Here is a 115343-nt window from a genome sequence, read left to right as displayed (position 1 = left end):
ATGTGCTTCGCACAGTCCGGGAGTTCGCGGAGGGTAAAGTCCTGACCGTCTTCGGCTGCGGCGGCGACCGTGACCGGACTAAGCGGCCGCTAATGGGCAAGATCTCAGCTAAATACAGTGACCTCATATTGGTTACTTCCGACAACCCGCGTACCGAAGATCCGGCTGCGATTCTGAAGGATATTGAGGCCGGGCTGATCGAAGACAGCGTGGACCGCAGCCAATATGAGCTGATTGTCGACCGGCGCGAAGCAATCGTGAAAGCTATTGATATGGCAAGCCCCGGCGATGTAGTATTGATTGCGGGGAAAGGTCATGAGACCTATCAACTCATTGGCGGCGCTGTTCTCGATTTCGATGACCGAATCGTCGCCCAAGAAGCCATAAGGGGTCGAAGCCATTGATTACAAGAACATTGCAAAGTATCGCCGCCATGTGCGGGGGAGAGCTGTCCCCGGGCAGTGCTTCCGGTACAGAAATTACAGGAGTCGTTACAGACTCCCGAAAAATTACGCCCGGCTGCCTGTTTGTACCGCTGGTTGGCGACAGCTTTGACGGGCATGATTACAGCAGACTTGCGCTCGAAGCCGGCGCTGCCGCAACACTGTGGACGCGGGATAAAGGCGCCGCTCCGCAGGGAAATGCGGTTCTGGTGGATGACACGCTGGCCGCGCTGCAGCGTTTGGCATCCGCCTACCTTCAGGAAGTGGCTCCGCGCGTAGTCGCCGTCACTGGCAGCAATGGGAAGACAACGACCAAGGATATCATTACCGCCCTGCTGGAGACGCGATTTAAGGTGCACAAGACGCAGGGAAATTTTAATAATCACATCGGTCTGCCGCTCACCGTCCTGTCCATGCCGCCCGATACGGATATCGCCGTACTGGAAATGGGCATGAGCTCGCGCGGAGAAATATCACTGCTCTCGTCACTGGCGCAGCCGGACACCACCGTCATTACCAATGTGGGCGAATCGCATCTTCTCCAGCTTGGCTCGCGTAAGGAAATCGCCCGGGCAAAGCTGGAAATCACCGAAGGGCTTAAACCGGGCGGGCTGCTGATCTATAACGGCGACGAGCCGCTGCTTGCCGAAGTGATGGGTGAGCCGGGATTCGCGGCGCCGGAGGGCCTTAGGACGTTCCGCTTCGGGCTTGAGCCCGGGAATGACGATTATCCGACAGGAATCATGACGCATCAAGGCGGAACGACGTTCACTTCAAGCTGTCACGGCGAGCAAGCCTTTACGCTTCCGCTGCCTGGCACGCATAATGTCGTGAACAGTCTGGCCGCGCTGGCGGTGGCAAGCCATTACGGAGTGAACGAAGCAGAGATGGCAGACGGACTAAGCAGACTCAAGCTGACCGGAATGCGGATTGAGATCATCCGGACAGTCTCCGGCCTTACGCTGCTGAATGACGCCTATAATGCCAGCCCTACGTCAATGAAGGCCGCGATCGGTGTGCTTCAGTCCATGAAGGGTGCAGGCGCCAAAATTGCGGTGTTAGGGGACATGCTTGAGCTTGGGCCGGACGAAGCCGCCTTCCATGAGGAAATAGGGTCTTATCTGGACCCGGAGAAAGTTGACTTTGTCTTTGCATACGGACCGTTGTCCGCACATTTGGCAAAGGCCGCCGCACTTCGGTTCGGTCCGGACCGGGTATATGCTTTTACCGATAAGTCTGCGCTGACCGATCTGCTCATTAAGAAGACCGATAAGAAAGATATCGTACTGTTCAAGGCGTCCAGAGGCATGAGGCTGGAAGAATCGCTCCAGCATCTGCACGCCCATTTTGATCAAAGTTAAAGATTTGGAGAGGATGAACCCGTGGATTATCAACTGCTGCTTCTAACTATCGCCATATCCTTTATCCTTGCGGTCATTGCCGCTCCGCTCATCATTCCGCTGCTGCGCCGCTTGAAATTCGGACAGCAGGTTCGCGACGACGGGCCTCAAAGTCATTTGAAAAAAGCGGGAACGCCCACGATGGGCGGAATTATCATCATGCTGGCGTCCACCTTGTCTTTTCTGAAATTTTCCGTCATAAATACGGACTTTTATGTCCTTTTGGTAGCTATGCTTGGCTATGGCCTGGTCGGCTTCCTGGATGATTATATCAAAATCGCTTTTAAACGCTCACTTGGACTGACTCCGCGGCAAAAGCTGTTAGGACAGCTATTGGTGGGTGCCATCATATGCGGCCTGCTGATTTCCGCCGGACACAATACAAGCATCAGCATCCCGGGTACAGCCATCAGCTTTGACTGGGGCAGTTGGTTCTACTATCCGTTTATTATCCTCATGATGATGGCTGTAACCAATGCAGTCAATTTTACCGATGGAGTAGACGGATTGTTATCGGGCGTCAGCGCCATTGCGCTCGCTGCTTTTGCTGTAGTGGCCATGCAGGCCACTTCCATTGCGGCAGGAGTATGCGCCGCAGCGATGATTGGTGCGGTGCTTGGCTTTCTGGTGTTCAATGCTCATCCGGCCAAGGTGTTTATGGGGGACTTCGGCTCCTTCGGCATTGGAGGCGCGATTGGCGCCATTGCCATTGTTACCAAAACAGAGCTGCTGTTTGTCGTAATCGGCGGCGTCTTTGTTATTGAAATGCTGTCCGTCGTTTTGCAGGTCGCGTCCTTCAAGACACGCGGCAAGCGTATTTTCAGAATGAGCCCGATCCATCATCACTTCGAGCTTGGCGGCTGGTCGGAATGGCGGGTCGTCATTACCTTCTGGGCGGTAAGCATCGTCTTGGCTGTCCTGGGACTTTATATGAGCAAGGGGTTGTAGATAATGAAACATCCGGATATGTACCGCGATGAAGAAATCGTCGTTCTGGGGCTTGCGAAGAGCGGCGTGCAGGTGGCCAAGGTGCTGCATGAGCATGGCGCCGTCGTCACGGTTAACGACAAAAAAGAGAGAGAACAATGTCCCGAAGCTTCCGAACTGGAATCTTTGGGAATTTCTGTTATATGTGGAGGTCATCCGGACGGACTTGTCCACGAAGGCGTAAAGCTTGTCGTTAAAAATCCCGGAATCCCGTACAGCGTTCCGCCGGTTCAGAAAGCGCTGGAGCTGGGCATCGAGGTGGTGACGGAGGTGGAGGTGGCCTATCACCTGTGCGAGGCGCCGATCATCGGTATTACGGGCTCCAACGGCAAGACGACCACAACGACCTGGGTAGGAAAAATGCTGGAGGCCGCCGGTATGAATCCGATCGTAGCCGGAAATATCGGTACTCCGCTCACTCAGGCGGCGCAGGAAGCCTCTCCGGACAATTGGATGGTTGTGGAGCTGAGCAGCTTTCAGCTTAAAGGGACGGAAGACTTCCGGCCTAAAGTGGGCTGTCTGCTGAATGTGGCCGAGACCCATCTTGACTACCACGGCGATATGCGTGACTACGTGGATTCCAAAGCGAAGCTTTTTGCCAATCAGGGAGTGAGTGATACGGCTGTGCTTAACTGGGACGATCCGTATTGCAGAGGGCTTGTGCCTGGTATCAAGGCGGGTATTCTGCCGTTTTCTATGAGTGAAGAACTGGTGCAAGGAGTATTTGTCCGCCCCTCTTACGTGCCTGACACCGAGGATGACCTGAAACGCGTCATTATCTACCGCGACTATACAGAGAGTGAAACCGTAATCGCGGAGGTGGCTTCCATCGGTCTTCCCGGACGCTTTAATGTGGAGAACGCGCTGGCGGCCTGCGCTGTCGCCATTGCCGCCGGAGCGGACCCTGCCGGACTCGCCGAAACTCTGGCTTCTTTCCGCGGTGTGGAGCACCGGCTGGAATATGTCGCGGAAAAGGGCGGCGCGGCTTACTACAACAACTCCAAAGCGACAAACGCCAAGGCAACGTCGATGGCGCTTGCCTCGTTCCGCCAGCCGATCGTGCTGATTGCCGGCGGGCTTGACCGAGGATCGGATTACTTGGAACTGGTCCCGGTCCTTCAAGGACGAGTCAAAGCGCTGGTGGCGCTTGGACAGACGAAGGACAAGCTCGCGCATGTTGCGAAGCTCGCCGGATTAAAGACGGTTATCACTGTCGATAATGGAGACAGCGCCGCCTCGGTGCTGCAGAAGGCCGTGCAGGAAGCAGCGGCTCTCGCCGAAGAAGGTGATATCGTTCTGCTGTCGCCCGCCTGCGCCAGTTGGGACATGTTCACATCCTATGAAGTGCGGGGGCGTATTTTTAAAGAGGCGGTGCATAACCTGTAAGTAGGGAGGAATTGGATAAGCCTCCACTACGATGCAAGAGGTGTGCTCCCCATGAACAAGACTCGTCCTGCGCCGGATATTTGGCTGCTTATTCCGATTCTGGCGCTCCTGTCCATAGGCATGATTATGGTGTACAGTGCGGGCTCTGTGCTGGGCTTTCGCAATTATGGCGATTCCTTTTATTTTGTCAAAAGACAGCTGCTGTTTGCCGGGCTGGGTCTAGCCGCCATGTTCTTAACGGCCAACTTGGAATACCGGGTTTTGAAGAAGCTGTCCAAACCGGTGCTTATCGTCTGCTTCATACTGCTTGTGATTGTATTGATTCCGGGAATCGGCGTTGTACGCGGCGGCGCGCGCAGCTGGCTCGGCATCAGTTCCTTCGGCATCCAGCCCTCCGAGTTCATGAAGATGGGGATGATCCTCTTTCTGGCGAACTGGCTGAGCCGCGAGGATTATGACATCTCTTCATTCACGCGCGGGCTTCTGCCGCCGCTGGCCCTGATCGGGGCAGCCTTCGGACTGATCATGCTTCAGCCTGATCTCGGCACGGGGACGGTGATGATGGGGGCGGCCCTGATGATGATCTTTACCGCCGGGGCGAAAATGAGCCATTTGCTGGGCCTTGGCGCGGCGGGAGCCGCCGGATTCGCCGCGCTGGTCGCAGCCGCGCCTTACCGGCTTCAGCGGATTACCGCATTTCTCGACCCCTGGTCGGACCCGCTCGGCAAGGGCTATCAGATCATCCAGTCGCTATATGCGATCGGTCCCGGCGGACTTGGGGGGCTTGGGCTTGGCATGAGCCGCCAGAAATACAGCTATGTGCCCGAGCCGCAGACGGACTTTATTTTTTCCATCCTGGCTGAAGAACTGGGCTTTATCGGCGGACTTGCGGTGTTGACCTTGTTCCTCATCCTGATCTGGCGGGGAATGAGAGTGGCGATGAGCCTGCCGGACCGGTTCGGCAGCTATCTGGCTGTAGGCATCGTCTGCATGGTGGCGGTGCAGGTCGTTATTAATGTCGGCGTGGTCATCGGCATGATGCCGGTTACGGGCATTACGCTGCCGCTGATCAGCTACGGCGGATCTTCGCTGACGCTGATGCTTACAGCGCTTGGCATTTTACTTAATCTATCCCGTTATGCGAGGTGAAGGCAATGCGTATCGTATTAAGCGGCGGCGGCACGGGAGGGCATATTTATCCCGCCGTCGCCGTAGCAAGGCAGTTGGAGGCGGATGATGAGTCTTCCGCATTTTTATATATCGGCGGGACGCGCGGGCTTGAAAGCAAGCTGGTTCCACAGGAGAATCTTCCGTTTCGCTCGATCGATATTACCGGCTTCCGGCGAAAGCTGTCCCTGGACAATGTGAAGACGGTGATGCGTTTCCTCAAGGGCGTGAGGGAGTCCAGACGGATGCTGAAGGAATTTAAGCCCGATGTTGTCGTGGGAACCGGCGGATATGTCTGCGGCCCGGTGGTATATGCGGCCTCAAAGCTCGGCATTCCTACCCTGATCCACGAGCAGAACGCGATTCCGGGCTTGACCAACCGCTTTTTAAGCCGGTACGCGAGTACGGTGGCGGTCAGCTTCGAGGGGACCGAATCGGCTTTTCCCGGAAGCAAGCGCGTCATCTACACCGGGAATCCGCGCGCGACAACGGTTAGCAAGGCGAATCCGAAGCGAGGCTACGCAACCTTGGGCATACCCGAAGGCAGCATGGTCGTGCTGGTGGTTGGAGGCAGCCGGGGGGCAAAAGCAATCAATGAGGCAATGATCGAAATGGCCCCGCTTGCCGTTAAGGAATCCGGGGTTCATTACGTGTATGTCACGGGCGAACCCTATTACGAGGAGACGCGTAAAAGCCTGCGTCAGAAGCTTGGAACTCTCCCAAACTGGCTGCATGTGCTTCCCTATATTCATAATATGCCGGAAGTGCTCGCCTGCACTTCCCTGATTGTGAACCGTGCGGGCGCTTCTTTTATCGCCGAAATTACGGCTTTGGGCATTCCTTCCGTTCTTATTCCGTCTCCTAACGTCACGAACAACCATCAGGAAGCGAATGCGCGGCAGCTGGAACGCGCGGGAGCGGCCATCGTGATCCTGGAGAGGGATTTATCCGGACAATCGCTCTACAAGGCGGTTCGCTCCATCACGGACGACCCGGCCGTCCGGAAGCAAATGTCCGAGGCTTCGCTGGCGCTTGGGAAGCGCGATTCCGCGGCTCTGGTCGTTCAGGAGCTTCGTCGGCTTGCCGGTTCGCGCCGCAAGTGAACCGGCCTTTCGCAGGTACGGTCCTGTAATAGCAGCCTATCCTTCGTTTCCTGGCTCCCTCCTGTCACACACCCGAGGAGATCTACATACGATATCCTATAAAACGTGACAATCACCTAAGGCTGCTTTCCGAAAGAGGGCGGACGGTGCGGCTCTTGAAGAGAGAGAATCTTGCGACTGCCCGAAGTTTCCGAATAGCGGCTGCCCTTGCCGGCTTAAGCGTGCTTTTAACCTAAGCGCCGGCGGCGCCTAGCGGGGGGTGAGCGGTAATCTCGGAGGTGATACATTGGACAAATTGGTGATTGAGGGTGGAATTCCCCTGTCAGGCACCATACGTATCCATGGAGCAAAAAACGCGGCGCTGCCCATACTAGCGGCGAGCCTGCTGGCCGAAGGCGTTCACTCGCTGCATAATGTGCCAAAGCTGCTGGACATCGAAACGATGCTTGCGATTATGGAGCGGCTCGGCTGCAAGGCTGGACATGAAGGGGATACGGTAACGGTGGATACATCGTCTGCCTGTTCATCCCATGTTCCGGAAGATTTGATGAAGCAAATGAGATCATCCATCTTCCTGATGGGACCGCTGCTGGCAAGGTTCGGCGAAGTAACGATCTATCAGCCGGGAGGATGTGCAATCGGCGAACGCAAGATCGATCTGCATCTGCGAGGGCTGCAGTCTCTAGGGGCAGAGATTGAGGAAGCGAGCGGGAAAATCTCCTGCCGGGCGGATCGGCTTAAGGGCTGCGACATTCACCTGGATTATCCGAGCGTAGGCGCGACGGAGAACATTATGATGGCCGCCGCGACCGCAGAGGGAACCACGACGATTTCCGGAGCGGCCCGTGAGCCGGAGATACAGGATCTGCAGAACTTCTTGAACCATATGGGGGCCTCGATTATCGGAGCGGGCACCGATACGATTACAATACAGGGCGTACAAAAGCTGAAGTCCTGCAGCTATGAAGTTATTCCCGACCGGATTGTCGCGGGAACGGTCATGATCGCCGCAGCGGCTACCCGGGGAGACGTCACGCTTACGCACGTCAACGCGGGTCATCTGAATTCGCTGATCCATGTCCTGAAGCGCGCCGGTGTTCAAATCACAGTGTGCAATGATATAATCAGTATAAGTTGTATGGGGCGCCCCCGGTCGGTAGAACGCATTGTGACTTCGCCCTATCCGTCTTTTCCGACGGATCTTCAGTCCCAAATCATGGTGCTGCTTGCACTGGCGGACGGTTTCAGCGTCATCAAGGAGACCGTGTTTGAAGGCAGATTCAAGCATGTTGAGGAAATGGTACGGATGGGAGCCGATATTTCGACCGATTTGAACCGTGCATTTATCCGCGGCGTCAAACGGCTCTATGGCGCCACTGTAGAAGCAACCGATCTCCGGGCCGGGGCGGCGCTTGTCATTGCGGGACTGGCCGCTCAAGGAACAACCATCGTCGAGCAGGCCCATCATATTGATAGAGGTTACGACGGCATTGAGCTGCTGTTTCAGAAGCTTGGCGCCCGGATCAGCCGCAAGACGCCAGTGCCGGGGCCGATTGATCTGGCAAATTAAACTCTCCTGTCTCCTCCAAGTCAAGTGATGGGGGAGGCAGGGCCTTACTACGGAGAATAAAGTATGTCAAATACCCGACTGCCTGTTCTGCAAGAGGACAAGCCCAAGAAAAAAAGAAGCCGTAAAGTTACGGTGATCCTGCTGCTGCTGTTTATCGCACTGCTTGGCGTTATCTTTTTTCGTTCGCCGGCCAGCCGAATTACGGAGATCGATTTCCGCGGCAGCAAATACTCTACCCCGGAAGAGCTGCTTCGGCAAAGCGGCCTCAAGAAGGGCGGGCAGTTTTTTGCCGTATCCAAAGGTGATGTGGAGAAATCGCTGCTTGAGCTGAATACGGTGCAGCAGGCGACGGTGGACAAGCATTTCCCCGGCGTCGTTACCGTACAGATTAAGGAGTTTCCGGCTGTTGCTTACGAGATTGATCCAAGCGGGAGCCTGAAGGCAATCCTCTCCAGCGGCGCGACGGTTTCCATCGATGAGAGCGGGATTGCTGTGGAGAAGCCCATTCTGACGGGCTGGAAGGCTTCCGATCCTTATAAGGCTAGGCTGTGCGGGGTGCTGGCGGAAATACCGAACGCGCTGACCAGCGATATATCCGAGATCGTTCCTTCGCCTACGCTTTCTTTTCCGGACCGGATCAAGCTGTATACCCGTTCGCACTTTGAAGTGACTACGGCCGTCTCGCTGCTGAAAGACAAGGTGGAGTACTTGAATCAGGTTATCGAAACGAAAGAGCCGGGCATGATTACGATGCTTGAAGCGGATTCCTATGTGCCCTTTGCCGGCAGTAGTGAGGTACAAGAAAACGCGGAAGAATAAATAGCCCCTACTCATAGGGGATAAAAAATGCTACAATCGGTTTTATGGGCAATAAATTTTCATCCCTCTTTTTTCTTTGGATTTTTTTTATTTAAGCAAACCTTTCAATATCCTGCTCTGGCTCATATTTCCAGGTGAAGGACTCTGCTTCCCGCTCAAAAAATTTGGAGAAAAAAGAGGGAAAGGAATGGGCATGTGGAATAAGGTAGAAAGGCGTTTCCGTCCCTTAATTGGCGGTGGGATCCCAATTCGATTAATCAGGAGGTGCCATAGGGCTTGAGCAACAATGACATCATTGTTAGTTTGGACATCGGTACATCCAAAGTTCGGGCAATTATAGGGGAAGTTACTAATGGAACCTTGAATATTATCGGTGTCGGATCTGCCGACTCGGAGGGTATACGCAAGGGTGCGATTGTAGATATCGACCAGACAGTCCAGTCCATCAAGAGCGCTGTTGAACACGCTGAGCAGATGGTGGGCATTCAAATATCCGAAGTGTATGTCGGCATTTCCGGCAATCATATCGGTCTGCAATCCAGCCACGGTGTAGTAGCCGTCCAGAACGAAGATCGCGAAATCGGCGAAGAGGATATCCTGCGCGTTCTCAAAGCCGCGGAAGTTATTGCGCTGCCGCCGGAGCGTGAGGTGATCGACGTCGTCGCCAAGCAATATATCGTCGATGGTCTTGAAGGGATTCAGGACCCGCGCGGAATGATAGGTGTCCGCCTCGAAGTGGAGGCCACCATCGTTACCGGAGCCAAGACGCCAATACATAACCTGCTGCGCTGTGTGGAGAAATCAGGGCTGAAAGTTAAGGACCTTGTGCTGATGTCTCTTGGAGCGGGCGGGTTAGCGCTTTCCAAGGACGAGAAGTCCAGGGGAGCGGTGCTGGTGGATATCGGAGCAGGCGCAACGACGATAGCCGTATATGAAGAAGGTTCCCTTACTGCAACCTCAACGATTCCGATCGGCGGAGAATTTGTAACGAATGATATCGCCTACGGACTGCGTACGCTGACCGACCAGGCAGAGAAAGTCAAGCTCAAATACGGATGTGCGTGGATTGACGATGCGGCCTCCGAAGTGGTCTTCAAGGTGCTGAGAATCGGCAGCAACGTCGAGAAGGAGTTTAATCAGGAGGATCTGGCGGCGATCATCGAGCCGCGCGTCCAGGAGATTTTCCACCTGATTCGTCAGGAAGTGAAAAGATTAGGTTACAACGACCTCCCGGGAGGTTATATACTAACTGGCGGCACTGTATCGATGCCAGGTGTATTAAAGGCGGCGCAAGCTGAATTGTCCGCATCCGTCCGGGTTGCCGTTCCCGACTACATCGGGGTAAGAGATCCCGGATTTACCAGCGGCGTCGGCATATTACACCATGTTGTCCGCAGCTTCCGGGGACGCAGCAGCGGCGCGGTTGCGAGTGCGAACAAGAAGACGGCGGGCCGCAGCAAGCCAAACGCCGCACCAAGCCAGGAGACCGCTCCGAAGCAGGGATTTGTGGAGCGTCTAAAAAATATTTTCAGCGATTTCATATAGTGAACGTCCAGATACACTTGGACCGGCCATCCAAGCATAATGAAGGGGAGAGGGAACAATATGTTGGAATTTGATTTTGAAATGGAGAGCCTGGCGCAAATTAAGGTCATCGGCGTTGGCGGCGGCGGCAGCAATGCAGTCAACCGGATGATTGAAAACGGCGTGCAGGGCGTAGAGTTCATCACGGTTAATACGGACGCCCAGGCGCTGCATATGGCCAAATCGGAACATAAATTGCAAATCGGGGACAAACTGACCCGCGGCTTGGGCGCTGGCGCCAATCCGGAGGTCGGGAAGAAAGCGGCCGAAGAATCCCGCGATCTGATTTCGAATACTTTAAAGGGAGCCGACATGGTGTTCGTTACCGCTGGGATGGGCGGTGGAACAGGCACAGGAGCTGCGCCGGTGATCGCCGAAATCGCCAAGGAATGCGGAGCGCTTACTGTTGGCGTAGTAACCCGCCCTTTCACCTTTGAAGGCCGTAAGCGTTCCACGCAGGCAGAGCTTGGCATCGAAGCGCTCAAGGAAAAAGTCGACACGCTTATCGTCATTCCCAATGACCGTCTCCTCGAAATCGTAGATAAGAAGACCCCGATGCTGGAGGCGTTCCGCGAAGCGGATAACGTGCTGAGACAGGCGGTACAGGGTATATCCGACCTGATCGCCGTTCCCGGTCTGATCAACCTTGACTTTGCCGATGTCAAGACGATCATGACGGAACGTGGCTCGGCACTGATGGGCATCGGAATCGCAACCGGCGAGAACCGTGCTTCCGAAGCAGCTCGCAAGGCGATTATGAGCCCGCTCCTTGAGACTTCGATTGAAGGCGCGCGCGGTGTCATCATGAACATTACTGGCGGCTCCAATCTGTCGCTGTATGAAGTTAACGAAGCGGCGGAGATTGTCACCTCTGCTTCCGACCCTGAAGTCAACATGATCTTCGGTGCGATTATCGAAGAGAGCATGAAGGATGAGATCAAGGTGACGGTTATCGCTACCGGTTTCGAAACCAAAGCTGCTCCTGCCGCGCCGGGACGCCGTCCGTCTTCGAACCAGACCGAGCAGGCAGCGGACAAGACGAATAATCTTCGTCCGTTCGGCAACCAAATGAGCCCAGACCAGTTGGACATTCCGACTTTCCTGCGCAACCGTTCACGGGGCAATAACGACTGATCATACAGGCAAGCAAGTCTTTCCCTCGGAGAGAAGAATAACCGGGTTTCTTGGCCATAAGGCGAAGGAGCCCGGTTTTTTTACGTGCCGGAAAACACAAGGGAAGCCGCTCTGAGAACAAGGGAAGCTGCTCTGAGAAAGAGCAGCTTCTTTTTTTACATACAGAAAGACTGTTTAAGTACTGATGATCGGCTTGCGAGCATAAGCTGTACTTGAAGGGTACAAGAAATCTCGACAAAAAAAGCCCGCTAACGCCTCCCAGATTTAGACAGACTTTGGACTTGAGACTTTCTATACTATTCCTATCGCAGCAAAAAGACCCGAAGCCAAACATTCTTGTTGCCGTCAATATGCAGCCTTAAGCAGGTGAGTGAATGGTAGTTTATATCGACTTGATTTTTGCCGCCAATCTGCTGATCGACGCGGCGCTGCTCTGGCTGACCGGCTGGATGATCAAGGTGAGGATCAAGTGGTTGCGGCTGTGGTTATCCGCTCTAGTTGGTGCGCTCTATGTCGTTATGATGTTTGTGCCGGAGCTTTCCTTCATGTACACCTTTTTGATCAAGTTCGGCTTGTCGGTCGTTATGCTCTGGGTCGCTTTCGGTTATCCCAGTCTGCAGGGCTTCTTCCGGAGTATGGGGGCCTTTTATATGATTAACTTTGCAGCGGCGGGCGGCATTCTGGGTGTACATTATCTGCTCCAAAGCTCTGGTGATATCTGGAACGGGATCTTGTATACGGCGACGGGAGGATATGCGTACCGGCTGAAAATCGGGTTTTGGTTTGTGTTGTTGATCCTGCTGCTGGTGCTGTGCTGTTACAAAGCCGTTCATTCCTCCCGCGCGCGAAGAGAGAAGCTTGAAGCTTATATCGGCATGGTGCAGGTGGAGATCGACGGCGTGACGGTCACCTGCCCCGGACTGCTCGATACCGGCAACAGGCTGTACGATCCTCTGACAAAAACCCCCGTTATGGTCATGGAGGCCTCGTTATGGGAGGAGTATTTGCCAAAGGAATGGAAAGGACGTCTATCCCAGGAGGGGGCGGATCAGCTGCTTTTAGAAACGGACGGGCAGTCCTTTAGATGGCAGGACCGGCTTAGACTGGTCCCCTACCGCGGAGTGAACAGGGGAGCGTCATTTATGCTCGCGTTAAAGCCTGACCATGTTGCCGTAACGCTTGGCGGAGAGACTGCCCTGCACCGCAAGGTGCTGATCGGCCTTGACGGCGGGACGCTGTCCGGAGACGGAGCCTACCGGGCGATTATCCATCCGGATCTGGCACAGGGAGAAGCTGCCGCTGAGCCGGGAGGAGTCGCTTGATGGGACTGAAAGTCATAGAAAGCGAAGCCCGAATTTCATACCGGAAATATCGGCCTGCGCAAACGGGCGGGAGAGCGTGTACGGCAGCTTCCTGGCGCGCACTTCTGGAAGGAGGAACAACGATGATCAAATGGAAACTGACGCTGCAGCTCCAATATTACCGGGTGCTGTTTCTGCTGGGGCTGAAAAGCCAGGAAATTTACTACATCGGAGGCAGCGAGGCGCTTCCCCCGCCGCTGACGCGGGAGGAAGAGGATTATCTGCTTCAGCGGCTCCCTTCGGGCGACGCGGCCGTACGCGCGATGCTGATCGAGCGCAATCTGCGCCTTGTCGTGTACATAGCGCGCAAATTCGAAAATACCGGCATTAATATCGAGGACCTGGTCTCCATCGGCGCAATCGGTTTAATCAAGGCGGTCAACACGTTTGATCCCGAGAAAAAAATCAAGCTGGCCACATACGCGTCGCGCTGCATCGAGAATGAAATCCTCATGTATCTGCGCCGCAACAACAAGACGCGCAGCGAGGTATCCTTTGATGAGCCGCTTAACATCGACTGGGACGGAAATGAACTGCTGCTATCGGACGTGCTGGGGACGGAAAATGATACCATCTACCGGAACATCGAGGAGCAGGTGGACCGCAAGCTGCTGCAGAAGGCGCTGGAGAAGCTGAGCGAGCGGGAGCGGCTCATTATGGAACTGCGGTTCGGTCTGCGCGGCGGCGAGGAGAAGACGCAGAAAGACGTCGCCGATCTGCTCGGCATCTCCCAATCCTATATTTCCCGTCTGGAAAAAAGAATAATCAAACGACTGCGAAAAGAGTTCAATAAGATGGTTTAGCCTGCCCTGAAGGGAACCTTACGGGAGGAATTTACCAAGGAATAAAATGGCCGACCGGGGAGATAATGTACAGTAATGTTTCTCCTTGGGAGGTTAATCATCATGACCCGTAATAAAGTCGAGATATGCGGTGTGGATACCGCCAAGCTGCCCGTTCTGACGAACGCGGAGATGCGGGAGCTGTTCACTTCGCTGCAGCAGCATGGCGAAAAATCCGCCAGAGAGAAATTGGTAAACGGCAATCTGAGACTGGTGCTAAGCGTGATTCAGCGGTTCAACAACCGAGGGGAATTCGTGGACGATTTGTTTCAGGTGGGCTGCATCGGGCTGATGAAAGCCATCGATAACTTCGATCTGTCGCAGAACGTTAAATTTTCCACCTATGCGGTGCCGATGATTATCGGCGAAATCCGCCGCTACTTGCGGGATAACAACCCGATCCGCGTCTCCCGTTCCTTAAGGGACATCGCCTACAAGGCGCTGCAGGTGCGCGACAGCCTGACGAATCAGAACTCGCGGGAGCCCACGATTTTTGAGATTTCAGAGGCGCTGGGCGTGCCGAAAGAGGATGTTGTATTCGCACTTGATGCCATTCAAGACCCCGTATCCTTGTTCGAGCCGATCTATCACGATGGCGGCGATCCGATTTACGTTATGGACCAGATCAGCGACGACAAGAACAAAGACGTCTCCTGGATAGAGGAAATTGCGCTGCGGGAGGCGATGCAGAGGCTGGGACAGCGGGAAAAACGCATCCTGTCGATGCGGTTTTTCGAGGGCAAGACGCAAATGGAGGTCGCCGATGAAATCGGCATTTCCCAGGCGCAGGTCTCCCGGCTTGAGAAATCGGCCATTCAGCAGATGCAAAAGCATGTGAAGTCATAACCCAAATAAGGACAACCAATCCCACCCGAGGGTCCGGCCTGACGGTGGGCTATTTTTTTGACAATCATGAATAATGAGCATTTGACCAAGCCGCCGGTACATATACTTAAAGTATACGTTTGAACTAACAGAGGTGGCGGACATGAATCAGGAAGCTCTGGCTTCGGGCAAAAAAATGAAAATTTCCGATTTTCAGGCCAAAGACGTAATCAATATTGTCGACGGAAGACGCCTTGGACAAATCAGCGATCTGGAGCTGGATCTGCGGCGTGGAGTCATTGACGCCATTATCGTTCCGGGGTATACGAGATTTTTAGGATTATTCGGCGGGGGTGCCGATCTCGTCATTCCGTGGCGGAACATTGTGAAGATCGGTTCGGATGTCGTGCTCGTGAAAATGGAGGAACCCCGCCCTTCGTCAGAAGCGGAAGAACGGGAGATGCTGGTGATCCAGCGGGAAGAACGGAATGAACGGCGCGCGTATTGAACGCAGCGCTGTCTTTTTTGAGATTATAGGAGCTTGTCTTATGGTACACTTAAAGACGGGGTGAGAGAATGGAACCGTTTGTGCAAAATAGCGTTAGTCCGGCACTATTCAGCCTGAAGCCGTGGACTGACCGTTTTTCCAAAATAACAGCCGGATTTACCGGACGGACCGGGGGAGCCGGACGCGCGCCTTACGAGAGTCTGAACTGCGCTCTTCATGTGGGCGACATTCCAGAGGATGTCATTAAGAACCGTAAGACCATCGCTGAAACCCTCGGCTTTGCGCTAGAAGACTGGACATGCGGGGAACAAGTACACGGCGCGGAAATTGCTATTGTAACGGCAGACGACAAGGGGCGCGGCAGCCTGGACCGGACTTCGGCGTTTGCGGATACGGACGGACTTCTGACCAATGTGCCCGGCGTGCTGCTGACTTCTTTTTATGCGGATTGTGTGCCCCTCTTTTTCTATGACCCGGTGTCAGGCACCGTCGGATTGGCCCATGCGGGCTGGAAAGGGACAGTTGCTGAAATCGCTTTGGCTATGGTTCAAAGAATGGAGACAGTCTACGGCAGCCGTAAGGAAGATATCCGGGCTGCAATTGGACCGAGCATCGGGGGCTGCTGTTATGAAGTGGACGATTTCGTAATGGACCGCGTTCGGAAGCTGGAGGGTAGTCTGGCTCTGGCAGAGGAATCCGCAGAGAGTCTATACCGCCCGTCGACCGCGCATAATGGCAAAATGATGCTCAACTTGAAAGAATTGAACCGACGCATTATGATAAAAGCAGGAATATTGCCGACTCATATCGAATGTACATCTTGGTGTACAAGCTGTAATGATGATTTGTTCTTCTCTTACCGTAAGGAAAACGGTGTTACGGGAAGAATGGCGAGCTGGATCGGAATAAAGGAGAGTTGACCGTTGTCCTCGACATTGCAGGAAAGAATAGCCGAAGTCAGTCGGCGGATTGAGCGCGCGTGCGCAAGAAGCGGACGGGACAGCCGTGATGTCCATATCATCGCTGTGACGAAATATGTATCGCTGGAAGCGACATCCGCCGTGCTGGCTTCCGGTCTTGTAAATATTGGCGAGAACCGCTGGCAGGTTGCAGAGAGCAAGTGGGAAGCGCTGGGGCATCAGGGAACATGGCATTTTATCGGGCATTTGCAGACCAATAAGGTGAAGGATGTTATCGGCAAATTTCAATATATTCACTCACTGGACCGGATGTCGCTGGCCAAGGAATTGCATCGCAAGGCGGAAGCGGAAGGACTGGATGTGAACGTTTTTCTTCAGGTGAACGTCTCTGGAGAAGAGTCGAAATACGGCCTGAGTCCGGACAAGGTTCCCGATTTTTTGCGGGAGATCTCGGGTCTAAACCATCTCAAAATCATCGGACTGATGACAATGGCGCCGAATGAGGAAGATCCGGAGCTTACGCGTCCGGTATTTCGCGGCCTTCGCGAACTGCGGGACAAGCTTAACGGCATGGGGCTGACTCCGGAGCCGATAACAGAGCTGTCGATGGGCATGTCGAATGACTTTGAAGTTGCGATTGAAGAAGGGGCCACCTGGGTGCGCCTGGGTACGGTATTGGTAGGCCATGAGGAGGGATCGTAATGGGCGTCATGAACCGGTTTATGAGCTTTTTGGGTTTACAGGAAGAAGAGGAGATCGTTGAACGTGAACCGCTTAACCAGCATGATGAGGAAGATTATGCGCCGAGTCCTGTAGAAACGCGCAAGAACCAGCGGGCAGGGAACGTCGTCAGCATCCATTCGCAAAAAAATGTAAAGGTTGTGCTGTACGAGCCGCGGTCCTATGATGAAGCTCAGGAAATCGCCGACCATATTCGCTCACACCGTACCGTCGTCGTCAATTTGCAGCGGGTCCGCAATGATCAGGCGATGCGAATAATCGATTTTTTAAGCGGAACAGTGTATGCTTTGAGCGGAGGTATTTCCAAAATCGGGGGGAATATCTTCCTCTGCTCGCCGGATACCGTTGAAATACAAGGCTCCATTTCGGAAATGCTCGCAGACGATCAAGACTATAACAGAATGAGGTGAACGGGCTTTGCACCAAATCAATTCCATTATCGAAATCCTATTCAACATCTATTTCTACATGATTATTTTCTACGTGCTGATGTCCTGGCTGCCAAACGTCCGTGACAACTTCATCGGAGAACTGCTCGGAAAGCTGGTGGAGCCTTATTTGACGCCGTTCCGCAAGATTATTCCACCCTTGTTCGGAACGATCGACTTTTCGCCGTTCGTAGCGCTGCTCGTGCTTGAGCTTGCAGCGAACGGATTGCGGTCCGTACTGTTTTATCTGATGGGATAAGGGATGAAGAACGAAATTTACGGTCATTTTCATCCGGATGAGCGGCAGTTTGTGGATCAGGCCTATGAATGGGTGGAGAATGCGGCCCGTTATCATGAACTGAAGCTGACGGATTTCCTCGATCCGCGGCAGGGATACATCCTGCAATCTTTGGTGAACCGTCATCCCGATGTGAAGGTCAGATGGGAAGGCGGGCATGAAGAATCGGAGCGGCGGAGAGCGCTGATCGCTCCTGATTACCGTGATTTGGAAGACGAAGATATGGCGCTGAAAGTGCTGAGTATAACACCGGCGGAGCAGAAACTTTCGGAACTGGAGCATGGAGATTATATGGGTTCCCTGCTTGGTCTGGGAGTCAAGCGAAGCAAAATCGGCGATATCCACGTCCTGGAGAACGGCTGCCATGCCGTCGTGACGTCGGATATCGCCGATTATTTGGCTCTGCATATGAGCAGCGTAGGCCGCGCTCCGGTCAGCGTGGAAGTGCTGCCGGTGTCGGAACTTCGCAGATCCGAAGTCAGGCTGGAGCCCATGGAGATTACCGTGTCTTCCCTGCGTCTGGACGGAATCGCTGCGGATGTGTGCCGGCTAAGCCGGAGTAAAATTCTCGTTCCCGTCAAAGCCGGCCGCGTCCGGGTGAACTGGAAGGTGGAGGAGGACCCTTCTTCCCATCTGAAAGAAGGCGATGTGGTCTCGATTCAAGGCTTTGGACGGTTTAAAGTGCTGGAGATTGGCGGACTTACAAAAAAAGGCCGATACCGGGTCCGGGTCGGTAAATTTGTATAATTTTCTTGCAGGAATTTCGGTACGCTTGTCGAAATTGAATAACTCATGAGGGCAGCTAACATTTGTGGAGCTGGACGCCGATAATTGTTGAAGAGGCGAGTTCTAAGGCATTCACGGGAAGAATGGGTCGATCGCCCTTTCCTAACTTGTTTTTTCTGACTTTCTTCTTCGTCCGCGGAGATGAACGGACGTTTGGGCGAGGCCCGAAATTTCTAGGAGGTGCACAGCATGCCATTAACGCCGCTCGATATACATAACAAGGAGTTTACCCGGCGGCTCCGAGGTTATGATGAAGACGAGGTCAATGAATTTCTGGACCAGGTCATCAAAGATTACGAGAGCATCATCCGTGAGAACAAGGAGCTGAACAATCAGCTCATGGCTCTGCAGGAGCGCCTGGACCATTTTACGAACATCGAAGAAACCTTGTCGAAGACCATCATTGTAGCCCAGGAAACTGCCGATGAAGTGAAGAACAACGCGAAGAAAGAAAGCCAGCTGATCATCAAGGAAGCCGAGAAGAACGCCGACCGGATTATCAACGAAGCCTTATCCAAGTCCCGCAAAATCGCGATTGAGACCGAAGAGCTGCGCAAGCAGGCTTCGATTTATCGTACGCGGTTCCGGACACTGGTGGAAGCGCAGCTCGAACTGTTGTCCCAAGACGATTGGGACGCGCTGGAAAGCCGCGAGGTTCGTGAAGAAGTATTTTGAGGCACTTGCCTTGGCCTGTTGACTTTTGTCGTCAAAGAGGCTATAACTAGATCATATCTGTAACATTTTATACGTATTCGATGACGGGACAAGTACGTCATGGTAATGATCCCCAGAGAGTCGGCGCCCTGCTGCAAGCCGATGTTCAGACCATGCCGGAATATCCTCCCTAAGAAGCGAACCCGAAACGAACGTTGTGTCGTGCGTAAGGTAAGCCGTATCCCGGACGTTACACCGGACCTGCGTTCTTGCGCGGGAGCTGAGATCGCGCTGTACCTAGGCCGTTAACACGGAAGGAATCTGCGCGGAATTAGGGTGGTATCGCGAGCGTCGCCTCGCCCCTTTGGGGGCGGGGCGTTTATTTTGTGTGGGGCGATCCCCCTAAATCCCCCTTACTCAAGGGGGACCCCAAGGGTTGCACCCTCTGGACACCCGCAAGGGTTGGAGAGGATCGCAGGGCTTGGCGGTTGGGGAGCGGGGGGCGACGGTGGAGCGGCCCTTCTCGCGGCATCCCCTGATGGGGACGCCGCTCGGGGCCTTCACAGCGCCCGAGAAGGCGTGCGGCTGCGCGCCGCCCGCCAGTGGCCCCTCGCGAGTGCTGCCCTAACGGGATCGCGGCTCGGGTGCCAGGGGCAACCCTGGTGCGTGCAGCTGAGCGCCGCCCGCCTTGAGGCCCCTCGCGAATGCTGCCCTAACGGGATCGCGGCTCGGGTGCCAGGGGCAGACCTGGTGCGTGCGGCTGCGCGCCGCCCGCGTGAGGCCCCTCGCAATTGCTGCCCTAACGGGAACGCGGCTCGGGTGCCAGGGGCAACCCTGGTGCGTGCAGCTGAGCGCCGCCCGCCTTGAGGCCCCTCGCGAGTGCTGCCCTGACGGGTTCGCGGCTCGGGTGCCAAGGGCCAGACCTGGTGCGTGCGGCTGCGCGCCGCCCGCCAGTGGCCCCTCGCGAGTGCTGCCCTAACGGGTTCGCGGCTCGGGTGCCAACTTAGAGCGGCCGCTTGCGGCAAGCGGGCACACCACCAACAGTAACTCTAAAAACCGCCGCTGCCTCGGACTTCGACAAACTTCCGGGTGTCCAGAGGGCGGAGCCCTTGGGGTCCCCCTTGGCTAAGGGGGATTTAGGGGGATCGAAAGGTTGGATTTAGGGGGATCGAAAACGGTTTTAAGACAAAACCACGAAAGGAATGGAATCTATGCATAAAGTAGACATCAAAGAAAAGGCGCGGGACAGAGACGTCCGCATCTTAAAGAAATGGAACGAGGAGAATACGTTCCGCAAATCCATCGAGTACCGCGAAGGCAAGCCGAACTATGTATTCTATGAAGGTCCGCCGACCGCGAACGGCGCGCCGCATATCGGGCACGTGCTCGGCCGCGTTATCAAGGACTTTATCGGCCGTTACCAGACGATGAAGGGCTACCGCGTCGTGCGCAAGGCTGGCTGGGATACCCACGGTCTGCCGGTGGAGCTTGGTGTGGAGAAGCAGCTTGGCATCTCCGGCAAGCAGGAGATCGAAGCCTACGGCGTCGAGAAGTTCATCAAAAAGTGCAAAGACAGCGTTTTTGGCTACGAGAAGCAGTGGCGTGAATTTACAGAGGCGATCGGGTATTGGACCGACCTCGACAATCCTTACGTTACCTTGAACAACACCTACATCGAGAGCGTATGGAACATTCTGGCTACAGTGCATGAGAAAGGGCTGCTGTATCGCGGCCATCGCGTCAGCCCTTACTGTCCGAGCTGTCAGACGACGCTCAGCTCGCATGAAGTGGCCCAAGGCTACAAGACCGTCAAAGATCTGAGCGCCACGGCCAAGTTCAAGCTGGATGACAGCGGTGAATATGTGCTGGCCTGGACGACGACGCCTTGGACGCTTCCGGCGCATATGGCGCTGGCGGTTAATCCGGACATGGACTATGTGCGGGTGCAGCAGGAAGACGGCGTCTACATCATGGCCAAGAATCTGGTGGAAGAAGTGGCCAAGGGCGAGCATACTGTTCTGTCCGAACTGAAGGGCTCCGATCTGGTCGGCAAAACGTACCAGCCCCCGTTCAGCTACATTCAGGCGGAGAGAAGCAATGTGATCGTCGGTGCTTCTTTCGTAACGGATGCCAGCGGTACGGGGATCGTGCATATGGCTCCGGCGCATGGCGAGGATGACTACAAGACCTGCCGAGAGAACGGTATCACCTTCGTGAACGTGGTGGATACTTCGGGTAAATATACCGATACGGTGACCGATTTTGCCGGACGCTTTGTCAAAGACTGCGACCTCGATATCGTCAAAATGCTGTCGGAGAAGGGCCTGTTGTACGGTAAGGAAAAATACGAGCATAGCTATCCATTCTGCTGGCGCTGTGACACGCCGCTTCTGTACTATGCGACAGACAGCTGGTTCATCAACACGACAGCGATCAAGGATCAGCTGATTGCGAACAACAACGGCGTCGACTGGTATCCGGGCCATGTCCGCGAAGGCCGGTTCGGCAAGTTCCTCGATGAGCTTGTGGACTGGAACATCAGTCGTAACCGCTACTGGGGCACACCGCTGAACGTATGGGTCTGTGAGGAGACGGGCAAAGAGTTCGCGCCGCACAGCATCGCCGAGCTGAGAGAAATGGCCGCCTCTGATGTGCCCGAAGACATCGAGCTGCATAAGCCGTATGTGGATAACATCCGCCTGCGCAGCCCGTTCAAGGAAGGCGCGGAAATGGTACGGACCTCCGAAGTCATCGACGTATGGTTCGACAGCGGCTCGATGCCTTTTGCTCAGAGCCATTACCCGTTCGAGAACGCGGATAAGCTGGAAGACCAATATCCGGCAGACATGATCTGTGAGGGCATCGACCAGACGCGCGGCTGGTTCTACAGTTTGCTTGCGGTATCGACGCTGTTCAAGGGCAAGGCGCCTTACAAGGCGGTTATCGCGACAGGCCACATTCTCGACGAGAACGGCCAGAAGATGTCCAAATCCAAAGGTAATGTCATCAATCCTTGGGATATCATGAACGAATACGGCACCGACGCGTTCCGCTGGGCGATTTTGTCTGACAGCGCGCCGTGGAACAACAAGCGCTTCTCGCGCGGGCTTGTAGGTGAGAGCAAGTCCAAGGTTGTAGATACGCTGGTGAACACCCACGCGTTCCTGACACTGTACGCGGGCATCGACGGCTACGATCCGGCGGAGCACCCTTTCAAGCTGTCGAATCATAAGCTGGACCGCTGGATTCTGTCCCGTCTGAACAGCCTGATCCTCGTTGTGGATAAAGGGCTTGCGATTAACGATTTCGTCAATTCATCCAAGGCGATCGAGAACTTTATCGATGAGCTTAGCAACTGGTATATCCGCCGTTCCCGCGACCGTTTCTGGGGCAGCGGGCTTGGAGAAGAGAAGCTGGATGCTTACCGTACGTTGACGCATGTGCTGCTGACGACGGCGAAGATTGTCGCTCCGTTCATGCCGATGCTGGCCGAGGATATTTTTGTTAACCTGGGCGGCGGAGAAAGCGTACATCTGGCCGATTATCCGGCAGCAGACGAGAGTCTGATCGATGCCACGCTTGAGCAGGACATGGAGAGCGCCCGTAACATCGTCGAGCTGGCGCGCAATGTCCGTAACGAGACCGGTATCAAGACGCGTCAGCCGCTTTCGGAGCTGATCGTATCCATCGGCCACAGCTTTAACGTCAATGAGTACGAGGAGATCATCAAGGACGAGATCAACGTCAAGTCGATTGTGCTGGAGACTAGCGACAGCGGATTTGTTGATTTCACTTTGAAGCTGAACCTGAAGGTCGCGGGCAAAAAATACGGCAAAAACGTCGGCTTCATCCAAGGATTCCTGAAATCGATGGACAGCGACGCCACGCGCAGCGCGGTTCAAAACGGACGGGTCGCCGTCACCTCTCCGGAAGGCGAAGAGCTGCAAATCACCGCGGAAGAGCTGCTGATCGACAAGCAGGCCAAACCGGGCTTCGCGTCCGCATCCGGCTACGGAATTACGGTTGCCCTGAACACTGAAATCACGCCCGAACTGGAACAAGAGGGCTGGGTGCGTGAAATCGTACGCGCGGTTCAGGATTACCGCAAACGGCTCGATCTGGCGATTGACAAGCGTGTCGCGCTCACACTGAATGTCGATGACGAGCTGAAAGCTGCAGTAACCGCGTTCGAGAATGTCCTGCGGGAAAATGTCCTTGTAACGACAGTTGATTTCGGCAGCGGCGATTCTTTTGAAACGGTGGATATCGGCGGCAAAACGATCGGCATTCTCATCGGCTAAGCTGCCGTTCGTCGGCAGAATAGGCGTATGTCCCATCCGTGAAATGCATATACTAGCGTCAGAAGTATGACCGCTGGCGTTAATGCGAGAAATATTCCTCTTTGAATATTTCAGCGCTAATAGGCGAGTCCCGTGCGAATGAAGAGACTGACCGTTTCTATTCGCCGGGCTCGTTTACGTTTCAGAGCCAAACGGAGGGGGCGCATGATGAAGGAGAATAAAGACGGAGGAGCGGACCATCGCTACGATCCGATGCATTGGAAACCACTGTCGCATGGCAGGGAAGGGCCGTCAGAACCTCCTGACCAGGATAAGATTGACGCCGTTTACCGGGTGGCTACTGAATGGGCGCAAAGAATGGAAAAGTCGCGGATTTCGGAGTATTTGGAGCTGCTGCATTCTCCTTGGCGGCTAATATGGCTGAACGTGCTGTCGGGTACCGCGCGTGGCGTCGGGATCGCCATTGGGTTTACTTTTTTTGCGGCAACCATTATTTACGTGCTTCAGGTGCTGGGGGCTCTTAATCTGCCGATTATCGGGGATTACATCGCCGATATCGTCCGCATCGTCCAACATCAGCTCGAACTCAATACGTATTAGTTCAAGGCAAAAAACGGCCCGCATGCAGAACATCTGCGTGTGAGCCGTTTTTCTTGAAATATAAGACTGTATAAGCTTCGCGCCTCTTAATACTCCATTACAAAAGCTACATTTTGCCAGCCGGCGCCAACCGTCCAGAACAGAAGCTTGTCCCCGCGTTCGATTTTTCCCGTGGATACAGCTCTGTGCAGAGCGATGAAAGGGCTGCTCGTCGAGGTATAACCAAATTCATCGCCGATGTAGACGGCTGCGTCGCTGCCGATCCCAGTTTTCTCGGAAACCGCGCGAATGTTGGGAAGTGACAGTTGAGAGAAGCAAGCCACTTTAATCGATTCAGGGGCGATCTCATTTTCACCAAGCAAGGTGTTGATAGACTCAGAGGCGGCGTCAACGCAGATTGAATCGTCAAAAGGAATGAATTTAACATTGAACTCTCCGGCACCCACGCCGGTACGGCCCACGTTGGCTAAGCCTTCCGCTGGAAACATCGAGTTGCCGTAGACACAAGTGTCTGTCTGGTAGATGGAATCTATGAAACCTACGGAATTCTCATCACGCTCCAAAATGACTGCGGCTGCGGCATCACCGAAGTTGGCATAATACACGGGATCATTCTTGTCGGCATGCGGTGCAACATGGTCGGAGCCGATGACCAGAGCGCGGCGGATTCTTGGATTGGCCATCATTTGCCGGCTAACCTGTTCAACCGAAGCTGTCATTCCCGCGCAGTTCGCATTGCTGTCAATGCAGATCGTATGGGATGCCCCGTTGATTAGCCGGTGGATCATCAATGAGTTCGTAGGAAAGATATACTCAGGAGTTTGGCTCGCATAAGCGATAAGGTCGATATCGGCACCAGTAAGACCGGTCTTCTCCAGAACATTGCTCGCCGCTTCGAAGGCCATCGTCAGGGAATTCTCTTCCGTATTATCGATGCTGTAGCGGTTTTCACGGCCCAGAGCGGCCAGAAGTCCACGGATATCAATCCCCTTTTCGTCAAAATGCTTTATGAAAAAGTCGTTGCCAATCTTTTTGCTTGGATGATAGATATCAATGTCCTTAATACGAATCCCAGCCATATGTATCCTCCTAAAAGTTTTGTGAGCGATCACTCCATCGTCCAGCTTCGAACAAAACTCGCATCGAATGCATCCGCTAAGCACTAAGTTGTGTGAGCATTCACTCCATTGATATAACTAGACTGAAATAATTTCCAGGTTTTCCAGTCCTGCTTTGCGTCCCAGACGAGAGAGCTGCATTTTGAGGACAGGATTATTCTCAAGAGTAAGATTTACTTTTTCAAATCCGTCGCCCTTGAACATGATGAAGCAGCCTTCAAGAAGCGGCACAACTTCAGGCGCGGTTACATTCAGCTTTCTGCAATCAATCTTCAGCTGATAGTCTGCAGGAGTAATACCAATGATCTTTTCTTTATAGGCTTGAATCGATTTAAGGCCGTCTTCTTCTGTAAAAGTTCCTTCTAATTCAATATCAATTACCTTTTTAGTAGCGTCTGTCTTCAAAATAAATTTTCCCATGTGTACATCTCTCCCGGAATTTGATGAGTTTAGCATATCCTTAAAAACTAACTGCTAACGCCAATATTCGACAATATAGCCTTAGTCTTGGGATATTTTTACTTCATTATATACATGAATTTCTCAAAAATGCAATAAAAAGTCGAATCATGTATTATTATGTCGCAAAAGTAGTTATTGGATTTCTTCCAGTGTCGAGAGAAGTACATTAAAAGCGGAAATAATTCTCGGAGCGCCAACACATGGCACCAGATGCAGTAAAATACCCTTGATTTGATCAACGGTCATGCCTACACGGAGCGCCATCACATAATGAACGCCAAGCTGCTCGAATTGGCCCATCGTAATTAGAGAGGAAATAACGGCAATCTCTTTCCAATCAGCACCAATAGTGGTCCGCTGAAAAATGTCGCCATAAGCGTTGCCCATAATAAATTCAGCCAATTCGGGAAAATGCTCTTTGATCGGAGCCATCGCCTTGGCCCCATAGTCGCCGGAAAGATTAGAGAAATGCTTGAAACCGCTGTTTACGTTGTCTTTCATTGAGATGCCTCCTAAAAGTTTTGCTGGCTTATGCTTCCCGGGTTACTTTTCGTCAAAGCTTGCTTCGGAAGCATATGCTTGTGTTGTCTGTGAAACTATTAATTAAGATTTAGTGTGCGGTGTGCGGTAGGAGGCACTTCGTCACGGTCAGTCAATAGCTCGATGACGGCAACGCGGTTTAAAGCCACAGCTTCGCTGATAGCAGCAGCAAATTGTTCTTTGGTCTCGCATTTGTAGCCGGCAGCTCCCAGCGATTCGGCAAATTTTACGGCATCCATAGGAACTTCAAATAGAGTTCCGTCGATTCTGCCTGTAGTTTTTTCCATTCCTTTTAACGCCATATCCAGCTGCATATTATTCACAACGATAAAAATGACCGGGATATTCTTGCAAACGGCAGTATTAATTTCTGTGCCGAGCATCATGAAGCAGCCGTCGCCGGTAATGCAAAATATCGTTTCCTCAGGGGAAGCAACCTTTGCTCCGATTGCCATGCCGATTGCGTTGCCCATGCAGGCAAAGTAGGCGTCGAAGACAAAACTGCCCGGCTTCTTCACGTTGTACCACTTCACGGCATTGAAGCCATGGCTGCCGTCATCAACAAATACGGTATTGTTATAAGGGATCAGATCGCTCATCGTGTTCATTACCGACGCCAGCGAAAGCTTGGGCAGATCGGGCAGTTCTTCCGCATAATGAACGGCCGTCTCCGTTTCACGTTTTTTAATAGCGGCAGTATCAACATTCTTGAGATACAGCGACAAGTTATCGCGCAAATCTCCGCCGACAGCAATCGTCTGGGAGGTTAGTATTTTTCCCACAAAGGTAGGGTCTACATCAAACTGAATTAAGGTCTTTGGATGATTATCCGCCTTAAGGTTACAAATGGTCATGTCACTAAGCCGCGACCCAAGCACGATAAACAAATCACTGCGGTTCAATAAATCGTCGCCATGCTTGCATCCGCCAACACCGACCGGACCATGGTACAGCGGATGATCCCAGGCAATAGCGCCTTTGCCGCCGGGAGTAGTAACGACAGGAATATTAAAAGTCTCTGCCAATTGGACCAATTCCGTATGCGTGCCGGAGCGGTTGACGCCTTTGCCGGCTATGATCAGAGGTCTGCTGGAATGATTAATGGCATCCGTAACCCGGTCAAAATTAGCGTAACTGACAAGGGTTTCGCGTTCGGGGATAACAATTCGGCATTCTTTAAGCGGTTCTGTCTGGACATCAAACGGAATGCACAGATGAACAGGTCCGCGCTTGCCGCTCAGCGCAATGGAAATGGCATGGTTAAAAATCGTGCTGAAATGGTCGCCGCGTTCGATTAGTTTGCTGAAGAGCGTAGCGGGTCTGAACATGTCCGCCAAATCTGCTAGATACGAAGAGGAATCCTGGCATTGGGGAATTCCGAGCTCCTGAATGGATTGATGCCCCGTAATAAACAGCACAGGGAGGTTATTGGCTTTGGCATGTGCCGCCGCTGTGAGGAGGTTCGTCCCCCCCGGACCGGAAGTACCGAAAGCGACGCCTAGATTTCCGGTCTTTAAGGCATAGCCGGAAGCTTCGAATCCAGAGCTGGATTCATGTCTCCCGGGAATAAACTCAATACCATAATCCACCATCTTAAGAACTATGGGACAAATAGATTTACCGATAATGCCAAAAGAATGCGTTACTCCGAGATTGCGTAGTGCTTCCGCCATATAATCTGCGACTGTCTTCAAAAGATCCACCTCACAAATTAAATATTGTTTGTCATGTTATCGATCCTTCGAAGTAAAACCGGTAGATCAGAATAACAAATGACAGAAGACCTGTACTCAAAACAGAGTACAGGTCGGTTGACAAATCACCATTTAGGACGCTTGATATGCAGTCGTCCCGGTTCTTCAGCAACCTGGCTGTCATGGTCTCAAGGGAAGAACTGAGACTGTAGATCCATGGCTTTGCGTCATTCCCTTTCGGAGAATTTTGCCCATATTAAGGTTAATAAAAAAGAACAATTTTCCCTTACAATATATTCCTAGCCCTTGTTTTGTCAATATATTTATATAAACAGGCTCGAAATTTGACGAAATGATTGATTATTGAGCATAAAGACTCATTGCAAAGAAAAGAAGCAGCCCTTGCGGCTACTCCTTCTCGTTAGCGTAAGGATCAAGCAGGTAATCGCCTTCTCCGCTGTCCATGTAACTCTGGTACTGATGTCCCTTCACGACGGTAACATGATTGCCCGTTATGTCCGTGGCGATGAAATTTTCCCAGGGCTCGACGAAGCCATCCGGGTCATCGGCTTCGATTTCCATATCATTGTAAGAATCGATATTATTTCCCTCCGCCATAGCCGGCGTGTTGGAGGTGCCGAAGCTCTCGACGATCTGCCAGGCGTCCTCGCCGTCAAATCCGTTATACTCATGCTCGTCGAGACTGCTCCGCCCGAATGGAGGAGTAAGAAATTCCTCTTCAACCGGGCGTGTATGCGGCTTTTCCTGGCGGGGGCTGTATTCCTTGGAATAGCGCGTAGCAGGAAGGGCGGCCAGGCGCTCATACGGAATCGGCTGTCCGCTCGCTGCGCAAATGCCGTATGTGCCTTTGTCCATCGCCTCAAGCGCATCGTCTATATCCTTAAGTTCCAGTTCTTCAAGCTCTTGAAGCGATATATCCATAGAACGATGATACAGGTCGGTTGCGACATCGCCGGGATGGTTGTCGATTTCGGTCAATTCGCCCGACATATCCCGCATGGAATCTTCAAGACCGTGATCTTCATTCTCCTTAAGCCTGTGCCGGATATCGTCCCGCTGGCGGATAAGAAGGCCGCGCAGGTGGGCAAGCTGTTCCGAAGACAGGTGATTCATTAGCCTCGGCTCCTTTCCATATGCCGTTTTCCTTGTTAGGTTGGCCGATTGGCCGGTTTTTTACCGCTGGAAAATTGTGCTTTTGATAAGCAAGGCTCGGGGTGCGCTCCAATGGACGGGTTCTTAACGCCTGTGCTACAATATACAAGTCTTTTATACACGTTTTGGACCGCTTTCGGGTGGGAAAAATAAGAACGGAGTGACAAGCTGAAGTGGTGTACTATCTGATCGCGCTAATCGTATTTTTGCTTGACCAGGGAACGAAATATCTGATCTCCACGCGCCTTGAAATCGACGAACAAATTCCGGTAATCGGGAACTTTTTTGTTATCACATCGCATCGAAACCGCGGCGCCGCTTTCAGCATTCTGCAGGACCAGCGCTGGTTTCTCATACTGGTGACGGTTGTCGTCCTGATTGGAATCGTCTGGTATTTGAACAAAGTAAAAAGGACGCGGCGATTGCTGCCCTTGGCGCTGTCACTCGTGCTTGGCGGCGCAGTCGGCAACTTTCTCGACCGGGCGATTACAGGCGAAGTTGTCGATTTTCTGCGGTTTAATTTCGGCAGCTATACGTTTCCGATCTTTAACGTGGCGGATTCCTGTATTGTCGTCGGCGTAGCGCTCATCATACTCGATTCCATCATGGATATGAGGGGCGGCCCAACCGAAGTGATTGAAGTGAAGGAAACAAGCGAGGTAGAGGAAAGGAATGAACAGCATTGAGTAAGGACGCCCGTAATGAAGGGGCAGAAGGCGAAGCCATGGAGAATGATATCGTCGTCTGGACCGTTCAGGAGGAATACGCCCGAGAACGTATTGATAAATATTTAACCGAAGCTTGGGAAGAGGAAATCTCCCGCTCTCAGGTGCAGCAGTGGATCGAGGCGGGACATGTTACGGTAAACGGCAGGACGGTAAAAGCGAACTACAAGCTTTCTACGGGGGATTCAATCACCGTGACGGTTCCGGAGCCGGAGACCTCGGAGCTGACGCCGGAGGATATTCCGCTGAATATTGCTTATGAGGACGCCGACGTGATCGTCGTTAACAAGCCGCGCGGCATGGTCGTGCATCCTGCGGCGGGTCATCCCTCCGGCACACTGGTCAACGCCTTGATGTACCACTGCAAGGACCTGTCAGGAATTAACGGCGAGATTCGCCCCGGCATCGTGCACCGGATTGATAAGGACACATCGGGCCTCATTATGGCCGCCAAGAACGACGCCAGCCACAATTCGCTTGCCGCCCAGCTCAAAGCGCACAGCGTGACCCGCCGCTATTTGGCGGTCGTCCAAGGCAACGTGGCTCATGATCAGGGAACGGTGGACGCTCCAATCGGCAGAGACCCGCATGACCGGAAGCTGTATACGGTAACGGAGAAGAACAGCAAGACGGCGGTAACCCATTTTACCGTGCTGGAGCGGTTCGGCGATTGTACGCTGCTGCAGCTTCAATTGGAAACCGGCCGGACGCATCAGATTCGGGTACACATGAAATTTATCGGGCACCCGCTCGTCGGCGATCCCGTATACGGCCGGAGTAAAGGGATCTTTATGGAGGGCGGACAAGCATTGCACGCGGCTATACTCGGATTCGTCCATCCTTCCACGGAGGAATATCTGGAGTTTTCGGCACCGCTGCCTGAGGATATGGAAGAACTCCTCGCCCGCCTGCGGAGCAGATAAGTACAAATCAACTTACGATTTGTCCATTGTTTTGAAGCCGCTGTTACGTCATATTTAACAGTATAGAATGGATAGGCTGAGCGCCTGTTCACTGTCTTATATTCCAGAAGCAGGAGTGAGATCACTTTTATGAGCGTTGAACACTATCAGAATACGTATATTCAGAACAATTTCGCAGATCGCATCGGCGGATCGAACTATGGCAAGGACACCAATATTTATAAGTTTGAGAAGATTAAACGCGCCAAGGCTTCGGCCAAACAAGACTTCCCCGATATTGAACTGATCGATATGGGCGTCGGCGAACCGGATGAGATGGCGGATGCGGGCATCGTCGCCAAGCTGGCCGAAGAAGCCGCCAAGGAAGAGAACCGCGGTTATGCCGATAACGGCATTGCCGAATTTAAAGAAGCTGCTGCTAAGTACCTGAAAGAGGTATTTAACGTCAACGGCATTGACCCTGTAACCGAGGTGCTGCACTCCATTGGCTCGAAACCGGCGCTTGCGATGCTGCCTTCCGCTTTTATCAACCCGGGCGATATTACGATCATGACCATTCCGGGCTATCCGGTGCTGGGCACCCATACGAAATATTTGGGCGGACAAGTCTACAATGTCGAGCTTAAGAAGGAGAACAACTTCCTTCCCGACCTGAGCTCCATTCCGGAAGACATCGCATACAAGGCGAAGCTTCTCTACCTGAACTATCCGAACAACCCGACGGGTGCAAGCGCGACTCCGCATTTTTTTGCCGAAGTAGTGGCTTGGGCGAAGAAATACAATGTTGTCGTCATTCACGACGCCCCATATGCGGCACTGACATATGACGGCCTGAAGCCGCTGAGCTTCCTGTCCGTTCGCGGCGCCAAGGACGTTGGCGTTGAGCTGCATTCTCTTTCGAAGTCTTACAACATGACCGGTTGGAGAATCGGGTTTGTAGCCGGCAATCCGCTGATCGTCAAGGCGTTCGGCGACGTTAAGGACAATAACGATTCCGGTCAGTTTATCGCGATTCAGAAAGCGGCGGCCTACGGCCTTGCCCATCCGGAAATCACGGAAGCGATCGCGGCCAAATATTCCCGCCGTCACAACCTGCTGGTTGATGCGCTGAACAGCCTTGGCTTCAAGGCGACGAAACCGAAGGGCTCTTTCTTCCTCTATGTGGAAGCGCCGAAGGGCGTCAAGGGCGGACGCCGCTTTGAGTCCGGCGAGGATTTCTCCCAATATCTGATTCGCGAGAAGCTGATCTCCACCGTGCCTTGGGATGATGCGGGCGCGTTCGTGCGATTCTCCGTCACTTTTGTCGCTAAAGGTGAAGAGGAAGAACTGCGCGTTATTTCGGAAATCAAACGCCGCCTGAGCGACGTCGAATTTGAATTTTAATTTACTTGAAAGCAGCAGCTCTCGTGCCGGTTATGGTGCGGGGGCTTTTTTTCTTGGATATAGTTGACACGGGCTGTCCATTCTGTCATAATCCAAATGATAAATGAATAGCGCCTTTAATTCAGTCCCGTGAGGCTGGCAAGGTAACGTGAATCGAGGTTCGCGGCTTTTTGTAGGGAATCCGTCTGTCTGCACGGAGTTCTTTTGCTGCGCGCCCGTCATTCTTCTTCAATCTGCGGATTTCACTCCTTGCCTGCTTCAGGCAAGGAGTTTTTTGTTATGTTAGCCAAGATGCGGGAACAGGGCGCCCGACCTGGAGGGCATGATTGCATGATTATCGAAAAAAACGTCATTATGGACGAGACGGCGATTCGCCGGGCGCTTTCGCGCATTGCCCATGAGATCCTAGAGAAGAACAAAGGCATCGAAGATTGCATGCTGATCGGCATCCGCACCCGAGGTGTATATCTGGCACGCCGGATCGCGGAGCGGATTAAGGAAATCGAAGGTGTGGATGTTGCATACGGCGAGCTGGATGTCACCCCTTACCGCGACGACTTGGAACCCGGGAAGAATAATAATGCCAGCGACGGAGATTGTAACGAAAAAGGGACGCTGATCATTCCCAGCGGCGATTCCGGCACTCGCGACAAAAAAATCATCCTTTTCGACGATGTTCTCTACACCGGACGCACGATTCGCGCGGCGATGGACGCGCTCATGGACTGCGGACGGCCGAGAATGATTCAACTCGCTGTACTGGCAGACCGGGGTCATCGGGAAGTGCCCATCCGCCCGGACTATGTAGGAAAGAACGTACCGACCTCAAGGCATGAATCGATTGAAGTAGCGCTGAAGGAAGTCGACGGAATGGACGAAGTGCACATACTATCGAACTGGGAGGCAAAATAAATGACGACAGCTACCATAATGAAAGAACGCAGTCTGCTTGGACTGAAAGGGCTGGCTCAAACGGAAATTGCTGCAATATTGGATAGAGCGGCATATTGGGATAAGCAGACTGAAAAGGTAAGCCCGGTGCTTGCTTCCCGGTTCGTCTCGAACATGTTTTTTGAGAACAGCACGAGAACCCGGTTCTCATTTGAAATGGCGGAGAAACGTCTTGGCGCCCAGGTGCTGAACTTCACTGCCGCAGCTTCCAGCGTAGAAAAAGGCGAGTCGATTTACGATACCGTTCGCACCCTGGAGTCCATGGGCATCGACGCGGGCGTCGTACGGCTGAAGCCGACCGGTGTGTTGGCCCAGCTGTCGGAGAAGGTATCGATTCCGCTGATTAATGCCGGCGACGGCAATAATGAGCATCCGACGCAGGCGCTGCTGGACATGTACACCATGATTAAGACATTCGGTGAAATCAAAGGCTTGACCGTATCGATCGTCGGCGATATCATGCACAGTCGGGTGGCCCGCTCCAATCTGTGGGGGCTGACCAAGATGGGGGCCAAGGTGCAATTCTGCGCGCCCGAGAATATGAAAGCCCCTGAACTTATGGAGCATGCGCCTTACGTCACGATAGATGAAGCGCTGAAAGCGGATGTGGTCATGATGCTCCGTGTTCAGCTTGAACGTCACGCGAGCGGGATGCTGCAGTCGGCTGAGGAATACCGGCGGCAGTTCGGCTTGACGGAAGAGCGCGCCTCGAGATTAAGTCCGAATACGGTCATTATGCATCCGGCACCGGTCAACCGGAACGTCGAGATTGACGATGCGGTGGTGGAAAGCGCCAAATCGCTCATTTTTCCTCAAATGTCCAATGGTGTTCCGGTACGAATGGCTGTTATCGAGAGAGCAATCCGATAAGGCCGAAAAGGGTCGGGTTAATAAATATACACAAGAATGAATTTTTATTATATAATAACATAAGAGCCCGGATGGATCTGCGAGGGCAAAAGGAGACAGCATGAACGTGATCATCAAAAATGCCAGTGTTTTGAATACGGACGGCGGTTTGGAGCGCAAGCATATCAAGATTGAGAATGGCGTCATCTCCGCTATCCTGAACGAAAGTGAAAGTGCCGCGGAAGGCTCCGAGACGATTGATGCCGCCGGCAAGCTGCTTGTTCCGGGGTTCATCGACATGCATGTGCATTTGCGCGAACCGGGTTTTGAACATAAGGAAACGATTGAAACCGGCAGCCGCTCGGCGGCCAAAGGCGGATATACGACGATTGCCTGCATGCCGAACACCAAGCCGGTTACGGACAGCCCGGAAATCGTACAATTTGTAAAGGACAAGGCTCTCGAAGCCGGACTGGTTAAAGTGCTGCCCTATGCCGCGATTACGAAAGGACAGCAGGGACAAGAGCTTACGGATTTTGCCGCTCTCAAGGAAGCCGGAGCGATCGGCTTTACGGATGACGGTGTAGGCGTGCAGACGGCTCAAATGATGAAGGATGCGATGAGTATCGCGGCTTCCATGGATATGCCCGTAATCGCACACTGCGAGGATAATTCCCTGGTGGTTGGGGCTCCGGTAGCCGAAGGAAGCTTTGCCCGCAAGCATGGACTTAAAGGCATTCCGAACGAGTCGGAAGCGATCCATGTCGGACGGGATATTTTGTTGGCAGAAGCGACTGGCGTGCATTACCATGTGTGCCATGTCAGCACCGAACAGTCGGTTCGGCTGATCCGCCAGGCTAAAGAAATCGGCATCCGCGTAACCGCCGAGGTATGTCCGCATCATCTGCTGCTGTCCGAAGAAGATATCCCCAGCCTTGATGCCAACTGGAAAATGAATCCGCCGCTGCGCTCTCGCCGCGATGTGGATGCTTGCATCGAAGCGCTGCTTGACGGAACCATCGACATCATCGTGACGGACCACGCGCCGCACAGCGCGGAGGAGAAAGCCAAAGGCATGCAGCTTGCGCCGTTTGGGATTGTCGGATTCGAGACGGCTTTCCCGCTGATGTATACAAAGTTTGTCGCCGCCGGCAAGATGGATCTTTCCCTGCTGGTCAAGAGAATGACCTCCGATCCGGCCCGCGTGTTCGGTCTAAGCACCGGCGTTCTGGAGCCGGGAGCCCCGGCTGACCTGACGCTGATTGATCTGGAGACGGAGAAGGAAGTCGATCCGAATAACTTTGCCAGCAAGGGACGCAATACGCCGTTTACAGGCTGGAAGCTTAAAGGCTGGCCGGTGATGACCCTCACGGACGGCCGTGTTGTATGGAGTGAAGAATAAGAAGCGAACCGAAAGAACGAAGCGGGGTTCTCAGGCCTAGGAGGCGAGGAACCTGAAGCAGACACTCCGGAGGTTAAGAACACATACAGTTTTGAGAATACAGAATGAAGAGGAGTGGAACGGAATGCAGGCAAGATTGCTGCTACAGGACGGAACGTTGTTTACTGGCACCGCATTCGGCGCAGAGGGCGAGAAGACTGGAGAGGTTGTATTTAATACGGGGATTACGGGATATCAGGAGGTACTGTCCGATCCTTCGTACTGCGGACAAATCGTGACGATGACGTATCCGCTGATCGGGAACTATGGCATCACTCGTGATGATTTTGAATCCGTGCGGCCCTTCGTACATGGCTTCGTCGTGCGCCGGCATGAGACGGTGCCGAGCAACTGGCGCGCCGAATACAGCGTCGACGACCTGCTGAAAGAGTATGGGATTCCCGGCATCAGCGACATTGATACCCGTATGCTGACGCGCATCATCCGCCACTATGGCACGATGAAAGCCATCCTGACCACTTCAACCAAGCCGGTGGAAGAACTGATGGAAATGATGAACGATACATCCATCGCAGAGCTGCGCAATCAGGTAGCCCGCACTTCTACCGCCAGCGCATACAGCAGCCCCGGAACCAAGGAAAAGATCGTGCTTGTGGACTACGGCGCCAAGACGGGGATTCTGCGCGAACTGAACAATCGCGGCTGCGATGTTATCGTCGTTCCCCATAATGTTACGGCCGAAGAGATCCGCCGCCTTAACCCCGACGGCATCCAGTTGTCCAACGGTCCTGGGGACCCCAAGGACGTGCCGTATGCAGTTAAGACCATCTCCGAGCTGCTCGGCGAATACCCGATCTTCGGCATCTGCCTCGGCCACCAGCTGTTTGCGCTGGCCTGCGGAGCAGACACCGAGAAGCTTAAATTCGGACACCGCGGCGGCAACCATCCGGTCAAGGAACTGGAAAGCGGACGCTGCTACATTACGTCCCAGAACCACGGCTACACCGTGAATGAAGATTCCGTACGCGGCACGGAGCTTGAGATTACGCATATCAACAACAACGATAAGACGATCGAAGGGCTGAAGCATACCCGCTATCCCGCTTTCTCGGTGCAGTACCATCCTGAAGCGGCGCCGGGACCGCATGACAGCAGCTATTTGTTCGACCGTTTTCTGGAAATGATCGCGGAGCATAAGCGGGGAACTCCCGCCGTTTCCCGCCAGGCGCAGTTTGCGGCGAACGCGCGAATCGCGGCTCCTACCCCGAAACAGCAGCTTGAAGCCGTGAAAGGAGCTTATTAAAGAATGCCTAAGAACGATAAGCTTAAGAAAATACTCGTGATCGGTTCCGGACCGATCGTTATTGGCCAGGCAGCCGAATTCGATTACGCTGGAACCCAGGCCTGCCAGGCGCTCAAGGAAGAGGGCGTCGAGGTTATCCTTATTAACAGCAACCCCGCCACCATCATGACCGATACGAATATGGCGGATAAAGTATATATCGAACCGATTACACTCGATTTCGTGACCGGCATCATCCGCCAGGAGCGTCCGGACGGATTGCTCCCGACGCTCGGCGGGCAGACCGGCCTGAATATGGCCGTTGAGCTCGCGCGCGCCGGCGTGCTGGAGCAGGAGAACGTTAAGCTGCTCGGTACCCAACTGCATTCCATTGAGAAAGCGGAAGACCGCGACTTGTTCCGTGATCTGATGCGTGAACTGGAACAGCCCGTACCGGAGAGCACGATTGTTACGACGCTGGAGGAAGCGCTGGATTTTGCCGCGGTGATCGGCTATCCGCTGATTGTTCGTCCGGCCTATACGCTGGGTGGTACCGGCGGCGGCATTTGCGCGAATGAAGAAGAGCTGCGCGAGACGGTAAAAGCCGGTATCCGCTACAGCCCGATCAGCCAGTGCTTGATCGAGAAGAGCATCGCGGGCATGAAGGAAGTCGAATATGAAGTGATGCGCGACGCGAACGACAACTGCATCGTGGTCTGTAACATGGAGAACTTCGACCCTGTAGGCGTACACACCGGCGATAGCATTGTTGTGGCTCCGAGCCAGACGCTGTCCGACCGTGAGTACCAGATGCTCCGCAGCGCTTCGCTGAAGATTATCCGCGCGCTGAACATCGAAGGCGGCTGCAATGTGCAGTTCGCGCTTGATCCGCAGAGCTATCAATACTATGTCATCGAAGTGAATCCGCGCGTCAGCCGTTCGTCTGCGCTGGCGTCGAAGGCGACCGGCTATCCAATTGCCAAGATGGCGGCCAAAATCGCCCTTGGCTATACGCTTGATGAAATCATCAACCCGGTCACCGGGCAGACATATGCCTGCTTCGAGCCGACGCTGGATTATATCGTCAGCAAAATTCCGCGCTGGCCGTTCGACAAGTTCATCTATGCAAACCGCAAGCTCGGCACGCAGATGAAGGCTACCGGCGAAGTGATGGCAATCGGCCGCACCTTCGAGGAGTCGATTCACAAAGCGATCCGTTCGCTGGAGATCGGGGTTCACCGGTTCAAGCTTCCGGGAGCGGAACTGCTTGAAGATGAAGTGCTGAAGACCCGGTTGGCGAAACCGGACGATGAGCGTATCTTCCTGATTGCCGAGGCATTCCGCCGCGGATATCAGCTTCAGGAAATTCAGGATATTACCCAGGTCGACTGGTGGTTCCTTGACAAAATCGAAGGCTTGATCGGCTTTGAGGACCGTATCCGCGAGGAAGAGAGCCTGACGCCGGAAACGCTGTACCAGGCGAAGCGTCTGGGCTTTACCGACCGTGCTATTGCCGAGCTGCGCTCGGAAGGTCAGCCGGGAGGCAAGCAGACGAAAGAAGCCGAAGTTCGGACAATGCGTCTAGGGCAGGGGTTGAAGCCTGTGTACAAGATGGTCGACACCTGCGCGGCCGAATTCGAGGCGACCACCCCTTACTATTACTCAACTTATGAAACCGAGAATGAAGTAATTCCGTCCGATAAGCAAAAAGTGGTTGTGCTCGGCTCCGGCCCGATCCGTATCGGCCAGGGCATCGAGTTCGACTACTCTACGGTACATGCCGTCTGGGCGATCCAGAAGGCAGGTTATGAAGCGGTTATTATCAATAATAATCCGGAGACCGTGTCTACCGACTTTAACACATCCGACCGTCTTTACTTCGAGCCGCTGTTCTTCGAGGATGTCATGAATGTGATCGAGCAGGAGAAGCCGATCGGCGTTATCGTACAGTTCGGCGGACAGACGGCGATCAACCTGGCAGCTCCGTTGAGCGCAGCCGGAGTGAAGATTCTCGGAACGAGCCTGGAAAGCATCGACGAGGCGGAAGACCGCAAGCGGTTCGAAGCGCTGCTGTCGCGGCTTGATATCGCACAGCCGAAAGGCAGTACTGTAACGACGGTTGAGGAAGCCGTGGGTACCGCCCAATCGCTTGGTTATCCGGTTCTGGTACGTCCTTCCTATGTGCTTGGCGGCCGCGCGATGGAGATCGTCTACTCCGATGCCGAACTGCTGAGCTACATGAAAGAGGCGGTCAAGGTCAATCCGGATCATCCCGTGCTGATCGACCGCTACATGCTGGGCAAAGAGGTTGAAGTCGACGCCATTTGCGACGGCGAAACCGTGGTTATTCCCGGCATCATGGAGCATGTGGAACGCGCAGGCGTCCATTCCGGCGACTCCATCGCAGTCTATCCTCCGCAGCATCTGGAAGACAGCCTGAAGCAGAAAATCACTGATATCACGATCAAGATCGCTAAGGAATTGAAGACGGTCGGACTGGTCAACATTCAGTTTGTCATCTACGGCGGCGAAGTGTACGTCATCGAAGTGAATCCGCGCTCGTCGCGTACTGTTCCGTTCCTGAGCAAGGTAACGGGTATCCCGATGGCCCATCTGGCCACGAAGGTCATTCTCGGCGGCAAGCTGAAGGACGATGGCTACAGTGAAGGGCTGTGGCCGGAGAGTGATTACGTCTCTGTCAAAGTGCCGGTCTTCTCGTTCGCCAAGCTGCGCAGAGTAGAGCCGACGCTTGGTCCGGAAATGAAGTCCACCGGTGAAGTAATGGGCCGCGACAGACTTTATGCAAAAGCTCTGTATAAAGGCCTGATCGGCGCGGGCATGAAAATTCCGACAACCGGGTCGATTATCATAACCGTGGCTGATAAGGATAAAGATGAGGCAGTCGAGCTGATGAAAGGCTTCCACCGACTGGGATACAAAATCATCGCCACAGGCGGCACTGCAGCGGCTATGGAGAAAGCGGGCCTCAACGTCATGAACGTCAACAAGCTCGGCGAAGGCGAGCCTACCATTATCGACATTATCCGCAGCGGCCAGGCGAACTTCGTGTTCAATACGCTCACGAAGGGCAAGACGCCAGAGCGCGACGGCTTCCTTATCCGCCGCGAAGCGGTCGAGAACGGCATCGTCTGCATGACGTCTCTTGATACCGTAACCGCGCTGCTGCGCATGCTGGAGACGATCAACTTCTCCTCGCAGTCGATGCCGGCTTTTGTAGGACAATAAGAATTGTGCGCAAGGCACAGGAGATTACAGGAACGGTTTGCGTCAACTCGCAGACCGTTCCGCTGTGCCCGGACATTTATACGCTATAGATTCGGAAGCGAAAGCTTTCATATACTCGCGAAGGAGTGTTGTTATGACCGGAGAAAGGCAGCCACTGCAGGAAGCTGCGGCGCAGGAGAATACCGTCACACAGGACAAGCAATGGGAGAGCATGGCCAATCGGTTGATGATCCCGCTTGATTACCCGGATGCCGGGCAGGCGAAGGAACTGATCGGCAAGCTGAAAGGCATCCCGTGCTACATGAAGGTCGGCATGCAGCTGTTCTACGCCGCCGGTCCGGATTTTGTCAGAGAGCTGAAGGCCCTTGGCTATTCCGTATTTCTTGATGTCAAAATGCATGATATCCCGAACACGGTAAAAGGCGGAGCCGAGAGCGTGACCGCCCTTGGCGTTGATATGTTCAATGTCCATGCATCCGGTGGCTCGGCCATGATGGCGGCCGCAATCGAGGGCATCGATGCGGCCCTGCGCAAGAACCCCGCGCTTGCCCGTCCGCTGGTTATTGCGGTGACCCAGCTTACCAGCACCAGCCAGGCGGTCATGAACAGCGAAATCGGCATTCCCGGCGAGGTGCCGGACACGGTCGTGCGGTACGCGAAGCTCGCCGCAGACGCCGGTCTGGACGGCGTAGTGGCGTCGCCGCTTGAAGCCGCAGCCGTATCGGCCGCCTGCGGTCCTGCCTTCCGCACCGTGACCCCGGGTATTCGTCCATCGGGATCTTCTCTGGACGACCAGAGCCGCGTCATGACGCCGGGACAAGCGATCCGGCAGGGCAGCCACTTTCTGGTTGTAGGACGGCCTATAACGGCAGCTCCTGATCCGCGTCAGGCTGCTGAGCATATTATTGAGGAGATGATTCAAGCGTGAGCCCATTGCTGAATAGAAGTGAACAAATTGCATCTTATCTGTTGAAGATCGAAGCCGTCGCGCTGCGTCCGCAGGAACCTTTTACCTGGACTTCGGGCATTAAGTCCCCGATCTACTGCGATAACCGTCTTACCTTGTCGTATCCGGAAATCCGCAGCTATATTGCCGACGCGTTCGCGGAACTGATTGCGGCCGAATATCCCGGTACGGAAGTCATCGCCGGAACGGCAACCGCCGGCATTCCGCATGCAGCCTGGGTCGCCGACAAGCTGAATCTGCCGATGGCCTACATCCGCGACAAAGCGAAGGGACACGGCAAACAGAACCAAATCGAAGGCATCATTGCACCCGGCCAAAAGGTCATCGTCATTGAAGACTTGATTTCGACCGGTGGCAGCTCGATTAAGGCTGCGCAGGCTGTGAAGGAAGCGGGAGGAGAACCGCTTGCGGTGCTGGCGATTTTCAGCTATGAATTAGATCGCGCAACAGACGCCTTCAAGGAAGCGGGCATCCCGCTGCAGAGCCTGTCCAATTACAGCACCCTGATCGACGTTGCGCTGGGGCAAGGCAAAATCGTGGCTAGCGATGTCGAGCTGCTTCAGTCGTGGAGACGCGATCCATCCTCTTTTGGAAACTGATTGATATTGAAGAAACCGTCCGATTGCAGGGCGGTTTTTGTTTTATGGTTGGATCAATCATCCGTATGCCGCAAGTTTTTTGTAAATATGGGCAAGCTAACGGAGTAGTCGGCTTGATCATTTTATATAGGGAGAAGAATGCAGCATGAACTGGGTATATTTTGCGAGGCTGTTCAGAACCAAATTTCAAGCAGGCTGTCTGGCTAAGCGGCTCGAACAAGACGGCTGGATTTATGGCTACCATGATCCGCGCTTGGTAGAAATTTATCGTTCACGCAGAGGAAAATATGGGGTTCGATTTCTTCCCTGAAAAAGATTAGCTGGAGCTTCTTGACTTAACACTAGGGTATAGTGTATAATATTTACTGTTGCTGTTTGAATATGATTACTGACGCGGGGTGGAGCAGCCCGGTAGCTCGTCGGGCTCATAACCCGAAGGCCGCAGGTTCAAATCCTGCCCCCGCAACCAATTTTCATAGAAGTTCATCAGCCATTATTCCGGATATTTTGATCAGGGCCCTTAGCTCAGTTGGTTAGAGCGGTCGGCTCATAACCGATTGGTCGGGGGTTCGAGTCCCTCAGGGCCCACTACAGTAAAACCCTTGCGTAGCAAGGGTTTTTTGCTTGTTCTGAATTTGATAGAATGAGGATTTAAAGCCGGGGATGCGTCGGGAAAAGCGATTTGCTAACGGGCAGTTTAGGCTTTTGTCATCATTTACTGGATCATGTAATAATTTATGGAGGGAGGATGATTTTATGAATCAAAATGTTCAGGAAAGATCCGTTCCGATCGAATACCGGATCCGATTGATTGACAGTTCTATCCCTCGGCGCTTTTTTATCTATGTACACCGGGCAATGGAATGAGCCGAGATTTCGATTTAATGCACCTGCTTTAGGACAATTGTTTGATTTCGACGGTAGGCTTTTCATCCACAGATTGGCCCTGGAATATATCGTTGGCACTTAATTGGAACTACTGTACAATACGGTAGATTGGAACCTAGTATCTTTGGGAAGCGTGGATAGACATGTACATCGCAATAACCCCCCCTGCCATATTAATGTCTAAATAGTATCAATTATTAGGAACCATAGTAATGAGTTTTGCAGATATATGGAGCAGTGTGACTCTTTTCTAATGTTATTCAACTATCGGGAAACAATAGTTTATAATCAGCCACCTAATCACTGGGCGATTATTTATGTACAAATATATTAAAGGAGGACGCGCGAACGTCCTTCCTTATATCCAGGGTATCCCCCAGCATGAGTCAGCGGCCCGCCGCGCGCGGCATTTTGCAGACATCCGCTGTCTCGTTTCCAATACTACATAGAAGCCGAGGGGAACACAATGGGAACAAAAGATGAAGATTTATTGCAACATGAGCTCGAAGTCATGGCTGGCATTCAGGAGAGTTAAGGCGCAGTATCGGAAAATCATCAAGGCCGGCATAGCCCAATGGGTCAAGGATTTTCAGAATGGGAAGATTGAGATCCGTACCGTTGACGACTTAAAGAAGCTGATCAAGATTGATATCGAGTTGCAGAAGGAGGATTTATGAGATGGTTGTATAAAATTTAACAATATGATCATATTTTCATACTAAATTATTGATCCATATACTCCGATTATTAGGAAATAAGGATTAATTAGATAATTGGAGGGGGAAACAGAGTAATGAGTAAATTAAGGAAAAGAATTGTAGCTACGATTGCAATCATGAGTACATTATTAATCCCAGGTCAAATTTTTTCTGAAACTTCAGTTCAGTTTAATCAAGGTAGCCAGTATGAACAAGGTACATATGACTCAACAACTGAACAGCCAACAATTTATAACTGGAACAGAAATTCTCAATACAAGAGCATCGACAGAAACCCATATATTAAGTGGAAATTTAGCCCAATAGACACATATTTCCGATCACCTGTTGTCATTGGAAAAGATGGTACAGTATATGCCGGAGCGTACAACAAGCCATTATTTTATGCACTAAATAGTGATGGGACCGAAAAATGGTCGTATTCCGGAAAGTCCGGAGAATATTTTCGGTACGATGCTGCTCCAGCGATTGCCGCGGACGGAACAATATATGTTGGATCATCCTATGGACTTCATGCAATTAACCCCGACGGAAGTAGAAAATGGTACATAGATTTTAACGGGAGAACTAATGGTGTTTCATTGGATTCAGATGGTAATATTTATGTACTTCATGCAAACACACTTTATTCATTAGATGCAACTGGTGTAGTGAAATGGAGTAAAACTCTATATTCTTCCCAAAGTGTATCTTCAGTTCCGTCAATTTCAAAAGACGGTAACATTTATGTTGCGGAGGCCTCTGGGATTGAAGCATTTAATAAACAAGGAAGTCGGTTATGGTTATTCAGTGTTGGAGCATATGAAGGTTACGGATCTCCTACAATTGGAGAAGATGGAACTATTTACTTAGGACTTGGTAATGGCACTCAAATTGGTTATATGTACGCAATCAACCCCGATGGAACCCAAAAGTGGAAACTAACGGTTGAATCTAAAATTGATGCCCCTCCGACAGTTGATAAAGAAGGGACATTATATTTTGGTTTGACGTATGCCAAGAAATTCTACGCCGTTAATCCAGATGGTACGGTCAAATGGTCAATTTCTACACCTAACTTCTATATGAACACTGGCCCAATCCTTGATAGCATTTCAAATATTTATTTTACTAGTGCAAGTAATTGGGATACTACATTACATGCTATTACTTCCTCTGGCGCAAACCTGTGGGATATCACAATAACCGGAACCCAATATGGAGCAAATGTTCCACCTGCAATTGCAAAGGATGGAACTATTTATATTGCATCTGGACAAGGTATTATAGCAATAGGTGGAGAAATTGACCAACCATTCGATTTCTGCCAGATATTTAACTCTTTAAAGCAGAAGGTTGATAGTGGATTAAGCACACCTGAAGAAATTACGCAGGCTCGAAGTGAAGTTGATATACTGAAAGCTAAAATTCAAGAACTGGAGAATAAAGTTATAGAAGCAGAGAATAAGAACTAATCATTTTAATTAAAGTCGCTGAAAAGCGGCTTTCTTTTTTGTTGTATAAGAAAACCCCCAGTTCGACTAGGGTTCAGGAAAGCTTATAGCTATGAGTAGAAAATCCTTTCAACTCGATGATAAAATGTGTGCCGGTCTACCACCCGCACACATGAAATCAAGTGATTGCTAAGCTGAGCGCTTATCAATTTTCCTTATATTTCTACGAGAAACGGTACCGTTCCTAAAAAGACGGTACCGTTTCTTCATGTCAGGCAGGCGAAAGGGAGCATTAGGCGATGCAATTGGTGAACTGCTGCTGGAACCAGGCTTCGTCCAAATGCCGTCCAATAACGACGAATTCACTGATACGCTGTTCATCTTCCCGCCATAGCCGGTCCGGGTAGGCGCTGAACAGCATGTGAATGCCTTGAAAAACAATTCGCTCCTCCAAGTCTTTAATGTTCAGGATCCCTTTATAACGGAAGGTGTCGGTGCCATGTTCGATCAGCCATTCGTTAATAAAACCTTCCACCTTGTCCAGATCCAGCGGACGGGTCTCGCGGAAGAACAGCGAGCCGACTTCATCGTCATGCTCATGATCTTCCTCCTCCAGGAATCCCGGCTCAATCTCCAGCTTTTTGTCGAGATTAAACGCATGAATACCGAGAATTTGATTAATTTCAATTTTCGATTGCTGAGTCCGGTATAGAGTCGCAGCCGGATTCATGGCGTGCAAGCGCTGTTCCAGCTTCTGAAGCTCCGTGTCTGATACCAGATCCGTCTTGTTCACCAATAGAACGTCGGCAAAGGCTACCTGCTCTTGGGCTTCATGACCATCGTTCAGATGCTGTTCAGCATGTTTGGCATCCACCACCGTAACAATGGCATCCAGCCGGTAGTCGCTTGAGATCGAAGGGTCCACAAAAAAGGTTTGAGCTACTGGGGCGGGATCGGCCAGCCCGGTTGTTTCAATCAATACACGGTCAAAGTTTACCTTTCGGTCTTTTTTACCTAATCGGGCATCTGACAGATCTCCGAGGATACGAATCAGGTCGCTGCGGACCGTACAGCAAATGCATCCGTTGTTCATTTCAAAAATTTCCTCGTTCGCTCCGACCACTAGCTGGTTGTCGATACCGACTTCTCCAAACTCATTGACGATAACGGCGATTTTTTCTCCATGGTTGGCATTCAGTACATAATTCAACAAGGTTGTTTTGCCGGCGCCTAAAAAACCGGTTAGAACAGTGACCGGAATTCTCGGATCGGTTTGTACGGCAGGGGACATTGTAGCACCTCCGGTTATTAGTAATAATTACGAATAAGACAAATATAAGTCGTGCAGAATCGCTTGTCAAATCGTCCAACGAAAAAGTAGAAGGATAAAAGCTTGACAAAATTATTCGTAATAGTTACGATCAACAAATAGTAAATATTACGAATAAGGGAGTTATGATTTTTTATGAGAGTTGTTATTACATTGGCTTGCACAGAGACAGGAGATCGCAATTACACTACGACTAAGAACAAAAAGACTCATCCGGAGAGGCTCGAAATGCGAAAGTACTGCCCAAGACTGAAGAGACATACCTTGCATCGCGAGACACGCTGAACAAGGAAAGAGAAACCATCAAAAATAAAGCCAATTCCTGAAACCGTTCTAAGCGGCTATTTGGGATCGGTAAAGACTACCCTGCTAAATTCTTATGATTACGTTATTTGGGAAGGAAGAAGCGGATGTGATTTTGTCCTCCTTGCGCGATGTTGTATTCGGATATGAAGATGAACCGGTGATTGAACATTTATCGCTGGATATTCATTTTGGGCAGTTTGTCGGTATAGCAGGACCTAACGGTGCAGCCAAGTCCACCTTATTGAAACTGATTTTAGGATTGTTAAAACCCTGGAGTGGAACCGTCCAGTTTGCACGAGAACGGGAGGACGGTTCAAATATCGCCATTGGTTATGTGCCGCAGCAAGTCTCTTCCTTCAATGCCGGGTTCCCCAGCAAGGTGATTGAACTGGTGCGTTCCGGTTGTTATACGCGGCTAGGGCTGTTCAGACGGTTTAATTCCCGAGAGAACGCCATTGTCGAACGAAGTCTTAAGGAAGTGGACATGTGGGAATACCGCAACCGGAAAATCGGCGAGCTGTCGGGCGGTCAGAAACAGCGTATATGTATCGCCCGGGCGCTGGCTCAGGAACCGGAAATATTGATTCTGGACGAGCCGGCGACAGGAATGGACCTGGCCAGCCGAACGGGGCTGTATGAGCTTTTGAACCATTATGTCCGGCAGCATGGCCGAACGGTCATTATGGTTACACACGCGTTGGAAGAGACGAGTCCGTATCTGGACACGCGGATCCATTTGGAGCGAAAGGAGAACGAGGGATGGCAATGTTTGGTTACGAATTTATGCAGCGCGCATTTTGGGCGGGAGGTCTGATTGCGGTCATCGGCCCGGTGCTCGGGGTGTACCTTGTGCTGCGCCGGCAAGTGCTGATGGCTGATACCCTGTCCCACGTGTCGCTGGCCGGCGTGGCTCTGGGATCAATTCTAAATCTTAATCCCTCACTCAGCGGGTTCATAGTTGCGGTTCTCGGCGCTCTGATGATCGAGCGGCTTCGCCGGGCTTACCGTACATACAGCGAGCTCCCAATCGCAATTATCATGACTGCCGGTCTAGCGCTGGCAGTCGTTCTGATGACCCTCAAGCAGAATTGGAGTAAAAGCTTCAGTTCTTACCTATTCGGCTCCATTGTCGCCGTCAGCGATACCCAGCTCCGTCTGATCGCTCTGGTGACGTTACTCGGCTTGCTGTTCTTCGTCGTGCTGCGCCGGCCGCTGTACAATCTGGCCTTCGATGAAGAAACAGCTATCATTTCCGGAGTACGGGTTCCGCTTCTTTCCTTCGGATTCGCGGTATTTACCGGAATGACGGTCGCAGCAGCAATACCGGTTGTGGGCGTCCTGCTTGTGTCCGCGCTGATTGTTCTGCCTGCCTCGCTTGCGTTGCGTTTGGCCTCCGGTTTTGCGGCCGCAATCGCTATTGCCGTTGGAGCTGGGCTGATCGGTATGTTCAGCGGGTTAACTGCTTCGTATATGCTGGATACTCCGCCCGGGGGTACGATCGCGTTGATTCTGGTTATTTTTTTGCTCTTGGCAATCGTACTTCAGAAATTACGCAGCTACAGATATCGCCGTACGGCGAGAAAATTGTATAGAAATGGGGTTGTTTCATAATGAATACGAACAAAAAAACAAAGAAACGTAAAGGTTACCTTGCTGCATTGTCGCTATCCGCTATACTCGCGGTTGCGGGCTGCGGTTCCGGCAACAATGGGGCAGGCGTCAGTGAGGGCGAAAATCTTGCTGCCTCGCCTTCGCCGGTCCTAGAGGCTTCGCCAGCGCCGAAAAAGCTGCTGATCAAAACCAGTTTCTATCCGATGTATGAATTCACCCGCAATGTGGCTGGTGATTTGGCTGAGGTGGAAAACCTGGTTCCGGCAAGCGTCGAGCCGCACGATTGGGAGCCGTCACCGAAGGACATGGCCGAAATTTCCGAAGCCGATGCTCTGGTGTATAACGGTGCAGGTATGGAAGGTTGGGTGGACCAGGTCATGGAGAGTGCGAAGGGTGGCGGACTAACGGCGATTGAAGCCAGCAAGAACATTGAGCTTATGAAGAGTGTGGAAGAAGAGGATAACCACGCCCATGAAGAGGGTGAGCATGAAGAGGGAGAAGAGGACCATGACCATGGCGGCCTTGACCCCCATGTGTGGTTGTCTCCGGCGCTTGCGGTTCAGGAAGTCCGCAATATTGAAGCGGGCCTCGCAGAGGTTGCTCCCGGGCATGCGGAAGAATTTAAGGCCAACGCTGACGCCTATATCGCCAAGCTGGAGGAATTGGATCAGGAATTTAAAGACAGCCTGGCGGCCGTCAAGCGCAAAGACTTTATTACCCAGCATGCCGCATTTGGCTATTTGGCCAAGGAGTATGGACTCACGCAGGTGCCGATTGCCGGACTGTCTCCCGATCAGGAACCTTCTGCCGCCCAAATGGCTGAAATCGTGGAATTCGCAAAGGAACATAACGTCAAAACGATTTTTTTTGAAACCCTTGTCTCATCAAGCGTGGCGGACACCATCGCAGCAGAAATCGGTGCCAAATCCGCCGTATTGAATCCGATTGAAGGCTTAACGGAAGACGATATAGCGAATAATCTGAACTACCTTGCGATTATGCGGCAAAATCTTGAAGCCTTAAAGGCTGCCTTGAACGAATAAGAATCCCTGAACGGATTCCGGGATTAAGGGGATGAGGATATGGAAGATAAATGGGAGAACATGATAAAAGCAATGGAAGCAAAGGGAATTAGGATGACGGCGCAGCGAAAAATGATTGCCAAAGTATTCTCATTCTCTGCCGGTTTTGTGCTCCCGCGCCAAATTCATTCGTTTATTTCGGAATCTTTTCCGGGAGCGAGCTATGATACGGTTTATCGAAATTTGCGATTGCTCGTTGATATCGGGTTGATCGAGCAGTTTAATTTCAACGAAGGGGTTCGTTTCAAATTGAAGGTCAACCCGGATCAACACCTTCATTACTTTATTTGTACGAGCTGCCATAGAACGTATCCGCTTGAGTTCTGTCCCATTGAGAACGGGATTAAACCGCCGGAATCATTTAAAGTGATGGGTCATAAATTCGAAGTTTACGGAATATGCGGCGATTGTGCGGATTAGACTGGGTTCAAAAGGAGGTGAAACGAGAATAATGGCCAAAAAATCAAAGGTGGTAAAAGAGATGAAGCGGCGGCAAATAGTAGTCAGGTATGCAGAGAAACGGAGAGAACTGAAAGAAAAAGGGGATTATACCGCTCTGCAGAAGCTTCCCCGCGATTCCTCGGCTGCCCGGCTTCATAATCGTTGTGCGGTAAGTGGCAGACCGCGAGGATATATCGGCAAATTTGGCGTATCCCGCATCGTCTTCCGCGAGCTTGCTCATAAAGGCCAGATCCCTGGTGTCAAAAAGGCTAGTTGGTAAGTCATAAGATAAATAACAAAGGAAAAACCAGCGCATATCACTTTTCATAGTATAGCGCTGGTTTTTCCTTTAGATTATCAAGAAACCCACCCATAGGGCTATTTCGCGTCCGCGAAGATCTATTCAGATGAAGCTGGAGCGCCGGTTAAAGTCTCGATATCCGTTGATCCAAAAATCAGCAAAGCAATAACGATAATAAGTAGAATGTTTCCGGCAAAACTTTCTCCGTCGAAGCCGCTCATTAGATTCCCCGCCTTTTTCGTGAGATTATTTATTGTTCCCGGTTTTCTTTTTTAATGCTTCCATTAGATCGTTCAATGTTAAGCTGCCGTTATCGTTCATGAAGTTAACCAGCTTTTCGACATTGCTGTCGCTTAAATCGCTTAATTTTTTGTATTTGCCTACCAGGCTGATGAATAGAGAAGCGTCAGTGTACAATTGCACGGAATCCACTTTAAGCTTTCCGGTCAACAAAAGCGCGGCCACGGTTAATTCAAGCCCTTTACTTTCCTTAAGTGAGGAACCTGCGGTTTTCTTTTTGGGGCTTGAATTTTTGCGTTTTCCGAGAGGATCCATGATTTTCCCTTCCTCCCTAAGCTTTATCTTGAAAAAGGATAATTGGCGCATCTTCTGTACCACACTTTATGCTTGCTCCAAGCTTTTTGTGAGTAGGCTCATCAGGAAAGAGCGTCACCCATTCCATTCCCAAACATATTTTGAACAAACAGCTGGAAAGGGGGCGATTGGATGGATCTGCTCTGGGTATTGATTATTGGCGGGCTGATTGGCTGGTTAAGCGGCAACCTGATTGGCAGAGATGTGCCGGGAGGCTTGGCCGGTAATATTATGGCCGGGTTCGTTGGATCTTGGTTGGGTACAGAACTGCTTGGGGATCGTGGACCGGTTGTAGGAGGATTTTATGTCGTACCGTCGATTGTCGGCGCAATAGTGGTGCTGCTTATTTTTTTCGCGATTGCGCGGGGTGACGGCTACCGAAGACGATAAACGGCAATGATGCCAAAGATAGTTGGGAGTCCGCCCAGCACTTGTCTATGTTTGCCTTAATAGGATGTGGTGATATCGCATAACCATTAAGGAGGAATACAACGGATGCAAAAGAAACGGCCCACAGTAAAGAAGAAAGCAATAACTCCTAGACAGGCACAGAGACATGTACATGAATTTGAAGGCAGCACTCAACTGGCTGAAGCAGGCGAAGACCGGCATAACCACCGCTTTGCAGGCGTTACTGGGCAAGCGATTCGGGTAGGAAATACTCATGTCCATGAAATTAACCTCGAAAGAACGGATTTTCTGGACCATTTTCATAATCTGAGAAGAATTAGAACGGGACCGGCTATTCCAGTCGGAAATGGCAAACACGTACACTTTGTAACAGGCCGGACTACATTGGTCGATGGTCATACACACCGATTCAAATTCGCTACATTGATTGAATCGCCGCTTGTCTAGTTTTAGCTTGCCCTTCGTAATATTGAGGTCAATCAGAGATTTCTGGTTGGCCTTTTTTGCTGGCAAAATCTAAGGGCGGCCATTAGGCACTCTCAGGTCAATGGGTGAATACCCTGTAAACGAAGTGGTTCAAACCTCAGTTAAGGCGGTGTCATCCAGTTATGTATTATCAACCTTATGTTATTCCCCAGCCTGGGTTAGCCAATTGGCCGTACCATCGTAGCAGCGATATGGTGATTACGCTTATCCAGCAATCCATTCAAGGGGAACGGAACGATGAATTGTTCTATGATTTTCTCATCAAGCTTGCACCTACTCCGCAGGAAAAAGAGGTTATTACAGGCATTCGTGATGATGAGAGAAAGCACAGGGCCATGTTCAGAACCTTATATACACAATTAACCGGCAAGGCTCCTGCCGTGGCGGACGGAGCTCCTGAACAACTGCCCGCCAGCTATCTAGAGGGGATTGAAAAGGCTTTGTTAGGCGAGTTAAAAGCTTTTGAAAAATACCGCACGATCTATCTGCATATCAATCCCCAGTACCGAGATTGGATATTTGAAATTATGACCGACGAGATTAAACATGCAGGTTATTACAACTGGCTGTACGCCAAAAACAAATAGGACATCCGTCATGAGATCATTTCCATTTTGCCCATGCATTATTCTTCCCTTTGACATATTCTGTGTTGTATTCAATTGCAGAGGAGGTTTTCGATCATGGGTGCTGATTGTGGCGGTGTTGGTGGAGCAAATTATGGACCAATGTATCCTTGTAATTCGACGGGAGCAATTCTGGTTCTCTTCATCCTGCTTGTTATTATCCTTAAATCCTGTTGGCTCTAGTAGCGAAAACCGGTGCAGCCCCTTCAAGCTTGGCTTGGAGGGGTTGTCATTTGATAATGAATTCGATCCGTGTCCCATCCGGGTATTGGTCCAGCTGATTGCCAACCCAACTGCCCGCACCACGGTTGTCAGCCGGTGATATGTATGCGATATCCGCGCCCGTTCCGCCTTCTTGGCACATAGCCATAGGCCATTCATCGCGGTCGTAGCGCTTTTTGGTAGGGACGCCTTTTAGCGATTCTTTGCGGTTCTCCTCGGCTCCACCACGGTCAATCGTACATATTTTGGACTCACCCTTATCAATGGCCTCCTCAATATGATCTGCCGTCTCCGGGTATTCATCTGATGGGAAGATTAGCTGCACCACCTCCGAATCGGAGGCAGGAGGATTCTCGAAGTTCCAGCCGTTTCTTTCAGCGAGGTAAGACAGCACCAGAAGCAGCAGAATGATGACTAGAAGATAGGTCTTATGCTTTCGTCTACGCACTTTAATCTCCTTTCAATGAACGGCGGGGTACATTTCATTATAATCCATTAAGGGAGTCTGTCACAGAGGATTCCCATTTTTTCAGTTGCGTATTTTCGCAATCTTTTCTATCCTTTTAACAGGAGGGATAGATACATGAGAACAGCCTTACTGGCAGTCGCGGCAATACTACTTGCACTGCTTAGCGCCTGCGGCGGAGGAACGCCAGCTGCATTGTCCCATGAAGATGTGCAGAAGAGCGTTCAGCAATTTTACGACGAGATGTCGACACTTGATCAGAGTGCGAAATCATCCTTGGATGATTTTAACGAAGCGCTTGCTTCCTACTCGGGAGGCACGTTAACGGCTGATGAGCTGGAGAAGGCCATCAAGAAGTTTCAGGATACAGCATCCGATTTATCGGACCAGGCTAATGACGCAGAGATTCCATCCGGACTTCCGGATAATGTCGAGAAGCTTTTGGCAGAAGCCAAGGACTCTTTTCAAAAAGCCTATGAGATCAAAAAAGAAGCCTCGGAAAGCGCCGTGTCTCCCGATGTAACCGCCGAACAGTTCGATCAAATGAATAAAAATGCGGATATTGTTATGCTGTACGGCATTTCCAAGCTTAATCAAGCGAGAGAAGCGACCGGGTTGATGGATACGAAGAAAAGCGAATAGAGCGGATCAAACCGTCCCGGGTAAGAAGGCGCGCAGCTTGCAGCAGCTGTCAGCGCCTTTTTCGCTGTCATTTTTTCCTTGTTGATTCAAGAGCGGAATAGTGGATATAATACAAACATACGTTCCTATGTTGGAGGGCGGAGAATATTTGTTGAAAAAAGGAGGCGAATCCCTTTGGGTAAGAAACTGGAGGGAAACGGACTTTGGGAGAGCAGCCGCATGATGCTGCCTGAGCACAAGCAGCGGATTCTGGAGGAACAGCGGGAGGTACTGCGCCGGGAACCGCCCGTGCTCGATGACCAGAAGCGGGAAGAGATGGAAAGGACGCTGACGCTGTCGCTGCGGGAGCATGTCCGGGTAACGGTTGTTCTGTTCGATTCTTTTGAGGATGTGCGGCTGAGCGGGTTTGTCACCTCCATTCATGCCCACTCGCGTGAAATCAAGCTGCAAAGGGCGGACGAGTGGAGATGGATCGGGCTGGACTGCATTATCGACGTGTATCCTGGATAAAATGGGCGGGCTAACGAACTGCCCGGGTGACAGTCCGCGCCCGTCTGTTCTTTTTAGTACAAGAATGCTTGTGCGATCTGTGCGGTTCGGATTTAGGGTTAACGCTCCGTCCCTTCGCTTTTCTCAAAGGCGATCAGCGTAACGGGGCTGCCCGTCAATCGAGCTATGCTGGCTTCGGCGCTGCGAATGATCTCAACGGCGTCGTCCTGCTTCTCCAGAGCTGCAATTTTGTAGCTGTCGAAATATATATCCATGGTTGATCCCACCTTTCTGTAAGTTAGTGTTCCCGGCAGCGGTTGAATAATGCGGAATGCTCTGCATAGAGTGGAGCGTATGGGGAGAAGCTAACAGCGACTAACATAAAAGGAGGGACACACCTTTGAAAAAGAAGCTGATGGCTAGCCTTGCGTGCAGCGCTGTTTTATCGATGAGTCTGATGGGTGTCGGTTATGCAGAGGATACATCTGCAGCCGAGGTGGGAAGCGTAGCGGTTAACGCTACCGAAACCAATAGCGGCATGACCGCTAACCGGGTAACCTATCATACGGGCAACACGTACACCAACGACAATACGATGACTGCGCCGGGCCGTCCAGGCACAGCCGTTACTCCGCTGGGCACTACGCGTACCGGCACATACCGCGCTACAAACGTGGCACCCCGCACGAACTATTCCAATTGGGGATGGCTCGGCCTGATCGGCCTGTTCGGTCTGGTCGGCATGAGAAACAGAAGCGGCGAACGCCGTTAATTTGGAGCAGGGACAATGGCCCGTGTCCGGTGAAGCGCCGGTGCGGGCTGTGTTTTGTCTAAGTGCTGGAAGAGTGGATGTACAGAAAAATAATGATTGCGTCAACTTCGGAATCATGATATTATATATCTTGTCGCGTCACGCGCGTAAAGTTTATTTTACCCCTGCCGGGGTGGCGGAATTGGCAGACGCACAGGACTTAAAATCCGTAGCGTCCCGCTGAAAGATACCCGGTAAAAACCTTGATGTAAAGCGTCTTTGAAGCGTTTTTGGCGAGAACGGTTGTTGAAAGTTCTCTCCTGAAGTTCTCTCCTTTTTCTGAAAGGTGCGAATTTCATTCTTGACCTGCCGGAGTGGTGGAATGGCAGACACAACAGACTTAAAATCTGTCGGGGGTAACCCCGTACCGGTTCGAGTCCGGTCTTCGGCATAAATTTAGCTAAAACACTGCACATTTTCCGTGTAAATGGAGAGTCGTACGGTGTTTTTTATTTAAAACTTAAGGCATTGACTCATGGCGTGGGCTGAAGTCACCTTGGCGCTGTATTCCAGGTGGGCATAGGTATTGGCGGTGGTGGAAAAATTGCTGTGTCCCAGCCACTCCTGAATCTCCTTCATGCTCACGCCATTGGCCAGAAGTAGGCTGGCGCAACTGTGCCTGAGATCGTGAAACCGGATGCGGCGTAGGTTTTGCTTCGCCAGCAACATCGTAAAGTGCTGCGTAATATATCCGGCCTTGATCCGCTGTCCCAGCTTGTCCAGATAGACATAATCTTGGAATTCCTTGCAGTAGGATGATTTGTAGAGTGTCTGATCCTGCTTCTGCTGCTCGCGGATGCGAAGCAGCAGATCCTCAAAGGCTGGCACCAATGGCAGTGTACGATGACTCGCCTTGTTCTTGGCCCGATCCTTTTCCACCACCATTTGCTCGCCTTGGAAGAAGACCGGAACCACCGTGTGCTGAATTGTAAGCGTCCGGTTCTGGAAGTTGATAGCGTTCCATTTCAGTCCCACTACCTCGCTGCGGCGCAGTCCGTAGAAAGCGCCCAAAATCACCGCCAGTTCCACAGGGTCGCCTTTGACCGCGGCAAATAGCTTGTTCATCTCAGTGCTGTCGTAGAAGCTGCCTACAAATGCATTCTTTTTGGGACGTTCCACCTTGTCTGCGGGATTTGCAGAGATCATTTCCGTTTTGTAGGCATATTGTAGCGCCTTGCGAATATTTGCGTGGTAATGGATGACCGTGTTGGGCGTCACACCGCGCTCTGTCAACACATGATTATAAAAGTCTTGGATATGCTTAGGCTGCAAGTCATTTAAAAAAATGTTCTTTTCCCTGAAATAAGGCGCTACGCGGTTATGAATGACATTGTAATAGGCAACGTAGGTTGTAAACTCTACCTGATGTTTCATCATCTCCAGCCATTGGAGCAGGAAATCGGCAAATAGGAGTTGTTCTTCTTCAACGTCGTCAGATGTCTCTACGTTCTCAGGAGGCTCCCCACTTACTTTCGGCGTTTCCACAAAGTTTTGCCGCGCCTCCAGCAGCAAGGCTTCCGCCTTCTTTTTGTTGCCCTTCACTGAAAGCCCGGTGGGAATCCACTTGGGCTTGCGCTTTCCAAACTCATCCTTACAATTCAAAACAATATAATAAAGACCTTTCTTTTCCTGTAGGTGGCCTGCTATCATTAATCTTGTCCCTCCTTGGTATAGCAGCCCAAAATCTCCCTACCATTGACACTTCTAAATATATCATAGTACAATAAGCGATTCAATGCATTAAAGCGTCGAAGCGCGAAACCTGTTGTGGATTTATTATGGATTGAAGGTAGGCGATGATCTGGACTTTGGGGATTTTGTAGGCTCTGCCAATTTTGAAATGCTGGATACGATTGGCCTGCAAGAGCTTATAAGCCGTTTTAGTGCTGATGCCGCCCAGCATATCACACATCTGCGTGACGTTGACTACGTCTGGATAGCTTTGAAACATAAGTGCGATAATGTGTTGCGGGTCAAATTGTGGTAACGAGCTGGTTTCCATATTGAAAATTCTCCTTCCCAAAAGAGTATGTAGGCAGACAGCGGCGGGCCGTTCGCATAGTAAAGTCGTTTCCCCATGCTTCATCTCCATTGGATCAGAATAAAAAAGCCTGTTTCAAGCTGCCGCCGGTTACACGGCATCATAGCCCCGATCTTCCACGAAGCTCCCCCTCATCCGAGCGGGCTGCCCCCAATGCAGTGACGCTGGCCGGGCAGAAGTATCATGATCCCTCTTGCGGGTTATGGCGATTCATCCCACCACAGGATGATTTCAGCCGAATAGTTAGTCGCTCGGGTCTACTGGCTGACAGACCGCAGACCGTCATGGCGCTCCGCTTTGTCGCTTCTGATGTTAGCAGAGGCAAGAGGAACGTACTTAAAACAGGACTTATGAAGTTATCAATGATCACGTTAGAAGGTTAGGAAAAAGACACTTCATGAGCATCCTTTTGTTCCTCCTATATAGTAAATGGGAGAATATTACCCAAAAAGCAACCAACTCTGATTATTTTTAAGTGAAAAAAATAACAAGCCATGCATTGAGAAGTAATCCCAACTAAACATGGCTTGCTATTAACGTCAGGAGTAACGGTTAAGATCGAAACGGCGAACGGCCAAGATGAATGCGATCATCAATTGTTGTTTGCAATCTTCATCAAGTAACCCATTCTGTCTAGAGTATTTATTGATGACAGGTTCGTAACGGGCGATAAGTTTTGCTTCTGCTTCTTTGTCTCCACGTTGGGCCAATTGGATTAAATGACATACACTGTTCATTGAATTATCCTCCCTTTATCTTAGGTTTCTGATGCAACGATAAGGGGGGGCCGCGAGAACGGGACACAAGCTCGTCCTTACATTTCCAAATGTCTTTTAAGCTTCAGCAGGATATTGGATTTGGATTTAGTAACGGCTTGTCTGCTTACTCCCAAAATTCGAGCGATTTCTTTGTCCGTCTTATCTTCGTAATATTTGAAATAAACAACTTTCTTTTCGGTGGAGCTTAATGGCATTTGCTCTATGACTTGCTCAAAGATAGGAGAATCCTCCACGCGGGGCGAGTGAGTTGAGCAGATGCAAAAACTGATGTTCACTTCGTAAGCGACTGCGTCCAGCAGGGTCACATGAGAAGAATCACGGCGGAGCTTTTCAAAATAATCTCGACTCGCGTGTTGAAGACATGATTTTACATAGCTGCCGAATGCTTTTTCGACTGATTCGTTAGACCAACGATCGGTTCTCATAAAGTAACACTCCTCTCACTATGTAAATGGGGATCAGGAATGAAAAAGGCAACTAAATCAGAAAAATAAAAAATGGAATTTATTCCTCTAATTTCGACCAATTTTTGTAATTTTTTTAGAGAAGTAGGAAAAAAGAAAACAAAGAAAAAAGCCCCCTAGTTAGGAGGCTTTCCGTTTCATTAGAACCACTCATGCTATCGGAGTACGGTTTAAAGATTAATCTTCTATTTGGCCGCTACGCTTCAGCAGCAGCGGGTGAATGCGGCCATCGTGCGGCAGCTTCCCGAAACGACAGATTTATTCAAATACAGCGATTATGTGCAGTCGCCTACGCTAGAGAATGCGTCGGAGTTCATTGCCATGGTCGTGGAGCAGCATCTCGAATTGCTTGGCAATCGGATCATCGGTTACGTGGCCGGACGGTCCGGCGTGGAGCGAGAAGGCACACACGGCTTACTCACTAACGCTAGCGTGCCGGTAGTGCTGTCACAGGTGGCGTGAGAGGTGGCTGAGCATCCGGGCAACGTTTGGACAAATGTCATTTCCCTCCAGCGGGAGGACGCGGCGCGGCTTGGCTATGATAATTTGCATGCATGGCAGGCGCTGCTACGTAGCCAGCGAAATGAGATATTGCATATTGAAATTCCACCCGAACAACCTGAGATAGTATGCGGCGTTTCACAATGAAGGCCATCATCCCAATGTTCATTTGATCGCGATCCCCGGGGAGCGTATGTAACCAAGTAAGCTATAGAGTGAATGCGCATGACCTTGGTGCGGGAAATCGCAGCGGCAAGAAGAGGGTGGCAGCAGCATAGACTACGGCATAAGCAACAAAAGCTATGCTAGCGTCGTTTAATATACAAGAAGTCACACCGAATGCATAAAACAGAAAAGCTTTGAATCCGAATCATCTGAATGAAAACAGTCTAAACCAGGATTATCTCCCGGCTTAAAGCATGCTGATGCTCTATATTTATTAGTCGAGCTTGCTTAAGCACGCTCATTTATAAGAAAATGTGATATTTTGAACTTGTTGGAAACTAAAGGAGAGATATAGTAGAAAATATAAGCCAGCAGTTCAATGGCCGCGGGATTACACAAAGGGAGGGTCATAACAGACATCTGCCGATTACTTTTTGAATGCCTGCTGTTTTGGCTTACTCTCTAATACGGAGGTGTCGTATGCTCCCTTTGTTTATATCCATGATTGAAGATGACAGTGACCGGGCTTACATGACCGATTTATACCAGCAGTACTATCCATTAATGAAAAAGAAAGCATACGACATGGTTAGGGATTATGCAATCACGGGTGATCTTTTTCAGGATGCTTTTATAAAATTAGTCCCCAAAATATCTCTTTTACAATCTTTGGACAGTTGTAAAAGAACGTCATATATCGTTTATACCATTAGAAGTGTTTGTATGGATCATATTCGTAAGCAAGCCCGCGGTTCTCAAAAATTGAGGATGGATGGAACGGTCGATCCTGTAGAAGAAGTTGCGGATGCCCAAGCCTCGCCGGAAGAACAAACGATCAAAAGGGAGAGCTATGAGGCGTTAGGCAGAGCCTTGGAGTACATACCGGAAAGAGATCGGCATCTGCTGGTTTACAAATATCTTATGGGACTGAAGGATAAAGAAATCGCCAGCATCATGGACATTCCAATTCGAAATATCCAGGGGTATTTAACCCGTGCCCGGCCTCGTGCCCAGGCTGCATTAACTAAAGAAAGGGGGGAGCAGGATGGCGAAATCGAATAATTCGATGGATCGGACTTCACTTATGGAAGAGTACGAGGAGATCCAATTGAAGCTGGCTCTGGCCAGCTACGTGGAGCAAGAAGGGAAAAAACTTCTGGAAGAGAATGAGGAAATGCATCGGAATCCCTTTTTTCTTCCGACGGAAGCAGAGAGAAACAAGTTCCTGAAGCGATTGAATCGCCATCTTGCGTTCCTTCAGATCAAAAAGATGGTCAGAATATGTTTTATAGGTTCAAAGAAAACGGCGCTTGTTTGTTCCTTGTTGCTTGTATTGTTGGCCGTATCTTCCATGACAGTAGAGGCGGTGCGTGTTAAAGTGTTTACTCTGTTTGTTCAACTGCAAGACGAATATACGGAAATCCGATTGGGACGTCAAAATGCAGATGAGGTAACCGGGAACCATCTGGAAATCAATTGGGAGCATGCCTATGTTCCGATACGAATCCCGGAAGATTATCACATTGTCAATGTGACAAACCTTGAGAATATGAAAGGGATCGAGTATGCCCATGACAACGGAGGGTACATTTTGTTCCAACAAAAACGAGAAGGCAGTGGCACGAATGTAGATACTGAGGATGCCGATGAGGTCATTCAAACTACAGTTCAAGGGTCGCAAGGGATTATTATCCGAAAAGGAGACAAGTGGACTGTCATCTGGCAAAAGCATTCCCAATTATTCATGTTCATGGGTGAACATACGGGATTAAGCCAAAATCAGTTTCTGGACATAGCGGAAAGTGTCACGCTGCTCCAATAATTTTATTGCACGAAGGGTGTTGTAAAATAAGAGCTTAGATCGTTTTATATGATGGTAGGGAAAAAAAGGAAAAGGGGGTTTTCAATGGTACATAAACGAATGGTATCATTACTCTTTGTTTTTTTGTTTTGCTTGCATCAGGTGCTGTTGTACAGGCTGGCGGAAGCGTAGGGGCATTAGGTGAAAGAGGTTCTGTTGTTCCCTATTACCAGCATATTTCATTCGTTGGAGCGTCTCTTTCGATTGGGCAGTGGGGCCGCGCTGTTTCCAGCGGGGATGTGTACGTATCGGATGAGTATGATTCCACCCTCACGGTTGAGCTTCAACGCTTAAGCGGTAGCGATTGGTCAACGGTGGAATCATGGAGTGAGTCCTTTTCAGGAAAAGGTTACCATGTGGGTAGTTACACTTAAGATCAAATCAGGTTCATAAAGAATAGAAGGGGATGAATTGAAATGTTCTCAACAAAAAAGAAATTGACAATATTGTTTTTGTCTGGGGCCATTGTTTTAAGTGCCGGTAGTTTTGCGGGCTATCATGCTTACGCCAATAATCCTTCTAAACAAGAGGTTCTCAGTGCAAAGACAGCAGAATTTGAAAAGCAGAAAGCAGACCTGTTGGCTAATCCAAATGCAACTAGTGAACAAGGAAAGCAGGTTAAGGAATTAGGGGCAGAAATTGGTCGCCTAAAAACAGAAGTAGCCCCTGAGAAGACAGAAGATCAACTGAACCGAAAATTAAGCGTGTACAAAGAAATGATCAAAATTCATGAAAGCTACTATCAAAATAATCCGGATGTTGATTTAACTGATCCAAAGGTCATTGAGGTTTTAGCACAAATTGATAAAAAGAAGAAGATGGTCGAGCGAATTGATCAAGAAATAGCTGAGGGCAAGAAAACTGTCGACCAAATTTTCACAGAATTTGAACAAGGAAAAGCAGAATTAAGAAATTAGGTTTTGCAACGGAGGTAGGCTTGAATTCTACCTGTTTTCCCCACATTGAACAAGAGCCGCCTGTTATCTAACGGGTGGCTTCGTATTATTAGTGTGAATGAGCACTTTGTTTCCGCAGGATACAAGTGCTCATTTGCATGTACTTCTCAAGATGTACGTCAGGGATAACAGCAGTAAATCAGATACGCGCATGCTCATTCAACTGCCGAATAATTTAAAATGCTTGATCTCCTGGCTGGCCAAGGTGAGTTCAAAGTTGCTCATTTTCATCCCCCTTTCTGTCAACGATCATGAGATTCAAGCCCAGGTTACTTTTTTCAATAGTAATGGTGCCGTGTCGTTACTACAGATCAAGGTTGCACAGTCTAGTAAAGCAGGTTCTTTAATGATGCACACTTTTTCTTGAAGCTGAATCCAGATCGGCCGCGCACCCAAAATAAGTGAGGCACTAGCATCCAGTCGCGGCTTTATCAATCACTTTCGTTTCCTAAAAGAAAATCCATTTTTGTTCCTTAACCTCCTAGGCCCCCTAATTAAACTGGAGTCCTCCCACCCAATAATTTAAACTAGAGATAAGGGAGAGATGACGAGGATGGGAAAGAGGCTGAAAGAGGAAGCACGGCTTAAAATCGTTAAGGAAGCGTTGGCTGGAGTTAAGGTGGGGGTATTATCCCGCATGTACGACATCCATCCAGAAACCATACGCGGATGGATTAGGGATCATCGTGACTCCATTCCACCCGAAGAAATTCCGGTTGCAGACGAGCATCTGCAAGAACTTCAGCGACTTCAGGATGTGGAACAGCGCTACGAAAAGGCCATGAAGGTGCTCGGGGAAAAAGAACTTGAGCTTGAGATTCTACGAGAACTGCTAAAAAAGAAAGACCCCGCTTATCCGAAAAATTCGAAGTAGCAGACCTATTTATTAAGCGGGGGGAACCGGTAGCACGGGTTCTGCGAATACTTGGATTATCTGAATCGACGTACTATGATCGTAAAAAACGGGCTGCCCGACCGGCAACAAAACGCCCATCAGAAGGCCAGATGGGACGTCCGGTGCCGGGCTACTCCTTTACGGTTACGGGAGAGAAAGTCAGTGACGAACAAATCAAGGAATGGCTGCTTGAGCTCCTCGAAGGCGAAGAGCATGTCTATGGCTACAAACTTCTTGCGCAATGTATTCGTAACCGGTACAGCGTAAAGCTGAACAAGAAGAAAGCCTATCGCTTGTGTAAAGATCTAGGGATTCTGAGGCAATCCCGTAAGCGCCTCCCCTCACATCCACGCCGGCTCCCCAAGAACCGGGTCGTCACCGGGTCCAACCAGTTGTGGCAAATGGACATCAAGTACGGTACGCCCAGCTAACAAGTTCCTGTAATGGAACAAGTTACTCGAGCATGTTTGGAATGCATGTTGAGATTTTTTTTTTTTTTTACAGACATGCCCTTCTTCTGCTGTGAGAAGAAGTGAGCCGAAGCGGCGGTGACTTGCCGACACTGGCAAGGTGACGTAGTCCGCGGGAAACGGGGCTTGCGGCGAAGCGATTACGCCAAGATGAGTCTCTAGGCTGAGCATGGGAAGGCTGAGGAACACAAACCTATTAAACCGCATCTGAGGGTTGAAATGTCACCCCTGCCTACATCGCTTAACAGGCAGGTCACGGACTGAACTGCCGTTAGCCGCATTGACGGCATTCACGAAATCCGGTCAAACATGTAAGTTGACCGGATGGGATTCACGGAGAGTGCATAGCTAGACCGCGATGTCCGCGACGACTTGCAGAATGCAAGGATAAAGACTGCGATAGGCAGCCTAACCCATGTGTGGAGTCCAGCATGTGAACTGGGGAAAGTCTGCATAGATGCCAAGGGAGTGAGTTCCCCGATGCTATGCAGAATGACGGAGCCTCCGTAGTAGTCTGAGATCGGGAAAGCCGGTTACATGGCGAAGGGAGGCAGTTTAAGTGGTTTGCTTGGCTCATTAACTGACCCTAGTGAGGTGAAGACCTTTGATAATCAGTGAAATGCAAAGCAAACTGGCGACATGGTCAACAGAAAACAAGGATCGTAAGTTCGACCGACTAATCAGACTAATTGCTGACAGGTCTTGGTTAAGTGAAGCGGCTCGTATCACTCTCGCTTCAAGCGGCGCTCGAACACCGGGCGTAGACGGCGTAGACAGGCGTAAGATGGAAGGAAAGCTCGATCTAGAACTGGAAATGTTACACTATGAACTGCTGAGCGGAAGATACTGTCCGCAACCTGCCCGACGAGTATATATCCCTAAAGCCAATGGCAAACTCAGACCGCTAGGTATTCCATGTCTTCGAGATCGTATCGTGCAAAGGGCAATGCTGATGGTAATGGAGCCGATATGGGAAAGTGATTTCCATCCGGTATCCTATGGTTTCAGACCTGCACGGAGCGTACATCATGCAATTCGTACTGTCAAAATGCAATTGCAAGATGGAAATGAACAACTGAACGCAACCGCCGGTCGCTGGGTCATTGAAGGAGACTTGGCGAGTTATTTCGATACCGTACACCATCGGCTGCTCATGAAGGCTGTCCGTAAACGTATCTCTGACCAGAGATTCCTTTCCTTGATATGGAAGATGATCAAGGCAGGATGCGTAGACCACGGTTTATTTCGCGCCTCAAGCGAGGGAGTTCCGCAAGGTGGGGTTATCTCGCCCCTCCTATCCAATATAATGTTACACGAATTTGATCAATGGATGGAAGCGAAATTTCTGAGTAAGAAGGTACGAAAAGATCGCTGGGCTTGGAACTTCGGCATTCAGAAAGAGCGCCCTATCGCGATACGTGAAAATCGGCAGTGGAAGCCAGCTATTTCGTACTGCCGCTATGCGGATGATTTTGTGGTGATTGTCAAAGGAACCAAGGCACATGCAGAAGAAGTTCGTGAAGCATGTCGGGAGTTTCTCGAAGATAAGTTGAAACTCACGCTCAACATGCAGAAAACGCATATCACGCACGTCAATGACGGTTTTGTCTTCCTCGGACATCGTATCATTCGCAAACGTGGGGCTCGGGGACGAATGCGCCCTGTCTCATCCATTCCATGGGAGAAATACCGCCGCTTCACGGAAAAACTTGTCAAGCAATTGTCGGGAAATTACAGCATGAACGTTATGGACTTGGTCGAAAGCCTAAACCGACAACTTGCAGGATGGGCAAACTTTTATCAATACACAGACCATACAGCGACGATATTCGGTAAAGTAGATCGCGCGGTGTTCTGGAAACTCGGCTACTGGCTGGCAAGAAAGTACAAGCGTGGCTTCCGAGCTTTGATGCGAGATTATGTCCGCTCACCAGAAAAAGGAAAGGCTAAAATCTGGGTACTGCAGGGTCAGAACAGTCGCGGATTCTATGGTGAACTAGCACTGAGAAGGCTAATCACTAGCCGCAAAGGTTGGTTCACATGGCGAAACCCTACCGAAAATCCATATATCCTACGTTCAGACAAACGACGAACTATTGAATCCTATTATGATGATGTCGCCTTTGCTATGAGCAACACTTAAATGGAGAGCCGGATGCGCTGAGAGGTGCATGTCCGGTTCGGGAAGGAGAAACGGGGAAATAGTTCGACTACGCCCCGTCTCTTACTTCACGCTACATCATCGGTCAGGAACGTTTCTTTTTCGTGCTTAGTATCATTGATGTATTTGACCGTGTCGTGGTCCAGCAGTACAGAGGACCCGTATGTGAGGCCAAACATGCGGTCCAAACCCTATGGCGGGCGCTACAGAGTCGTCTCCAATCCGGAGAAGCCCTGCCCGTGATTCGAACAGATAACGGACCGCAATTCGTCAGTAAGTTATTTGGAGATACCTGTGAAAGCCTGGAGATGATTCACGAACGCATCCCGCCACGGACACCAAATATGAATGCATACATTGAATCCTTTCATAGCTTATTGGAACGCGATCTATTCAGCCAAACAGAGTTCAGGACCTTCGAGGAAGCTTACGAGGCCCTTGATCAATATATGGACTTCTACAACAACCGCAAGATGCATGGCAGCTTGAAGTTAATGCCTCCTGCGAGGTTTTCAGAATGGGTCAAGACACTGGAGGACTCCTCGAAATTTCATAAAGCCATGTAACACCTCGAAATAAAGAGTTATTTTACAAACGCTTGTTAATTGTAGGGCATGACTCCGGATTTAAGGGGCCTAGCCGTAACCTCTTCTTTTACCTCTGAATTCTTTGATCTGGATGTGAATAGTACCATTTACCATTTTCCCATCGGATCAAGGAAGTTGCAGTAGATTTCCATTAGTATCCTTTGGTACATGCTTAGGTTTAGGGAATTTCTCCCGCCTCCCAGAAGATATTGTTATTACCAATCTATCCAGTCCAAAGGTTGATGGTTAAGTTGTCCTCATTTTGCTGGGGATCTTGTCCAAAGCCCATGAATATGCTATTTCACAATGCTACTTTGACAGGCGGAATTGTCCGATTTCTTCTGTTTTTCAGCTAAAAAGGCCCCTGACGGACAGGATTGGCCATTTCGCCCTACCTGGTGGACATTGACGGCCGACTTGCCATGGGAGAATACGGTAATTACTTGAAAGCCCCCCCTTCCGTCCCCCTGAGGGGAACACGCAGGGGATTTCTCCCCTGCACCCCATCGCTCACCGCGTGGCAGGCCCAGCAAGGGTTTGCTGGGCTATAAGATAGCTTTGCAGGTTGGAAACACCCGTCAAGGCTATATAAACGCTTCGCGGCCTTGACGGGTTCACGGTCCCGGACAACTACTCCAGCTATTTCCGGACAACCTATCCCATCTTCTTTTGGACATTATGCGGTAGCAGAAACAAGATATACTTGACCCCACCTTTTTGTGTTGTTGGAGGTTTTGGGCTGCTATTACTTCGTTTCATCATCCTACCCGTACCCAGGACGGACGACAATAGCAAGTAGGGACTACAATTTCTGCGGCTAACCCGCCGGTGATCAGGGAAATATCCATGGACATCCGGTAGGCTTCTTCGTTCCTATTAAACAGCGTATCCCTTACAAAGTTAAAGGTAGGAGTCTGAGTGCCTCCCTTGCTTACATAATAATAGTCTTGCACACCCTCCGCTATATCGGCTACTCCCCATGCTCCGTATACGCTCCTGCGGAGATAGCCATTGCTCCTGTCCCGGCGATTCGAGCCCCACACCTGTCCAGCCCAAAGCAATGCCTACTCCGACTACAACTACAACTACAACTACAACTACAACTACAACCCTCCGCTGCAACGGTTACTGCGCCAACAAGGGTTTCATCAGGCTTCCGATCATTTTTAGTTTCGCCTTTGGATTTCCGTTCTTCACTCCGCTTATATTGCTCTAGCTTTTGCACCGCTTGCTGTGCTTGGATCTGACCTTCGGTACGATTAGGGGATAGGGGACCGTTTCGATGGACGTCCCTTCGATATCAGTTTTCTTGGACAGCACTTTTGTGCAGATCTTCAATTTCCAGACCTGTAAAGCCTGCTTGCATGAAACTAAGGCTTCTCTTCGTCTATACGGTAATGAGGGGATTGGGGGGAGGAGGTGTTGTTAGACATCCAACCCAAAATGGTGTATTGAGACTCCTTGCCTGACAAGCAGCAGACGGCGGCTGTTTGCAATGTCTCTCGCCTCCTTATAAAAAGCCGCCCGGCGAGTGGCTTTTGCCAACCGGTCGGAATTGTAGGGGGACATTCTGCGGCGGAAGAAGACTGGGAGTTGGAGAATCACGCGGCAGCGGAACAGGGGAAACCAGGGCCCCAGCCTAAAGGAGTGGCGCGCGTGGAATAAAGAGGAGACGGATGGGCTATTACACTGTCCTGTACCATTCCAAGCTGCCGCACCGGGCCGATACCGATAGCACCTGTTACCTAGCCATCGGCACCATCGTCCGGGAACTGAAGCTGTCCTGCAGCACAGTCAAACGGGCCATTGCCGATCTCACCACAGCTATAATCACCTAACGTAAAAAAATATCAATAATTGAAACCTAATTACAATGTATGACGATAATTTCTAAACTACTCTAAAAATATCAGGATGTGTCTCCGATATTAAGAAACAAAGGATAAGATGAGAATTTATTCTTTGAATTCCTTTTTTTTCAACAAGATCGGTGGATTTGAGTTGCTGCTTATATTCCTGCTTACGAGAAATCAATCAGACCGTCCCGCCGGGGAACGGTCGCTTCGTTTTTTGCAGCTATGAATAGACAAGACGTATTCCAATCGGAAACGGAAAGAGGGATGCATATGGAACATATGGACGAACAATGGCTTGAGCTGATTGGCAAGCAGGAACAGATGGAGAAGCAAGAGGCGTTGAAGGCTGCATTAACTCCGGAAAACGTCAGCCAAGCGATTCAAGCGGGAGAGCTTACATTAGGCGATGAGGTCATTACATTTCAAAGGACGGAGGTAGTGCCCGATCAAGTCTTTATGTTTGTGCCTGATTCCTTCGAACCCATGCCGGAGGAGTACGCCAGGATCAAATATCCCGCCGAACGGCGTCCCCAAATCATCTACACCGATGAGACGCTGGAGATTAATCTGACCGTAAATCCGACGAACAACAGAATGGTTAACCATGAAATGGAACAGTTTGTACAGGACCTCAGCTTCCTGATCAAACGGATGCAGCCGAATGCGAAGTGGTTGGGAGAAGGGGTGCGCGAGGTCGGAGGCCGCAAGATGGGCTTTTATGAATTTACCGTGCCTGTGCTGGACGGTGTGATGTATAATGGCATATTTTTCATTGAACTGGAGGGGAAAGGGCTCTTCTTCGGTCTCAATTGCATGGAGCGATATCAGGAGCAGTGGCGTCCGATTGCGCTTGGCATCATGGATTCCCTGCACATCAACCCGATGGAACGGGAAGAGGGGGATTCATAATGGAACGATCTTATGCGACTTATCAGGACATTGAAGTCACGCCGTTTGCGTTAGAGTCGATCCGGGAGCTGACCATTGTACAGGAAATCAACGAGCACGCTACACTTCGTCTGAAAGGCATCGTGCCGGAAGAACAGAAGGCCGGTTATGCCGGGATGGATTATGCCCGAATGAATGTGGCCGTTACGCAAAGGCTGGAACATAGCGGGAAGAGAACCCTGTTTCAAGGCATGGTCACGAATATGCAAATCTATCACGTTCGGGACGTATACCACCTCGAAATGGAGGCGGTATCGCTATCGTATCAGTTCGATGTGACGCGAAAGGAACGTACATTTCAAGATACGGGACTTGCGTATGCGCAGTTGGTGGATCAGATCGTACAGGATTACGACGGCGCGGACGTTATGGATGAAGCTTCGAATGGCGCTGCTATTGGCCGCATGATTTTACAGTACCGGGAGACCGACTGGGAATTATTGAAACGGTTAGCCTCCCACTTTAACACCGGACTTGTACCGGCGATCGGCTTTGATTCCCCGAAGGTGCACTTTGGCATTCCGGAGCCTGGTTTTAAGGAGGAAGTTAACGCTTACCATTACCGGATACATAAACGGATGGAGCTGTATCAGCTATCCGTCCAGGGACAAGTGCCGGAATTGAGCGAGAGCGATTGCATCTTCTATGAAGTGGAGACCGATCAAGTATTCGACATCGGCATGGAGGTTGCGTTCGACAACCAGCAGCTTGTCGTAAGCGAAGTCAGAACGGATCTGAAGGACGGGCTGTTAAAGCATACGTACTTCTTAGGCACGCGGCTGGGCTTGAGCCGGCGAAAGCAATATAACATGGCTATCGTCGGGGTCTCACTGCAGGGCAAAGTGATTGCGGTAGCCAAAGACCGGATTCAGGCACATCTGAACATTGATCCCGAGCAAGACGCGGGTAAGGCGTTCTGGTTTCCGTACTCAACCATCTACGCTTCGGAAGACAATGCGGGCTGGTATTGCATGCCGGAGATCGGCGACGATGTGCGCGTCTATTTTCCAACGCATAAAGAAGAGGATGTTATTGCAATCAGCTCCGTGCCGAAACCGAAAGCGGAACCGGCATCGGCAAGCGGAGGGCAAAGCGTCGGCATGGCAGGAGTGCCCAGCGGAGGCATGGCATCAGCAAGCGGCGGCGGAAGCGATCCGATGGAAGATCCGAGCATCAAAACCATCAAGACCAAGAACGGCAAGATGATCGTGCTCGCTCCCGATCATATCCTCATCACGGGCGATGGCGTGTCCATTATGCTGAGCGATGAAGAAGGCATTTCAATTGTCAGCAGCAAAAACGTGACAGTGAAAGCGACGGAAGAAGTGATGTTGGCCTCGAAAAAAATCACGATTTCCGCCCAGGAAAAATTGGAGATGACGTGTAAGGGCAGTTCCGTGATGCTCGAAGACCGCGCCGATGTGAAGGGAACGCAAGTCCATACCAACTAACGAGAAAAAACCATTTAAGGAGAGAAAACCATTGCAGCAGGACGCGTTGAAACAATGGCTTACGCAAGGTGTCGCACAGCAGCGGGAAGCGATGATCCGGCAAATGGGCGCAGAGGTTCGCGCGCAGGCTCATGCGTATACCAAGGAGTGGATCGAACCCTTTCGCAAGCTGTGTCTTCGCATTCAAGCGATGCAAGAAGCCGGACACAAGCGGCCCATCGCCTACATGCACGTTTCGTATTTGCGTTCCTGGCTAGGGCAGGGAAAACTCATGTGCAGCCTGGAAGCGTATGACGACACTTGGTATCTGGACCGGGAGGCCAGCATCGAACTGCACGAAGCGCCGTGGCTGTACGCCCACCTGGAAACCTACCGAAACACCATAGAGGCGTCGCGCAAAAGCTATGGAAGCGAAATCTTGCCGCTGGAAAGTGACCGCGTATGGATGGAAGATACGGCCATAGCCGGACATTATGTGATCAGCCTCGTTCGTGCGGCGGTTCCGCGCATCGTGGAGCTTCCGGAATTTCAACAGCTCCGGCGCGCCGACATTTTCCGCATTCGTGCAGGCGAATATATGGATCTAAGCGAGGACGTATGGGTAGAGGAACGGCGAGAAAAAGATGCTGCGGCCATCCGTGCCCGGCTGGAGCAACGAGACGGTTCGCTTCACCGCTACCAGGACTGGCGCAGCCTGGATTTGAGCGGCGGCAACTACGAAAGCGCCGACTTAGGCTACAGTCATGTAACAGGCGCTAACCTGGCGGGAAGCCGCCTCAACAAAAGCATATGCGCAGGGGTCGATTTCAGCCGCAGCAACATGCAGGGCGTCGATCTCAGCCAAAGCGTGCTCTATGATGCCAATTTCAGCCATTGCGACCTGCAAGGAGCGAATTTCTGGCATGCAGCGGGCGGACAGCCGCTGATCCTGGAAGGGCAAATCCTGGGGACCTTCGGCGTGAATTTTACGCATGCGAATTTGCAAGGGGCGAACCTGCTGTTTGCGGATCTGGAAGGCGCTTACTTTCATGGCGCCAATCTGGATGGGGCCAAGATCATCTGGCAGGATGCCGCGCAATTTGCGTTAAGCGAAGAGCAGAAACGGCAGGTCATCTGGATGGAAGAGGATGAGACGGGGCAATTGGTGGAAGTTCGCCCATAGACCACGCACAGGGGGAAGGAGCAGGCAGGTGTACTACTTTCGATTGCAGCAGGACAAGCGGTTTGTCGATGGCATGCGTTTGGAACACGTCAGCAGGGACATGGAAATCTACGAGCGGAATATTGTATTTGTGAAGGAAGACGGGGAACAACCGGTCTATCTCGACTTCATCGACCATCCCCGTTGGCTCGTATCGGACCGGATGAAAGGCTTGCTGGAGAAATACGATCGTTTCCTGCGGTTTTATTCCGCCGTCTTAACGGGACGCAGCACCCGGCGTCAGGATATCTACTGGTTCATGGAGCCGGGCGAAACGGACAGCTTGTCCGAACGAACGCAAGTGGATGCAAGCGGAGCCTGTAGACGGCTGGTACTGGCGGAAACAAAAGTGAGGCGGGAGCGCATCTTTCGCGTGGCGGGAGTAAAGGAAGACATCCTGATCGTCCGTCTGGATGTAGCGGAAAGTTTGCAAAGACGGGGATTTACAGGGCTTCACTTTACCCCGGTAGAGCTTGCCTGAAGCAAAGCGCGAAGCATAAGACGAAAACCGGCAACACTTGCGAAGAAGCTTGAAGGAGGGACAACAAATGGCAAGCTTTATAGCGTTCAGGAAACCTAGCCCCCCCAGCGTGGAGGCGGCGGCGGGAGCGGAAGCCAGCTATGTGGTGAGGGGAGCGATATTGGAGTGCCAGTGCGGCAGCAACCCCAATCTGCTCAATTTGCCGACCTGTCATGGCGCTTATATTCAGGGGCAGCCGCTGATGAATGTGGCGGACAGCAAAGCCGTCGTCAACATCCCGGCCACCTTCGGCGTATGCGAAGCGCTGGACAAGCCATGCGAGCCGCAAGTGAACATGGAGTGGATGAACGGGAAAGCGGATGTGCTCATTGACGGAAAAGCCGTGTTAACCAGCGATTCGTATATCATGTGCACCAAGCATGCGGAGGGAGTCATCTACATCGCCGATGACGGGCAGAAAAAAGCGTAGCATCATCCGGTGATCGAGGGGGGAAAGACGTGTTAGGAAACGAATGGGGGCGCCTGTCAGGCTTGACCGTGCAGGACATCGCGCTCAAATGGCCGTATGGAAAGCTGCGGCTTGAGGGAGTGAAGCTGAAGCGATACCCCGGCATGCATGCGGTCTTGCAGCTTCAGGGCGTCATGAGCGAGGAGGACAGCCATGAGCTGGTACGGCAAGGCAGCAGCCGCGACCGGGCCGGGCTGTATGCGGTTCGGGAAGGGCAGGCGGATTACCCGCTGTTTCTCGGCCAGTTGCACAACATTCAGGCGGATCGCTTCCACGATGTATGGACTGTCCAAGTGGACATCATTTCACATTCCTATCAGATGGATGTCAAGCGGATAAGCCGTTCCTTCCAGCATGCGGATATGGCGTATACCGATGTGCTGAAAGAAGTGATCCATGCGTATCCGGGCGGCGATTTTCTGGAAACCGATGCCTTTGAGCACGGAGCAACGATTGGCGATCTGCTGCTCCAGTACGAAGAGACCGACTGGGATTTTATTCAGCGGGTGGCTTCCCATGCGGGGGCCGTGGTGACGCCGGATGTCAGTACCCATGAGCCGCGGGTATGGATCGGCACGCCGACGGTAAAGCAGCAGGTGAAGCTGGAAGAAGGATTGTACCAAATTGAGCATGACGTACAATCGTTCCTGACCGCTGTGCAAACGGGGGCCGAGGGCTTCCAGGAGCAGGACTTTACCCGCTTTACGGTGCGAATGGATCAGTGGCTTGAGCTTGGGTCCGAAGTGGAAGCGGCCGGACGCCGGTTTGTGGTCGCAGGGGTCCTGGGCCAACTGAGTAAAGGGATGTTGGAGTTTACGTATTTGTGTACGACGCCCGTGGGACTTCGCCAGAATAAGCGGTACAACGAAAATCTGGCAGGATTGGCCATGGAAGGGCGCATCCTCGCCATCGGAGTCAAGAAAGCGAAGGTGCATCTGGATATCGACGAAGACCAACCGGAGCAGGAAGCGGTCTGGTTTCCGTATTCCTCCCCAGCGAGTCACATCTTTCACGCCATGCCGCCGATCGGCTCCAGGATCAAGCTGTATTTCCCGAGCCATGAGGAAGCGGACGCGATGCTGATCCAGTCGGTCCGCACCCCGTTCTCCCCGCAAGGGGAGGCGGCGGAGAAAGCAAACAAGAAAATGGCAGACTCTACCGTCAAATCGTTTTCTACCGGCGGGGGGAAGGAATTTGAGCTGGGAACGACAGATATTTCGTTTACGGCGAAGGAAGGCACGCTATTCGTCACCATCGGGGAAGAAGGCGGCATCACGCTGCAAAGCGACAAAGACATCGTGCTGACGGCGGAACAGGAGCTGGCCTTTAGCGAACTGAAGACGTTTCGCGCCGAAGCGGAAGAAGAGCTGTGGATCGCCGGCGGGCAAAGCAGCCTTATCCTAAACGATACGACCGATGTGATGGGGCCGGAGGTGACGATGGAGGGAAGCGAGCGGCAATCGTTTGAGCCCTTGAGCAATCCAGAGGCGGAGCAAGCCAAGAGCGATAAGGAGCGGGACGGATTCCTGGAGAAGCTGGGCACCGCGCTGGATGTGCTGAGCATGGTGCCGGGACTTGGCGTTATCGCGGGAGCGGCAAGCGCGGTCGTGAGCCTCTGCCGGGGCGACTTTTTCGGCGCGGCGTTATCCATCGGCACGATGCTGCCTTTCGGGGGCGCGGCGTTTGGGGCAGCGAAGCTGGCGGCGAAAGGTGCGGCGAAGGTAGCGGCCAAGGCGGCGGTGAAAGCAGGCGGCAAGCTTGCGGGGAAAATGGCCGGGAAAATCGGCCGGGCCGCAGCAAAAAGGGCTGTCCAGTTCGGCAAAAACTCACTGAACAAAGTGCTAACCGGAGCGCGGAAGCTGAAGGGCCAGGCCGATGCCTTAAAGGACCTGCTGGCCAAGAAGCTGGCTGCGATGGAGCGGAGGCTGGCGGAGAAGAGCAAGGCGCTGTTCAAAAAGGCATTGGAGAAATCCGGCGCGAAGAATGCGCTTACCAAGTTCAACCATAAAGTGTTGAAGAAATTCGAGTGCACCAAGGGCCTTGGGGACCGTTTCTGTAAATGGGGCTTCGAGCCGGTAGACCTGATTACCGGGCGGATGATGAGCGAAGCGACCGACTTCGAGTTTCCGGGTTCCTTGCCGCTCCGTTGGGAGCGCCGCTGGATCAGCGACAGCCGCCATCAAGGATGGCTTGGGCATGGCGTGCATCACAGCTTCGATATGCGGCTGGAGGTGCTGGACGACTGCATCGGCGTGCTGTTAGCGGATGGGCGAGCAGCCGGATTTGAACGCTTGCACCGGGGCCTAATGGAAACACGGAACCCGAAAGAACGGCTCACCTTGCGCCGCGAGGGAACCGGATATGCGATGGTGGAGGAAGAAAGCCGCCTGACGTATGTCTTCGAGTCTGCGATCGCAGCGAATCGTCCGTCAGGAGCGATGAAGAGGGCAGAGGTCCAGCACAGGACAGCAGAGGAGTCGCAGGAGATACGGGGCGTTGGGTACCGTATAAACAAACCGGTTCCGCAGAAAGGCGATGTTCAGCAGGCTTCGCCGCAGGAGGAAGCAGCCAGGCCGTACCGTCTGGCCCGCATCGAGGATGAGATCGGTCGTCGGATCGTCTTAACCTATGATGCGCGCGGCTACTTGCAGCAGGTGACCGATAGCGTAGGCCGGGTGCTGGACATCAAGACCGACGAAGCCGGACGGATCGTGAAGGTGACCCATCTGTATCAACAGGAACGCGAAGTGTTGGTGCAGTACCGGTACAACGAAGCGGGCGACCTCATTGCTATTACGGACGCGCTGGGCCAGACCACGTATCAAACCTATGACCAGCATCTGATGACCGAGAAAAAGGACCGCAACGGGTATAGCTTCTACTGGCGCTATGACGGCCCAACCACGGGAGCGCGCTGCGTGCATACATGGGGCGAAGACGGGCTGTTGGAAGGGCGAATCGCTTATTTTGACGGATACAATGAGGTGACGAACAGTCAGGGACATACGACAAAGTATGAATATACGCCGGAGTATTACTGTACAGCAATCATCAACCCGCTAGGCGGCAGATACGAATATACCTATAGCGATACGGCCGACCTTTTGAGCGAAACGGACGAGGATGGCCGATTGACGCAGTATGTGTATGACGAGCAGGGCCAGTTGGTGCAGACGATCCAGCCGGACGGCAGCAGCTGGCAGTACATGTACAGCGAGCAGGGGCAACTGCTGCAAGTAATCGACCCGGAAGGCGGGAGCCAATCCTGGGATTATGATGAACAGGGGAGATTAAACAGGGTCGCCAGCGCGGATGGGACCGCGGCAACGTTTGTGTACGATGAACGCCACCGGATTTGCGAGGTGCGAAACCCGCAGGACGCAGCGACGATGCTGGCGTATGACGATCACTATAATTTAACCCGGATGACGCTGCCGGACGGAACGAGTGCCGAGTGGAGCTACAATCACCGGGGAGAATGTTTGCAAACGACGAGCCCACTGGGCGCAAAACAGTATTTTACCTACGATGCTTTGGGCCGGGTGGTTCGGGCCGAACTGCCGGATGGCAACGTGATCAAGCTGCAATATAATGCGTACGAAGAAGTCATCGCCGCGGAGGATTCCAAGCAGCGCGTCACATTCGGATATACCCCGCTCGGGCAAATGACCTGGCGCGAAGCAAAAGGAAAGCGGGTTGAGCTGGTATATAACAACGAGGAAGAGCTGACGGCAGTCATCAACGAGCATGGGGAGCGGTATGCGCTGGAACGTGACGCCAACAGTAAAATTGTTCGGGAAACTGGGTTTGACGGCATCGTCAGACAATATGTACGCAGCTCTGGCGGATTGCTGGAAAGGGTGGAGCGCTCCGCCGGCCGGTGGACGGCGTTCAGTTACGACGAAATGGGCCGCATAGCGCAAACGGCTTACAGCGACGGTCTGATCGAAACGTACAAGTACAACCGGATCGGGGCTTTGCTGGAGACCACCAATCCGTTTGCCACGGTCAAGCTGGAGTATGATGCAACCGGCCGTCTGATCCAGGAATGGCGGGACAAATATTGGATCGCCAGCAAGTATGATGAACTCGGCAACCGGACGGAAGTAAGCAGCAGCCTGGGCGCACACATCAAGATGGACCGGGATATGTTGGGTCAGATTAGCCAGTTGCAGGCGGAGCAAAAAGTACAGGAGCTAGAGCAGACTGGGCACGGCACGTCCCCAACTGCAACGAGCATGCCATGGACTGCGCAAATGACCTATAACAAGCTGGGACAAGAAATCGAAAGACTGCTCCCTGGCGGTGTAGTAAGTAAATGGCAATACGATATCATCGGAAGACCGGAACGGCACAGTGTGAGCAGCGGCGGCCACGTAAGCCGGAAAAGAAAGTACGCTTGGGATATCAATTACCGCCTGAAATCGCTGACGAACGAACTGACAGGTAAGGCAATCCGCTATAACTATGACGATTTCGGCACCTTGATCGGGGCCAGCAACGAGTTCGATAAAATCTTCCGCATGGCGGACGATGTCGGGAACCTGTACAGCAGCGGTCATCGCACAGACCGAAAATACGGCGCAGGCGGGCGATTGCTCGAATTCCAAGGAACGAAATACAGCTATGATGAAGAAGGCCAACTGATCGAAAAGCTGGAGAAAGACGGCAGCCGTTGGCGCTATGAGTATTACGGCAACGGTATGATGAGCAAGGTCGTACGTCCGGACGGCCAGGAAGTGGTGTTCACCTATGACAGTCTAGGACGCCGGATTGAGAAGCACTTCAACGGCGTAGTATACTGTTATATGTGGGACGGGAACCAAATTTTGCATGAATGGACAGCGGAGAGCAAGCAGGACGAGCATGATAGAAAGCCTGAATCTGGCTTAGCTGCCCCTCAAGGAGCGGCAGAAAAATTTAGACACCTGCTATCTCATCCCGTTGCTGCACAAGAACCTGACCCTGCCACTTTGACGACCTGGGTGTTTGAAGACGGAACCTTCCGCCCGGCCGCCAAAATTACGGCCACTGGTACGTACAGCATCATCACCGACCACCTGGGCACCCCGGTAGAGATGTATAATGAACACGGGGAACGCGTATGGTCTTGCGAACTGGACATTTACGGCAACGTCCAAAATATTTATCTCCAGGGCAAAAGATCCGATTGTCCGTTCCGTTACTCAGGTCAATACGAAGACGAGGAAACAGGTCTTTACTACAACCGTTTCCGCTATTACTCGCCGCATGAGGGGATTTATACACAGCAGGACCCGATAGGGCTGGCGGGGAATAACCCTACGTTGTATGGGTATGTGGGAGATCCGAATCGAAATGTTGATGTATTTGGCCTTTACTCTGATTTATTAGATACTGGAATGGGCCATCATTTAATGCCAAGATCTATAGCGAAGACTTTAGGTATTTCTGAATTGAGTCAAATTGATTCAATTGCATGGTATCCGAACAAGGGAATTGGAACAGCAGATATCCATAAACAATTGCACAGAAATCTTATTGATGCAGGTGTTCCATTCCATGGTTCCAAATTTACGGGAACCGCTGATGAATTTTTTGACAAAGCAATGAAGGCATATACAGATATTGATGTTAAAGGATTTATGAAAATTCCATTTACAGATAACCATTTGTTTATGAACTTAACTCCTTCAGAAGCATTAAAAAAGTTAAAGGAACTGAACGCACAAGGAACAATTCCTTGCAGAAAAAAATAAGGAGCTGGGGTAATGGATAAAGTTTTAACAGCCACAAGCTATGGGGTTAGTGTATTTTCTCTTGATGTTCTTCATGAGTTTTTGAAGAAAGAAAAAGTGAGAACAAAAAAGGTGTTAAAAAACTTTCAAGATAATCATGATCGTTATTTACAGTCTCTTAGAGAGGGTGCTTGGATTCCTTTTGTGCCTATAAATGCAATAAAGTATTCAATAAAATTGGAGAACAATGGAGAGTTTTTTAATGATGAGTGGAAAAAAGTTTTTGAGCATGTAGATTTCAATATACAAATCAAAGATTACCTGTGGATAGCGGGTTTAGGAGTGTTTCTGGATTTTAATAAGGAAAGATTTAACGAGGATGTAATTAAATCTGAAACCTTTGATGGAGAGCCTTTATATTATGGATTTAGATACAACTTTAAAAACGGAAAATATTTTCTTAAAATTTCGGGATACGCTCGTAAACAGGAATTAGAATATCCTAATGCAAACTATGGATTTTCATTCTCGCTTGTTGAAACTAATGAATTTGATGGCTTAAATGATCCACGAGAAGATGAGATATATAATTTTAATGTAGCTGATATGTAATTAGTAAAATGGGTTCTTTCAGTGTCATCTAAATCGTTTCCATGCTAAAGAGTAGCAATAGCCCTTGGAGTGCAGGAAAATGAAGTTTTGTCCGGCGAAAGGGTTTGTTAATATTCTTGACAACCTTTTGCCGGAACAACTATTTTAGCAACTACTCGTTTCAGAGAATGAGAGTGAGATTAAGGATGACACAAAAACTAAGAATATATCCAAAGGTTGGTTTAGGTGAAATAAAATTTTCTATGTCTCCTTCCGATGTTCAAGATATTTTAGGTAAAGAACACACAAAAAAGTCAGAAAAATAAATGACAAGCCAAAAAGGCTTGTGAAATACGAAAAGGAAGGCCTAGGCAAACATTCTCTTGGATATAAAAGGGCTTAATTTGTTTATAGCTTGTTCTATGCTTTAAGTGTATCTGATCTTTTGACTATTTATGGAGGGTTTATGTACAAGAAAATAACAAGAGTCTTTTTTAAATCGCCTCGTTTTAAAGTATCTACTGAAGACCTTATCTCGAACTACTGTAAACGTTTTCTCAATGGTGTCGAGTATTCCTTATGGAAGCAATATGTAAATAAATTCTTAGAGATCCATGATATTCATTTTATTCATCATTACCTAGACAATCACCTGAAGATTAAAATTTCAAGAAAATTTTCGAAGAAAGAACTCAGTGTATGGTTTTTCAAGCAAGCTGCCTATTGAAACTTGCACAAGTTGGATAGGCGGAAGAGCGCCATTGTTCTTTGACGATAAGGTCGAATTGGTAAACAAAAATGGTAACAAACATTATTTTTATTTAAGTTTAGTTAACCCTTTTCAACATGATCGTATGATTTGCATTTTCATTCCAAATGATTTTAAAGAGTATTTAGAAAAAAATATTTATCCCAATTGTTCGATACAGGTATTTGATCACCCAATCAAAGCAGAAAGCACCAAAGATATTTTTACACACCCAAGACTTAAAAAGCATTCAATTACAGGCGGGGAAATAATCAATGACAAGAAATCTATAAAGCAATCTTTTTTGATTAAAATTGGTGGCACTCCGAGGCTAATTCAAGATGAGGACTATTATTTTTCGAAGTTAACGGAAGACTCATTTGCATTTATGTTTCAGGTAGATGAAGATGGTTATCCGAGAAATTTTGTTAAAGGAAATTTGCTTTTTGGTTTTGGAGCTTTGTATAAATTCACCCAAATAATGGATAATGAGATTCAAAATCCGATTGCAGGATTTTGGCAACTTTCGTGACTCTTCAGCATAATCCAGAAATTTCAATGTACCCGTATTAGTTAAAATTTATGAAGGTCTACTTTATGTGAAAGCATGAAGTAGACCTGTTTTTTTTCACTACGGGCGGCGTAATCAGCGAGTGGCGGAATGATGAAGCCGGACGGCCTGAACAGTATAGCGTGAAGACAGGCGGAAGAGAAAGCCACAGGAGAAGGTACGGACGGAACGTCAACTACCGTCTGAAGTCGATGGTGAACGAACTGACCGGACACAAAACCCAGTACAACTATGATGATTTCGGTAATCTGATCGGGGCAACGAATCCCTTCGGCAAGATCTTCCGCATGGCCGATGATGTGGGCAACTTGTACAGCAGCGGCCACAAAACCGACCGGACATATGGTCCCGGCGGGCGTCTTCTGGAATTCGAGGGAACGCATTACAGTTACGACGAAGAAGGCAATCTGGTTGAGAAAATCGAGCCGGACGGCACGCATTGGCGCTTCGAATACTACGGCAACGGGATGATGAGCCGGGTTGTGCGACCGGACGGCAAAGAAGTAACGTTCACGTATGACCCGCTTGGAAGACTGATTGAAAAAGTGTATGATGGGGTCAAGACAAGCTTTGTGTGGGATGGAAATACGATTCTGCATGAGTGGAAAGAAGATCCGCAATCACTCACTAAATGGGTGTTTGAAGACGGAACGTTTAGCCCGGCAGCGAAACTAACAACCGATGGCCAGTACAGCATCGTTACAGACCACATCGGTACGCCTGTGGAGATGTATAACGAAGTTGGAGAACGTATCTGGGCGTGCGAACTGGACATCTATGGGAAGGTTCAGAATTTTGACCTTCAAGGAGCACGCGGCGCATGCCCGTTCATTTCTGCGACTCTGACTCCTTTTAAAGAAAAACATTAATTTCAAAACGATTTTATCTCAACTCATCCTTCAAAGGAACAATGACTTCATCTAACGTCTTTCTCCACTGACGCTTCATTTCTGGCCCGTATTTTAACGGTTTTACATCTGGATGTACGGCTTTAAACTTATCAAATTGCTTGCTGTCAATAATTCCCCCGATATTTGGAATAGGTTCTGATCCTATTACATATTGAACAGCAGATGAATGCAGCTCTCCTTCATCCACAAACCAAGCTTTCGCAAATTCTCCAATCGCTTTATTATAGGATTCGGTGAAGAAACGTCGTTTCACTACAAAAGTATCTTCCTCTGAATTTATTTCTTTGGCATCAATGGCGTTTAAAATCGCGCGGTATACTTCTTTAACAATTTCTGATTTTTTCAGTTTTTGAAGTGCTATTTCGATCTCGTCACGGATATTCTGATTATTGGCTGAGTACGTTTCTAATAAACGGTCAATATAGGTTGAGTCAATATCATAAATCTTAACCGCATTTTCTCCATAGAATTCAATGTCCGAGAAATTTGGATCAGGTCCATCTTCCCCTTCAACAACTAGCGATCCCTTAACCGTGTTGTATACGCCAAAATATTCTTCTAGGGTCTTGACCTGTTCTTGGAGGACTTTTGATTTCTCTATTTCATCGTTGTAATCATCATACGTTACTAAAGCTTCGTAAGCATTATTTAGTTCTTGAAAAACTTTCACAAATTCAATCCGAGTTTCAAGTGGAGAGTGCTCGTTAATGTCGGTTGGATTTGGCACCAGTTTTTTCAATGTTTTGTGAGCCTTTTGGAAGCGTTTCTTCGACTCATCATATGTTGGATAAACAAGATTAGATTCCTCTTGTGCGTGAGAATATAACTTCGTGGCATCTTCTACATTCTGTTCCATTGTCGAAGGTTTTCGGAATGTTACAATTAATCCTTTTATCTTCCCGGGATAGGTACGATTAGTCCGAGAAAAGGCTTGAATCAAATTGGCATAACTTAAATTTCGATCCACAAATAACGTTTGAATCGTGGGTGCATCAAATCCAGTTAATAGGCGATCTACAACAATGACAAGATCAATTTGTTTCCCAAATTCTTTGAATTCTGCTTTCTTACGAGCTAAACGATTGTTGATATCGCCATTATATCGTTCAATATCTTCTATCGACCAAGCTGTATTATAATAATCGTTATAGTCCTTAATAATTTCTTTCATTTCATCTTGAATTTGTTTGGAATTATCTTCGTTTTCTTGTATCGAATAGGTGACGGCAATACGAGGGAAGTTCGGATCTTCAATCGTACGCCCTGTTCGGATCGGATGTCCAGCAAATTCTTTCGTCAACCATTCTGGATCTTTGGTCATTTCCTTGATTGCCTGATAGTAGCGTTTCGCCATATCAATGGATTTAGTTGTTAAGATGGCAGACTTCTGCGGGCGACCGTTTTGGAAATCAAATTTGATATAAGCATTATCTGGTCGAAAAATCTTATGAATGACTTTTTTAATATGTTCATCACGTTCAAAAAAAGATGGTTCAAGATATGCTTCCTTTTGCACGCCATCCATTTGATCGATCATATCGTTAATTTCATCATCACTAAAATCGGCATATTTTCCATTTGCACGCAGTTGATTAAAGATATAATTATTTAATGATGTGGGTTCAATCGTATCTTCATGCTCTACTTGGAACCCTAGAACGGCCCCATCATCCAATGCATTCTTAATGGTATAAGTGTGCAAAACTTCTCCATATTGATCACGAGTGGTGCGAGCTAATTGGCCTTTAGCTTGTTTTTTATTTTCATTAAATATCGGCGTACCTGTAAAACCAAACCATGTAGAGTTTGGAAAGAATCCCTTAATCTCTTCCATCCCTTCAGCACTCAACGCTCGATGGCATTCATCCACGACAAAGACAATATGTTGCCCCAGTAGCTTCTTAAATCGTTGGGTACCTTTTCGATCCTCTTGCCTTTGGGCATAGCGTAAGGCAGCTTCTAATTTTTGACGAGTGGTAATAATCACTGTATTGGAATTGGCATCAAATAGTAGAGTATTACTTAGTTCTTTCGCACTTCCGGTTCCGACAATCAAGCTATTAGACTTGGCTTTACCAGAAGAAATACCGGTATTAAATTCGGAAGCAAATTTAGTAAATTCTGTCGTCGTTTGATTATCCAAGTCTTTTCGGTCAATGAGCATAATTGTACGATCTACACCTGGTTTGCGAGCTAATAACTTCGTAGAAACAAAACTTGTCAACGTTTTTCCTGAACCGGTCGCATGCCAAACATATCCAGATTCATGTTTCATTGCAGATGTAAACAAGGCTTCAATCGCATGAATTTGATAAGGCTGTAATACCATTAATGCTTTGTTGTCCTGGTCCTCGCTAACAATCGTATAATTGGCAATCAATCTATGTGCATCTGGAATATTTAAGAACTGTTTTACAAATTCATAGAGATTTTCTACTTTTCGATTGTCCGATGTCCGCCAACTAAAGACAAATTTCTTATGCATGTCTTTTGGCATCGCATTGGAAAAATAGCGAGTCGTTTGTTCGTTGGAAATGACAAATACCTGAAGAGTAGAAAAGATATTATTTCTAAACATTCCTTCTTCTGCGTATTTCTTAATTTGATTATAGGCTTGAAATACGCCGTCTTTAGCACTGATTTGTTTCAATTCAATTTGAACAATTGGCAACCCGTTGATTAAGAGTGTCACGTCAAATCGGCGATCACGATCATCAACGTTTACCTTTTGTTTCGCAATCTGATGAACGACTTCATATGTAGAGATTCCGCCACCAATGTCTTGATTGGAATATAGCACTAAAGACATCGAACCTAAAGATACATCTTCACGTTCAATCGTAATACGAGCAATTCCATTCTCCCCTTTGAGCCATCTAGCAGCATCAAAGGGTGTCTGTGTTTTTGATAGTAACTCTGTTTTAATCGTGTCAAATTCTTTATCAGAAATTGTATGATCTCCAATTTCTGATAAGTTATTTTGCGTAATTTTCTGACGCAAGTTCTTCCATAGGTCTTCTTCAGATTTTAAATCCGGACGATAATTCCACTGATTATGCCCTTCCCCTAACACTCCAATCAGGCGACGTTCCACTTCATCCTCATTGTTATGTGGTATCTTTGTCATGTTTCTTCCTCTCTTCTGTTTGCTTAGACAAACATCTTTTGTAGGAATGCTTGTTTCGTTTCTTTCAAGGCATCTAATTCGCGTTGATGAAGAGCGATAATGTCGTCAATTTGTTTGAAAAAGCTACCTATTTTGATTTGTTCTTGAATAGATGGTGACAATATTTCTACATCAAAGACTAGTTGTTTGTTAAGACCCCCACGAGTCCCATCTCCCGATGAAATCAAACGTAACTCCTCGTACCGCTTTTCTAGATTCTGAAAAATAAACTCGTAATGTAGTTCGCCACTCGGAACAATCTTGTGGCGCTAATTTCCCATAACGATTGAAACGAGAATCATCTAAAAATGTATCGTCTGCAGACCATTTTGCAGAGTAGGGTGGATTCATAAGGACCGAATCAAAAGTATAAGGCTCATCTGTCGGCCAATCCTTGTTCAATGTATCCCCATTGCGTAAACGTATATCTTCTTTATTAACACCATGCAAGATCAAGTTCATCTTCGCTAGATTATAGGTCGTTGTATTTAGTTCTTGTCCGTGATACTTTACACTATCTGGATGGTTAATATAGTTTCGAATATTCAACATCAAGGAGCCTGATCCCATGGTCGGGTCAAATACGCTAAACAATTTTTTGTCTTCTTGACCTATTGCGGCAATACGAGCCATCATGTCAGAAACTTCATGAGGTGTATAGAATTCACCAGCTTTCTTGCCAGCTTCTGAAGCAAATTGACCAATCAAGAACTCATAGGCATCCCCAATCACATCGCCATTATGTCCTATCACATCGATATTATTTAGTTTCTTCAGGACTTCTGTAATGGTAATGTTCCGCTGTTGATCATCTGATCCCAATTTTTTTGATTTCAAATCCACATCATCAAATAATCCGTTGAATTGGTCATATTTCGTAGACAAATCAATAAAGGATTTATTCAAGTCATTCAACTGAAACGTATTTTGTTTTGCTTGATTGGTTAATTCATTGAATAAATAATCTGGTTCAATATCATAGCCCAATGTATCTACTAATGTTTCAATTAAGTCATTTTTTACATCTTTATCTGCCAATAAATCCCTATATAATTGAATTTGTTTTTCTTGTGTGTTGTATTCTTCTAGCGATTCATCTGCTATTTCAACAACTTTTTCTAATAATTTATCAGATAAATACTTGTAAAAGATTAATCCTAACAAGTAATTTTTGTATTCCGATGCATCCATCTTGCTTCGCAAGTTGTCTGCGGCACTAAATAATTTTGAGTTTAATTCAGCCATGTTGCGTTCCTCACTTTTTCTATTGTTGGTCTAATTGCTTCAATACTTCAAAATAAAGTTGCTCTTCAAGTTCTGCTTGTTTCTTTGCCAAAGCTTGACGCTTTCTCAAAATGAAATAAGCTTTACCAATCGTCCGTTGTTTCTCAATACTTGGAAACTTGATTTCCAACTTTTCTAGTATCGCTGGAGTAAATTTTGGCACAGTACTTCCTTGCATTGAAATTGCCAATTGCTTTTTCATCGATTATCAATATTATTCCATGCTTTATCAAAATCTTCTGGATGATCTACTCTCCAATAATCCATCCAAATCCAAAAACCATCCAATGTGCGTTGTATGACATTATGGTTTGATATGAAATTCTGGAGGGCTAAATTATCCAAATTGTGTCTCCTTTCAGTTTAAGAAAACTAATTAGATACTAATCTTATATCATATCATAACATAAACGGATTGCGCATAACTGCCTCGTTACTTTAATGTAAAAAGGAACAGCTGCCTGCCGCGGCAATCCGCTACCTTATTTTTAACTATCGTTCTGAGTTACCAAAGATTTCTTGAATCGATTCCGTCGAGAATGGGTTCAAGTTCTTGTCATTGGCTCTGACAAGAACTTGATCCCATAAAATACAAAAGCCGCGATTTACGCGGCTCTTAATGAGATTATGTTCTTGTCACCCAACATGAAGCTAAAGTTAAGTTTCCTAATGCTTCAAAGCAAGAAATGAAAGACTACTTTGAAATGGTTTTAGACAATATGGCAAAGAAAAGCAAGATAAATAAAGAAGTGCTACATCGATTAAAAATGTTCCTTGTAGAGGTGAGGATATGTTTAAAAAGAGAAACTACGAGGAAATAGCAAATGGTTTGCAAAAAAGGAAAAAACCAGTTTCTGTAAACGAACAATTTCCAGAAGATTATTTGTGGGTTTGTAAAAGTTTTTCTGAAAACAAAATATCCGCAGACTATGTTCTTCTTTCGTATGAAAAAGCAAAGCAGTAAAATAAAGACTATCACAAAGATTTTGCAGAATTCGACGAGAACATGTGGATATTTGCGGAAACTGGACAAGGTGATTTTTGGTTAATTAATTTAAGTAACACTTTTGATAGTACTGTTTATTTTTATGATCATGATACAGAAGACTTTCAATCTGCAAATATATTAAATATGTCTGTAGATTTAAAAGAATGGTTTATATTGGCTGATCTTATATCGCAAATGGAAGAATTATTAGACACACAAGCCGATATTTACTTTGATGAAAATTTGAATCTTAAAAACGAGTACAGACAAGAATTGCTTGGTGAAGTTGAAAAAATCAAAGAAGGGCTGTCGGATATTTATCCATTTGAACTAAGGGGGTAAAATAACAAATAAGTTTTTGATGTGAATCTTGTATGAATCCTTTTACGGCCTATTTTATGCAAAATGCATGAAGATAGGCCTTTTTTTGACGATTAAAGATTATGACACAGCAGAATATTGCTTAACTGATGCCTGATTCCGTGACTACTTGACTTGATATTTTCTATTTTTAAAGTATGGAGACGACGGATGGATCATGAACATGACCGATCCCGAGGGCGGCGTCCGAACGTGGACATACGACGAGCTGGCTAGATCAAGGTGGGCACTCACATCACCATGGATCGTGATCTATAATGGCGGGATGGTGCTGTATAGCTATGTACATGATCAAAATTCATGGATTGATTCTATGGGACTCTTCCCATGGAATCAATCCTAGTAAGAGTGGACATCACCTTGTTTATGCTGGAAAAGCAAAAAGTATTGCTTTGGATCATTTAGCATCGTATCAATCTACTCCTACATTCTTTTTCAAAGAAACATATGTGGAAGGTCCTCACGAAAGAATTCATGCTGCTCAAAAGCCTCACGTAGGTCCAAGGCAAGGGCGATGGAAAGGTACCGCAGAAGAGTTATTTGAAGCCTCTAAAAAAGGATTAAAAGATGTTGATGATATTTATAGGCGGTCTAAAAATTCCAGGTACTGGTGAAGTAATTGCTCACAATGTTACACCATCACAAGCTTGTGATTCATTAATGGAATAGCATAACAAAATATCGAAAAAAGGATGTCGATTAAAATAAAAAGCTTGTTTTCTGAACTCAACGGATTTGTAGTATATGAACCTGCAGTACTAAAGAAATACTTGGAAAATAATGTTTTATTAGAAAGTGATGTTTTGCAATACTTTACAGAAACCGATCATGGTGAGATTATTACTAAAAATGGAATAGCTATACCGATTATAGGAGTTAACACTGGTTATTATAATTTTAATGTTGTCTTTGATGAAGATTCATTAGAATTGAAAAAAGAGGAAATAAAAGCAAGATCCTCTGGTTGGATATACTATACATATTCAGAAAAACTTTGTATTGTGGGGATAGGTTTTTTTAAAAACATAGATTCAATTAATTCGAATAATAGTCTGACATTCAATATTGACAACGGTTGGTATTCGGTAGATATTTTATGTGGAGAAAAAGAGGATCATGAGGAACTGATGTTTGAACTCTTACTAAAGAGAGAAGAAACTACTCCAACTTTTTTCGGAGATTTTGAAACCGAATATTATTTTTGAAGATACCAAATCCATTTGAACTATAAGGGAGTAAAATAACAAATAAGTTTTTGATGTAAATCTTTATGAATCCTTTACAGACTATTTTATGCAAAATACATGAAGATAGGCCTTTTTTTGATGATTAAAGATTATGACGCGGTAGAATATTGCTTAACTGATGTCCGACAATCTGATTTAGGTGTCATTGCCAGGCGGCAATGTAACTTCTGAAACTTGGATTGTTGATTAGAAGGAATACCTTTTCTTGAAAGATTAGGTTACTTGTATTATTAGAGGGATGAGGACCTTATACCGCAAACGAAACACGAAATCGACACTTGAATTTTCCTATTAAGTGCAAGGTAAAGACCCCGAGGGGACAGCGTAAAACGGTTTAAGCGGTTCGCTATTTTTTTGGCGCACCAATACACAAATTGTGGATAACTTTCAAAAACATTCAATATGGTATGGATTTCCTGATATTGACCAGTGTAATATTGGGACATAGAGAATACACAATTTGGAAATATGGTGGTGAAGGGTTATTGTGTGCACGGAAGGGACATCCATTTTAAACGTTTTAAAAGATTACTTACTTGAGAAAAAGTTAACGATCACCCAATTTGCAGAGGGTTCTGGTTTGAATCCCATTACACTCAGCAATCTGGTACATGGCCATCGTCCGATCTCCATTCATCATCTCGACATAATTACGATGGGAATGCAAAAGAAAGCAGGTATTTTCTATGATCAGTACATCAACGATTACATTCTGAATATGCGACCGAATTGGCGGCGAGTGAGACCCTTGCTACATCGCTGTGCTGAACTGGAAAAGCTTGATTGCATGAAGCGTATTGTTTCATTCCTCACGGAGAATTTAATGTATCTGCCAATGTTATTCGAGACGGCTGAGACCTTTCTTGCTTTAGGCTTCAAAGATGCAGCGGTATTGCTCTATGAATGCGTAGCTGAAGGAGAGCGGCTTCAGCATTCAGAACGTCTCGCTTTATGTCAATACCGATTGTTTACGCTTGGTCTTGGAGATGATCAGGACATAAATCTGCAGGTTGCCCATCGGTTCGAGCCTTTTGTGGACCGGCTTGACGACGCCGATCAGCTAGATGCTTTAAAGAGACTCGCAGATGTATATGCTTCTTTACACCGCTGGGAGAAGGTCGTGAATTTAGCGGATAAAATGGAGGAGAAAGCTAAGATGCATCCGAAGTATTCGTTGGATAAGCAGCCGGAACGGCCTCTGATATATTATATTCTTTATTCGTACTTACTCAAAGCAGCAGTCTACGATGAGCGAAGTGATTATAGACAGGCTCTTTACTATACATCTCTTTATAGCAACATTGGAGAATCTTCTTATAGCGAATATACTGAAGATGAACAAAGAGTGGTTAGCCAGTTCCAGGAATGGAGCACCGCCAATATATATGTATATCGCCTGATGTCTGGAGAGGTGGAGGTTCTGAGGGAGTATGTGGACTATGTAGAACTACGTCCGGATGAGATACCGACAGCCCTGTACAAGATTGTGCAAGCGGCAAACCTGTATCAGATTGATATAGACGATGTTTTGTTGCGATTTCAAGGAAAATTAGACTACTATGATCAGCGAAGCCGATTAGGAAAGTTGAATCAACAAATAACCAAAGATCGGCATGCGTGCTTCCAAATTGAGTTGGCGACTTATTATTTGCGCACAAATAGGTGGCAGTTCGGATTAGATTACATTCTGAGAAGTTTGCAATTTTCTGTTAAAATTGGGAGTGAGCACAATATCTTGAGGTGTATTGGGCTATTTGAGCAGTATCGGTACGTGGCATCAACAATTCAACAAAAGGAGTATAAAAGATTAATAAGGGAGGTGCAGAAGTGTGAGAAAAAAGCTGACCATTTGGCTGATCGCCGGTAGTTTGTTGCTCCTTACTTCGGCTCTTATTGTTGACCCTAACAGCGCATTAATTGAGCCATTAACGCATGGATTGGGAGGTTAGAAATCGAGTCTGAATAGCTGATAGAACAGACCGCGCACTCACAGCGCGGTTTTTTATGCGTCAATTTTGGAAAATGTCTACCTATCCGATGGAAAAGTACACTTTATATATGGCTCCGCTTCCCGGACTAAGTAGGTCAGTCTTCCTTTTCACAAAGCTTGATGGAGTTTCGATCTGAATACAGAATCGCTAAGGGAACTTACCGAAGAAATGGGGGAAGCGATTCGAAAGTTGTATTACAGCAAAGAGAGCCAATGGGAAAACGAGATTCGAGAGGGGCTTGATGCGTTTGTGACGCGACATATTTATTTTGAGTTTTTGCGACTGGATTGGCTGAAGCGGTTGGAGCAGGCGCGGCAGCAGGAGTATCGGGACATTGTAGAGCTTTTGCCTTACAAGAAAGTCACCCACATCCCCCCTAACATCCAGACGATGCAGGGACAAAACCAGAATTTGTGGAGCCACGTGCTGGATATCCTTTCACCGGACGAACCCATTCAGAAAAAGATGGCAACCTACTTCAATACGGAATATTACAACAGGCCTTATGACGCGGCAGGACATACCTGCAAGGAGATTGGAAAGAGAAGAAAAAAGCCGAAAGCCCGGCGTTAAAGGCATACCGCAAGGCATATAGGAAGCGTTTGGCCTGGATTAAGTATGGAAAGATTACAAAAGAAGCTTTATATGAGTGGTTAGAGAAGGCGCGGGAACAACGAGATTCATGTGTACGTGGAATTCTAACATTAGAAGCGTTCCAACAGTGGCTAGAAAACGACAAATGATGAAGCAAAAGCATTTCTATAGGAGAACATCTCATTTGGACAGGAAATTTATTTCCAATTTGTGCAACTTTATTCCAGTTAGAGCGTCTATCTTAATAAGGCATCAGCAATACCGGAAAATTGTAGATGCCTGACTCTTGTTATAGCTCAGTTCTGGAGTCTGTTTCCAATCACGTTCTGTAGGAACGGTATTAACAAACAGCTCATGCGCGCTTACTTTGCTGATGCCAAAGCGCACTCCTGCATCCAGAACCTGTTAGTGCTTTGTTAATCGCGATAGTAAGAGTAGCCTATCTTTGCGAGGTGAGATAAGTTTTCAGTTTCTTCTTGTCAGTTCTGATGTGTTTTATACACTTAGAAGGAAGGTGGAGGAATATATCAACTCTCATCAAATGATGATCACACCACAATACACTGTCCTATTTCTATTGGAGAAAAACCGTTTCAACCAAAAATAATTGAGGAGGATTGTCAGCTATGTCCTTGAAAAAAAACAGGGTATTTGTCTTCTTGGCGGTTATCATGGTTTTTGTCATCATGTATTCCGGTTTACCTATTGCTAATGCCAGCCCGGTAAACCCTCACTGGTACGCAGCTCATCGGTTGTCTGCAACAAATACAGGCATATACTCGTCAATAACAAATGACCAAGAGGATCTGAGTCACGTTTCAGGCACATTTATTAATAAAGAAATGTGGCTAGTTTTTAACACTAATGCAACCCGGTGGATTGAAGCAGGGACGACACGCGGCCCTGTAAATAACAGTGATGGGTATGTAGACGATTGGCACGGCCATTTTATTGCCTATCAAACCGCCTCAGGTGATTATCACGAAAGAAATGTGGAAACGGAATATAAAACAGGAACCCATAATTTTCAAATATCTCGTGATACCCTTAACGGTTCAACAAATTGGACAATTTATTTTGACTACACTCAAGTAGCCACGATTCCATCCATTACAGATACTAGCGGGATTTATCATGATGTTGGGATTGAAAGCAGCGATTCCGATAATTCCTTTACTAGCGGAACCTACTCTTCGGCTATACAGTATCGCAATACATCCGGTTCATGGGTAACCTGGAGTTCATCCACAGCAACCCGTATGGATATCACTAATGGAACAGGTTGGAGCGCAACTTACTCGTCTTCTAACAATCGTTTAACGTACACCCACTAAAATAATGAATAGGAGTTGAATGACATGAAATCCATTGCGAAATGGACGATAGCACTTGCGGCAACAGTTTTTATTACAGGGAGCATTTGGTATGGTGCTAATGTAAATGCGGCAAACCTTCCACAATTAAAGCCGATTGGTGCTGAAGCTCAAATCTATAATCTAAATCCCGAGCCGCTGTTAAAAGCGAATTCGGACCAAAAGGAGCGTATTTTGGCTAACAAAGAAGCGATTGCAAGCAAGTTCAAATTGAGTGGAAACAATAAAATTGAATCTTTTGAATTGAAGTCGTGGGGTGAGTACAACACAGTCAATTCAAAAGACGGAATTGAGGCAGAGAATACTACAGTTGATAAAAGCCGACTCGTCTGGGTGGTCAAGGTTGATTTTGCAGATGGTTATGACACGAGAGTTGGTCACTTTAATAATGCAACCGTCACCTATGTGATTGACCCGGAAACTGAACATGTTTTGGCTCAAGATGTCAAAGGTGAACAAGTGACCTTTACTGGAGGACCCGCTAGGTTTGTAGGAAAGAAACCTGTAGATGCGGATTAATTTTAGTTAGTTGTTTCACAAAACAAACATAAATGTCTTCTTGCTGTTTAGATAATTCATATTTAAAGAAGCCACATTCACACAAGGATTTGAATGTGGCTTCTTTAAACCGATTTGTACCGATTCCCATACTGTGAATTACACCTCGTAAAAAACAGATATTGGGGTCCTATGTTTATACCGATCTTACAGTCTTTATCTGACACCCAATTAATTTGGTCAGGGCTTACCTAAGCATCCTTATGCCTCCATTAAGAAAAGGAACAGATAGATTGACTATTGGAAAATGAGGTCACCGATGTAAAGAAGGGAATTTCAACCTATTTGCATGATTATATGGGGCTGTCGATTAACAAACCTCCCTGTACTTCGTCAGAAAAGATGAAGATAGACTTCATCTGCTTTAAGATACATGGCCTCGTTCTAATCCAATCCGTTTATCGCAGCGAAATTATACTCTTGGTTCATCGTTCATTAACATTACCTTGCGCTACATATAGTGTTTACCCTCTATCAAATCACTATATGTACTTTGAGTATTGTTCTAAACACCTCGCCGTTGGCATTTGAGTCAAACAGGTCGTGAGATCCTTCGACAAAAAGAATATTTTGGCTAATGGTTTCGATCAGATAGGGTCTCATATTATCCGGTACAAATAATCCCAGTGCATGTATAGGTAGGCCTTTGCAGCGTTCCATAGCCCGATAAAATCCTGCCAGTTCGTAAGGCATCGCTGAACCGCAGAGTAACCGAATTTCCGCGTCTACAAAGGTTTTCTGCAGATGCTGTTCTCTTAGCACGCCGCAATCCACGACAATAAAGTTATAGCCCTGATTCAATTCCCTAGTTAGATAGAAGTCGTTGCCCTCCATAGCATAGGCATTCCCGATCTTCTCCGGTTTAAACATATGGACAATATGCGCCAGATGATTACTGGTATTCGCCTCCAGATAACAAGCCGTCCCTCCATGAGCATTAATCCAGCAAACCAGATTAAACGCCGTAGTAGTAACACCTACACGCCGGTCACATCCGGCAATAGCAATCGTGATATTGGTGCAGCTAAAGCGGTATAGCTCTTCTTCTTTCATGAAAGGGGCCAAAGACATTTCTTCAAAAGGAATCGTGTGCATGGTAGGTTTGAACCGTTGCATTCCATCGTAGGAAAGACATTGCCGGATCTCCTCTTGTATGTCCTTAATCTCGTCCGCTGTAACTACATTCCAGATGCTGACCTGAACCAGTTGCTGTAGGAAAGGACTGCTCTCCGGCAGTCCTTCCGCAATGACAATAATGCGCATTTCATACATCGTTTGAAACGATAAGAGCGCCTGCACCATTTCTTCATCGGATTCCATAAACGCCGTTCGGTCAAGTACCACATAACGAACATGGCTGAAATGCCGCATATCTTTGACAACAAAGGACAGGAGAGAGAACTGCCCACACAATTTTTTCAGCGGTAATTCCTGCTCCTGTTCGATAAAATCCAGCAGATTGATATGGGCTTTACTGGTCAGATATAAAATCATCGGTTACCCTTCCTTTATGAACATTAAAATGATTCCCACGATCACCAAACCCGCGTAGAAAAAAAGCTCGATGAGCTGCTTCTTTTTGTCCATGAATTACCGTCCTCCTGCTGTACCCATGTAGGCAAATTTGTAGTCCGGGATTTCAAAATGGACATGCAGGCGTTTGGAGCCGATTATCAGAAGCGCGTGCTCCCGTTTCTTACTGGCCAGTAGTTCCTCTTCCGCATCCGTCAAGTTGTATAGCTCTCGTGTCTCTTGTAGATTTTTTCCGTCTGTTCCCATCAATATCTTGATGCAGGGAATATCCAGCAGCGCTTGTCCGTACATTTTGATTTCCGGGGCTAGAAAATCGACAACACTGTGGGAGATAATCGCAAGCCCTGCCTCGTATTTCCGGGCTCGCTTCTCTACATTGCGTAAGAACACCAGGCTTTGCGGCACGTTCGGATCGATCATCAGATAACACTCGTCGCAGATAAGCAAGACTGGCTCTGACCGATCTTGAGACATTTGTTCCCAACACCACGACAGGAGGTTAAAATACTGCGTTCGCTTGATATTGTCGGAGGTATTTTGCAGCGTATGGGTATCCAGACAAATACAACGGCTGCGGGTTTGAATCGTGCTGTGACCGTTCCACAAAAAAGAATCCCCGCCGTATGCAATATCATAGAGCAGCAGGGACAATTCTTTGTACACCTCATCGCCAAGTGTTTGTTCTTTAGTATGAATCAGGCCGTGCAGGTCGGAAAAAATCGGAAAGTCGGTGTTTTGCAACTTGGCGATGTCGGTGGTCCAGGTGATCTGAAACTGGTTGTACAACTCAATGAGGCATTGCTTGAGGACGGCTTTCTGCATCATGGTCAAGCCGGGGACATAGAGGTTAAAGAAGATTTCCAGATTTTTGAGATGCAGCGCCATATCCGACATGCCGTTACCCTCATCTTTATAAAGCGGAAATTCTTCATTCTCATCGTCGCGGGGAGCCGGTCGGATTTGCAACGGATTGATCTTGCCGTTCGATCCGCCTCCGGCATTGATCCAATCGCCGTTTAACCGCTGGCACAGTTCTTTGTATTCGGATTCCGGGTCGATGAAGATGATTTTGGTTCCTTTCATATATTCACTGAGGGCCATGTGTTTCACTGCTGTCGATTTGCCCACGCCAGCCACGCCCATAATGACGATGTTGGAATTGGTCCGGTCCCCGCCGCGCTTCCATAAATCCACAATAACCAGCCCGCCGCTGGCGTCTTTTGCCAAGTAATACCCGGTTCCATCGTTGAAGCCGGAGCTTGCAAAAGGAAAGCCACCGACGAAGGTACTCATGGGCATGATTTTGTTCAGGATGCTTTCAATCTGACCCTGAGCCGGATACATGGGGGAGAGATGCTGAAAGCTTTCCTTTTGCAAGTGAGCTAAGGTGCGGACTTTGCAACGCATCATGCTGAACGTATTCTCCACGCGCCGACAGGCGCGGGCAAAAAGCTTGTCATCCTCGGCAAAAGGCATCACCAGCAGATTCATGAGTCCCACGGTTTCCCCGTTTTGGTCGATTTGCAGCATGATGTTCTCACCATCTGCCGCTGCCTTTTCCGCCCGTTGACGGGTTAGCGGGTCTTTGGCGCTGTCAGCCAAACTGCGGTTTTGCGTAATGGACTTGGATATGGCAGAAATCAGCGCGCTGTTGTCAATGGGTTGAAAGCCGATGGATACCATCGTGGCGGGCAGATTGGTTAGGGTGGATAACCAGCCGACATCGGCTTTGGGTGGATACTGAATAACGCCGTACAGTTTGGCGGCCTGTTCTCCGATCATGAATCCGTTTCGAGAAAACTCCAGCCCCATTGGGGTGATGACATTTAATAACGAGGGATTGACGGTTGGTATAGGTTGAGATTGCTTCATCGGATTACGACTCCTTTCCGTTAATGATCCAGAAGGGACCGCCGGCCGCTGCGTTCTTCCGTGCCTCATTCAAAATGATGGAGAACTCCCAGGCTTGTTCACTGCGCTTTCGGCTAGCCGGGTCAGCGACAAGAACCTTGCCATCCTCGGACACGCCGCGCAGCACCATAAAATGGCCGGAAGACGTAAAGTGGCCCTTACCCATAATGACAACAACCAGACTTCCACGAGAGAGCGCGTCGATGATTTTCTGCTGCTCTCTCGTCGTAGCTCCTTCTACTTGCAGGCCAAAGTGCCTGGCTCCATCGGGAATCAGACTGTGATAACTGCCGGTTCCTTCAGCCAGGTAGCCGTTTTGATAGGCCCAATTAGACATCATGACCGGATCAACCGTCTTATTGGTCAAAGTGGAAACGACAATAGCCAAAGAAGTCGGGCCGCAACCGGAAGCTCCGATGGTATCGCGGGGGCCGTAGGGCTTGTCCGCCCAACGGATGTCCATTTGGTTGTAATAGACCACTTCCCGACTACCGTCCCGAAAAATCACGCCATCGTATTGCTGGCCTTGGCTTTCCTGATAACCTTCGTCTGTTTCTTGCAGCAATTGGGTAAACCCGTAATCCATACGCATCTCATTTACAATAGGGACTTCATTTGCCCGTAACATAAGCTTTAGTGAATCCAGGGGGGAAGTGAGCAATTGCAGCACCATCGCCGCAAGGAGCAAAAATCCGATAACGGGAGCCAGGATCAGCATCAGTATCCGTTTACGGGACTCTTCATCGGCAGCGACTTTGACGGCAAGTTTTTCCAAGAGCTTGGCGGTGGCTGGGTTCATGACTTACACCTCCCGAAGCGTAAGGAATGGCATCGTCGCTTCCGGTTCGGTGGCTTCCAGATGGGTGTAAGCCGGATTATTGACGAGGTTGCATAGCTGGACAATATCCTGCTGCTTCAAAACTTGAGCCTGCACTTGTCCGTCCTCAAAATGATGGACGAGCCGCTTGGCCTTCTCCAATAAGTCCCGTTCGCCCCCGGCTTCCTGGCGCTGCCACAGCATCAGGTAAAATTGCCGCTCTACGACTTCCCCTGACAGGGCAAAGGTGTTCATTTCCAGCATCTCTTGCCGCAGCAATTCCTTTTGTTTTGGATCGGCGGCAGGGAGCAGTGCTCCAAGTTCGGAGATGAGCGGCGAAATATCAATCGGACGGCTGACGGCAAGGAATTTAAAGGGAAAGCGAATGGAAGATAGTTCAGCGGTCAACTTGTTAATCAGCAACCGTTTTTCCGAAGGGCTTAACAAGTCCAGGCTAATGGGGAAGATGCGCAAATAGCAGAGCAGCCAGCCGTCCTGGGTATAGAGGAAGTTTCCACGGATGTCTTGAACATTGACGAATTGTTGGGCGGTTTGGGCAGCGAGATCCGTACCTGTCGGCTTTGGTTTGCTTTTTCGCAAGTACAAAAGAACTGCCCCTCCGCCAAAGAGGCAGAGGAGCAGCATGAGGATGGGCAGCAGCATCAGGTCAGCACCAACCTTTCGTTATTTTATTTTTGTGGGGCAATATGCCAATCCGAATACAGGTTGCCGGTGATGGCGATGGTTCCTTGGAGTTGGACGGTCAACATGCCTTCGGGCGTCCAGGCATCTAAAATACGGGTGATTGGCGTATAAGGACCATCCGGGAACCAAAGGGGTGTGAAATGTACCCGGCTTTGGTAGGTTGAATATTCGTTGGGCTGTAACCAGAAGCTGGCACTGAGCCCGCTCGTTTTAAGATCATGCAACCGCCAGTATGTCTGATAAGCAAATTCTGGAAAATAAGAAGCGGCGTGTTGCGCGCCGGTGATGTGACTGGTTGGCGCATTGGAGGATAGCTCGGTAAAGCTATTGATTTCGATGCCGTAACCCGACTTCATCCGGGTTGACGAAGGGGAGGGGGATTTGGAATCCGGCGTAACGGACTGACGGGCGGACAGCGATGCCGTATAGCCGGTCCAGTCATAGTCCCACCAGCCTTCATCTTTCCAGTATCCGTGATCTTGCCAATAGCCTGAGTCCTTGCCCGTACTATGCCATTGCCAATTGGATATCCATACCCAGTATTCATGCCAGCAGGCCGACCAAATGCCCCAGGATGCACTTGTTTTGGCTGCATACGCGGGGACGGAAGGAAGTTGAAAGGAAGAATTGCGGTCCGTAGCCTTTGGATCGGGCGGTGGATTTTGATTTAAATCCACAATAGAAGCTGTAATACTCGAAGCACTCAAAAATCCCTGAGAGGCACTGACTTGAATCGGGACGGTTTGCGGGGTGCTGGGTGTTCGCCATTTCACCCAAACCAGTTGACTTTCTCCTTCGGGGATGACGATGTTCGTCACCGTATAGCTGCTGCCCATGATGGTAAACGTAACACGGGCCGGGGCCTTCGGAGTAATTTGCGCGGAAGTGGAAAGGCGAACGGAGGTAATGACATCGGTGTTGGTGCGGTACTGATAGCTGGTTTGGCTGGGCACTGGTGTTGTCGGGGCGTCATGAAAACGCACGATGCCAAGGCCCAAAGAGGTTATAATTTGATCGTTACTGACGCGGCTGCCCGTCGGGCCGTCCCAGGCAGGAAAGCCAAGATCGGGGGTTTCCAGAAACATCGCCAAGGGGAGGTTTTGATGGGTCAGGCTAACCATTCTGGAACGCAGGCCGCCGTTTAGTACTTGGTCATACAATGCGGCTTCATGGGCTGTCATTCCCATAAAGCCGCCTTGAAAAGTGAAATAAGCAATAGGTTCCAAAAGTAGCTTGTAGTTACCATTCGTTAGGGCGTTATAGTCTATGCCAGTGTCATTGGCAATCATTTTAATTGCGCCTTCTGAGCAAAAATACTTTTTAATCACCTCAATATTTCCAATACCGTCGCCTGAGTTAACGATTTGAGGCATGGGTGTTTCGGGAGTTTGATAACTATATCCACCAACTTGAACATTAAGAACAGAGCTAGTTCGATATTGAATTTTGCTGATTTTTCCAAAGTGAATTAGCTCAGCGGATGGTGTTTTATTGGTATAGTCAATAGAAGGTGAAACTGGTTTTTGATCGGCAACTCGAATAATCGTTACTCTGACTCCATCATAACCGGGGGTCCATTTATTCTGGGATGTTCCCGTTCCCATATCTCCCCCACCATGATCAATATTTCCATCACCCTCTCCATCAGCAAAAGCGTAAGCAGTATACAACGAGAATAACAGTAATATTGAAAGAAGCGCAGTTAAAAAGCGTCTCAACAGTACCACCTCTCAAATGAAAAGGAGTACAGGCTTTAAACCTGTACTCCTTCTGCAAGATTTTGTTTTTTTAATCCATAGAGCCAACTTGCTTGTTCCAATCACCATCAGAGGTACTTACGCCGCCTTGATTAGCTCCACTGTCATTAACCCATCCGAAACCAGGAACCCAAACCTGTCCCTTGCTATTCTTGTCTCCGGCTTTCGGCTCGGTGGTTTGTTGTTTGTTCGGCAGTGTTTCTTTTTCCTCGTATTTAGGAGGGGAAGCAGGGGACTGCGGCTTATTGGTTGCTTTCGCCTTCGGTGTGGGTGGTTCAGTCGGGGAAGATGTTTTCTCCGGCTTGGTGATCGGGACTTCGATATGCTTTTTTTCTTTTTCCGGCTGGAGAACAGGAGCTTCAGATAGGGTTGGTTGTGGTTTCACCTCGGCAACGACAACCGAAGAAGGGCTTGGACTAGGCGATGTTGTGGAAGGCCTCGGCTGAATGTTCGTTATCGATATATCGGATGGAGTAGTTGTTGGTACAGTGGTTGAGTGAGCAGGAGCTTCATCGCTTTTGGTATTGGGCCAGGCCATCCACACGGCGATTAGCCCTACGATAATGAGCCCGCCGATGACTCCCCCTGTTTTACGCTTCACGTTTCTTCATCTCCTTGAGTGAATTATGTGATAAGGGTTACTCTCATTGTACTGTATAAAACTGTAAATTCCAATAGAATCCACGATGTTCTTTCTCCACTGGCAGGTTGCCCTTGCTAAAACCGCTGCCTGTAGACGGCCTTCACCTTCAAGTTCGCCTGCATGGGGGGCAGATGGTTCCAACCAAAGGAAAGCGGTACTTCCAGATGGATGATGGCTTGGGCGGTAAATTGTCGGGTGGTGCCCGGAGAATCGGGAGCAAAAGGCGCATTGAGAACCGTAACAGAAAGACCGGATAGACGATACTCTTCCTGTCCCGCTGTTGTTTTCACATAATAACTTCCCTGCTTGGTCAACCCCAGTTCTTCCTGGAGCCGGGAGGAAACATCGCCTGTCGTCACCTGTTTATTCCATTGGTTCCGGGTGCGTGCAAAGCCACCGGAGTAGCTTTGTCTCAATCCGGTATAGACATTGCTGTAATTTTCGGTTGCTACAGCAATAACCGAGCTTTGGACCGCATTCCGCACACCACTTGCAATGATCGTCAGGCGCATATATTCATAGATGGCGCAGGAAACAATCAGAGTCGATAGTATAATCGCCACAACCAGCGGAAACCCATTACCGGAACGGTTGTTCCAGACAAGCTTCACTTCCAGAACACCTCGCTTTTTCCGGTAGCCTTGGCAGTCAGTCCGATGGGGAAGGAACCGAAGCTGCCAAACAAACCGATATTGACGGTGGTTTGCAGTGTCACGGTCACTTCTTCATTAATCTGGATCTGCCCAGTTCTGCTCCAGGAGACGGTTGGGTGCAAGCCCGTCTGCACCTGCAATTCCGCTTCCCGCTGCGAGGTTTCCGGCCCGGCTCTGCCGGAAATCTCCGCTTCCCGCGCCAGTTCCGTTGCAAAGGTGTCCAACTGATGCTTTACAATGAACACCGGAATTACCTTGATGACCAGCGCAACGCACAGCATCGCGGCCAGTACCAGCACCACGACATCGACATAGCCCTCGCCACGTTTGCCTCGGAGAATGGATGGCATGGCAGTTCTCCTTTCTTCATCAGATGGGCAAAGGATTAAAACAGCTTTCCCATCGCCTTCATAATTTCCATGCCCAAAATGACCATGTACATCAGCATAAAGCAGGCCAGCATATAAAAGGAGTATTTGCGGATTTTTCCGGGGCGCTTCATAGCTAACATTTTTAACCGCTGAATTTCCAGTAGCTTGAAGTCATGGGCCAGCATTTCAAAATAGACTGCGCCTTGGTCGCCGCGCAGTACCGACAGCAAGCCTCGTACCACATCGGAAAGCATCGTACTGCCAATCCGGGTTTCCAGTCGCATCAAAGCCGTTTCCTGATTGCCGCTCTTCATGTCGGCTACCGTAATGTGCAGTTCGCTTTGTAAGCTGCCGCCAGCATGTTTGGCGTATACCTCCAGCATCCGCAGTACATCTCGCGTTGCCTTTAGCTCCTGGGCAATAGTCGCCACAAAACGGGGCAGCTCAGCTTCGATTTGCCCCCGCTTTTTCCGCACCACTTCATCAGCAGTTCGTATTTCCTTAAAGTAAACGGCGATGGCCAGAAAAATAAATACAGGCGAGAGTAGAGGCAGCAAAGGAAGGGTAATCAACCCGCCGGAGAAAATCAGGCTCGCTTTGACAATGGCATGAGCCAGATACGCCTCCGGCGTCAGTCGGATGCCTGCAGAATGGAGAGTCGCAGCAGTTTTACGTTTGTAGTAATCACTGAGCGGCAGCTTTCCGGTCAACCAAGCGGACAGTCGAAAGAGCAGCGTACCCAAAAGGGACGTTTTGAGCTTACCGATCTTTGCTACCTGTATTACGGCGCGGGTGGCGGCAAGGGTAGGAAGCTTGAACACATCGGCCAACAACAAATAAGCTCCGGCTGCAAATAGCACACCGAAGCCCCACAGTACTCCTGTCATCAATCGCTTACACCTCCTTATCGCTCCCATTCCTCTTCCATGACGGCTTCGTCCAGCACGCTTTCACATAAGAGGACGGGGAGATATGCTTCGGGTTCCTCCTGGTTCTTTAGCGTAATCATTTCATAAGTGGCTTCTTTTTCCGCAGCTTTCGGTACTTGTCCTAATTGGGCCATAGACGCATAGCCGGTACCGCCAATGATAATGTGATCCAAAACGTCGATTTTAAGCGGCTCAAATATGGCAACCATCCGTTCCGTTAGGGCAATGTCCTCCAAGGAGGGCTTCAAGCTTCCGCTTGGATGATTGTGAGCCAAAATGACCGAGGAACAATCACAGTTTAACGCGGCCTTTAATACATTTCGCGGATAGATCGGGGCTTCGGCAATTCCGCCTTCGGAAATAATGCGAGTTTCGATGATCTGATGGCTGTTATCCAGAAAGGCGACCATAAACCGCTCCCGGTCCCGAAGTCCGCTTAAGAAAGCGGAAAAGTAACTACCCGCCAGATCTGGAGAGGTTATTTTCATTTTGGCGTTTTCCTCCCCCCATTGGAGTACCCGATGAGACTGAAGAAAGGCATTGAGTTGTTCAACTTTGAGCAATTGCTTCTGGGTAAGCTCCAGGGCATAAGGGTGCTCCAGCGCATTTATTAGCTTACCCACGGTCCTGTAGCGCTGCAATTTGCCCAGTGGAATGCCGGTAAGCTGGTGGAGTGACTGGATATAAGCGGCAATGCTCTTCTTATCCAGTGGGGCCGGGTCCATCGGGTTTGCTCCTTTCCGAAGCTGAATGTTCCATCACCTGTAAGACTTGTTTGACGGCTTGCAGCCTTTCCGTAAGCTCGGTGGGAAGCTTCCATTCCTCTAACCGTTCCCAAAAGAGACGGATGCCGTGCTGCTTGATCAGCGCCGCTAACCGTTCGGTTTCCTGCGGAGACGTTTCGATCAGTTTGCCTAATAATCGGGCCGTTTCCCATGCAGGCATAGTTCTCCTCCTCCCTCATCGCTTGTATTCTAAAGGCCGGGTCAAGCGTATGACCGCCGCGAACGAAATAAACAACGTCAAGGCGCAAATGGCTAGGATGATATGGCCGGGGGCGCTGGCAGTCAGCGTATGGAACCAGTCCCGGTTGAGAAAGTACAACAGCGGGATATTGCCGACCAATAGCAAAGCCATTGTCAAAAATTCCTTTAGCGGCTCGTACAGTAAATAATCGAGTTCGGCGGATACCACACGCATATCGGACAGCTTCGCGACAATGGGCATGAGGGTGGATTTCAGTGTCCGGTCATCCTGGCAGGCAATCAGCGCATCGCACCACTCTTGAAAGACGCTGTTATTGATTCGTCCCCGCAGTTGCTGAAGCGCTAATCGCAGATTAGCGTGAATCAGCTTGGATTCGGATAAAAATGCCTGGAACACATCAGCTACCGGGGGATGCAAATAGGGTAAATTTTCCTCCACCGCCGCCAAAATGTTTTCATTTCGCAGGTAGGACGTCGTGACAACGGACAGTGCTGTTTCCAATTCACTATGCAGCCTTTTTTTGTAGAAGGTCGCGCCGAACAAGACTCCCCAAAAGGGAAGAAGGGCGAAGCCGCCGGTAAGAACCGGCAGCAGCCATACATTATGGAGCAGCATGGACAGTAACGCTCCTAATATCGCAAACATAAGGGAAGCGGCCAGCAGCAAGCCGATCTTGTGGCTTTGTCCGGTCTGTTCCATAATGGCTTTCGCTTCCTGTACCGTAGCACGCCAGCCTTTCAGTTTTTTAGGCCGCTGAACAGTCCGGATTTGTTTAGCCAGTGGCTGCTTGCAGGTGGGCAAATGGGCAAGCAGCCCGGAGATTTCTTGGATCAGAATGCGGGGGGAGAGACGAAGAATCAGCAAACAGCCCGCAGATAGTCCGAGGAAAGAGAGTAGAAGCACAAGCGTCATAATAGCTCACCATCCTTGAGCAGCGATTGAAGCTGATGGAGCGGCAGGCCGTTTTCCAGCAGCCGCTTTTGTAAGCCGGGGGAAATGCCGTTTACCTTCTCGTATGCGCCTTCGATCTTGATTTTACCGGCCTCCTCTCGGGTGGCATGGACAGCAAAGCGGTACAGGGTGCGGATGTCGCGGGTTCCGTCCGGCAGGATGCAGCACTCGGTGATCTCCATGATGCGGCGCGTGTTGTCCTCCAGCTTTTTCACAAACAGCACCAAAGGAAACGCTTCTGTCACGAGGTTGTACAGGGTGTTGTCGTTCATCTCGTATTTTTGCGTACAGAGCGTCACCATTCGGTAATAAGTGGCCAGGCAAGAGTTGGCATGAGTCGTGGTAATGACCGTATGTCCGGTTCGGGCTGATTCCTGGGCGGCGAATGCTTCAGCGGACTTCATTTCTCCGACACATATCACATCCGGGTTGGCGGTCAAAGCAAATTCCAGCAGCTTTTCCTGGTCGATGTTTTGCCGCGGGTCCTCGCTGGAGCGGGTGACCGTATGCACCACATTGTTCAGCACATGGCCTTCATCGTCGATGACGACAAGGTCAAACTCGCGGCAGCCGTTCTCAATGGTAAAAATCCGTTTGTCGTAAGGAATCGTGGAGAGCAGCCAGCTCATCAAGGTGGTTTTACCGCTGCCGGTGGCTCCGGTGACACACATGGATAGGCCGTAACGCAAGCACAGGCTCAAAAAGTCCAACATTTCCGCGGTGGCCGTTTCATTCTGAATAAAATCCTCCCGCGCCAGCTTTTGCGGGTTGATGATCCGAATGGAGGCGGCAATCCCTTTGTCTTTATCTGTCACCGGCGAACCAAAAGCGGTAATGCGAATGTTGTTGGCCAGATGCCCTCGGACAATCGGTTGCGAGTAATCCAGAATCATCCCGGACTGGTGCAGCAGCCGCCGAATCACATCGACCGCATGTTCCGGGGAAGCAAACTGCTCGTCGGCGGGAACAATACGCCCATCCGTATAGCTGATTTTTACATCATTAAAGCCGTTGATGTTGATTTCCTCTACCTCTTTGGAGAACAGGTAGCGGGTCAGAAAGGAGTATTCCACCATCTCGGCATACAGGCGGTCAATTAGCTCATCGAAGGTCAGCCCCGGCACATGCAAGCGGTGGTCGGTCAAGTATTGGCTCATGTAGGCGATGATCTGCTGCTTTTGCTCCTCGGGCCGATGGCTCATCAGGGTAGAATACTTGCCGGAAAGATAGGTCTGGACTTCCTTTAGCACATCGGGGAAAGGCTTGGAATGCGTGGCTGGGAAAAAAAGAGCGGCTTGGTTCATTGTTCACCACCTCGGCGTTTCGGCCACAACCGTTGCAGTACGGCGGCTATTTTGCCGGATGACGCGGATGAGGGAGGTGTAACAGGTTGGGGTGGATGCGGTTGACCCGGTATTACCCACTCGATCATCTGCCGGATACCGGTGTTGTAGGCTTGAGTTTCTTTGCCGGATAACTCGTCCAGCAGCCGGGCAGATGCCGCCTGCTGTTCTAGCGTGGTAACATGGGGCAGGGTCACCTGGATGCCGCCGAACACCTGGCTGTATTCCCGTTCGTCCTGCTCCGGCTTGACATTAGACAGGACGGAAACCGATGTGGAACGCTGAAAGCGGGCATCGGCTAACAGCGGCAGGTAGGAAGCATAGAACATGAGGCTTTTCAGTTCGCAGCTATGCAAGCGGAATACCGTATCTGCGACTTCGAGTGCGACCGTGGAGAGCGGATCAGCGGACAGGTAGCTGGCGCAGTCCACCAGCACGACATCCGCCAAATGCCGGGCCAGCGTCAAGAAATCAACCGCCCGCTCCCGGTCAAAGCTGGCATAGGAAAAAGCGTTATCTCCCTTCTTGTAACCCAGGAGGGCGATATGCGGCGACACATCCAGAGGCAGAGCATAGCGCAGTAATTCTTCTTGCGTCAGGGTTGGCTGACTGAGCAGTTCACCCAGGGAGGAATGCTTGGCGGCTCCTTGCGGCGCGATCGTGGATATCGAGGGGCAGTGCGCATCGCAGCATAACAGCAGGACATTCAGCTTGCGGCTGGCGAAGGCTTGAGCCAGCTTGACGGCGGTAACGGTTTTGCCGCTGCTTGGATTACCCCATACAGCGATCAGCGGTTTGTCAGTCATGGGCGGCTTCCTCCGTTTTGTCTTTAAAATAGGCATCCTGCTTGTCGGTAAAGGATTTAGCGGTGGCGGCATTTCCCCGATAGACCAGCGCCGCGTGCAACTTTCCCTTATTCTCCAGGTCCGCTAAAAGCTGCGCCTGCTGCGGCAGTACCAGCAGGGTCAAGGTGGACGGCAGTTCCTTTTCATCTCCCTCTTTGTCAGCGGGAGCATTGCTTCTCGTTTGCGCATCCAGACCGGTGCTGGCGGTGATGGCCAGCACCTCCACATATTGCAGTTCCGGTGGCAAGCTGGTGGCGCGAAGCTCGCCGTAATCGGAGGCGATCAGGGTCACAATGTCGCCGGGTTGCAGCTTACCGGACAGTCCCGCAGCCAGGCTTTTGATGGTGACGGAGATGGCCTGTTTGTAGCCATCCAGGCGGTTCAGGTAGGCATCAAGCGGAGTCTGGGATAACTTGGCGGGGAGCAGATAGTCGCCTTTTTTGAGGTCCACAGCCGCATACTGGCCGATGACGGCATCGGTAGATTTCAGCACATCGGTTGGCAGCTGGTAAGCTCCCACCTTGACGGCTTCGATTTGATCGGCAGTAATCGGCGCGCCTTTGGATACATCTTTCACGATACGGACGATAGAGGTATGCTCGCTGGCGGATCGGTTCAAAAGCGGTGCGATAACGAGGCATAACACGAGAGAAAGCAAAATGCATATTGCGCCCAGAGCAGTGCGATTATGGAAAAGCTTCTTCAAAGGAACAACCTCCTATAAGCTTTCCGTTAGGAAAGCTGACTTCGTAAGCACAGGCTACAATGAAATAAGAAACGCTAAGACGCCGCCGGCGGACAGGAAGGGGGCCAGCGGCAGCGCGGTTTCTTTAGCGATGGAATAGCCGGAACGGATGCCAATCCCTACGGCAACGAGCAGTACGAGGGTTAAGCCGATGATGCTCTGTAACGTGCCACAAGCAGGCCCCAGCACAAAACCGCAAGCGGCCATCAGCTTCATGTCGCCGCCTCCGATTTTCCCTTTGGAGAGTACGGCGGCAAAGAGATACGGCAAGCCAGTCACAAGCAGTCCGGCAAAAGCAGGGATAGGAGAGAAATGCAGTAGCCCGACCCCGACGATTGCCAAGGACAGACCGTTCGGGATCTGCCGGGTCTTCAGGTCATGAATACTGGCGCTGACCAGCAAAGCGGTAAACAAAACGCCTTGAAGAACCATGGCCGACAGCAACTCGTTCATGGTTTGTTTTCCTGCCAGGGCCATTCATTCATGGCGCGATATGGATACACCTTCTGGCTTTTCACGAATCGAATCATAAAGCGGAGTTGGTCCAATACAGACAAATTGTGCCGGTCCTTGGTGGTCATCATAACCGAAGCGGAAACGCCGGTGAGAAAGGTGACAACGGCAAACGGCACACTTCCTTTCAGTAGCCAGATGAGGGTCGCCAGCGTAACGGTTATACCGGAACCCATGATGGATTGCACCAGTTGTTGTTTGCCGAATCCAGGGAACCATTCCGCCTCCGGCTTCACCCCCATTGGAATGTATAGGGTTTGTGGCTCTTGGTTCATTTGGAAAGGCTCCTTTCAAATTGGTAATTGGAAATTTCTGATTCCTTCACTACTCAGCTACCGTCAACTTGCTATAATAGAAGGTAGGTAGTGAAGAATGGAGTGGATCGTATGGCGGATGTCTGGAACAAAAAATACATGCTCATGCACAAGAACGAGCCCGTGGCTGAGATTGAGCTTGACGAAGCGACTTCCTCGATTTCTGCTATTGGACAGGTCTATACAGAACGCCATGTGCCGGTTGGGATTCCTGTCAAGAAGGGGAGAATAGACCGCACTGCACTCAATGAATGGTGGAGAGGTCGTGCCATTCCCGCCAGTCGGGACGGGATTAAAGAGGCGCTCATGGAACTGAACCTGTCCACAACGCAAAAACTGCTGGATAAAAGCTTGGGACTCAGCTTGTCCGACCAATATTGGATTTGTCCATCCGCTTCGGATTTGAACTGGTCTGCGATCAACTTTTTCGATAATTCGTTTTCCGATGATGTGGGGAATGTGCTGTTTGGCAAAGGTTCATCAGGGGAGCCAATGAGTCTGATGTCGCCTGACAATACGTCGGACGGTTGGCTGAAAAAGAAATGGGCCATTATGGACGGTAAACGATGTTTGATTAAGGGAGGGAGTGGTGCCACTCAACAAGAGCCTTACAATGAAGTGGTGGCCAGCAGGATCATGGAACGTCTGGGAATTCCTCACGTCCCTTACACGCTGATGATGCAGGAGGAGTATCCGTACAGTGTCTGCGACAACTTTATTACGCCGCAGACGGAGCTAATTACAGCCTGGTACGTGATGCATACCCGGCAAAAGCCCAATCACATTTCGGTGTACCAGCATTACGTGAACTGCTGTGAGGCGCTGGGCATTCACGGCATTGTGGACGCTCTAGACCGGATGATGGTGGTGGATTTCCTCATTGCCAATGAAGACCGGCATCAAAACAATTTTGGGGTCATTCGCCATGCCGAAACCTTGGAGTGGATCGGACCAGCGCCCATTTACGACAGCGGGTCATCCCTCTGGTTTTCCAAGCCGCAGGCGCTGATTCGAGCCGACGGAAGGCTGACCTGTAAACCGTTCAAGCAGGATCATAACGAGCAGATTAAACTGGTCACGTCCTTCGACTGGCTCGACCTGTCCGCGCTGAAAGGCATAGAGGAAGAGGTGAGAGACATCCTTCGCGGTTCCCTATTTGTGGACGAAGCCCGATGTGACGCCATCTGCCGGGCTTTAGAGCAGCGGATCGACATGTTAGCGGAGATTGTTCATTTCCGGAATCCTCAATCCTGGGTGGATGACCGAAGCACCGATGTGAGGAAGGACATTGCGTACAGCGGCCTGCAGGATGCGGAAGAAGATTGGGAGCGGTAGATGAAAGGATATGGCGATCTCCCATGAATAATAAATAGCGTCTCTGAGATATCTGGCACAACGGATTTCGCAGAGACGTTTTTGCGTTGTTTTCTTAATAAGGGTGTCTACCAGGCATAGCTTCTGAATGCAATTCGGCACATCAGCTACTGATAGTAAAATAAGATCAGCTCCTTCACTTGCCAAATGCTTTCAGCCAGGATGTAAAACAGCACTACATTGCGGCTGCGTTTCTTGTACTTCGTCGCTTCTTCCTCGGCTCCAGACAGGCGCACCATGCAATAGATGAACCGGCAGATGCACCCCAACCGGATTATTGCAATAAGCGCCTGAGCTAGTTCCTCCAGCGTGGTCATGACCTCACCCGGCCTTCGTCAATTTGCGAGCCATGCCCACCAGCTTGACCGAGTGATAGACGTTGTTGACGACTCCCCCGCCTCCCCCAGTGGTCAGGACAAAGTCGGAGAGGAAGCGCGGCGTTTTGATCGCCAGCATCATGCACGCCATGCCCCAAAATACATGGTTTTGCAGCATCAACCCCACGCCCAGCTTGGCCAGGGCAATTTGGATGACCACCGCCAGCATGGATTGCAGAAACTTTTGGGAGTACGCCCGGAATACGCCGCGGTCGTTGTCGAGCAGTCCAGCGCAGGCGAGTGGAATGCCGACACGAAGGATGAACATTTCGAGCCCGCGCATCAGGAACTGAAAATAGAGGATGAAAAAGCAGACGACGAAGATCAGGCCAAACACCGCCGTTACCAGTCCGGCGGATTCCAAAGCATTGACCCAGGTTTGCCAATTGTAGCGGGTGGACTGACCGATGACCGTGAGCAGCTGATCCGTTAGGTCTTCTACGATGCTGCCGAGCCATGTATAGATCGTGGGAAAACAAACGGCTACGGCCAACGCTCGGAAAAAATTGGTCAACAGGAACAACGGTTCTTCGTCCGGGTCGCCGTCGGTCCACAGCACATAGATTTCAAAGCCCTTTTTAAGAAACTTGAGAATCATCCAGGCTACGCCAAAGGTAAAGATGATGTTGTATAGATCTTCCAGCAGGTTTGCACCTGTGGTCAGCGTCATGTACTTTTCTGCATACAAGGAGATGGGAATAATCTCTTGCAGCAAATTATCCAAGTAGACAAGCGAGCCGTTCAGGAGCGCGATAATAAGCAAGAGCAGGATTTTCTCCATATGCCCCTCCTTTCTGCGAGAAGCGGCAATATCGCCGCTCTCGCTGAAGGCTTCCTGCTCTTAGCCCTGGTAGTTGAACATTTCTCTGATCCGCTGGGTGAGTGTAGGAAGAATAGTACCGCTGAACAGGAGGTACAATCCGCCAAGAAGCAGCGCACCAATGACCACAGCCATCAAAATCTTAACGGCGGTATCCACAAATCCCTCTCCGCGCCGATTGGCGAGGGCGTTTTTTACCGTAACCCCAACGGAAACGCTCTTTTTCTTAATTGACTTCAGCCACTTTCTCATGTTCATAACCTCCTGATTTGGGGTGGATAGAAATAGAGCTTGCCGCAATGGACAAGCCCGTCTTACTTGTAGTAACCGATGATGATATTCAGCGTAGCCGAACCGAGTACCGCGCCGATGCAGGAGACAATCGCGACTATAATTCGGTTGTTCCATTTTTTGGTGTCCATCTCGTCGGCAGCGGACCGGCGAATGCAAAAGTAGATGATGAGCAGGCCGGACATAACAGGAGCCAAAATCATCAGCCAGGTGGTCACATCTCCAATCAGCTTTTCGGTTCCTGATGCCAATTTACTGTCTTTAATGCCTGCGGCATAGACGGAGGGAGAGGACAGCAGGCTCCAGCAAAACGCGCAAGCGATTGTTACCACTAGACGAATCCGAGGTAGAAGTTTGCCATTCATCATTCGTCGGAAATCGGAGGCATAAACCCGCCGGGCGTTCCCGCCGCCTGTTGCCGCTGCTCGGCCAACTGCCGGGCAATGTCCTTTTGGTAATAAATCCAGATATTCCACAGTTTCACCTCCTGAGTCGTATCCATTAAAATCGGCCGCTTTCGCTCCCGTTCTTCCCGCACCTTGCGGTTATGTTCTTTGTCTCCTAGACCCATCATGGCGTTGAAGGCCCACGCGCCAAGGTCAGGAGCATACATCATGGCCGGGTGGCTGCGGGAAATCACAATCTGATAAGGCCGTGAGACGCGGCGCACCTCGTCCACCGTCAGCAGTTTGCGCTCCAATAAATTGAGGGAGTGCGAAGTGCTTGGCGTGGAATATTTGCCGTGAGACGCGGATAGCTGGTAGCTGGAGGTGGTGTACGTCCCCAGCTTCTCGCTGATTTCCCGCAAGGTTTCCAAGTCGTCGGCCTGAAGGTATATCCAGGTTTGGCAGTTGGACTTGATGGTGCTGGCAGCGTGATCGTCGTATTTTTCCTTGAGTTGCTCGAAGCTTTGCAAAAACAGGTTAAACCGCATTCCGCGTCCGCCGCCTACGGTCAGCTTATTGGTGAAGTCAGCGATGGGCGTGAAATTGCCGAACTCGTCCAAGAGGAAGTTGACGCGCCGCTTCAATCTTCCGCCGCGTTTGTCGGCCTCGGCGGTTAACAGTTCGTAAAGCTGGGAGACCATCAGGGAGGCGACCGGGTAAAAGGTGGTCTTTTCATCTGGCAGGATGATAAAAAGCGCCTGTTTCTTGTCGCCAAGGCTGGCTAAAGAAAAGTCGCTTTTATGGGTGATGGCGTAAATGGATTTGGAAGTAAAGAGCCGTAAGGTAGTCAAAGCCGAGGTGTAAAAGCTGCCCTTGGTGCGGGAGGGGGCAATGTCGGCAATACTGAGCAAGGCTCGGGCGGGATGGTTTTGCGGCAATCGCTTGATGTATTCCTGCATCGGCGTTTTGTTGCCTATCTGCCGGTTCATTTCCGCGAGAAACCAGTACACGTTGGTCATGTTCTGATACTCCGGGCGTTTGGCGTTATCCCATACGACGCTGAGGATGGAGGCTGCAATCACAGACATTTCGCCGTTGGTCCAGATTTTTTCTCCCTGGGCTTTGCCGACGAGAACGTTGGTCATATCCCAGGCCAGCATCTCCGCTTGCTCCTGATTGCCTGCCAGGGTCGCGTCAATGACCGGCTGGAGCAGGTTATAATGGTGGCTCTTTTCCGGATGACGGAAATCGAGCGTCCAAACCTCATAGCCCAGCTTTTTTAACAGGACGCTGCTGTAATCGTGCAGTTCACCTTTGGGGTCGGAGACAACCAGCGATTCTCCTGCCAACGCCAAGAGTCCAATGGATTGCAGCACCACCGTCCGGGATTTGCCGCTACGGGTAGCCCCGATGCAAAGGGAATGAACATCGTCGCCAATGTAATAGAGCCATTCTTTATTCCGTTCCTGACGCAGTCCCAGTACGATCCCGCCTGAAGGGAGCGGCGGGGAGTCAGGATGAGCGGGCGGGTCCGCTGGATTCGTGATTTTCGGAATATTTGTCGGGTGCGGCAGCTTCATCGGACCATTCCTCCTTCTTGGTAGATTGGAGAAAGTCCAGGTCGTCATAGCCGGTCTGAATCAGCCGCTGAAAAAATGGATGGGAAAGGTCCAACACCTGGCTATCAAAGACGCGGGGCATCTCTTCCTCCCGCAGCCAGCGGGCGGAACCATGCTGATGCTGCCCAACGGGAACCGGGGTTTCAATCCCCGGCGCAACCTGCTTCAGCTTGCTTTGATACGGTTGGCTGTTGGCAACAAAAAAGAGCACGGTCAGCAGCAGTACCATGCCTTGCAAGCAAAGAAACAGCATGAAATGAGCCTTGTGGGCAAACAGACTGGACAGGCTTTGTTCCAGGGAGGGAAAGGCCAGCGCCTTCGTTGCGCCGGACAATACGCCATGTAGGGCGGTGGTGAAAAACAGATTGAAGCTCGCTCCGAAGACGAAAAGCAAGGCGCAAAGCAGAAGCTTTTGCTTCGTTTTCACAACTCCAAGTCCTCGCTGGGTTCAAAAAAATCCTCCTGCGACTCTCTCGTCTGCAAAGGGGGGACGGGATTTGGATACGAATAGTTATCCGCCGTGTCTGATGTTTGTGGCTCCTGATTAGCTGTTTGATCCAACTGAAGCTGCAAAAATAGCGACTTGGGCGCAGGCTGGTCGTAAATCCGGCCCCATTCCTCCACATGCAGGTTATGCATAGTCACATACATGGGATAGTTTTCGCACAGCGTATGCAGCAAGCTATCCTCATTGATGATTTGCTCCATCATTGCGGGATGGGAGGCGGACAGTTCATAGACCGGGATGGCACAAGCGTTCAGCGGATAGAAGAGGTAGTCTCCTTGGCCGGTTGCCACTTCCTGCGCCATCTCCGACAAACAATGCTTTCCGATTGTCTGATGCACCGCAAGCGCCCATTCCCCGTCATGCTCCACCATCCGGATGCCATTGTAAATCTCTTGACTGCCGGTGATATCTCCCCAGGGCGTGATTTCCGGAGGAGCAAACTCCCCAAAATACTCCGGCGCAAAAAACTTCCCATCCTGGGCTAACCGTTCCGGGGAGCCGCACCATTCCTTGAACGCCGGATCGGTAATAGCGTCTTGTTTTTGCAGTTCAAAAGCAGGGATGATGCTTTTGGCGTCATCAAAGTAGACATGGCCCCCACGGGCTTCCCCCGATTGCAACGCCTCATCACTAAGGACTTCCTTTGCATAATCGGCATCCAGGACGATACCGCTGTTGCGTTCCGCCACTAGGCCATACACATGCAGGCCGATTTCGATGCAAGTCAAAATATTGCCCCAAATGGAGCTTTCCGGCTGCGGCATGGAATCACTTCCTTCTATTATAAAGAGATGTAGTGATGGTCAGCGTTCCTCTTCGGCGTATCCGACAAGCTCCAGCGCTCCCGGGTTGCCATCGTAGTCATGGGCAAACTCCTGCTCGTAGTCCAAGTGAATCTCCCGGTCTTTCAGCGCGGGCAGAAGATCTTCCAAGCGTTCAATTAGGATCTGCACTTGTTCAAACTGCTCCATCGTCTTGTCGTTGGGGGTAATGAGGAATTTAACCATTTCGTCGTGAATGAGCGTCAGTTCCATTTCGCTGAACAGTTTCTTCCCATCTACCAGTCCACTGCGGACGGCGAAGTTTTCCAGCGCTTCATCCTTGTTGTAAAAATATTGTCGCTGCACGGGCGTTCCGTTGTCCGGGGAGAGGCGATAGGTGGAGAAGACATATTCAAACAGCGGGTGATGCTTGCAAGCGAGAATGACATCGTCATATTCACTGAGCTTATAGACGCCATTTGCAATTTTTGCATCCTTTTCGGTATACGGCTTTTCAGTGCAGATGCCCAGTTGCAGGGCCGTTTTCCGGGCCAAGTCCTGGATGCTGCTCATCAGCCGGTCGGGGACCGTTACGAAAGGGTTTTTCTCGATGCTGTCCATCCGGGTATAAAAGGCGATAAGCTGCTCCTTCGAATACAGGTCGGCCAGATAGTCAGCAGAGGTGGAGCGGCGGACTTCGATGCCTTGCTGGGCTAGGGCGGCAAAGAAGGCTTTATAAAACTCGGCTTTGCTTTTCAAGGTATTTCACCTCCTTTCAGGGAAGTACAGCGTTATCTTTCCGGTTCTAGCTTCATTGCGGGACATGCCTCGGTGGGCGCAGCGGGGAGATGTTCCTCGATTTGGTTAAGGAGTTGTTCCACTTCTTGCCTTTCCCCATATTGCAGGTCTTGATCGTGAATGCTGCGATACAGGAGAGCGGAATGAAGCAGGGCAAGCTGGTCGGAATGAAACCACTTTCGTTCATTCAGAAGTCCGCTGCGCAGCATGAAATCTTCCTTGGCCTCGCTGTAGGCGTTGCGGTGAAAATAATGCCCTAACGTTACACCGGTTTGATCGTGATTAAACTCCCAGGTAACAAACGTAAACTGACCGCCCTGGTCATACCGAGCTGCCAACACATGCCGGTTGTATTGCAGCAGGTTTCGATAGCTGCTAACACTGGCGATGTTCAGTGGGAAAGCTTGTTGATAGGCATTTTCCATTTCCCAAGCTTCAAAGACGACAGGACTAATCCGGCGGGAGAGGGCGGTTCTGTTGTCAGCGGGATAAAGGATTTCTCCGCTTTTCTGAATAAAAGCAAGCGGCTCCTTCTTATACAGTACTGTCCACATGGAGTCGGATTCAGGGTCCAGTCTCAGTCCAAGTGCCGAGAGTTGGAATTGCAACACCTGTTGAAGCCGATTAGTCAAGTCCATGCGGGTGCTCCTTTCGCGCTGGCTTTGGTTGCAGCGCAGGGTCCGACTGCTGCTGTTTCTTCTGTTTTCCGTTTGGGCGCAGCGGGCGGCGGGGTGGCTGGCGCATCATTTGTTCAAAAGCGCGAAGTTTTCCATCGGTAAAGAGCATGTTATTCGTCCTTTCTTTTTCACTTTATCCACAGCATTCCGGTATAATCCACAAGTTGCTCACAATGTTATCCACAAAAAAACACGCTGTTTAGAGCGTGCGGGTGAACATCTTATTATCTTTCCAAGCCTTGATCCTTGTGCCGGAGCAGCCATTCTTTCTTCGCTTGTTTGGATAATTCGCCTCCCATCGCCTTGGATTTGTCGTCGTAATCCAATTGGGTATGCATAAACAAGCCTTCCATTAGGTTCAACAGGGCAAGCAGTAATTGTTCCGCTAACGCGTACTGTCGGTTGGTTTGCCGGATGTCCAAAGAGGCTTCTTGCTCCAGCTTGATGATGGAACGGATTGTGGAAAGGATACGGTTTGCGATCCGTTTTTCCGCTTCCGCCTGATACTTGGCGCGGTGCTTGTCCAGATGTTCCGGACCGGAATCGTAAAGCATTGCTAGATTCAGTTTAGCCTGCACATAATCTCCCACCAACTGCGCGAGATAGCGGTTTTCTTGAAGCAAGTCCTGCACCATTGCATCTAGCAGATTTTCCGTCTCCGGCGGCAGCAACTTGTAGGCCAGTCTACCGGTCTTCGGCATGTGACGGCGCAGCTCAAACAGCTTTTCGGATAGTCTCTTGACGGATGTCGGTTCCATCAAGTGATGCTTCGGGAAGCGGAGAAGGGAGTCCTCGTCCTCTTGCTCAAAACGATGCTGGAACGCCCGGAACGCTTTCGGGTCCAGCCGTTTCAGGTAGGCTCCAAATTCTTCCACAATGTTTTCGGTCACTTCGGTGATGCCGGATTTCAGTTGATCCCGCTGGGCGCAAAACTGTTTAATTTTGTAGGCAAAGGTATCTTTGATGAGTTGCTTGCGGATGCGGTTGGGAATCTCGGGATGTGTGAAGTTTTTCATGATTTGCTGCTTTCGGTCCCAAAACACCACATGAAGGTGGGGATGATCTTTTTCGTTGTGAAAAACGGCGGCCCAGCATAGGTTTTCCGTCTTCATTTGATTATGGGCGGCAAGGGTGGAGATATGCTGCTCGATATATTGCTGCCAGGCGGCAAAGTCCGTCAATCCCAATTCCAGCGCAGTCTCTTTGCGAAAGGAGATGACGCTGCGGTACATATTTTTGCC

Annotated in this window: 119 protein-coding genes, 3 tRNA genes, 3 pseudogenes and 1 riboswitch (2 of these 126 running past the window's edge); of the genes and pseudogenes, 78 read left to right on the top strand and 47 right to left on the bottom strand. The window is 49.8% G+C overall.

What is annotated here, in order from left to right:
• From PDUR_RS19030 to PDUR_RS18925, 22 genes are all read left to right on the top strand, one after another.
• A protein-coding gene (locus tag PDUR_RS19030) for a UDP-N-acetylmuramoyl-L-alanyl-D-glutamate--2,6-diaminopimelate ligase (protein ID WP_042207697.1) crosses the window boundary here: on the top strand, positions 1-404 show its final stretch. 1084 nt of this gene lie to the left of the window's left edge; only the last 404 of its 1488 coding nucleotides appear in the window; its start codon lies off the left edge, out of view; its stop codon occupies positions 402-404.
• A complete protein-coding gene (locus PDUR_RS19025) occupies positions 401-1804 on the top strand; it encodes a UDP-N-acetylmuramoyl-tripeptide--D-alanyl-D-alanine ligase (RefSeq protein WP_042207696.1) in 1404 nt (467 codons plus the stop codon). The genes PDUR_RS19030 and PDUR_RS19025 overlap by 4 nt, the downstream gene beginning before the upstream one ends.
• Before the next feature lie 21 nt (positions 1805-1825).
• Positions 1826-2791 carry a phospho-N-acetylmuramoyl-pentapeptide-transferase gene (gene mraY, locus PDUR_RS19020; protein ID WP_042207695.1) on the top strand — a complete coding sequence of 322 codons (966 nt, stop codon included), beginning with the start codon at positions 1826-1828 and terminating at the stop codon, positions 2789-2791.
• A 3-nt stretch (positions 2792-2794) separates the two neighbouring features.
• Entirely contained in the window at positions 2795-4216 is a 1422-nt protein-coding gene (murD, locus tag PDUR_RS19015; RefSeq protein ID WP_042207694.1) for a UDP-N-acetylmuramoyl-L-alanine--D-glutamate ligase, read from the top strand.
• Between the two features lie 51 nt (positions 4217-4267).
• Complete coding sequence (spoVE, locus tag PDUR_RS19010) at positions 4268-5365, top strand: stage V sporulation protein E (protein WP_042207693.1); 1098 nt, start codon at positions 4268-4270, stop codon at positions 5363-5365.
• A 5-nt stretch (positions 5366-5370) separates the two neighbouring features.
• Positions 5371-6486, top strand: coding sequence for an undecaprenyldiphospho-muramoylpentapeptide beta-N-acetylglucosaminyltransferase (gene murG / locus PDUR_RS19005; RefSeq protein WP_042207692.1), 1116 nt, complete (start codon positions 5371-5373; stop codon positions 6484-6486).
• 286 nt (positions 6487-6772) lie between these two features.
• On the top strand, positions 6773-8056 hold the full coding sequence (murA, locus tag PDUR_RS19000) for a UDP-N-acetylglucosamine 1-carboxyvinyltransferase (RefSeq protein ID WP_042207691.1): 1284 nt from the start codon (positions 6773-6775) through the stop codon (positions 8054-8056).
• A 63-nt stretch (positions 8057-8119) separates the two neighbouring features.
• Positions 8120-8875, top strand: coding sequence for a cell division protein FtsQ/DivIB (locus PDUR_RS18995; protein ID WP_042207690.1), 756 nt, complete (start codon positions 8120-8122; stop codon positions 8873-8875).
• Between the two features lie 276 nt (positions 8876-9151).
• A complete protein-coding gene (gene ftsA / locus PDUR_RS18990) occupies positions 9152-10420 on the top strand; it encodes a cell division protein FtsA (protein ID WP_042207689.1) in 1269 nt (422 codons plus the stop codon).
• Positions 10421-10480: 60 nt separating this feature from the next.
• The gene (gene ftsZ, locus PDUR_RS18985; protein ID WP_042207688.1) at positions 10481-11593 is read left to right on the top strand and encodes a cell division protein FtsZ; all 1113 of its coding nucleotides are present in this window, start codon (positions 10481-10483) and stop codon (positions 11591-11593) included.
• 374 nt (positions 11594-11967) lie between these two features.
• The gene (spoIIGA, locus tag PDUR_RS18980) at positions 11968-12915 is read left to right on the top strand and encodes a sigma-E processing peptidase SpoIIGA (protein WP_042207687.1); all 948 of its coding nucleotides are present in this window, start codon (positions 11968-11970) and stop codon (positions 12913-12915) included.
• A gap of 122 nt (positions 12916-13037) precedes the next feature.
• Entirely contained in the window at positions 13038-13757 is a 720-nt protein-coding gene (sigE, locus tag PDUR_RS18975) for an RNA polymerase sporulation sigma factor SigE (RefSeq protein WP_025701506.1), read from the top strand.
• Between the two features lie 102 nt (positions 13758-13859).
• Positions 13860-14642, top strand: a complete 783-nt coding sequence (sigG, locus tag PDUR_RS18970; RefSeq protein WP_036598778.1) for an RNA polymerase sporulation sigma factor SigG — start codon at positions 13860-13862, stop codon at positions 14640-14642.
• A 142-nt stretch (positions 14643-14784) separates the two neighbouring features.
• Positions 14785-15129: a YlmC/YmxH family sporulation protein gene (locus PDUR_RS18965; protein ID WP_042207686.1), complete on the top strand. Its 345-nt coding sequence runs from the start codon at positions 14785-14787 to the stop codon at positions 15127-15129.
• A gap of 68 nt (positions 15130-15197) precedes the next feature.
• Positions 15198-16049 carry a peptidoglycan editing factor PgeF gene (gene pgeF / locus PDUR_RS29400; protein WP_042207685.1) on the top strand — a complete coding sequence of 284 codons (852 nt, stop codon included), beginning with the start codon at positions 15198-15200 and terminating at the stop codon, positions 16047-16049.
• 3 nt (positions 16050-16052) lie between these two features.
• Complete coding sequence (locus PDUR_RS29395; protein ID WP_042207684.1) at positions 16053-16751, top strand: YggS family pyridoxal phosphate-dependent enzyme; 699 nt, start codon at positions 16053-16055, stop codon at positions 16749-16751.
• A complete protein-coding gene (locus tag PDUR_RS18950; RefSeq protein WP_042207683.1) occupies positions 16751-17200 on the top strand; it encodes a cell division protein SepF in 450 nt (149 codons plus the stop codon). Before PDUR_RS29395 ends, PDUR_RS18950 begins: the two co-directional genes overlap by 1 nt.
• Before the next feature lie 7 nt (positions 17201-17207).
• Complete coding sequence (locus tag PDUR_RS18945; RefSeq protein ID WP_081949589.1) at positions 17208-17477, top strand: YggT family protein; 270 nt, start codon at positions 17208-17210, stop codon at positions 17475-17477.
• Between the two features lie 3 nt (positions 17478-17480).
• Positions 17481-18263: a YlmH family RNA-binding protein gene (locus PDUR_RS18940; protein WP_042207682.1), complete on the top strand. Its 783-nt coding sequence runs from the start codon at positions 17481-17483 to the stop codon at positions 18261-18263.
• Positions 18264-18491: 228 nt separating this feature from the next.
• A complete protein-coding gene (locus PDUR_RS18935) occupies positions 18492-18977 on the top strand; it encodes a DivIVA domain-containing protein (RefSeq protein WP_042207681.1) in 486 nt (161 codons plus the stop codon).
• Between the two features lie 1190 nt (positions 18978-20167).
• Complete coding sequence (gene ileS / locus PDUR_RS18930) at positions 20168-23257, top strand: isoleucine--tRNA ligase (protein WP_042207680.1); 3090 nt, start codon at positions 20168-20170, stop codon at positions 23255-23257.
• Positions 23258-23461: 204 nt separating this feature from the next.
• The gene (locus PDUR_RS18925) at positions 23462-23857 is read left to right on the top strand and encodes a DUF5665 domain-containing protein (RefSeq protein WP_407944239.1); all 396 of its coding nucleotides are present in this window, start codon (positions 23462-23464) and stop codon (positions 23855-23857) included.
• Positions 23858-23943: 86 nt separating this feature from the next.
• Here PDUR_RS18925 and PDUR_RS18920 read toward each other — a convergent pair whose 3' ends face one another.
• The 5 genes from PDUR_RS18920 to PDUR_RS18900 form a co-directional block, all read right to left on the bottom strand.
• Complete coding sequence (locus tag PDUR_RS18920; RefSeq protein ID WP_042207679.1) at positions 23944-24936, bottom strand: 3-oxoacyl-[acyl-carrier-protein] synthase III C-terminal domain-containing protein; 993 nt, start codon at positions 24934-24936, stop codon at positions 23944-23946.
• Positions 24937-25053: 117 nt separating this feature from the next.
• Complete coding sequence (locus tag PDUR_RS18915) at positions 25054-25395, bottom strand: hypothetical protein (RefSeq protein WP_042207678.1); 342 nt, start codon at positions 25393-25395, stop codon at positions 25054-25056.
• Between the two features lie 174 nt (positions 25396-25569).
• A complete protein-coding gene (locus tag PDUR_RS18910) occupies positions 25570-25938 on the bottom strand; it encodes a carboxymuconolactone decarboxylase family protein (RefSeq protein ID WP_036602809.1) in 369 nt (122 codons plus the stop codon).
• 98 nt (positions 25939-26036) lie between these two features.
• The gene (locus PDUR_RS18905; RefSeq protein ID WP_052410306.1) at positions 26037-27680 is read right to left on the bottom strand and encodes a thiamine pyrophosphate-binding protein; all 1644 of its coding nucleotides are present in this window, start codon (positions 27678-27680) and stop codon (positions 26037-26039) included.
• A gap of 155 nt (positions 27681-27835) precedes the next feature.
• Positions 27836-27933, bottom strand: a riboswitch (cyclic di-GMP riboswitch).
• Positions 27934-28079: 146 nt separating this feature from the next.
• Positions 28080-28805, bottom strand: a complete 726-nt coding sequence (locus PDUR_RS18900; RefSeq protein ID WP_042207676.1) for a TraR/DksA C4-type zinc finger protein — start codon at positions 28803-28805, stop codon at positions 28080-28082.
• A gap of 212 nt (positions 28806-29017) precedes the next feature.
• Between PDUR_RS18900 and lspA the strand changes: the two genes are divergently transcribed.
• The 15 genes and pseudogenes from lspA to PDUR_RS18830 all read left to right on the top strand — a co-directional run bounded on the left by lspA (position 29018) and on the right by PDUR_RS18830 (position 44232).
• Complete coding sequence (lspA, locus tag PDUR_RS18895; protein WP_042207675.1) at positions 29018-29530, top strand: signal peptidase II; 513 nt, start codon at positions 29018-29020, stop codon at positions 29528-29530.
• Positions 29531-29568: 38 nt separating this feature from the next.
• Positions 29569-30492 carry an RluA family pseudouridine synthase gene (locus PDUR_RS18890; protein WP_042209516.1) on the top strand — a complete coding sequence of 308 codons (924 nt, stop codon included), beginning with the start codon at positions 29569-29571 and terminating at the stop codon, positions 30490-30492.
• A gap of 129 nt (positions 30493-30621) precedes the next feature.
• Entirely contained in the window at positions 30622-31875 is a 1254-nt protein-coding gene (locus PDUR_RS18885) for an LL-diaminopimelate aminotransferase (RefSeq protein ID WP_042207673.1), read from the top strand.
• Positions 31876-32205: 330 nt separating this feature from the next.
• Positions 32206-32787, top strand: coding sequence for a bifunctional pyr operon transcriptional regulator/uracil phosphoribosyltransferase PyrR (gene pyrR / locus PDUR_RS18880; protein ID WP_042209515.1), 582 nt, complete (start codon positions 32206-32208; stop codon positions 32785-32787).
• The gene (locus PDUR_RS18875) at positions 32788-33696 is read left to right on the top strand and encodes an aspartate carbamoyltransferase catalytic subunit (protein ID WP_042207672.1); all 909 of its coding nucleotides are present in this window, start codon (positions 32788-32790) and stop codon (positions 33694-33696) included. It begins immediately after the preceding gene.
• Between the two features lie 100 nt (positions 33697-33796).
• Complete coding sequence (locus PDUR_RS18870; RefSeq protein ID WP_042207671.1) at positions 33797-35077, top strand: dihydroorotase; 1281 nt, start codon at positions 33797-33799, stop codon at positions 35075-35077.
• A 124-nt stretch (positions 35078-35201) separates the two neighbouring features.
• Positions 35202-36380 carry a glutamine-hydrolyzing carbamoyl-phosphate synthase small subunit gene (carA, locus tag PDUR_RS18865; protein WP_042207670.1) on the top strand — a complete coding sequence of 393 codons (1179 nt, stop codon included), beginning with the start codon at positions 35202-35204 and terminating at the stop codon, positions 36378-36380.
• Positions 36381-36383: 3 nt separating this feature from the next.
• Positions 36384-39605, top strand: a complete 3222-nt coding sequence (gene carB / locus PDUR_RS18860) for a carbamoyl-phosphate synthase large subunit (protein ID WP_042207669.1) — start codon at positions 36384-36386, stop codon at positions 39603-39605.
• Between the two features lie 211 nt (positions 39606-39816).
• Positions 39817-40533 (top strand): orotidine-5'-phosphate decarboxylase, encoded by a 717-nt coding sequence (gene pyrF, locus PDUR_RS18855; protein WP_042209514.1) that lies wholly within the window; start codon positions 39817-39819, stop codon positions 40531-40533.
• Positions 40530-41171 carry an orotate phosphoribosyltransferase gene (gene pyrE, locus PDUR_RS18850; RefSeq protein WP_042207668.1) on the top strand — a complete coding sequence of 214 codons (642 nt, stop codon included), beginning with the start codon at positions 40530-40532 and terminating at the stop codon, positions 41169-41171. Before pyrF ends, pyrE begins: the two co-directional genes overlap by 4 nt.
• Before the next feature lie 145 nt (positions 41172-41316).
• On the top strand, positions 41317-41481 hold the full coding sequence (locus PDUR_RS29240) for a hypothetical protein (RefSeq protein ID WP_169744924.1): 165 nt from the start codon (positions 41317-41319) through the stop codon (positions 41479-41481).
• A gap of 82 nt (positions 41482-41563) precedes the next feature.
• Positions 41564-41640 (top strand) — tRNA-Met (locus PDUR_RS18845).
• 45 nt (positions 41641-41685) lie between these two features.
• Positions 41686-41759, top strand: a tRNA-Ile gene (locus tag PDUR_RS18840).
• Positions 41760-42525: 766 nt separating this feature from the next.
• Positions 42526-42736, top strand: a pseudogene (locus PDUR_RS18835) (hypothetical protein).
• A gap of 116 nt (positions 42737-42852) precedes the next feature.
• The gene (locus PDUR_RS18830) at positions 42853-44232 is read left to right on the top strand and encodes an outer membrane protein assembly factor BamB family protein (RefSeq protein WP_042207667.1); all 1380 of its coding nucleotides are present in this window, start codon (positions 42853-42855) and stop codon (positions 44230-44232) included.
• A gap of 271 nt (positions 44233-44503) precedes the next feature.
• Here PDUR_RS18830 and PDUR_RS18825 read toward each other — a convergent pair whose 3' ends face one another.
• Entirely contained in the window at positions 44504-45502 is a 999-nt protein-coding gene (locus PDUR_RS18825; RefSeq protein WP_042207666.1) for a CobW family GTP-binding protein, read from the bottom strand.
• A gap of 174 nt (positions 45503-45676) precedes the next feature.
• Here PDUR_RS18825 and rpmG point away from each other — a divergent pair, with 174 nt between their 5' ends.
• The 6 genes from rpmG (at position 45677) to rpsN (ending at position 49261) form a co-directional block, all read left to right on the top strand.
• Positions 45677-45826, top strand: a complete 150-nt coding sequence (gene rpmG / locus PDUR_RS28220; RefSeq protein ID WP_081949587.1) for a 50S ribosomal protein L33 — start codon at positions 45677-45679, stop codon at positions 45824-45826.
• A 127-nt stretch (positions 45827-45953) separates the two neighbouring features.
• Positions 45954-46661, top strand: a complete 708-nt coding sequence (locus PDUR_RS18820) for a metal ABC transporter ATP-binding protein (protein WP_042207665.1) — start codon at positions 45954-45956, stop codon at positions 46659-46661.
• Entirely contained in the window at positions 46607-47458 is an 852-nt protein-coding gene (locus PDUR_RS18815) for a metal ABC transporter permease (RefSeq protein ID WP_042207664.1), read from the top strand. Before PDUR_RS18820 ends, PDUR_RS18815 begins: the two co-directional genes overlap by 55 nt.
• Positions 47458-48501, top strand: a complete 1044-nt coding sequence (locus PDUR_RS18810) for a metal ABC transporter substrate-binding protein (RefSeq protein WP_042207663.1) — start codon at positions 47458-47460, stop codon at positions 48499-48501. The genes PDUR_RS18815 and PDUR_RS18810 overlap by 1 nt, the downstream gene beginning before the upstream one ends.
• Positions 48502-48540: 39 nt before the next feature.
• Positions 48541-48960 carry a Fur family transcriptional regulator gene (locus tag PDUR_RS18805; protein ID WP_042207662.1) on the top strand — a complete coding sequence of 140 codons (420 nt, stop codon included), beginning with the start codon at positions 48541-48543 and terminating at the stop codon, positions 48958-48960.
• A gap of 31 nt (positions 48961-48991) precedes the next feature.
• The gene (gene rpsN, locus PDUR_RS18800; protein WP_042207661.1) at positions 48992-49261 is read left to right on the top strand and encodes a 30S ribosomal protein S14; all 270 of its coding nucleotides are present in this window, start codon (positions 48992-48994) and stop codon (positions 49259-49261) included.
• A gap of 119 nt (positions 49262-49380) precedes the next feature.
• Here rpsN and PDUR_RS30120 read toward each other — a convergent pair whose 3' ends face one another.
• A complete protein-coding gene (locus PDUR_RS30120; protein ID WP_269079191.1) occupies positions 49381-49503 on the bottom strand; it encodes a hypothetical protein in 123 nt (40 codons plus the stop codon).
• Between the two features lie 25 nt (positions 49504-49528).
• A complete protein-coding gene (locus tag PDUR_RS18795; RefSeq protein WP_042207659.1) occupies positions 49529-49837 on the bottom strand; it encodes a hypothetical protein in 309 nt (102 codons plus the stop codon).
• Positions 49838-50008: 171 nt separating this feature from the next.
• On the opposite strand from PDUR_RS18795, the gene PDUR_RS18790 reads away from it, so the two are divergent.
• The 3 genes from PDUR_RS18790 to PDUR_RS18780 all read left to right on the top strand — a co-directional run bounded on the left by PDUR_RS18790 (position 50009) and on the right by PDUR_RS18780 (position 51360).
• Positions 50009-50266: a GlsB/YeaQ/YmgE family stress response membrane protein gene (locus PDUR_RS18790; protein WP_042207658.1), complete on the top strand. Its 258-nt coding sequence runs from the start codon at positions 50009-50011 to the stop codon at positions 50264-50266.
• A 105-nt stretch (positions 50267-50371) separates the two neighbouring features.
• Complete coding sequence (locus PDUR_RS18785; RefSeq protein ID WP_042207657.1) at positions 50372-50734, top strand: YmaF family protein; 363 nt, start codon at positions 50372-50374, stop codon at positions 50732-50734.
• 161 nt (positions 50735-50895) lie between these two features.
• Complete coding sequence (locus PDUR_RS18780) at positions 50896-51360, top strand: ferritin-like domain-containing protein (protein WP_052410305.1); 465 nt, start codon at positions 50896-50898, stop codon at positions 51358-51360.
• 268 nt (positions 51361-51628) lie between these two features.
• Here PDUR_RS18780 and PDUR_RS18775 read toward each other — a convergent pair whose 3' ends face one another.
• Positions 51629-52075, bottom strand: a complete 447-nt coding sequence (locus PDUR_RS18775) for a DNA-entry nuclease (RefSeq protein ID WP_407944318.1) — start codon at positions 52073-52075, stop codon at positions 51629-51631.
• Between the two features lie 129 nt (positions 52076-52204).
• Here PDUR_RS18775 and PDUR_RS18770 point away from each other — a divergent pair, with 129 nt between their 5' ends.
• Together PDUR_RS18770 and PDUR_RS18765 are read left to right on the top strand one after the other, a co-directional pair.
• Complete coding sequence (locus PDUR_RS18770; RefSeq protein WP_042207655.1) at positions 52205-52729, top strand: hypothetical protein; 525 nt, start codon at positions 52205-52207, stop codon at positions 52727-52729.
• A gap of 174 nt (positions 52730-52903) precedes the next feature.
• On the top strand, positions 52904-53239 hold the full coding sequence (locus tag PDUR_RS18765; RefSeq protein ID WP_042207654.1) for a YolD-like family protein: 336 nt from the start codon (positions 52904-52906) through the stop codon (positions 53237-53239).
• A 98-nt stretch (positions 53240-53337) separates the two neighbouring features.
• Here the strand turns inward: PDUR_RS18765 and PDUR_RS29235 are convergent, their stop codons facing one another.
• Positions 53338-53493, bottom strand: a complete 156-nt coding sequence (locus PDUR_RS29235; protein WP_169744923.1) for a hypothetical protein — start codon at positions 53491-53493, stop codon at positions 53338-53340.
• Between the two features lie 125 nt (positions 53494-53618).
• Here PDUR_RS29235 and PDUR_RS29900 point away from each other — a divergent pair, with 125 nt between their 5' ends.
• Together PDUR_RS29900 and PDUR_RS18755 are read left to right on the top strand one after the other, a co-directional pair.
• Positions 53619-53990 (top strand): WGxxGxxG family protein, encoded by a 372-nt coding sequence (locus tag PDUR_RS29900; RefSeq protein ID WP_052410304.1) that lies wholly within the window; start codon positions 53619-53621, stop codon positions 53988-53990.
• A 347-nt stretch (positions 53991-54337) separates the two neighbouring features.
• Positions 54338-54420: transfer RNA gene (locus PDUR_RS18755), tRNA-Leu, on the top strand.
• 62 nt (positions 54421-54482) lie between these two features.
• Here the strand turns inward: PDUR_RS18755 and PDUR_RS18750 are convergent.
• The 4 genes from PDUR_RS18750 to PDUR_RS18735 all read right to left on the bottom strand — a co-directional run bounded on the left by PDUR_RS18750 (position 54483) and on the right by PDUR_RS18735 (position 57274).
• A complete protein-coding gene (locus PDUR_RS18750; protein ID WP_042207653.1) occupies positions 54483-55679 on the bottom strand; it encodes a tyrosine-type recombinase/integrase in 1197 nt (398 codons plus the stop codon).
• Positions 55680-55761: 82 nt separating this feature from the next.
• A complete protein-coding gene (locus tag PDUR_RS18745; RefSeq protein ID WP_042207652.1) occupies positions 55762-56031 on the bottom strand; it encodes a helix-turn-helix domain-containing protein in 270 nt (89 codons plus the stop codon).
• 578 nt (positions 56032-56609) lie between these two features.
• Positions 56610-56807, bottom strand: coding sequence for a helix-turn-helix domain-containing protein (locus PDUR_RS18740; protein WP_042207651.1), 198 nt, complete (start codon positions 56805-56807; stop codon positions 56610-56612).
• Positions 56808-56884: 77 nt separating this feature from the next.
• Entirely contained in the window at positions 56885-57274 is a 390-nt protein-coding gene (locus PDUR_RS18735) for an RNA polymerase sigma factor (RefSeq protein ID WP_042207650.1), read from the bottom strand.
• Between the two features lie 228 nt (positions 57275-57502).
• On the opposite strand from PDUR_RS18735, the gene PDUR_RS18730 reads away from it, so the two are divergent.
• The 9 genes from PDUR_RS18730 to PDUR_RS18690 all read left to right on the top strand — a co-directional run bounded on the left by PDUR_RS18730 (position 57503) and on the right by PDUR_RS18690 (position 64888).
• On the top strand, positions 57503-57775 hold the full coding sequence (locus PDUR_RS18730; protein WP_042207649.1) for a hypothetical protein: 273 nt from the start codon (positions 57503-57505) through the stop codon (positions 57773-57775).
• 3 nt (positions 57776-57778) lie between these two features.
• Positions 57779-57961: a hypothetical protein gene (locus tag PDUR_RS28880; RefSeq protein WP_156130518.1), complete on the top strand. Its 183-nt coding sequence runs from the start codon at positions 57779-57781 to the stop codon at positions 57959-57961.
• Positions 57962-58459: 498 nt separating this feature from the next.
• Entirely contained in the window at positions 58460-59041 is a 582-nt protein-coding gene (locus tag PDUR_RS18725) for an RNA polymerase sigma factor (RefSeq protein WP_042207647.1), read from the top strand.
• The gene (locus tag PDUR_RS18720) at positions 59025-59801 is read left to right on the top strand and encodes a DUF4367 domain-containing protein (protein WP_042207646.1); all 777 of its coding nucleotides are present in this window, start codon (positions 59025-59027) and stop codon (positions 59799-59801) included. The genes PDUR_RS18725 and PDUR_RS18720 overlap by 17 nt, the downstream gene beginning before the upstream one ends.
• A 455-nt stretch (positions 59802-60256) precedes the next feature.
• Entirely contained in the window at positions 60257-60757 is a 501-nt protein-coding gene (locus PDUR_RS18715; RefSeq protein ID WP_052410303.1) for a hypothetical protein, read from the top strand.
• Positions 60758-61349: 592 nt separating this feature from the next.
• Complete coding sequence (locus PDUR_RS18705; protein WP_042207643.1) at positions 61350-61670, top strand: helix-turn-helix domain-containing protein; 321 nt, start codon at positions 61350-61352, stop codon at positions 61668-61670.
• Positions 61671-61801: 131 nt separating this feature from the next.
• Positions 61802-62122 carry an IS3 family transposase gene (locus PDUR_RS18700; RefSeq protein WP_052410302.1) on the top strand — a complete coding sequence of 107 codons (321 nt, stop codon included), beginning with the start codon at positions 61802-61804 and terminating at the stop codon, positions 62120-62122.
• Positions 62123-62765: 643 nt separating this feature from the next.
• Entirely contained in the window at positions 62766-64304 is a 1539-nt protein-coding gene (gene ltrA, locus PDUR_RS18695; protein ID WP_218918416.1) for a group II intron reverse transcriptase/maturase, read from the top strand.
• Positions 64305-64561: 257 nt separating this feature from the next.
• On the top strand, positions 64562-64888 hold the full coding sequence (locus PDUR_RS18690; protein ID WP_330217218.1) for an integrase core domain-containing protein: 327 nt from the start codon (positions 64562-64564) through the stop codon (positions 64886-64888).
• 779 nt (positions 64889-65667) lie between these two features.
• Here PDUR_RS18690 and PDUR_RS28875 read toward each other — a convergent pair.
• A complete protein-coding gene (locus tag PDUR_RS28875; protein WP_156130515.1) occupies positions 65668-65970 on the bottom strand; it encodes a hypothetical protein in 303 nt (100 codons plus the stop codon).
• Positions 65971-66585: 615 nt separating this feature from the next.
• Between PDUR_RS28875 and PDUR_RS29225 the strand changes: the two genes are divergently transcribed.
• The 10 genes from PDUR_RS29225 to PDUR_RS18640 all read left to right on the top strand — a co-directional run bounded on the left by PDUR_RS29225 (position 66586) and on the right by PDUR_RS18640 (position 79850).
• On the top strand, positions 66586-66747 hold the full coding sequence (locus PDUR_RS29225) for a hypothetical protein (protein WP_169744922.1): 162 nt from the start codon (positions 66586-66588) through the stop codon (positions 66745-66747).
• 288 nt (positions 66748-67035) lie between these two features.
• The gene (locus PDUR_RS18685; RefSeq protein WP_042207641.1) at positions 67036-67674 is read left to right on the top strand and encodes a hypothetical protein; all 639 of its coding nucleotides are present in this window, start codon (positions 67036-67038) and stop codon (positions 67672-67674) included.
• Positions 67674-69164, top strand: a complete 1491-nt coding sequence (locus PDUR_RS18680; protein WP_042207640.1) for a type VI secretion system Vgr family protein — start codon at positions 67674-67676, stop codon at positions 69162-69164. The genes PDUR_RS18685 and PDUR_RS18680 overlap by 1 nt, the downstream gene beginning before the upstream one ends.
• A 31-nt stretch (positions 69165-69195) precedes the next feature.
• The gene (locus PDUR_RS18675) at positions 69196-70326 is read left to right on the top strand and encodes a pentapeptide repeat-containing protein (protein WP_042207639.1); all 1131 of its coding nucleotides are present in this window, start codon (positions 69196-69198) and stop codon (positions 70324-70326) included.
• 28 nt (positions 70327-70354) lie between these two features.
• Positions 70355-70846, top strand: coding sequence for a hypothetical protein (locus PDUR_RS18670; RefSeq protein WP_042207638.1), 492 nt, complete (start codon positions 70355-70357; stop codon positions 70844-70846).
• 67 nt (positions 70847-70913) lie between these two features.
• Positions 70914-71315: a DUF4280 domain-containing protein gene (locus PDUR_RS18665; protein WP_052410300.1), complete on the top strand. Its 402-nt coding sequence runs from the start codon at positions 70914-70916 to the stop codon at positions 71313-71315.
• 29 nt (positions 71316-71344) lie between these two features.
• Positions 71345-77092 carry a DUF6531 domain-containing protein gene (locus tag PDUR_RS18660; protein WP_052410299.1) on the top strand — a complete coding sequence of 1916 codons (5748 nt, stop codon included), beginning with the start codon at positions 71345-71347 and terminating at the stop codon, positions 77090-77092.
• Between the two features lie 12 nt (positions 77093-77104).
• Positions 77105-77683 carry a hypothetical protein gene (locus PDUR_RS18655; protein WP_042207637.1) on the top strand — a complete coding sequence of 193 codons (579 nt, stop codon included), beginning with the start codon at positions 77105-77107 and terminating at the stop codon, positions 77681-77683.
• Between the two features lie 674 nt (positions 77684-78357).
• Entirely contained in the window at positions 78358-78942 is a 585-nt protein-coding gene (locus PDUR_RS18645; RefSeq protein WP_042207635.1) for a hypothetical protein, read from the top strand.
• 161 nt (positions 78943-79103) lie between these two features.
• Positions 79104-79850 carry an RHS repeat domain-containing protein gene (locus PDUR_RS18640; RefSeq protein ID WP_233277398.1) on the top strand — a complete coding sequence of 249 codons (747 nt, stop codon included), beginning with the start codon at positions 79104-79106 and terminating at the stop codon, positions 79848-79850.
• A 13-nt stretch (positions 79851-79863) separates the two neighbouring features.
• Here PDUR_RS18640 and PDUR_RS18635 read toward each other — a convergent pair whose 3' ends face one another.
• From PDUR_RS18635 to PDUR_RS28870, 5 genes and pseudogenes are all read right to left on the bottom strand, one after another.
• On the bottom strand, positions 79864-83019 hold the full coding sequence (locus tag PDUR_RS18635; RefSeq protein WP_042207633.1) for a type I restriction endonuclease subunit R: 3156 nt from the start codon (positions 83017-83019) through the stop codon (positions 79864-79866).
• 23 nt (positions 83020-83042) lie between these two features.
• On the bottom strand, positions 83043-83246 hold the full coding sequence (locus PDUR_RS29390; RefSeq protein WP_156130510.1) for a restriction endonuclease subunit S domain-containing protein: 204 nt from the start codon (positions 83244-83246) through the stop codon (positions 83043-83045).
• Positions 83247-83280: 34 nt separating this feature from the next.
• Positions 83281-84303: pseudogene (locus PDUR_RS18625) on the bottom strand (N-6 DNA methylase); the annotation flags it as partial.
• A gap of 19 nt (positions 84304-84322) precedes the next feature.
• A pseudogene (locus PDUR_RS18620) lies at positions 84323-84547 on the bottom strand (restriction endonuclease subunit S); the annotation flags it as partial.
• On the bottom strand, positions 84541-84687 hold the full coding sequence (locus tag PDUR_RS28870; RefSeq protein ID WP_156130508.1) for a hypothetical protein: 147 nt from the start codon (positions 84685-84687) through the stop codon (positions 84541-84543). The gene PDUR_RS28870 and the pseudogene PDUR_RS18620, both read right to left, overlap by 7 nt.
• A gap of 445 nt (positions 84688-85132) precedes the next feature.
• Here PDUR_RS28870 and PDUR_RS28865 point away from each other — a divergent pair, with 445 nt between their 5' ends.
• From PDUR_RS28865 to PDUR_RS18590, 8 genes are all read left to right on the top strand, one after another.
• Positions 85133-85306 carry a hypothetical protein gene (locus PDUR_RS28865; RefSeq protein WP_156130506.1) on the top strand — a complete coding sequence of 58 codons (174 nt, stop codon included), beginning with the start codon at positions 85133-85135 and terminating at the stop codon, positions 85304-85306.
• A gap of 42 nt (positions 85307-85348) precedes the next feature.
• The gene (locus PDUR_RS18615; protein WP_042207630.1) at positions 85349-85672 is read left to right on the top strand and encodes a hypothetical protein; all 324 of its coding nucleotides are present in this window, start codon (positions 85349-85351) and stop codon (positions 85670-85672) included.
• 320 nt (positions 85673-85992) lie between these two features.
• Entirely contained in the window at positions 85993-86325 is a 333-nt protein-coding gene (locus PDUR_RS28860; protein WP_156130504.1) for a hypothetical protein, read from the top strand.
• A gap of 78 nt (positions 86326-86403) precedes the next feature.
• A complete protein-coding gene (locus tag PDUR_RS18610; RefSeq protein WP_042207629.1) occupies positions 86404-86916 on the top strand; it encodes a hypothetical protein in 513 nt (170 codons plus the stop codon).
• A gap of 529 nt (positions 86917-87445) precedes the next feature.
• Positions 87446-88825 carry a helix-turn-helix domain-containing protein gene (locus tag PDUR_RS18605; RefSeq protein WP_042207628.1) on the top strand — a complete coding sequence of 460 codons (1380 nt, stop codon included), beginning with the start codon at positions 87446-87448 and terminating at the stop codon, positions 88823-88825.
• 313 nt (positions 88826-89138) lie between these two features.
• Positions 89139-89522: a hypothetical protein gene (locus tag PDUR_RS18600; RefSeq protein ID WP_156130503.1), complete on the top strand. Its 384-nt coding sequence runs from the start codon at positions 89139-89141 to the stop codon at positions 89520-89522.
• A gap of 647 nt (positions 89523-90169) precedes the next feature.
• On the top strand, positions 90170-90877 hold the full coding sequence (locus tag PDUR_RS18595) for a hypothetical protein (protein ID WP_042207626.1): 708 nt from the start codon (positions 90170-90172) through the stop codon (positions 90875-90877).
• Between the two features lie 24 nt (positions 90878-90901).
• Entirely contained in the window at positions 90902-91435 is a 534-nt protein-coding gene (locus PDUR_RS18590; RefSeq protein WP_042207625.1) for a hypothetical protein, read from the top strand.
• A gap of 513 nt (positions 91436-91948) precedes the next feature.
• On the opposite strand, the gene PDUR_RS29895 is transcribed toward PDUR_RS18590, so the two are convergent.
• From PDUR_RS29895 to PDUR_RS18505, 17 genes are all read right to left on the bottom strand, one after another.
• The gene (locus tag PDUR_RS29895; protein ID WP_233277397.1) at positions 91949-92968 is read right to left on the bottom strand and encodes a hypothetical protein; all 1020 of its coding nucleotides are present in this window, start codon (positions 92966-92968) and stop codon (positions 91949-91951) included.
• Between the two features lie 96 nt (positions 92969-93064).
• On the bottom strand, positions 93065-94879 hold the full coding sequence (locus PDUR_RS18580; RefSeq protein ID WP_042207624.1) for a VirB4 family type IV secretion system protein: 1815 nt from the start codon (positions 94877-94879) through the stop codon (positions 93065-93067).
• Between the two features lie 4 nt (positions 94880-94883).
• The gene (locus tag PDUR_RS18575) at positions 94884-95717 is read right to left on the bottom strand and encodes a C39 family peptidase (RefSeq protein WP_042207623.1); all 834 of its coding nucleotides are present in this window, start codon (positions 95715-95717) and stop codon (positions 94884-94886) included.
• A gap of 3 nt (positions 95718-95720) precedes the next feature.
• Entirely contained in the window at positions 95721-96341 is a 621-nt protein-coding gene (locus PDUR_RS18570) for a TraC-like domain-containing protein (protein WP_233277396.1), read from the bottom strand.
• 83 nt (positions 96342-96424) lie between these two features.
• Positions 96425-98158, bottom strand: coding sequence for a DUF8193 domain-containing protein (locus tag PDUR_RS18565; RefSeq protein ID WP_042207621.1), 1734 nt, complete (start codon positions 98156-98158; stop codon positions 96425-96427).
• Positions 98159-98228: 70 nt separating this feature from the next.
• Positions 98229-98798 (bottom strand): DUF6550 family protein, encoded by a 570-nt coding sequence (locus PDUR_RS27440; protein ID WP_052410298.1) that lies wholly within the window; start codon positions 98796-98798, stop codon positions 98229-98231.
• 116 nt (positions 98799-98914) lie between these two features.
• On the bottom strand, positions 98915-99451 hold the full coding sequence (locus tag PDUR_RS18555) for a hypothetical protein (protein WP_052410297.1): 537 nt from the start codon (positions 99449-99451) through the stop codon (positions 98915-98917).
• Entirely contained in the window at positions 99448-99843 is a 396-nt protein-coding gene (locus PDUR_RS18550; protein ID WP_042207619.1) for a DUF4320 family protein, read from the bottom strand. Before PDUR_RS18550 ends, PDUR_RS18555 begins: the two co-directional genes overlap by 4 nt.
• A gap of 35 nt (positions 99844-99878) precedes the next feature.
• Complete coding sequence (locus PDUR_RS18545) at positions 99879-100751, bottom strand: hypothetical protein (RefSeq protein ID WP_042207618.1); 873 nt, start codon at positions 100749-100751, stop codon at positions 99879-99881.
• Between the two features lie 17 nt (positions 100752-100768).
• The gene (locus PDUR_RS18540) at positions 100769-101518 is read right to left on the bottom strand and encodes a JAB domain-containing protein (protein ID WP_042207617.1); all 750 of its coding nucleotides are present in this window, start codon (positions 101516-101518) and stop codon (positions 100769-100771) included.
• Positions 101496-101738, bottom strand: a complete 243-nt coding sequence (locus PDUR_RS18535) for a hypothetical protein (protein ID WP_042207616.1) — start codon at positions 101736-101738, stop codon at positions 101496-101498. The genes PDUR_RS18540 and PDUR_RS18535 overlap by 23 nt, the downstream gene beginning before the upstream one ends.
• Positions 101739-101753: 15 nt before the next feature.
• Positions 101754-102692 (bottom strand): hypothetical protein, encoded by a 939-nt coding sequence (locus PDUR_RS18530; RefSeq protein ID WP_042207615.1) that lies wholly within the window; start codon positions 102690-102692, stop codon positions 101754-101756.
• Complete coding sequence (locus tag PDUR_RS18525) at positions 102689-104035, bottom strand: CpaF/VirB11 family protein (protein ID WP_042207614.1); 1347 nt, start codon at positions 104033-104035, stop codon at positions 102689-102691. Before PDUR_RS18525 ends, PDUR_RS18530 begins: the two co-directional genes overlap by 4 nt.
• Positions 104032-104880, bottom strand: coding sequence for a hypothetical protein (locus PDUR_RS18520; protein WP_052410296.1), 849 nt, complete (start codon positions 104878-104880; stop codon positions 104032-104034). Before PDUR_RS18520 ends, PDUR_RS18525 begins: the two co-directional genes overlap by 4 nt.
• Positions 104873-105625, bottom strand: coding sequence for a Flp pilus assembly protein CpaB (cpaB, locus tag PDUR_RS18515; protein ID WP_042207613.1), 753 nt, complete (start codon positions 105623-105625; stop codon positions 104873-104875). Before cpaB ends, PDUR_RS18520 begins: the two co-directional genes overlap by 8 nt.
• Positions 105626-105679: 54 nt before the next feature.
• Positions 105680-106117 carry a prepilin peptidase gene (locus PDUR_RS18510; protein WP_042207612.1) on the bottom strand — a complete coding sequence of 146 codons (438 nt, stop codon included), beginning with the start codon at positions 106115-106117 and terminating at the stop codon, positions 105680-105682.
• A complete protein-coding gene (locus PDUR_RS18505; RefSeq protein ID WP_042207610.1) occupies positions 106114-106452 on the bottom strand; it encodes a hypothetical protein in 339 nt (112 codons plus the stop codon). Before PDUR_RS18505 ends, PDUR_RS18510 begins: the two co-directional genes overlap by 4 nt.
• A gap of 111 nt (positions 106453-106563) precedes the next feature.
• On the opposite strand from PDUR_RS18505, the gene PDUR_RS18500 reads away from it, so the two are divergent.
• Positions 106564-107826, top strand: coding sequence for a HipA domain-containing protein (locus PDUR_RS18500; RefSeq protein WP_042207609.1), 1263 nt, complete (start codon positions 106564-106566; stop codon positions 107824-107826).
• 146 nt (positions 107827-107972) lie between these two features.
• Here the strand turns inward: PDUR_RS18500 and PDUR_RS18495 are convergent, their stop codons facing one another.
• From PDUR_RS18495 to mobP3, 10 genes are all read right to left on the bottom strand, one after another.
• Positions 107973-108182, bottom strand: coding sequence for a hypothetical protein (locus PDUR_RS18495; protein WP_042207608.1), 210 nt, complete (start codon positions 108180-108182; stop codon positions 107973-107975).
• 4 nt (positions 108183-108186) lie between these two features.
• Complete coding sequence (locus PDUR_RS18490) at positions 108187-109023, bottom strand: conjugal transfer protein TrbL family protein (protein ID WP_042207606.1); 837 nt, start codon at positions 109021-109023, stop codon at positions 108187-108189.
• A 60-nt stretch (positions 109024-109083) separates the two neighbouring features.
• On the bottom strand, positions 109084-109314 hold the full coding sequence (locus tag PDUR_RS18485; RefSeq protein ID WP_042207605.1) for a DUF6133 family protein: 231 nt from the start codon (positions 109312-109314) through the stop codon (positions 109084-109086).
• 62 nt (positions 109315-109376) lie between these two features.
• Positions 109377-109685, bottom strand: coding sequence for an Mbov_0395 family pilin-like conjugal transfer protein (locus tag PDUR_RS18480; RefSeq protein ID WP_233277394.1), 309 nt, complete (start codon positions 109683-109685; stop codon positions 109377-109379).
• A gap of 32 nt (positions 109686-109717) precedes the next feature.
• Positions 109718-111319 carry a VirD4-like conjugal transfer protein, CD1115 family gene (locus PDUR_RS18475; protein ID WP_042207604.1) on the bottom strand — a complete coding sequence of 534 codons (1602 nt, stop codon included), beginning with the start codon at positions 111317-111319 and terminating at the stop codon, positions 109718-109720.
• A complete protein-coding gene (locus tag PDUR_RS18470; RefSeq protein ID WP_179945165.1) occupies positions 111252-111785 on the bottom strand; it encodes a TRAG family protein in 534 nt (177 codons plus the stop codon). Before PDUR_RS18470 ends, PDUR_RS18475 begins: the two co-directional genes overlap by 68 nt.
• Positions 111782-112630 (bottom strand): hypothetical protein, encoded by an 849-nt coding sequence (locus PDUR_RS18465; RefSeq protein ID WP_042207603.1) that lies wholly within the window; start codon positions 112628-112630, stop codon positions 111782-111784. The genes PDUR_RS18470 and PDUR_RS18465 overlap by 4 nt, the downstream gene beginning before the upstream one ends.
• Positions 112631-112669: 39 nt before the next feature.
• The gene (locus tag PDUR_RS18460) at positions 112670-113386 is read right to left on the bottom strand and encodes a hypothetical protein (protein ID WP_042207601.1); all 717 of its coding nucleotides are present in this window, start codon (positions 113384-113386) and stop codon (positions 112670-112672) included.
• A gap of 32 nt (positions 113387-113418) precedes the next feature.
• Positions 113419-114063 (bottom strand): hypothetical protein, encoded by a 645-nt coding sequence (locus PDUR_RS18455; RefSeq protein WP_042207600.1) that lies wholly within the window; start codon positions 114061-114063, stop codon positions 113419-113421.
• A gap of 263 nt (positions 114064-114326) precedes the next feature.
• Positions 114327-115343 carry the 3' portion of a MobP3 family relaxase gene (gene mobP3, locus PDUR_RS18450; RefSeq protein WP_042207598.1) on the bottom strand. 219 nt of this gene lie beyond the right edge of the window, so 1017 of the gene's 1236 nt are visible here — the last part of the coding sequence; its start codon lies beyond the right edge, outside the window — the gene reads right to left on this strand; its stop codon occupies positions 114327-114329.

The organism is Paenibacillus durus (genome assembly GCF_000756615.1).
GTDB lineage: Bacteria > Bacillota > Bacilli > Paenibacillales > Paenibacillaceae > Paenibacillus_AQ > Paenibacillus_AQ durus.
Note: the sequence above shows the minus strand (reverse complement) of the source record. Positions and strands in the feature narration are given on the sequence as shown.

What these genes read in the sequence shown, in the direction of transcription:
- murD (WP_042207694.1), top strand. Translation starts at nt 2,795, where the DNA reads ATGAAACATCCGGATATGTACCGCGATGAAGAAATCGTCGTTCTGGGG.
- spoVE (WP_042207693.1), top strand. Translation starts at nt 4,268, where the DNA reads ATGAACAAGACTCGTCCTGCGCCGGATATTTGGCTGCTTATTCCGATT.
- murG (WP_042207692.1), top strand. Translation starts at nt 5,371, where the DNA reads ATGCGTATCGTATTAAGCGGCGGCGGCACGGGAGGGCATATTTATCCC.
- PDUR_RS18995 (WP_042207690.1), top strand. Translation starts at nt 8,120, where the DNA reads ATGTCAAATACCCGACTGCCTGTTCTGCAAGAGGACAAGCCCAAGAAA.
- ftsZ (WP_042207688.1), top strand. Translation starts at nt 10,481, where the DNA reads ATGTTGGAATTTGATTTTGAAATGGAGAGCCTGGCGCAAATTAAGGTC.
- spoIIGA (WP_042207687.1), top strand. Translation starts at nt 11,968, where the DNA reads ATGGTAGTTTATATCGACTTGATTTTTGCCGCCAATCTGCTGATCGAC.
- sigE (WP_025701506.1), top strand. Translation starts at nt 13,038, where the DNA reads ATGATCAAATGGAAACTGACGCTGCAGCTCCAATATTACCGGGTGCTG.
- sigG (WP_036598778.1), top strand. Translation starts at nt 13,860, where the DNA reads ATGACCCGTAATAAAGTCGAGATATGCGGTGTGGATACCGCCAAGCTG.
- PDUR_RS18965 (WP_042207686.1), top strand. Translation starts at nt 14,785, where the DNA reads ATGAATCAGGAAGCTCTGGCTTCGGGCAAAAAAATGAAAATTTCCGAT.
- pgeF (WP_042207685.1), top strand. Translation starts at nt 15,198, where the DNA reads ATGGAACCGTTTGTGCAAAATAGCGTTAGTCCGGCACTATTCAGCCTG.
- PDUR_RS18950 (WP_042207683.1), top strand. Translation starts at nt 16,751, where the DNA reads ATGGGCGTCATGAACCGGTTTATGAGCTTTTTGGGTTTACAGGAAGAA.
- PDUR_RS18940 (WP_042207682.1), top strand. Translation starts at nt 17,481, where the DNA reads ATGAAGAACGAAATTTACGGTCATTTTCATCCGGATGAGCGGCAGTTT.
- PDUR_RS18935 (WP_042207681.1), top strand. Translation starts at nt 18,492, where the DNA reads ATGCCATTAACGCCGCTCGATATACATAACAAGGAGTTTACCCGGCGG.
- ileS (WP_042207680.1), top strand. Translation starts at nt 20,168, where the DNA reads ATGCATAAAGTAGACATCAAAGAAAAGGCGCGGGACAGAGACGTCCGC.
- PDUR_RS18925 (WP_407944239.1), top strand. Translation starts at nt 23,462, where the DNA reads ATGATGAAGGAGAATAAAGACGGAGGAGCGGACCATCGCTACGATCCG.
- PDUR_RS18920 (WP_042207679.1), bottom strand. Translation starts at nt 24,936, where the DNA reads ATGGCTGGGATTCGTATTAAGGACATTGATATCTATCATCCAAGCAAA.
- PDUR_RS18915 (WP_042207678.1), bottom strand. Translation starts at nt 25,395, where the DNA reads ATGGGAAAATTTATTTTGAAGACAGACGCTACTAAAAAGGTAATTGAT.
- PDUR_RS18910 (WP_036602809.1), bottom strand. Translation starts at nt 25,938, where the DNA reads ATGAAAGACAACGTAAACAGCGGTTTCAAGCATTTCTCTAATCTTTCC.
- PDUR_RS18900 (WP_042207676.1), bottom strand. Translation starts at nt 28,805, where the DNA reads ATGAATCACCTGTCTTCGGAACAGCTTGCCCACCTGCGCGGCCTTCTT.
- PDUR_RS18890 (WP_042209516.1), top strand. Translation starts at nt 29,569, where the DNA reads ATGGAGAATGATATCGTCGTCTGGACCGTTCAGGAGGAATACGCCCGA.
- PDUR_RS18885 (WP_042207673.1), top strand. Translation starts at nt 30,622, where the DNA reads ATGAGCGTTGAACACTATCAGAATACGTATATTCAGAACAATTTCGCA.
- pyrR (WP_042209515.1), top strand. Translation starts at nt 32,206, where the DNA reads ATGATTATCGAAAAAAACGTCATTATGGACGAGACGGCGATTCGCCGG.
- PDUR_RS18875 (WP_042207672.1), top strand. Translation starts at nt 32,788, where the DNA reads ATGACGACAGCTACCATAATGAAAGAACGCAGTCTGCTTGGACTGAAA.
- PDUR_RS18870 (WP_042207671.1), top strand. Translation starts at nt 33,797, where the DNA reads ATGAACGTGATCATCAAAAATGCCAGTGTTTTGAATACGGACGGCGGT.
- carA (WP_042207670.1), top strand. Translation starts at nt 35,202, where the DNA reads ATGCAGGCAAGATTGCTGCTACAGGACGGAACGTTGTTTACTGGCACC.
- carB (WP_042207669.1), top strand. Translation starts at nt 36,384, where the DNA reads ATGCCTAAGAACGATAAGCTTAAGAAAATACTCGTGATCGGTTCCGGA.
- pyrF (WP_042209514.1), top strand. Translation starts at nt 39,817, where the DNA reads ATGGCCAATCGGTTGATGATCCCGCTTGATTACCCGGATGCCGGGCAG.
- PDUR_RS29240 (WP_169744924.1), top strand. Translation starts at nt 41,317, where the DNA reads ATGAACTGGGTATATTTTGCGAGGCTGTTCAGAACCAAATTTCAAGCA.
- PDUR_RS18830 (WP_042207667.1), top strand. Translation starts at nt 42,853, where the DNA reads ATGAGTAAATTAAGGAAAAGAATTGTAGCTACGATTGCAATCATGAGT.
- PDUR_RS18825 (WP_042207666.1), bottom strand. Translation starts at nt 45,502, where the DNA reads ATGTCCCCTGCCGTACAAACCGATCCGAGAATTCCGGTCACTGTTCTA.
- rpmG (WP_081949587.1), top strand. Translation starts at nt 45,677, where the DNA reads ATGAGAGTTGTTATTACATTGGCTTGCACAGAGACAGGAGATCGCAAT.
- PDUR_RS18815 (WP_042207664.1), top strand. Translation starts at nt 46,607, where the DNA reads ATGGCAATGTTTGGTTACGAATTTATGCAGCGCGCATTTTGGGCGGGA.
- PDUR_RS18810 (WP_042207663.1), top strand. Translation starts at nt 47,458, where the DNA reads ATGAATACGAACAAAAAAACAAAGAAACGTAAAGGTTACCTTGCTGCA.
- PDUR_RS18805 (WP_042207662.1), top strand. Translation starts at nt 48,541, where the DNA reads ATGGAAGATAAATGGGAGAACATGATAAAAGCAATGGAAGCAAAGGGA.
- rpsN (WP_042207661.1), top strand. Translation starts at nt 48,992, where the DNA reads ATGGCCAAAAAATCAAAGGTGGTAAAAGAGATGAAGCGGCGGCAAATA.
- PDUR_RS30120 (WP_269079191.1), bottom strand. Translation starts at nt 49,503, where the DNA reads ATGAGCGGCTTCGACGGAGAAAGTTTTGCCGGAAACATTCTACTTATT.
- PDUR_RS18795 (WP_042207659.1), bottom strand. Translation starts at nt 49,837, where the DNA reads ATGGATCCTCTCGGAAAACGCAAAAATTCAAGCCCCAAAAAGAAAACC.
- PDUR_RS18790 (WP_042207658.1), top strand. Translation starts at nt 50,009, where the DNA reads ATGGATCTGCTCTGGGTATTGATTATTGGCGGGCTGATTGGCTGGTTA.
- PDUR_RS18785 (WP_042207657.1), top strand. Translation starts at nt 50,372, where the DNA reads ATGCAAAAGAAACGGCCCACAGTAAAGAAGAAAGCAATAACTCCTAGA.
- PDUR_RS18780 (WP_052410305.1), top strand. Translation starts at nt 50,896, where the DNA reads ATGTATTATCAACCTTATGTTATTCCCCAGCCTGGGTTAGCCAATTGG.
- PDUR_RS18770 (WP_042207655.1), top strand. Translation starts at nt 52,205, where the DNA reads ATGAGAACAGCCTTACTGGCAGTCGCGGCAATACTACTTGCACTGCTT.
- PDUR_RS29235 (WP_169744923.1), bottom strand. Translation starts at nt 53,493, where the DNA reads ATGGATATATATTTCGACAGCTACAAAATTGCAGCTCTGGAGAAGCAG.
- PDUR_RS18750 (WP_042207653.1), bottom strand. Translation starts at nt 55,679, where the DNA reads ATGATAGCAGGCCACCTACAGGAAAAGAAAGGTCTTTATTATATTGTT.
- PDUR_RS18745 (WP_042207652.1), bottom strand. Translation starts at nt 56,031, where the DNA reads ATGGAAACCAGCTCGTTACCACAATTTGACCCGCAACACATTATCGCA.
- PDUR_RS18740 (WP_042207651.1), bottom strand. Translation starts at nt 56,807, where the DNA reads ATGAACAGTGTATGTCATTTAATCCAATTGGCCCAACGTGGAGACAAA.
- PDUR_RS18735 (WP_042207650.1), bottom strand. Translation starts at nt 57,274, where the DNA reads ATGAGAACCGATCGTTGGTCTAACGAATCAGTCGAAAAAGCATTCGGC.
- PDUR_RS18725 (WP_042207647.1), top strand. Translation starts at nt 58,460, where the DNA reads ATGCTCCCTTTGTTTATATCCATGATTGAAGATGACAGTGACCGGGCT.
- PDUR_RS18720 (WP_042207646.1), top strand. Translation starts at nt 59,025, where the DNA reads ATGGCGAAATCGAATAATTCGATGGATCGGACTTCACTTATGGAAGAG.
- PDUR_RS18715 (WP_052410303.1), top strand. Translation starts at nt 60,257, where the DNA reads ATGTTCTCAACAAAAAAGAAATTGACAATATTGTTTTTGTCTGGGGCC.
- PDUR_RS18705 (WP_042207643.1), top strand. Translation starts at nt 61,350, where the DNA reads ATGGGAAAGAGGCTGAAAGAGGAAGCACGGCTTAAAATCGTTAAGGAA.
- PDUR_RS18700 (WP_052410302.1), top strand. Translation starts at nt 61,802, where the DNA reads ATGGGACGTCCGGTGCCGGGCTACTCCTTTACGGTTACGGGAGAGAAA.
- PDUR_RS29225 (WP_169744922.1), top strand. Translation starts at nt 66,586, where the DNA reads ATGGGCTATTACACTGTCCTGTACCATTCCAAGCTGCCGCACCGGGCC.
- PDUR_RS18685 (WP_042207641.1), top strand. Translation starts at nt 67,036, where the DNA reads ATGGAACATATGGACGAACAATGGCTTGAGCTGATTGGCAAGCAGGAA.
- PDUR_RS18680 (WP_042207640.1), top strand. Translation starts at nt 67,674, where the DNA reads ATGGAACGATCTTATGCGACTTATCAGGACATTGAAGTCACGCCGTTT.
- PDUR_RS18665 (WP_052410300.1), top strand. Translation starts at nt 70,914, where the DNA reads ATGGCAAGCTTTATAGCGTTCAGGAAACCTAGCCCCCCCAGCGTGGAG.
- PDUR_RS18655 (WP_042207637.1), top strand. Translation starts at nt 77,105, where the DNA reads ATGGATAAAGTTTTAACAGCCACAAGCTATGGGGTTAGTGTATTTTCT.
- PDUR_RS18635 (WP_042207633.1), bottom strand. Translation starts at nt 83,019, where the DNA reads ATGACAAAGATACCACATAACAATGAGGATGAAGTGGAACGTCGCCTG.
- PDUR_RS28865 (WP_156130506.1), top strand. Translation starts at nt 85,133, where the DNA reads ATGTTTAAAAAGAGAAACTACGAGGAAATAGCAAATGGTTTGCAAAAA.
- PDUR_RS18615 (WP_042207630.1), top strand. Translation starts at nt 85,349, where the DNA reads ATGTGGATATTTGCGGAAACTGGACAAGGTGATTTTTGGTTAATTAAT.
- PDUR_RS28860 (WP_156130504.1), top strand. Translation starts at nt 85,993, where the DNA reads ATGTACATGATCAAAATTCATGGATTGATTCTATGGGACTCTTCCCAT.
- PDUR_RS18610 (WP_042207629.1), top strand. Translation starts at nt 86,404, where the DNA reads ATGTCGATTAAAATAAAAAGCTTGTTTTCTGAACTCAACGGATTTGTA.
- PDUR_RS18595 (WP_042207626.1), top strand. Translation starts at nt 90,170, where the DNA reads ATGTCCTTGAAAAAAAACAGGGTATTTGTCTTCTTGGCGGTTATCATG.
- PDUR_RS18590 (WP_042207625.1), top strand. Translation starts at nt 90,902, where the DNA reads ATGAAATCCATTGCGAAATGGACGATAGCACTTGCGGCAACAGTTTTT.
- PDUR_RS29895 (WP_233277397.1), bottom strand. Translation starts at nt 92,968, where the DNA reads ATGATTTTATATCTGACCAGTAAAGCCCATATCAATCTGCTGGATTTT.
- PDUR_RS18580 (WP_042207624.1), bottom strand. Translation starts at nt 94,879, where the DNA reads ATGAAGCAATCTCAACCTATACCAACCGTCAATCCCTCGTTATTAAAT.
- PDUR_RS18575 (WP_042207623.1), bottom strand. Translation starts at nt 95,717, where the DNA reads ATGAACCCAGCCACCGCCAAGCTCTTGGAAAAACTTGCCGTCAAAGTC.
- PDUR_RS18550 (WP_042207619.1), bottom strand. Translation starts at nt 99,843, where the DNA reads ATGCCATCCATTCTCCGAGGCAAACGTGGCGAGGGCTATGTCGATGTC.
- PDUR_RS18545 (WP_042207618.1), bottom strand. Translation starts at nt 100,751, where the DNA reads ATGACAGGAGTACTGTGGGGCTTCGGTGTGCTATTTGCAGCCGGAGCT.
- PDUR_RS18540 (WP_042207617.1), bottom strand. Translation starts at nt 101,518, where the DNA reads ATGGACCCGGCCCCACTGGATAAGAAGAGCATTGCCGCTTATATCCAG.
- PDUR_RS18535 (WP_042207616.1), bottom strand. Translation starts at nt 101,738, where the DNA reads ATGCCTGCATGGGAAACGGCCCGATTATTAGGCAAACTGATCGAAACG.
- PDUR_RS18530 (WP_042207615.1), bottom strand. Translation starts at nt 102,692, where the DNA reads ATGACGCTTGTGCTTCTACTCTCTTTCCTCGGACTATCTGCGGGCTGT.
- PDUR_RS18525 (WP_042207614.1), bottom strand. Translation starts at nt 104,035, where the DNA reads ATGAACCAAGCCGCTCTTTTTTTCCCAGCCACGCATTCCAAGCCTTTC.
- PDUR_RS18520 (WP_052410296.1), bottom strand. Translation starts at nt 104,880, where the DNA reads ATGACTGACAAACCGCTGATCGCTGTATGGGGTAATCCAAGCAGCGGC.
- PDUR_RS18510 (WP_042207612.1), bottom strand. Translation starts at nt 106,117, where the DNA reads ATGAACGAGTTGCTGTCGGCCATGGTTCTTCAAGGCGTTTTGTTTACC.
- PDUR_RS18505 (WP_042207610.1), bottom strand. Translation starts at nt 106,452, where the DNA reads ATGAACCAAGAGCCACAAACCCTATACATTCCAATGGGGGTGAAGCCG.
- PDUR_RS18500 (WP_042207609.1), top strand. Translation starts at nt 106,564, where the DNA reads ATGGCGGATGTCTGGAACAAAAAATACATGCTCATGCACAAGAACGAG.
- PDUR_RS18495 (WP_042207608.1), bottom strand. Translation starts at nt 108,182, where the DNA reads ATGACCACGCTGGAGGAACTAGCTCAGGCGCTTATTGCAATAATCCGG.
- PDUR_RS18490 (WP_042207606.1), bottom strand. Translation starts at nt 109,023, where the DNA reads ATGGAGAAAATCCTGCTCTTGCTTATTATCGCGCTCCTGAACGGCTCG.
- PDUR_RS18485 (WP_042207605.1), bottom strand. Translation starts at nt 109,314, where the DNA reads ATGAGAAAGTGGCTGAAGTCAATTAAGAAAAAGAGCGTTTCCGTTGGG.
- PDUR_RS18475 (WP_042207604.1), bottom strand. Translation starts at nt 111,319, where the DNA reads ATGAAGCTGCCGCACCCGACAAATATTCCGAAAATCACGAATCCAGCG.
- PDUR_RS18465 (WP_042207603.1), bottom strand. Translation starts at nt 112,630, where the DNA reads ATGCCGCAGCCGGAAAGCTCCATTTGGGGCAATATTTTGACTTGCATC.
- PDUR_RS18455 (WP_042207600.1), bottom strand. Translation starts at nt 114,063, where the DNA reads ATGGACTTGACTAATCGGCTTCAACAGGTGTTGCAATTCCAACTCTCG.